Here is a 115,343-nt window from a genome sequence, read left to right as displayed (position 1 = left end):
CTACACGCCGTCGGTTAATTTTGAGATTAAATATCAGATAGATACATTAAATTCGAATAAGGATACTGACTCGTTTTATATCGGTCCCAACGACAATCAGGAAGTCATTAGAACGTTGGGTTATGATAATTCTATGATTATGCTTAAAGCTAAGGTTCAGATCTAAAATGAAAATAATAGAACTGTGCGCGGTTTTGCTATTCAGTATCCTGTTGGTCGGATGCACAGCGTCCAGCCCGCGATTAATGGACGATCCTGCTACTGTTCAGCAGGATTACCGGCTTGGGGCGGGGGATACGGTCAATATCGCTGTTCATGGTCAACCCGATATGACGATGCGGTTTATTTTGGATAAGAGCGGGGAAATTAATTTCCCCTTTGTTGGTGCTCTTAAATTACAAGATAAAACCGTTGATCAAGTGACTAAAGAATTAACTCAACGCCTGACCGGAGATTATTTTACATCTCCAATGGTGACGGTGAGTATTGCCGAGTTCCGCAAATACTATGTTTCAGGTGAGGTAAAAAGTCCAAATGGCTTCGCTTATGAGCCAGGGCTTACCGTCGAGAAATCTATTGCGCAGGCGGGTGGATTTACAGATCGTGCTGACCGAAAAGATATCAACATTCGCCTGTCAGGGAGCAATCAGCTGCTTGAGAATGTCGATTTAACGCACTCTGTTCATCCTGGGGATGTCGTGATTATTGGCATGGGGTTCTTCTGACGATGAAACTATCAATAGTGGAAAACGGCAAAAAACGAGAAAGCAGTGTCGAATTCTCCCGCTTTGCCAAAGAGCTGAAAAAGAACGCCTGGAAAATCGCGCTGGCCGGTATCGTTGCCGGGGTCGTCGCGTATCCGTTAATCAGCATGATGTCCTCAAAGTATGTTTCAACGGCGACGGTGCTGATTAAGGCGCAGGCTGATAACGTTTCTCCGTTTCCACAGGTTGATGGTTTCGATTCAACACGCAGTGGTTACTACGAAACACAATATGCGTTGATGCATTCACGTATTGTGCTGGAGCAAGCCGTACGTGATATGAAGCTGGATGAAAACCCGGAGTTTACCGGGGAAAAAGCCGGTGCTCAGGGGGCTGATAGCAATGAAAGTCGGCAACTGAGAATGGAGCAAGCGCTGAAAACGTTATCGAAAAACCTGAATGTCATCGGTATTCGCACGACGAACCTGGCTTCCATTACCTATGAATCAACTTCGCCTCAGGTTGCGGCTGATATTGCCAACGGCGTCGCGCAGGCTTTCATCAACTATACGGTGGAGCAGAAACGTCTGAAGGTGGAGAAAGCTCGCGAACTGAATTTTGAAAAAATGGAAGAGATTCAGAAGTCGATAGCTAAGCAAAAAGACGAGATGGACAGCTATCTGAAAAATGCCGGGCTGCTGACCTTCCGCGGTATCGATGGTTTTGAAACCGAGCAGTTAAGTATCGTAACTAATCGCCTGGCCGATGCGACCCAGCGTCGGGTTGCCGCTGAATCCGTCTATAACGAGGTGAACGGGGGAGGTAAGTCCATTGAGAGCGTTATCTCGCTGCCTTCGGTCTCTAACCACGCTCAGATCCAGGATTTGCGCATTGCGTTGATTCAGGCGCAACGAACGTTGTCCGAACAGCGTAAAGTCTATGGGCCAAAAAATCCCGCTATTTTAAAAGCCGAGGCCGATGTTCAGTCGATCCAAAGCCAGACCGGGCGGGTATTGGGCGAGCTGAAAGTCGGTTTACGTCAGCAATATCTGGCGGCGCTGGCGGACGAAAAAAACTATCAACAGCAAGTGATTGAGCAGAAAGAGATCTTCCAGAAAATGGCGTCAAAACGGGATGCCTGGAACAGTCAAAAGCTGTCGTTAGATAAAATGGAAGACCTGTATAAATCGCTTTATCAACGTACTCAGGAGCTGTCGCTGTCCGGCGTGAATGCCGATGCGGTGTTATACGACCCTGCGGTACCCGCGTTAAAACCGGCGAAACCGAATAAATCTTTATTGTTGCTGATGGTGGTCATGCTGGTGGTGGTGTTCAGCATCATGTATTTCATTGTCAAAGCGGCAATGGATAACTCAATCGGTACCCTTACTCGCATGAAAAAACGGCTCAATGTTGTTCCGCTGGGTGAAATTCGTCGTTTTAGCGGAACCTCAGGGCGCGCACAGGTGCGGGATATGATCATGAAGAACTCGCTTAATGCCGATATTGTGCACGGTATCCGTACCCGGATTATGCTGGATAATCGACCTTTACAGACGCTCGCTGTGGCGTCGACGGAGCACGGCGATGGGCGTTCTTTGTTGGCGAATCTGTTAGCGAACTCTTTTAGTTTCGACCAGAAAACACTGCTTATTGATGCAGATTTCTTTAACACTGGTGGGCTCACATCCGAGTTGGCGTCAGCTACATCCGCAGGCTTAGCGGAACTGCTGCGCGGGGAGACAGAGCTTGAACAGGCGAGGATCAAACTCAGTGATAACCTCGACTTTATTCCACACGGCAAGAACACCATCTCATCTTTACTGATGCTGTCGTCGGAGCATGTTGAACTCTTAATGCGCGAGTTGAAATCGCATTATCAGCGCATCATTATTGATGTTGCTGCCGTGAATCAGAGCCAGGATGTTCAACTGATCAAACGTGCCGTCGATGGCGTTGTTTTCATTGTGAAAGCCGGGGCGGGGTCCGCGGGACAAATCGCCAACGCGCTGGATAAGATCGAGGAAAATAACGGCGTGGTGATTGGTGCGGTGCTCAATGCAGTTGAAGAAAAGGATCTTGAGACACAAGAGGGTCTGCGTTCACTGAACTTCAGTACCGATCAACTGATGGCAACGCCAGGCCGCGTATGAGTCTACTGAAGAGCGCTTCCACAATAGCCGGTTCATCAGTCATCTCGCAGTTGATTGGTGCACTGTCTATTTGGTTGATTTCACACAAGTACGATATGGCTGAAGTGGGACTTTATGCGCTCAACTACAGCATCGCCGTGGTGGGCGCTCAGGTGTGTACCTTTGCATCACAGCTGTTAATTCCTAAACAGCAGGATGACGAACTGGTGCAGAATGTCGTGTTTTGCTTAATACAAAGCACGATCATTGCCTTACCGTATGCTGTGCTGACAGCGTGGCTGTTTCACCAGAACATTCTGTTTCTCTATTTACTGACGCTGGCAACGGCGTGGGTTTTAATCTCGGAAAACCTGTCGCTACGCACGGCCAACTTTCGTTTTCTGATCTTCCAGCGTATTTCTGTCTCTGTGGTGGTATTACTTTCGGTTCTGGTTACGCATCATGTGCAGCTGTTTTATTGGTCGTGGACCTGTACGACGATGGTGCTGACCATAAGCTGTATTTTGCATTCGTTTGATATTCGTTCGGTGGCGGCCAGACATCTGCGACCCGCCAGTAATTGGCATTTTTTCAAACAGAATATTCATCACATTACCAAAGTGGGCAGCGCGGAAGTGCTGGCGATGGCCAGCAGCAATTTGCCTATTATGCTGATTAACTTTTGGTTCTCGGCGCTGACGGCGGGTTATTTTTCCGTGGTTAGCCGCTTTTGCCTGGCGCCGGTGGTGATCATCGGGAATGCGGTGCGCAATACTATTTTTTCCAAATGGTCTATCGACTTCAGAAATAATACCTTTAACTATCAGGAGTATACCAAGGTACGTATGCTATTGCTGGTACTAGGGGTTATCTGTACCCTTGGGGTTTTTATTTTCTATCCGATTGTGATGCGCCTCGGCTTTAGCGAAGACTGGATAAACTCCATTGAGACGTCACGCTACATGTTGCCCTATTTATTCCCGGCGCTGGCGATAAGCCCTCTGACGGTGATAGAGCTTATTTTTGGTTCCCATCGCTATTTTCTGCGTATCCAACTGGAACAGCTGGCGATTGTACTCTTCGCTTTTGTTGTGACGCCCTATTTTTATAAAGATTATGCAACGTCGGTCATCTTGTTTTCTTCACTGACATTTATTCGCTACGCCTTCATTTATCTGAAAATGAATAAGCGCGCCAATCTCCTGAAAGACAAGCCGGTGATACTATGACGCTGAATACCGGATACTATTTACAGGTTTACACCTTTGTCACGCTGATCCTGTGTGGCCTGGTGCAATACTTTACCGGCATGCAGTCAGTGCTGTGGATACCTTTTTTCCTCACCTTATTGATGGTGGGATTATTGGTGATGCAGACGCGTGATGGCTCCTTACATCTGGATGCCCAGGAGACGATTGTCCTGGCGTTGTACTTTTCGTTTCTGGTGCTGGCTGGAGCATCGACGCTGATTCAGGGCGGGATCACAGTCGCGATTGTGGCATTTAAAAACGAAATTGCGCTGTCGCTGGTGATGATCTGTTTGCTGCTGGGCTTTTGCAGGGAATCACAGATTTACCGCGCAACGCGCTATCTGTATTGGGTGTTTTACGCGCAGATTCCGGTAATGATTTATCAGGTTTTACTGGTTGTTCCCCAGCGCGTTGCGGTGCGCGGCGAAGATGAGAAATGGGACTCCGTGGTTGGCACGTTTGGCGGTGACCCAATGGGAGGCGGGAATACTGCCGCAATGGGCCTGTTTTGCCTGTTAATTATGTTGTTAAAAGTCTCAGAATATAAGCATGGACTCACCACGTTCAAATCCATGGCGCTGCATATTGTTCTCGGTATCGGGTTATGCATCATTGGTGAAGTGAAGTTTGTCATCCTGCTATCGCCTATATTCCTGGCGTGGGTGTGGCTTTCACCGAGCTACGTCAAAGACGTTAGTAAGGTCAATCTGAAGACGTTGTTGGTTATTGTGGCGGGAATGCTGTTGCTTATTAGCCTGTCGATTGTGATCCTCGCGTACTATTATTCTACAGCGTTCGGTGGCGATCCATCGAAAAGCTCGTTAAGTATTTTTATCGACTCCTTAAGCTATATCTTTGATCCGAACTACATTATGTCTACCGGTGAATTAGGGCGCTTTACGACGTTCCTGTTCTGGTTGAAAAATAACGATCTGTGGGGGCTTTCAGGAACGTTATTTGGCTACGGACTCAATGCCACTAACAGTGGTAGTACGGTGTCGCCGGGCTTTTTGAATATTATCTACAACTTAATTCTCGACTCGACTTCCCTGAGTATGCTGCTGTGGGAAGTTGGGGTGATCGGCACGTTGCTCTTTATTAGCTTATTCATTTATATCCTGAAAGTTTGTCAGCCAAAGCCATTACTGACGCTTGAACAACTGGACCAGCAGGATCTCCAGTTATTGAGCTTTGCACCGGCGTTTAACGCTTTTGCTATCAGTTGCTTAATTAGCTTACCTTACAGCCAGATACTGATGATTACACCGATGTTACAATTCCTGTTCTATTTATCACTAGGATCAAGTTTAGTGATTCGTCGAACCGTCCTTCGCTGCGTAGGGTAATTGTATGGACCAAAAACCGTTTATTTCAGTGAGTATTAAAACACTCAATGAATCTAAATGTATTGAGAAGACGATTGACAGTATCCGTAAGCAGCTTATTGATTATCCACACAAAATTATTGTGGCAGATAGTCTGTCAACGGATAACACCCAACAGCTTGCGATCGATAAAGGGGTGACCGTAGTGTCCTTAACTGACCCTGGCGATCGCTGCTGTGGCGTCGGGCACCAGTTAGGTTATCTGTATAGTGAAGGGGAATATCTGCTGCTGATGGACGGCGACATGGAGCTGGAGGAGGACTTTGTGGATCAGGCCGTCGCGTTTTTGCAGGCCGAACCAGAATATGCAGGCGTTGCGGGAACCGTTGAAATGGACGATGCCGTAAACTATGAATTTAAATCGCGTAAGCAACGCATTAATAAAATCTATCCACTCGGGGATAGCGATCATCTGGGTGGCGGTGGGCTGTATCGTCGGTCGGCAATTGAAAAAATTGGTTATCTGACTAACCGTAATTTGCACGCGTATGAAGAGGCTGAACTGGGCCTGCGTTTAATCGAAGCAGGCTATAAACTGCGGCGTCTGGATATTCCTTACTTCAGCCATACGTCACATACGCTGCCGACGTTTAAGATGCTGGCGCGGCGCTGGACCAGTGGTTATTACCAGGCGCCAGGTGAGCTTTTGCGTTGTAGTTGGGGGAAACCCTGGTTTTCCCAGTCATTCAACATCGTGAAGAATGAGGCGGTATTTGCGCTCTACCTTATTCTCTTATTTGTGACGCTGCTCAGTTTAAATATCAATGTGTTTGCCGTTGCGCTTCTACCATTACTGGCGTTTGCTTTGTTGAAGATTGTGCAAAACCGCTCGTTAACAGATGGGCTGCAAAGCGTTATTAATTTAATCGTACGCTCAGCGGGGCTGATCAAAGGTATTTTTTATCCGGTACGCGATCCGCTGACTCCGCCTAACAGTAAAATCATTCATGAATAACCGGGGCAGGCGCCATGAAAGTATTATTGGTTAACAAGTTTTTTTTCATCAAAGGCGGCGCGGAAACGGTTTATTTTCAAGAGCGCGATATGCTGAAACAGGCCGGAGTGCAGGTTATTGATTTCTCTATGCTTCATGAGAATAATTTCCCCTCGGACTATACGGATTATTTCGTAAGTAATGTGGACTACCACAAAGCGAGCAATCTGCTGGGTGGTATCAAAACGGCGGTTAACTTTATTCATAATTCGCAGGCCTGCAAAAAAATGCTGGCGTTATTAGAAAAAGAGCGCCCGGATATTGTCCACTTTCACAACATCTACCATCAGTTAACACCGGCGTTGATTAAAGTTGCGCGCAATTTTGGCTGCAAAACGGTGCTGACTGCGCATGACTATAAGATTGTGTGCCCCGCGTATTCCATGCTGCGCGACGGCAAGGTGTGTGATTCCTGTATTACCGGAACGGTTTTCAATGCCTTCAGGTATCGTTGTCAGGAAGGTTCAGCCTCAAAAAGTTTACTGCTCTCCCTGGAGGCAACCTGGCAGTACATTGCACAAAACTATCAGGCACTGGATGTGATTGTTTCACCAAGCGTTTTTTTACGCGGTGTTTTGCTGCGCACGCTGCCAAATTCGCGCATTGATGTCATCGTCAATGGCGTTGATGACAGTCGTCCGCTGGATGAGGTAAGCGACGAGGGTTATATGCTGTACTTCGGTCGTCTGAGCCGTGAAAAGGGCGTGGCAACGTTGTTGGCAGCGCATAAAAAAATGCAGAACAAAGCGCCGCTGAAAGTTGTGGGGCACGGTCCGTTGCATGATGAATTAGCCGCCAAATACCCTGATGTTGAGTTTTTAGGTTATGTGCAACAAGGGGAAGCCCTCGACAACCTTATTAAGCATGCGCGAGCGGTGATCCTGCCTTCAGAATGCTATGAAAACTGTTCTATGGCGATATTAGAGGCGATGTCCTTAGGCAAACCGGTTATCGGGTCGCGCATCGGCGGTATACCGGAACAAATTCGTGACGGTGTCGAAGGGATTTTATTCGAACCGGGCAATGCGCAGGAGTTAGCTAATGCGATGGACGCTCTGGCCGACTCGCCTGAGAAGGCGAGGAATATGGGCTTACAAGGTCGTGCACGGTTGAGTGAAAAATATGCGCTGAGTAAACATATGGATACCCTACAGGCGCTGTATAAAGAACTGCTGAGCAGGCCATAGTATGAGTAAAAAAATAACGGTTTTTGGAACGCGTGGTATTCCCGATGTATTGGGCGGTGTGGAGACACACTGTCAGAATCTTTATCCTGCCATTAAACAGCAGTTCGACGTGGATATTTGCGTGATCGCTCGCTCGCCATATGTAAATTACAAACTATCGGTATATAAAAAAGTCGAAACCTACGCGCTGTGGGCACCCAAAAAGCGCTCGCTGGAAGCTATTGTCCATTCCGTTATAGCGGCGTTTAGGACACGTATCGACCATTCGGATATTGTGCATGTCCATGCTATCGGCCCTGGCCTTGTGATCCCACTCTTACGCGTGATGGGTAAAAAGGTGGTTTTTACCCACCACGGGCCCGATTACGATCGCCAGAAATGGGGATATGTAGCCAAAAAAATATTGTTGCTGGGTGAGCGTTGGGCGGTGAGATATGCCAACGAGGTGATTGTGATTTCTGAAGTTATTAATCAACTGATCCAGAAAAAACACGGTCGCTATGATGCGCATTTAATTCACAATGGCGTGAACGAGCCGCGGTTATTATCACAGCTCACCATCGACAATACGCTCTCCCGCTTTGGGCTGCAGCCGAAAAACTACCTCGTGGTGGTTGGGCGGTTTGTGGAAGAAAAAGGGATGCATGATGCCATCGCCGCTTATCAACACAGTGGTTTGACCATACCGTTAGTATTAATTGGCGATGCGGATCATCCGACCGAATACAGCGTGCGCCTCAAAAAGCTTGCCGCCGACACGCCAGGTGTTGTGATGACTGGTTTTTTACGTGGTGACGAACTTCAGGCGGTGTTTTCGCAGGCTAAATTGTTTGTGATGCCCTCATACCATGAAGGATTGCCCATTGCGCTGCTGGAGGCAATGTCATTTTCTCTTCCGGCCGTCGTCAGTGATATTCCGGCTAACCTTGAAGTTCAACTGCCCGCCGAGGCCTATTTTAAGGTGGGAGATGTAACCGGTCTGGCTGAAAAATTAGGCCAAGGGGCAACAGCAAATAGCGTGGACTATGGTGTATATTTGCAAAACTACAATTGGCATGAAATCGCCAAAAAGACGGTTAACGTCTACCACTCCATTGATAAAGATATAGGTTAATTTTGACCAGTCCTCAAAATCGTCCTCCTGCCATCGAACGGTTTTACGCTCACCTTGATGAGCGGATAGCGGAGGAATTGACCCCTGAACAAAAAGAAGGGGTGGAAAAAGCGCTCCTTGCTACAACCCTGACTTCGCGGCATCAGATCGATATTCGCAGAAGCTTTCCTTTTTTCAGTAAGCGTTATTATCTGGTTTTTTTGTTTGGCAGAGATTTACGCCGCCAGCATCGCCAGGAATCAACCCTGTCGAGAATGTTGCTCACTTTTTTGCTGCTGATTGCCGTGCTATTCGTCACCTGCTGCATATTGCTGACGCTGTATATGATCAAATCCGCGTTAGGTATTGATGTGTTCCAAAATTTTCACGTAGGTATCTGGGACTGGTGGTTAAGTCTGAAAGACCGCTAGCGTTAACAAATTGGTGGAGGACGTCTTTGCGATGAAGCGTAAATGGGTTTGTGCGTTGTTGTGCATGTTTTTCCCGCTGACGGTTATGGCCGCATTGACGACCGTTACCCCCAAAGCATTGACGGGCCCGTTAACCAATCCGGGGATTGGCGTGGCAAGTTTTCATCAGGGATATGGTGAAACGCTGGGGCTGGCGGACTATCCCAATACCGGATTTGAATACGAGCGTTTTTACTGGCGGGATCTGGAGCCAGTCGAAGGCCAGTACAATTTTGCGTTGGTGGATGATGCCTTCAAATACGCGGCGGCACATCGTCCTGCGATGAATGTCGGGCTACGATTTATGGCTCTGGCAGAGCCGGAAAGCGGTTCGCAAATTCCTGACTGGCTGATTAAAAAAGGTGTGAAAGGAACCTGGACGCCGGATAAAAAGACATTTGCCCCGGATTTAGACGATCCTCTGTTTATTGAATACAGCCAGCGTCTGTTGAACGCATTTGGTAAACGCTACGATGGTAATGAGAATCTCGCGTTTGTTGATATTGGCATGGTGGGATCGTGGGGAGAATGGCATAACAGCAACTTCCCGAACCTGAAGCCATTACTGGAGCGATACACCACGGCGCAACTGGATCGCTACGTCGCGATGCACTTTTCTGCTTTTCCGGTGACACCAAAAACCATGCTGATAAGCGGCGGTCAAAGTCTGGCGAATGCGGTGGCGCGTGGGGCAGGATGGCGTGCGGACTGTTGGGGAGACCTACGCGTATTTTCAGACTCCTGGAACCATATGGCTGATGATTACCCGCAGCGATTGCTGGCTGCACAGCAGAGTTATTCAGGGTTCAACGACGCCTGGAAACGTGCGCCGGTGAGTCTGGAGATCTGCTCGTATATGCAGGACTGGAAGAACACCTTTCACTATACACGTGCTGAAGTGCAGGGGATTTTTGACTGGGCGGTCAAGCAGCACGCCAGTACCATTAACCTGAAATCGAGAACGATTCCCAGCGACTATCGACCGATGGTCGACGATGCGCTGACCAAATTGGGCTATCGATTTCGCCTTGCGTCCCTGAGTCATGAGTCCGTGTGGGACAGCGGACAAACGCTGACATTAATCAGTACCTGGTACAATGAGGGTATCGCACCGATTTATCTGCCTTACATGCTGGCATTCCGGGTCGTAGACAGCGCCAATAAGGTGGTGGCACAGGGGAATTCCGCGGAGGATATTCGCCGCTGGCTCCCCGGTAAGTATCAGGTCAGTTATGCGTTATCTATGCCAGGCCGACTGGCGAAAGGGCAATACGCGATTGAGGTTGCGATGCTGGATAAGTCGGGTGTGGCGAGAATTAACTTTGCCAATGAAGGGAAGCAGAGCAGCGGCTGGTACCGGGTGTCAACAATAACGGTACGCTAGTCAGACACAGCAGCGAGCCTGACGGTCAGGCTCGCTGCTGAGAACATTAAATTTGATACCCATTCGGGTTATTTTTTTGCCAGTTCCAGGTGTCACGCATCATTTCATCAAGGTTGTAGATGGCCTTCCAACCTAGCTCTTTGTATGCCAGCGATGGGTCAGACCAACATTCGGCAATATCTCCGGGTCTTCTGGCGACAAACTGATAGTTTATTTTTGTCTGCGCCGCTTTTTCAAACGCCTCAATCAGATTAATTACGGAATAACCGACACCGGTACCGAGATTAATCACTTTGTAAGCCGCGCCTTTGTTCTGGCAATCCAGCGCGGCTAAATGACCGGTCGCCAGATCCATGACGTGAATATAATCACGCACACCGGTACCATCAGGGGTTGGATAATCATTACCGTACACCGACACGGTTTCCAGCTTACCAATCGCGACCTGAGAGATATACGGAACCAGGTTATTAGGGATACCGTTAGGATCTTCACCAATCCGACCTGATGGATGGGCGCCAACCGGGTTGAAATAGCGCAGACAGGTAATGCGAAAATCGGGTTGTGCACGTGAGAAATCGGCCAGAATTTGTTCGACCATCAACTTAGACGTGCCGTACGGATTAGTGGTACCACCCGTGCGTGATTGCTCGCTCAGCGGTACGCTTTCTGGATTACCATATACCGTGGCAGATGAGCTAAAAATGAAACGATTAACGCCAGCGGCCAGCATCTCATCCAGTAAAACCAGCGTTCCGGTAACGTTGTTTTCATAGTAGGCGAGGGGCTCTTTTATCGACTCTGAAACTGATTTGAGTCCCGCAAAATGAATGACATCGGTGATGTTATGGTCGGCGAAAATGTTTTTTAATGCCTGCCTGTCGAGAACATCGGCGATATAGACAATGGGCTCTCTTCCGGTGAGTTCCGCGACCCTGTCCAGCGAGATTCTGCTGGCGTTCGCCAGATTATCGATGACTACGACATCATCGCCTCTTTCCAGTAGCGTTAACACAGTATGTGAACCAATATAACCTGCACCACCAGTGACAAGAATTGCCATACAGACTCCAGATAAACGGGGATTGATTCACGCCAGTACCATAGAGAACGCGTTATTGGTAACGTTTGGTAAGGTAATAATTGCGATACCTCACCATGCATTTATAAGAAATTTTTTTAAGTATAGATAAAAAGCTGAATTTGTTTATTTTTGTATCATAAACAATATAGTTATTTGAGAAGTTCAGCGTGTGGACGCCGTCACTATGGTTGATCGACGAATTGATTTGTTCGATCAGAGTTTCAGCAAAATTAGTGTCGTTTAGTGTCACTAATTCTTTGATATAGATTGATTTTCCATAATTTTCAGGCGTGCACTCCTGTGTAAGGAAGTACATTTTATTTTCGACCTGATAGGAGGCTCCTGCGCCTCGATGATGAGGATTGCTCACCTTCAATGAGGGGGTAATCCGCTGCCATTGTCCATAAATATGATCTGCTGAATGAATAATTATTTCGTTATCCATCGTGGTGGACAACAGATAACAGGTTTCATTAATTGAGATAAATACGTTGTCGGTTAATTTGGTATCAGAGATTAAAACTTTAACTTGCTTCCAGCGTGCAGGGAACTCAATTGACTGAAACAGTATTACCTCTTTTCTTTCTGAAGACTCGGGGATCATGAACAGTTGATCGTTGATATGTATCAGATAAGGGAATGACAAATGACACTTTAAGTCGTCAAAGCCTTCAAGCCTAATATCTTCAAGTTCAACCAGTTCACGGTCAAGAACGCGACATCGTAGCGTGCCTTTTGAGTTGCGGAAGCTAAGAGCTTCATAGAAAACATACAGTTTATCGTCTTTTTCAATCAGAAAAGGATCGGCCTGAAATGTATATTTCTTTTTTAACTGCTGCGCAGTGGATTTGCTTAATATCTCCAGAGTGTTGTCGGGGAATGAGTGTGTACCATTATCCTTAATAAGCATGATGTCCCACGACTCATGATAAAATAACTTATCCATTATTCTTTTTATTTTTGTTTGCATCTGCACCTGATCCTTTTTATCGCCTGCACCATGTATGAACAGCTGTTTGCGACTCAGTGAATGAGCCTGTCGCAATGTTGTATAAATGTGCGAAAACCGGCGTGGAACACCAGTGGCTACTTTAAAACTAGTCGCAAGCCCCTGTTTTGTCCACTAACAGAAATAGGGATAGGAGATGTCCAGAGCATCCTTGCTCCAGTGGGGGAATTACTCGAAATGCACCTGCGGGTTATCTGCAAGGGAAACGTAGGTTTTGCTGTTTTTATCCAGGGTACGGATTTCACCGCTTTCGATGTCATACACCCAACCGTGCAGACGAAGCGCATTATTGCGCAGCCCAACCGCGACACAAGGATGCGTTTTAATGTTGTTAAGCTGTGCGATAACGTTTTCTTCCACCATGGCGTTAACTTTATCGATTGGGTTATCCCAGGTTTTTTTATCGACCACGGCTTTCGCGGCATCGGCATAGTGCAGCCAGTGAGCGACAGCGGGCATCGGATCCAGGGGCTGGCTATCGGCAATGGCTTTCATCGCGCCACAATTGGAGTGACCGCAGATGACGATATCCGTTACGCCAAGTGCGACAACCGCGTATTCGATGGTTGCGGATACACCACCCGGTTCCGGACCAAATGACGGTACGATATTACCGGCGTTGCGGATAACGAAAAGCTGTCCTGGATCTTGCTGAGTAACGAGTTCTGGTACCAGGCGGCTATCGGAACAGGAGATGAAAAGTGCCTTAGGATTCTGGCTGGATGCCAGGCTGCGGAAGAGTTCCTTGCGTTGAGGGAAAATCTCTTTTTGGAAGTTGAGGAAGCCCTCGATGATATGTTGCATAGCAGTGTCTCTTGTCTCTGTTTAAGCAGGTTATGATGAAGATCACACTTTCCAGTTTAACACCAGCCGACAGAAGGGAAAGACTTTATAGCAGTTCAGCAACATCTTTGGATAATTTTGCCCCACCGTGGCAGGGCAAATCGTGTGATATACGCTATGCGTTCTGCCATTTCTGGTATGCCGCTTTTAGCCTGTTCATCGCGTCTACCAGTACCGGGCGCGGGCAGCCAACGTTGAGTCTCATGTGCCCCTCTCCACCGGGACCGTATTGCGCCCCAGGTGACAGGCCAAGCCTGGCGTCATGCACAAAAAAAGCGCTTAGCTGCTCATCGCTGAGATCCATTTTTTCCGCATTCAGAAATAACAGATACGACGCGCCGCCATACACTATTGAGATCAAAGGACAGTGCTTTTCAATTTCACTTCTCACAAACGCTACATTGTCGGCCAGATAGGCCAATAATTTCTGGTGCCAGTCGGCGCAATGGGTAAAAGCGCTATAAATGGCCGCCTGCTGCAATGAATGCGTCTCGGCAAGGTAGCAGTTATCCAGAAAGTGGTAGAACTGATGGCGTAATTCATCATTCTTAATAATGGCGATTCCGCCCTGGATCGCCGCCGTATTGAAGGTCTTGCTGATGGAAGTAAGCACGATTGACCGACTATCTGGTGCTTCATCAACAGTAAAAAACGGCAAATGGCGCTTTCCTGGCAGGGTTAAATCACTATGCACTTCATCAGACAGAATGATGACGCCAGCCTGCTGGCAATAGTGGCTGATTTTTTCCAACGTTCCCCGCGACCACACCATTCCACCTGGATTATGCGGTGAAGGGAACAAAAACATTTTGCACTGCTTGAGTTTCTCGCTGAAATCATGCCAGTCAAATTCATAGTGCCCGTTTTTCTCAATGAGGCGCGTCTGAATCAAATTCCTACCGCTGGTGTTTACCAGATTAGGATAGGGATCATAGATTGGCGTACAGGTTAAAATATTATCGCCTGGACGGGTAAGCGCCATTAAAGAGAGTACGATAGTTTTTATAACACCGGGAATAAAATGTAACCAGTGTGCCTTGATATCGGCATCATACTGTTGTGCATACCAATGAATAACAGATTCTTTCCATTGTGGATAATCCAGGTTATAGCCTTGCACAGGCTGTGACACCACCGAACGCAGCGTGCTCATGATTGGCTCTGGTGTCGCAAAATCCATATCTGCAATCCACAGCGGTAATACATCGGTGGTACCGTACATCTGTTGTAATTGCCCGTATTTGCGACAATTAACATCCCTTGTGACAATATCATCAAACAAAGACATTGTTGACTCCTGGAAAGTCTCTGAAAATAGTGTAAGCAACGCAAAAGCGAAGAATGTTATGTATATCTAATGGATATGTTTAATTTACCCTGGTGATAGCGAATATTTAGCTATTTAGTCGTTTATGATTTTTGCTCAACCATATTCTCAGTGGCTTCATTGGGCTCATATTTAGCAATGCCAATACCGGTTGCCGCCCACAGTAGGGCAAAGATGACACCGCTGTAACAGAGGATTGCCCAGGGCAAGTAATCAAGCGTGGCAACGCCCAGCATAGTGGCGCAATAAACGCCTGAGGCAGACCAGGGGATAATCGGTTCGACAACGGTTCCGGCATCTTCAGTGGTTCGCGAGAGGTTTTTTGCCGCAAGACCTCGTTTTTTGTACTCCTCTTTAAAGGCATCACCGCACAGCAGCAACGGTAAGGTCCCATTTGCCGTGCAGGCACAGATGGTAAATGTCGTCACAATCGTGGTAGCCACCAGGCGGAATGTGGATTTAACGCCTTTTGTCAGCGCGTTTATCACGGTGTGCAACGAGCCTGTTGCACTCATTGCCCCGGCAAAGCTGAAGGCGCTGAAAACGGTAACGAAGCTGCTAAACATTGAAATAGCGCCGCCTCGCTCCAGTAAGCGGGAAACATCGGAAGACAGTGTCGGCAGATTATCTCCGGTAAGCATTGCGAGCTTAAAGCCACTGACCACGGATTCGCCGACAGAGGATGCCGTGAATTGCTGAAAGATTAACGCCAAAATCATTGAGACTATCGTAGATAAAAAGAGCATCGGAATGGGCGGTCTTTTTGACAGTGAGCCATATAAAACGATGATCGGCGGGAGTAGCAGCAGAATATTAAAGTGATAAATCTGACCAATAGAATTCATCAAGTTGGTAATGTTTTCTGGCGCGCTGGACGAGGCATCAATGCCCATGCCCATATAGCTGTAAACGACGCAGCAAATAATAAAACCCGGGCCGGTAGTCCACAGCAGGTGGCCGATATGCGAGTACAGGTTTACCCCGGCAGCCAGTGCAGCCATGTTGGTTGAATCAGAAACCGGTGAGAGCTTATCACCAAACCAGCAGCCTGAAACAATGGCACCAGCGGCAATGGGCAGCGAGACATTCAGACCAATCGCTACGCCAATCATGGCAATACCAACGGTCCCGATAGAACCCCAGGAGGTACCGGTGCATACTGAGATTAGTGCTCCCAGCATAAATGCCGAAATATAGAAATACTGCGGATTAATCCACTTCAAACCATAATAAATCATCATTGGAATAGTGCCTGACACCATCCATGCGCCAATTAAGAAACCGATACTGGCGACGATTAATATGACCGGCAGCGCTTCAGATATTTTATTGCAAATAGATTGTAGAATGTCATCCCACGTGTAGCCGTGAGCGATGGCGATAAACGAGGCGGTTGCCGTTCCCATCAGGATCATGGGTTCAGCACGAATATTGAAGATAAAATATCCGATGCTAATCCCGCCCAGCATGACTACCATGGGTAAAACTGACCAAAAGAAAGACAATGGCTTTCTGTTGTTGGCGGTACAGTTATTTAATTCCATAATTCCATCCCAATCATTAATGGTTGAACACGTCAAATAAATACCTGCTACAGGTCACTCATGTCTGAGTAACATAGTTGCCAGAGCTCATGGCTGAACCCTATTTTATTAACTGCTGCAGATTATCTTTTTTGACCTGCTATTCTGGTGCTTATATTTTAGTAGTAAGGTAAGAGAACGTTTGGTGAATAAATTACCCCTCGGCATAAGGTGAATGATGTCGGCGTTGTTGACTCAATTTGCGATACTGCTGTGGCGGCATGCCGACGTATTTATGGAACGAGCTGTAAAATCGACTGCTGGAGCGAAATCCTGCAATTGTAGCGATATCCAGAATTGTTTTATCCGTATCGCTGAGTAAAGCCCGCACATGGTTAATGCGCATCGCGGTAATATACTGTTTCATCGTCAGTTGCATCACCCGGTGAAAAATACCCATCGCATAATTGGGATTGAGCTTAACGTGTTCGGCAATAGCATCGACCGTAAGCTGTTTGTCGCAGTTGGCGGCAATAAACTCCAGCATCTGGCTGACGTAAAACTGTGAATGCCGTGAAATACTGTTTTTCTGGGTGCGCGACGTTTTGTTACCCAGTACCGGCCGCCAGCCAGCGAGGCTAAAGCGCTTGAGCATCAGCGCGATTTCATCAATGGCTAACTGGCGAATTTGTTCGTTATCGCTATTGAGTTCATTCTGCCAACGCTGTACTTCAAACGCGCTCAGCTGCTGTGAAGCCAACGAAGTAATCACCATTCCATGGGTCACGTGATTAATCAGCTCCCTGTCCAGCGGCCAGGACAAAAACAGATGCATCGGTAAGTTGAAGATGGCCATCTGTTTACAGTGCCCGGCATCCGTGAGTTGATGGGGAGTACAGGCCCAGAACAAGGTGATAAAACCCTGTTTGCTCTTCACCACTTCGTCATTAAAGAGATACTCCACATCACCATCAAATGGCACGTTCACCTCAACTTGTCCATGCCAGTGGCTGTAGGTCATAGCCAGCGGCGCCCGCAGTTCGACATCCATACGCTGATACTCGGAATAGAGCGCCAGCGGACTTCGCGACTTTTTCTCATAGCTGCGACACATATGGGGGTCGAGCGGCAGCTGCGGGGTACTTTTTGCCATTATGGTTGGGTTCCTGGGTAGTGATTCCGGCCATGGGGTAACGCCAAAGCATGAACATAGCTTAACCGAAAAAAAACGTCGTTTTCTCTCCATTTTCGCGAAGTTATTCCCAAAAACTCAGATCCTGTGCCTGTCGCTTGCCGATCTGAGATAGCGGGAATGGCGAGCTGTAATCTCAAAAACGCTCAATCTGGGGAGCCCATGGCAAAGCAACATCGTTTATTTGCCCATAAATCGGAGTTGAAGCGATAGCCAGTATTCAGCGAATACCGTACATTTTTATTTGTATCCACAGCTTAAGGAATCATCATGTCCAGGCTTCGAACTTTAGCCGCAGCGGTAGTTGCCGTTGCTGCGATGACGATGTGTGCCACTCCTGTGTTGGCTAACCCCGGCAATGGCAACGGAAATGGTAATAGTGGCAATTATGGTAATAGCGGGAACAAGGGGAATAGTGGTCATAGCCAGAAAGGACACGCGGACCAAAAAAATAACGCACAATCTGAACAGCGTAAAAATTATGGTAAGCCGGACCATGTCGATAGTGACATCAGCTATAACGTGGCCAGGCAGTATGCCGTCAGATACGGTCTAACGGGCTATAAGTCACTGCCTCCAGGTATTGCCAAAAATCTGGCGCGAGGAAAACCGCTTCCTCCGGGGATCGCCAGGAAGAGCGTTCCGCCATCAATGTTGAATCAACTTCCGTATTACCCGGGCTATGAATGGCAGGTTATTGGCGATAATCTGGTGCTGATTGCACTGAGCACGGCGATTGTCACCGCTGTTATTAATGGTGTGTTTGATTAAGTTTCAACGCCATGTCCAGACGAAAGGCCATGTTATTAGCATGGCCTTTTTGTTGTGCATTATTCACTAAGGATCACCTGCATAATCAAAGAATTATATTTTACACATTTCCCAGTTAATATCTGATAGTTCTGACATGGATCACAATCGCAGTTAAATAAGTTGGCTTGCCGTTGGAGCATCTCCATTATGTGCCTTTTCTTAACAAGGATTACGTTTTATGAACATTCGGCCTCTCCTCGCCTTCACTTTTATCGGAATATTGTGGGGGCGGGATCTTCACAGGGACAAGCAAAAGAGTGGAATAAAGAACCTGTGGCTGTTTTACAGCAGGGTGCTGAGGCGGGGGATGCGCAGGCGCAGTTTGTGCTTGCAACCGTGTACTTAAAAGGGAAAGAGGTAGAGCAGAATTTCAGTAAAGGCAGCGAGTGGCTGACCAAATCGGCTGAGCAGGGTAATGCGAGTGCTCAGCATCTGCTTGCACTGATGTACTACGAGGGCAAAGGCGGCCTGAAAGATGACAAGAAAGCGGCCGAATGGTTTAGCAAAGCGGCGGCCCAGGGGAATGTCGATGCCCAATACTATCTCGGTGTGCTGTATTTCGAAGGTAAGGGCGTGCAGCAGAATGACAAGAACGCTGTTGAATGGCTGACCCGTGCGGCTGAGCAGGGCAATCTCGATGCGCGTTATCTGCTCGCCTTAGTCTACTTTGATGGTGAGGGCGCGCGCTGGTATGACGGTAAGGTCATTGAGTGGTTTGACAACGAAGTCGGAAAAGGCAATAAGCAGGCCGTCGAGTGGTTAAGCATTGCTGCCGAGCGCGGAAACTATCATGCCATTGAGTGGCTCCATCGTGCGGTTGAGAAGGGCAATCCTGACGCAAAGCGTTTCCTTGAAAGTAAGGCGTCGCTATTAGAGGGCTACAACACCGTTAAGTCATTGAGTAAAGCGGCTGAACGAGGGGATGCCAAAGCGCAGGGATTACTGGGCAGAAAGTACTTTGAAGGTGATGGTGTCGGTCTGGATACTGACAAAGCTTTCGCGCTGTTTAAACAGTCCGCCAGCAAAGGGGACGCGCTGGGCCAGAGCATGCTCGGCGCGATGTATTACCTTGGCGAGGGCGTTGGTGTGGCTCAGGACCACAAAAAAGCGTTTGAGCTGTTTAATCAGGCTGCTCTTCAAGGGGATATGCTGGCCGAGGGCATGCTTGGCATGATGTATGCAAAAGGAGAGGGAACGGCCCAGGACAATAAAAAAGCGGTGGAGTGGCTGGATAAAGCCGCGGCCCAGGGAGATGCAGGCTCGCAGAAAGATCTTGGCTTGATGTATTTAGAAGGTAATGGCGTCGCTCAGGATGATAAAAAAGCCGCTGAGTGGTTTGAACAGGCCGCAAGAAAGGGAAATGCGGAAGCTCAGGGGATGCTGGGAACCATGTACCTTGAAGGCAAAGGGGTAACTCAGGATTATGCTCAGGCGTATATCTGGAGTGCGGTGGCCTTTGCTAATGGGAATTCTGATGCACAAAATGGACTGGATATCGCGCAGAAGAACCTGAATCCGACAGCCCTGAAAGAAGCTGACGACAAGGCCAGACGCTATTTCGAGCAGCATCGAAATCAATCGGCCCTGTAACGCGCTCGGTTGCACAGTATGGTTTTACGTGAGCCTCTTCGTTAAGAGGGGGAGGCTCACAAACCGTACAGTTTTATTTTTCTATAGAGCGTGGCAATGCTGATCCCCAGTTCTGTCGCGGCTTGTTTTTTCCCCTCAACGCTTGAGCCGAATCGCTGGATGACGTTTTCGATAGCTTCCCTTTCCGCCTGTTTTCCTTTGCTGGCAAGCTGACGGGGTTGCGTGGTCATCGTCGTTTTTCTACCGTCAGCGGCGGTGAGCAGGTAAGGGGGAAGATGGCTGGCGTTGATCCCGGCGGCTTCTCCGCGCATCACAAAAATGTATTCGATCACGTTGCGTAATTCGCGAATGTTGCCCGGCCAGTGCCAGGCATAAAGTCGGTTAATAACGTCATCAGGCAGTTTTTGCGGTGGTCGCTGGTAACTGACCGAGAACTCATCGGCAAAATACTGTGCGAGGACCGCAATATCAGCACGGCGTTCACGCAGGGATGGAAGTACCAGAGGGACCACATTCAGGCGATAGAAAAGATCTTCGCGAAACTGATTATTCTCCACCATCGCATTAATGTTTTTGTTGGTCGCGGCAATAATGCGCACATCAATATTGATGGTGTTATTAGAGCCAACGCGGGTGATCGCCTTTTCCTGCAAGACCCTGAGCAGCTTGGCCTGCAGGTGCAACGGCATATCGCCAATTTCATCCAGAAACAGGCTGCCGCCGTTGGCCAGTTCAAATTTTCCCATTCGTCCTTTGGGATCGGCCCCGCTGAATGCGCCACGAACATAACCAAACAGTTCGCTTTCCAGCAGTTGTTCGGGGATAGCCGCGCAGTTGATTGTCACGAAAGGCGCGGCTTTACGTGGACTGCTTTGGTGAATGGCAAAAGCCACGACCTCTTTCCCCGAGCCACTTTCCCCGGTGATGAGCACGCTGGCGTAACTGTTGGCGATTTTACCGATGGTGCTTCTGAGTTGCTCCATTGAGGGAGAGTGACCAATCAGTCGCACCTGCATGTCGGACTCATAAGGGGATGGAGTAAGGTTACTCAGGTAGTCGTGTGCATCACGAAAGATAACCATGGTTAAGCGATCGTTATCCTGTGAGGAGAGCGAAATTTGTTTGCACAGTACATGATGTTTCTGACCTTCAAGCGTCAGCCACGCTTCTTCATCGCCATACAGGCTATCCCCGGTTGTTTCAATGGTCAGTGGTAATCCCTGAACCTCACGGTTGAGGATGCGATCGGCTGAATGATTGGCATGCCAGATAAGACCCTTGCCATCAATTGCCACCACGCCGCGGTCCATAGCATCGATCAGACGCCGAAATGCGCCAAGCGTTTCCTGCGCGCGTAAACGCTCCAGGCATTCAAAGACCTTACTGGAGATCATTACGGCGATTTGCTCAATAAAGGTGACAAATTTATCAATCTGGCTCAGTAACGTGTCACGCTGTGCCTGGGTTGAGCAAATAATCCCGATCACGCCAATCACGCGATTATTGAGAAAAATTGGTGCGTTCAAATCCAGCATTTCAGAACAGTAGTGGTGTTTTTCACATAACTGGCACAGCGGATGCTCGCCGGGATTTTTGATCAGTACCGTTTCTCGCACCTGCAAAACGTGACGATAGATGTAGCCATTTTTGGCCACGTTCTCATTGAGCATATGCCGATATTTCCCGGTACCCGCGATGCGCATTAAAGATTCATCAATGATTTCAACGTCCGTGCCCGTTATGCCAGAAATAGCGTCGGCATAATTGCATATATCATCCTGAATATTGCTGAGTACTGAAATCATGGTACTTCTCCGGCAGTGTGTCACATTTCTCAAGGAAAATGATAAATAGGCGAAGCAATGCAAAAATGATTTGCGAAAAATCAATCTATCACGCTGTTTTTGGATGTTTTTCTTATTTTATCTTCAGCGATCACACTATTTATCAATAATGAGAATTTATCAAAATGAGGCGATAAACTGACGCAGTGATATTTTTTGGTGTCAATTTTTATTTCTATTTAATTTATTGAAATTAAAGCCTTTATTAAAATATTCATAAGAATTTACTCGGTTAATAAAAAGCTGGTAAGCATTTTGCTCTATTGCCAATACCGATAACGGAAATATCTCTGTATTGCACCGATTACAGGGAATGAAATACCAGGACAATGAGGTTTTATGATGCAGGAAAACTTATCATTTTTTATTAACCAGACACCGTTTACCGAACATCCGAACGCGCCGTTGGCACCGTTTAGCCGCCAGGAACTGGTAAAAGCGTTGAATTTTCATCGGTCTATTCCGGGTTACGCGCCGACGCCGCTGTATACGCTACCGGCGCTTTCACAAAAACTGGGCGTTAAAAACATCTGCCTCAAAGATGAATCTCAGCGTTTTGGCCTGAAAGCCTTTAAAGCGCTGGGTGGCTCCTATGCGATGGCGTGCCATATCGCTGAATTAGTTGGTAAGGATATCAGCGAACTGCCGTTTGACGTGATGACCAGCGAAGAGGTACGCCACGATCTGCAAACCGTCACGTTTGCCACCACTACTGATGGCAACCACGGTCGCGGCGTGGCATGGATGGCGCGCCAACTGAAGCAAAACGCCGTGGTTTATATGCCGAAGGGTTCTTCGCAGCAACGTCTGGCCTCTATCCGTAACGAAGGCGCTACCGCTGAGATTGTCGATATGAACTACGACGATGCGGTTCGTATGACCGCAGAGCAGGCCGAAAAGTATGGCTGGATAGTGGTGCAGGATACCGCGTGGGAAGGATACGAAAAGATCCCGCAGTGGATTATGCAGGGCTACGGCACGCTGATGCTGGAGGCGATAGATCAGCTGCATCAGGTTGCGCCGACGCACATTTTTGTGCAGGCAGGCGTCGGCTCGTTTGCCGGAATGGTTCAGGGAATGGTGACGGCAGCCTGGGGGGAGAATCGCCCGAAAGTGATCGTCGCTGAAGCGTTAATTGCCGATTGCCTCTACCGCTCAGCCCGTTCGAAAGAGGGGGATGCCATTGCGGTGGGCGGTGATTTACAAACCGTGATGGCCGGTCTCGCCTGCGGTGAGGCGAACAGTATCGGCTGGAAACTGCTGCGCGATTATGCCAACGCATTTGCCTCCTGTCCTGATGAAGTTGCAGCGTTGGGCATGCGCATGTTGGGTAACCCGCTGGCAGGCGATCCACAGATTATTTCGGGTGAGTCAGGTGCGGTTACTACCGGTCTGCTGGCGCTGCTGATGACCTCGCCTGAACTGGCGCAAACGCGTGAGCAACTGGGGCTGGATGCGCACTCTCGTGTGCTGTTAGTCAGCACCGAAGGGGATACCGACCCGCAACAATATCTGGATATTGTCTGGGGCGGTCAGTACCCGGGCATCAACAAATAATTCCCTGATTGAGAGATATAACGGAGAAACCCATGTTATCTGCAAACCGCATTGAAGAAGTCATTAAAAACTGTCAGGCGCTGATCCAACAAAAAAGTTATTCCGGTCAGGAAGGGGAAGTGGTTAATGCCATAAAAACAATGATGCAGCATTACCAATTCGATGACATCCACGTTGATAAGTACGGCAACATTGTTGGCGGCATTGTCGGCAACCAGCCGGGGAAAACGCTGGTTCTCGATGGACATATCGATACCGTACCGGTGAACGAAGAGAAGTGGTCCTGCAATCCATACGGCGGCGATATTGAAGATGGCAAAATTTATGGTCGCGGCACAACTGACATGAAAGGTGCCGTGGCGGCGATGATCTCCGCCGTGGGCTTTTTCGGTCAGGACAATCAGCGAAATTTTGCCGGGAAAATCTACGTTGCGTGCATCGTGCATGAAGAGTGTTTTGAAGGTATTGCTGCCCGTCTGGTCAGCGAGCGCTATAAGCCAGACTACGTGATCATCGGTGAAGCTTCCGAGTTAAACCTGAAAATTGGTCAGCGTGGCCGTGCTGAGATTGTGGTCGAAACCTTTGGTAAGCCCGCGCACTCCGCTAACCCACAGGCGGGGATTAACGCGGTGTACAAAATGGCGCAATTGATCGACAAAATTCGCACGATCACGCCGCCGACGCATCCGGTTCTGGGGCCTGGCATTCTGGAACTGACCGACATTAAATCTTCGCCGTACCCGGGAGCCTCGGTGGTACCGGATTACTGTCGCGCAACCTACGATCGCCGTTTGCTGGTGGGTGAAACCAAAGAAAGCGTGATTGCTCCGCTGGAAAATGCGCTTGCCGAACTTATTGCTCAGGATCCGCAGTTTAAGGCCCGAGTGTCCTACGCGGTGGGTCAGGAGTCTTGCTATACCGGCGCCACGATTGAGGGAGAGCGTTTCTTCCCCGGCTGGGTGTACGACGAGTCCGACGAATTTGTGCAGGCAGCGTTAGTGGGCATTCGCGAGGCTGGCTTTAATCCAACCATTACGCAGTACTCATTTTGTACCAACGGTAGCCACTATGCGGGCGAAGCGGGAATCAAAACCATCGGCTTCGGTCCTTCACGAGAAAACCTGGCACACACCATTGATGAGTATATCGAGATCGATCAGTTAACCGGCTCAGCCAGCGGCTATTACAGCATCATCCAGACACTCTATCGCCAATAAAAATAAAGATAACCACCTCTTACCTTACAGGCGGTGTCGCTCAGCAGCACCGCCATGGAGAATAACGATGAAAACCATTTTCAAAAACGGAAATGTAATCGATGGGACGGGCAGTGAAGGCAGGATTGCCGATGTGATGGTTGATGAAGGACGTATTGTCGAAATCGGTCAAATTGAGGTTGGCATCAATGAACAGGTAATTGATGCAACAGGAAAAATTATTTGCCCTGGCTTTATTGATACCCATACGCACTCTGACCTGTCGGCCATTATTAACCCCGCGCTGTCGGCAAAAATTCGTCAGGGTATCACCACCGAACTGTTGGGCCAGGATGGCGTCGCCTTAGCACCGCTACCTGAAGAATATATTCCAGCCTGGCGTAAAAATATCGCCGGGCTGGACGGTGACACCGACAAAATTGACTGGAAGTATAAAAATACAGACGGTTATCTCAATCTGCTGGCATCACGTCATCCGGCGACAAACCTCGCGTATTTAGTTCCTCATGGCAACGTGCGCATGGAAGCGATGGGTCTGGATGGGCGTCCTTCGACCCGTGAAGATGTGGCGAAGATGTGTGAAGTCCTTGAGCGGGAGCTAAAGGCTGGGGCATTTGGACTTTCCACAGGACTTATCTATATGCCTTGCGCCTTTGGTGATACTGCCGAAATGATTGAACTGTGTAAGGTCACGGCGAAATATGACGGGATCTTTGTGGTGCATCAGCGCAGTGAAGCTGACGATATTATCAACTCAACCCAGGAACTGATTGATATCGCCAAAGCCACTGGCGTCTGGCTACATATTTCGCATATGAAGGTTTGCGGCAAGAAAAACTGGGGGCTGATCGACCAGATGCTGGGCATGCTGGAACAGGCGCAGGAAGAGGGAATTCGTATCTCTTTCGACCAGTATCCGTATGTGGCGGGCAGTACGATGCTTGGCGTGATCCTGCCGCCCTGGGTTCACTCCGGTGGTACGGACAAATTACTTGAGCGTCTCGCCTCGCCCGAACTGCGCGCCAAAATGATTGATGATATTCAGCAGGGTATTCCTGGCTGGGATAACTTTATCGATTTTGCCGGCTTGGACCAGATTTTTGTCACCAGCGTGAAAACGGCAAAAAATCAGGATGCTGTCGGTTTGAACCTCGTCCAGTTGGGCGAGCTGCGCGGAAAAGATCCGTACAACGCCACCTTCGATCTGCTCTTTGAAGAGGAAAACGCCGTGGGGATGGTCGACTTCTACGGTACCGAAGAGCACGTGATTAAGTTTCTCTGTCGACCTGAGCAAAACGTCTGTACCGACGGCTTAATGGGGGCTGGCAAACCGCACCCGCGCGTGTTTGGCGCATTCCCTCGCGTACTCGGTAAATATGTCCGTGAAGAGGGATGTCTGAGCTGGGAAGCGGCAATCCGCAAGATGACGGGGAAACCTGCTGAAGTATTGGGTTTGCAGGATCGCGGACTGCTGAAGGTAGGTTATGCAGCGGATATTGTGATGTTCGATCCGAACACAATTACGGATAAAGGTACTTTTGTGGAACCCAATCAGTACCCGGAAGGGATTGAAATTGTCATGGTTAATGGGCGCATTGCCTTAATCAATGGCACGGAAAGTTATGCCTGTAGCGGTACGGTTATTAGAAAACAATATTAATAAATAACGCTAAACACGCATGGATCTATCGCGACTATTTATGGCCGCGGTAGATCACTACACCCTAAGGACATCACAATGAACCTACAAACGTCTTTACCTTCAGGTAAACCCAAGACCTGGAAAGCAAGATATACCGTCCTGACCCTGATCTGGCTGGCGTGGCTGCTCTCTTTTCTCGACAGAATGGTGATGAGCGTTTCGCTCCCTTATATTGGCAAAGATTTAAATCTTGATACGACTCAACAAGGTTTAATTATTAGCGCCTTTTTTATTGGTTATGCTGCCTTTCAGATTCCCGGTGGATTACTGGCGGATAAATTTGGCTCGCGCAAAATCATGGCCATTGGTATTGCATGGTGGTCTGTGTTCACCAGCTTAACCGGCGCTGTGCTGACGCTGCCGCTGATGTTAGCAGTACGATTCTTCTTTGGTATCGGTGAGGGATGTTTCCCGTCGGCCTCATGGAAGATGATATCAACCTATTTCCCGTCGAAAGAGCGTGGTCGCGCCACGGCGATTCAGTCAACGGTTAACACCTTAGGCCCAGCGCTGGCGGTAGTTGTGGCTGCAAGCATCATCGGGGCATTTGGCTGGCACATGGTTTTTATCGTGCTGGGTATTCCCGGTCTGTTTATCGCGGCAGGTATCTACTTATTTACGCGTGACAACCCGAAAGATCACCCTGCCATTACGCAGCAAGACCTGGCGGAGCTGGCTGCTGACGATCAGGGGAGCCTGCAAAACACCAGCGCTATCGCGTTTAAAGACGTACTCAAAATGCCAGTGCTCTGGCAAATGGCCAGTATCTGGTTTTTGTTTGATATTACCTTCTGGGGTTTTTCAACCTGGCTACCAAGCTACCTGATTACCGTACGAGAGTTTTCTCTGGCAAAGACCGGTGTCATGGCGGCCATTCCCTTCCTGTTCGGGGCAGGCGGAACATTATTAGGCGGTTATTGCTCAGACAAATTCAAACCCCAGCGTAAAACGCTGTATGTCGTAACCTCTGTTATTGCCGCGGGATTCCTGTATCTGACTTTCAGCGTGAGCAGTGCAGATATGGCGGTGGTTTATCAGTGTGTCTCAGCCCTGTTCATGTTCTTTGCCATGGCGACGTTCTGGGGCATTCTGATGGATACGATCCCGAGCAACATCATGGGACGGGCATCCGGTATTGTTAACTTTGGCGGCCAGATGGCGGGGGTTGTATCAGCGCCTATCATCGGCTGGCTTATCCAAAGTAGTGGCGGAAGCTATAACAGCGCCTTTATCTTTATGATTGCTGCACTGTTGTGCTCAGCTGTCGTTACACTGACAGTCAAAAGCTCGCACGCAGTGGGAGCGTTGCCCAGTAAAGCCTGATTAATGTCTCTCTTGTGGCTCTGCTGTTCCAGAGCCACATTAAGGATGACGGAAATAAGTGATTAAGAGCCTATCCCATTAGGCTCTTAGTGGAAACTCAGGAATCGGTTTGATAGAAATGCAGAGGATCTTTTAATCGTTTCCTCTAAGGAAAACAGTATAGGATTTTGTAAACTACAAAAATGAGATGTTTTGTTATCTCTTTTATCTATAACAGGAAAGGGGTAAAAAACCTTATTTTTAGGGAAGCATTCTGTATAAATGCTCATATGGTTTAATACTTCGCTGTTCAATGGTTTGGCCTTGTTACATATCTCGTTGGCGAATGCGCTGCATTTGCTGCAATTACAACGACATGCAGAATATTCAGTCGAGGTGAGGGAATCATTATTGCCAATATTAAATCCTAGCTTTCCTCGCCGGATATAAGCATCCATTATTCCACTGGCTTCATATTTTAGCAGTAATCCCTCCCGTTCACTCCGCGTTAAAGATGGCGATAATATATAACTCAGCAACAAGGTGGTTCTTTCATTTATGGATGGATATAGATTTAACTTGTTGATCTGTTTCGTCTTAATGATGAAATAGGACGCGATGACAAAGCCAAGGCATCGAGCGGTACTCATCTGCAGATCCCAGTTGTCTTTTTGTACGGTATATTCGAAAGTTACAGGCATGAGTGAATGTTCGTACGCTAGAAAGTCGGCAATAAACTCCATGGTCCTGATATACGGAAGTTGGTTGCCATTCATCTTGATGTATTGATGCTGGCAACACATCAAATGAACCAATTCATGAAAGAAAACAAAGTTCATAAAAGAGCGGGCGGTGTTAAGAGATACCTCTACTGAATGTATGTCAACGCGATTGGCTATAATGCATAGCGCTGTATCGGCTAAGGCTGTGTGTTTAAATATGGAGGCAAGATCGAGACTGATGTTTAAGTTGTATGTTCCTGCAACAATAATTACCCATGAATAGAATCTGTGATTAATTGCAATATATGCAATATCTTCGTGGATAACTATCTGGATTAATGGTTCATTTTCGTTCACAAAACCCCATACGGTTTTGTTCACTGGGATGAGTGAGTCTTTACCCAGCCAGGCTTCGATCATCAAATCCAGCTCAGTAAATGAATACCATGTAATATCGGTATCAATATTTTCAGGTGAACACCAGGATTGATAAGGCCATGCGTCAGGCATTGTGTCAGGGAATACAACATTGTTTAATGATTCTCGTATTTGATTCATTTTGCTATACGCCATCAATCAATTGCTTTGCTTACTACCAGAAGAGAAGCGTAACTTGCTGTTCTGGTAACCTATTTTTCTCCTTAGAATGTGAAAGTGATGCTTTTAACGTTGGCCGGTTTTTCTTCCCGCCAGGTTGTGCCAGTGTACGATCCCTCTGGATTTACAGTTTCTCCAAAATTCAGGTTAGTAAAATTGTTATCACCCGAAAGTATGAAAAATGCTCTATCTTATTTTTTTAGCAGCGCATCGATGTAACCTGGAAATTTGAAAATGCGCTGTTTCTGCTTTATTTAAGCATAAAGACAAGTGTAGGATAATTTCATATAGAAATAAAATTAACAAAAAACGGTCGTAGGCAACGTATTGAAAAATAATATCTGTTTGTAATGTAAAGTTGCTGGCATAGAAATGTGCATGGGAATGTTCAACGTAAGCGGCTATTTGATGGCAGCTTTCCACCATGCCACCCTAACGGAATGATCGTCAGATGAGGGGGGGGTCGTATTTTTACGGTTCTAATGCTTACTACCCTATTGATATTAATAACTTTGTTAAGAATGAACCCTAATAAATGAAAGACCTGTCCTACATGTGTAGGAATTTTCCTTTACGTTGTGTTAATGATTTGATATTTACAAAGGTTCAAAGTTTAATTTTTGTAAATCAAAATGTTATTTTTATGATTTATTCATTCGAGTTATGAAAAAATAATAAAATATACGCGTGGCTATGCTAGAATTTTCCTCTTAAAGTCTTGCGTTTATAAAACATAATATTGAAGACTCATCTGCTCTATAGCCATCGCCTCTCTTTATTTATCGGGATTCTTATACGCAATGAACGCGATAATCGTTGACGATCACCCATTGGCTCGCATTGCCATCCGCAACTTACTCGATACCAATGGTATCGCCGTGACCACCGAACTCGACAGTGGGGATCAAGTGGTTCAAACCGTTGAAAAAACCAAACCGGAGCTGTTGATTATCGATGTGGATATTCCGGGTATCAGTGGCATCGAAGTGCTGGAGCAGCTGAGAAAGCGGCACTATGCTGGTGTAATCATTATCATTTCAGCCAAAAATGAATTTTTTTACGGCAAACGTAGCGCCGAATACGGTGCTAACGGATTTGTGAGTAAAAAAGAAGGTATGAATAATATTCTTGCCGCAATCGAAGCAGCAAAAAATGGCTATAGCTATTTTCCCTTTTCCCTTGAGCACTTTACTGGTTCATCCGTCAGCGAGCAGGATAAGCTTGATACGTTGTCGAACCAGGAAATGAGAGTATTGCGTTATATCCTTAATGGCATGGATTATAGCACAATTGCCAGCAAAATGAATATCAGTAATAAAACGGTAAGTACCTATAAAAGCCGGTTGATGGAAAAATTAGATTGTTCATCATTAATGGAAATTTATGATTATGCGCAGAGAAATAAAATAGGATAGAGTAATGCTGGAACGCTTTTTTATTTTTTTGATGGTCGTCTTTACCATCGGGTTGTCTACGGGTGTAAGCTCAGCTCGGCAAGTTGAGCTAAAAAGTAACTATAATACCTCAGTGCAAAATATCGGCTTGAACAGGGAAGAAACAAACTGGTTAGCGCATAAAAAAACCTTGGTTGTTGGCACCTGGTTACCGGAAGTCTCCCCCATTGTTTATCAAAATAGCGGTGAATATTATCGGGGCGTCAACGCGGATTACCTTGCGTTAATGCAAAAGAACCTCAATCTAAAAATCATTATAAAGCAGTATGATAATGAGCAAGAGGCGCTGGCCGCGCTCGCCAATAACGATGTTGATACGCTGATAACCCAACTGTCCCGACGCCAGGATGTTGGCGGAAATCTGTTGCGCACTTCGGCATTGCTGACCACGTGGCCGACGCTTGTAACATCGCTAAAAAACACTCTGCTGCCGCTGACCTCGAACCATCAGGTTAGCGTCGCGTGTGTACGGGATTGCCCTTTTCTCGATGTTATCCAGGGGGCTTTTCCTGAGGCTAAAGTCTCATTTTATGACGACGAGTATCAGGCTATGGCGTCGGTAGTGAATGGCGATAACCAATATTATATTGGTAACAATATCACCAGCAGTCATTGTATCTCTCGATACTTCTCACAATCACTGGTTATTACGCACTACTTTGATAAGCAAGAACAATATAATTATTTTGTCGTTAACGAAGATCAGCCTGTATTAAGAAATATTCTTGATGGTTTCATTACTTCAATCAGTAATGAAATTCATATGCAAGTCATGCAGAACTGGCTGAACCGCGGCAACCTTGCCTATCTGAATGCGCCTATTCCTTTCACCGATCAGGAAAAAGCGTGGTTGAAGAAAAAGCATGTTATCCGCATTTTAATCAACCCAGATTACTCGCCCTATACGCTGGTCGATCGCAGTGGTGAGTTACGCGGTATTTTTGGTGATTTGCTGAATATTATTCATCTGCAAACGGGGCTCGATTTTGAACCCATTTTAGCTAGCTCCAAAAGTGAGCAGACAAAGCAAATAAGCGGCGAACAGTGGGATATGTATCCCACTATCACGCTAACTTATCAAAACCCGCCCAATTCGGCCTTTAGCGATCCGCTGATGAATGTGGCATTTGTGATGATCACTTCCCGTGAGGAAACCGCTGAATCGCTACTGGAGAAGCCGATACGTATTGCTTTGCCTGCCGGGCATGTGCTGGAAAGCGAGCTGAAGCAACGCTATCCGCAGGCCACCTGGGTGAATGCGGATACTGGCAGTGTTGCGATGGCCATGGTCAAGGAGGGCAGCGTTGATGCGGCAATCGCTACCGAATTGTCGGCAAGATTTATGGTCGATCATTACTACCAGAAAAATATGCACTTTTTTAGGCTTCCAGATATGCCTGGTGCCTCGGTAAGTTTTGCAATCTCTCCCCGCGAGCCGGTGTTGAAGTCTGTTATGGATAAAGCGCTTCAGGCCATACCGCCACGTGAAATTTTGCAGATGACGGAGAGGTGGTCGAAAATTTCCAATACGCAGGTCGATTTCTGGAGTCGATATAGCAAACAGTTCTATCAACTGGGGATATTCGCGCTGCTGCTGATAGCAATTAGCCTGATCTGGGGGATCTCACTCTCCCGTGAGGTAAATAAAAGGAAACAATCGCAGCGGCTACTGGAAGAGCAGCTTCATCTCAAAGAAGCATTATCTCAAGAACTGGAAAACGAAAAGAATAAAGCGATTGAAGCAACCAAGGCCAAAAGTCGCTTTCTGGCGAGTATGAGCCATGAGTTACGTACTCCGGTAAGTTCGATTGTTGGCTTTGTGGAATTACTGTCGAGTTCAGAACTCAGCCCGGCACAGCGAAAAGAGGCGATTGCCCTTACCGGGGCGACGGCCCAGTCATTGCTTGGGCTGATCGGTAAGATACTGGATGTGGATAAGATTGAGTCTGGTAAATACCAGGTTGTTCCTCAATGGACGGATCTCTCGCAGCTCATTGAATTGCAGTGCCACTCTTTCGATGCCTTAGCCAGACAGAAAGGCATTACGCTTGCCTGCGTTAGTCAATTGCCGGCGAACGAGCGGGTATTTGTCGATCAGCAGGCTTTGCGGCAAATTCTCACCAACCTGGTGGGTAATGCGTTGAAGTTTACCGAGCAGGGCAGCATTCATGTGACGGCCCGCTTGACGCCTGAGGGGGAGAATCACGGTACCCTGACCATCGCCATTAGCGACACCGGTTGCGGTATTAGTGAAGAGGAGCAGGCGGGGCTGTTTCAGCGTTACGCTCAGGGACGCTGCGGGCGTCAACAAACCGGTTCCGGTCTTGGGTTATTTATCTGCAAAGAACTGGTGACGTTGATGGGCGGCACGCTGGAGTTGATGAGCGTCCCGTTGCAAGGAACCACGTTTACCATAACGCTGCCGGTTGAAACGGCTCGTCAGTCGATTGTATCGGATGGCGATGCGCCCGGTACTCTGTTACCGCTTCCGTGTCTGTCTATTTTGATAGCTGACGATAATCCAACCAATCGCCTGCTGCTCAAGCGACAGTTGAATGCCATTGGCTACAGCGTGGATGAAGCGTGTGATGGGGAGGAAGCAGAAGCCAAACTGGCGAAGAAATCGTACGATCTGCTGATAACCGATGTAAATATGCCGAAAAAAGACGGGTTTGATCTCGCGGCTTCGCTACGTCGTCAACAGCCGAATTTACAAATATGGGGACTGACGGCCAGCGCACTTCCACAGTCACGCGATCGATGCCTGCAAAATGGTATGAACTTGTGCCTGTTCAAGCCTGTGTCGATTCAGACACTGACCCATGAATTGAGTAAAATCGAAACCGGTTATGCGTCTCCTTGTACAATCCGGCATTTGAAATTCAATGTGTTGACGGAAAATACCGGCGGCGATCGCGCACTGATGAACGAGATTCTCGAGACATTTCGCGAGGCAACGCTGAATGATATACAAGCGGCTGAGAAAGCCGTTCTGCAAGATGAACCTCAGCTGTTTTTGCGAGCTCTTCACCGGTTGCATGGCTCGGCGCAAATTCTGGGTATCACTGCGCTACAGAACCTGTGCGAACCTTTCGAATCCAGACGACATGACGATCTTCCTCTGGCAGTACGCGAGGAGGCATTGCAGAAGATTATTGCTGTTATGCGGGAAATTGAGATTGAGATAGACAGTCTGATTAGCCATTAATCCCCCTGATCGGGTAGCCGTAGCTGCCCGATCAGGAGAGAAAGTCCTGGTTCAACACTCCGTAGTGCTGAGTACTACTGGCCTGCGCCGATCATCTCGCTATCGACCACAATGCCATCTTCAGCACCTTTTAACACAAGGTTTGCTTCATAGTATTTACCGGAAGCCAGCAGTTTTTGCGCGCTGGCAACGGCTTTACGAGTCTGATTCAGAGGCATCAGGTATTGGGTCTGAAGCACGCTGATACCAGCCAGTTGCAGAGTATCCACTGCACCTTTCCAGTCGCCTTTGGCCATTTTGCCATTCGCTGTTTTGATAGCGGATTCTTTGGCCGGAGTCGCAATATAGTCTTCTGACAGCGCGACCGTAGCGTTAATAACCACGTACTGATCGTCAATCATCTTGGCTTTAGGCGCAGCTTTTACAAATTTCGCCCAATCTTTGCTGTCGCCTGCCAGCAGGGAAGCCGCGTCATCGGTTAATTTTTTAGCGCTGTCAGGCTGTCCATGAAACAGGGCCAGACGAGCAAGCTGAATATCACGCATCGCATTTGCGCCTTGCACTGCGACCTGCATAACATCGGCAGCTTCTTTTTGTACATTTGCGGTAGCAGCTTGCGCCGGAGTGGTTGTGGTAGCAGTAGCAGCCATCACTGGTGCTGAACCCATCATGGTTGCAAGCACACCCGCAAGAATAATCTTTTTCATTACTTTCTCCTGAATAAATTTGGTATATGTCACCAAACGCAATAAGCATATTAAATAATGTTAAAGAGAGAAATCAGAGCCAAGATAGAATAATGACCGTTTAATCCTACAAGTGTCAGATGTCTGACATGTGTAGGAATATACGCATAGCGACATTCTCTTGTTCTTATATACGCTTCCTTAGTGGAAGTCTTATCATTCCACTGTAAGTAACATATGTTGAGTGAGTAATAATTCTTGTGTCAACAGGTTACATTGCGTTTATGTATAACGGAGGATGTATGTTTGTTTTTAATCAGCGTAGCCTGAGAGCGTTTAATGAAAAAACACTCGTTCATTATAAAAAGCACGCGACGATTATGGCGGTGTTGATGTTGATTTGTGGCATCTGCTGCTTGATTTATCCGATTGTTGCAGGTGTTTATTTAAGCTATGCAACCGGCTTTATGTTCCTGGTATGTGGTTTCTATTCTATTTATAGCCTGTTTAGCTCAGGTAAAAAGCAATTGAAAGCCAAATTTACCTATGCCTTTTTTGCTATCGCGTGGTTACTGCTGGGTTACTGTTTCCTCGTGAATCCTGTGATAGGCATGAATTCACTGGCAATGGTATTTTGCTGCCTGTTTATTCTGGGTGGTATTTTTCGTATCGCCTCTGGGGTCAAACTGTTCCGTAGCCCGGGTTATGGATGGAACATTTTTATTGGTATTTTTGACCTGCTTATTGCCGGCGTATGGCTGAATATGGATCCCGACAGATCGTATGTATTTACCTCAATTTTTATTGGTGTCGAGATGATCTTTAGTTCTTTAGCTTTTATCAGTCTGCGTAGAAATGCGACGCTGGTTAAAACTGATAAGCTCGCCGATAAAAATTAATGCTAACTCTGGAGCGCATAGTGAATATTAAGATGATGGTTTCTGCAGCTATTCTTGTGACCTCTGTTATGGCACCAATGACCCGTGCTTTTGCTACTCAGGCAACGGAAGCTGCGCCACAAGATATGACCTGTAAAGAATTTGTTGATATGAGTCAGCAATACAAGACGGCAATTGCCTTTGTGATTGTTAATAAAAATTCTGACTTTAAAGGCGATGATTATGTTCCCCTGCATGAGGTGGAAACGGAAGCTGTACCGAAAATGGTTAAAATGTGCCATCAGCATCCGAATACAAAACTGGGTGAACTGGCTGTAAATCTGAAAGGTTCCGGTCTGCACTATTGATTAACCGTTTTGATAGCCTGGCTTTAGTTAGAATTGACAACCTCTGTTCCTACCCTCAGTCGTTCCTTATAAAAAATCCGCGTAATGCTTACCCTGCTATCCACGAGAAACTCGCTGGATAGCCGTGCCCGCTAATAACCGTAGACCTGACAAACGAAGCCCCATCCCTGGGAATTTAATAATCTAAACCCAGGGATAGGGCAGGGGATCAGCGTCGAGCTTTAAATCGCGCTAACGTATTTTCAACGAGGACAAAGAACACTGGAACAAAATAGATTGCCAGTACCGTCGCGGCCAGCATCCCACCGATAACCCCCGTACCGACGGCATTTTGCGCACCAGAGCCCGCGCCGTTGCTTATTGCCAGTGGAATAACCCCCAGGATGAAGGCGAGTGAGGTCATCAGAATTGGACGTAAGCGCATTTGCGCGGCTTCCACCGCAGCCTCAAGCGGTGTTTTCCCTTCTTTCTGCATAATCTCGACGGCAAACTCGACGATCAGAATGGCGTTTTTAGCCGACAGCCCCATGGTGGTGAGCAGGCCGACCTGGAAATAAACATCATTGCTCAGGCCACGCAGATCGGTAGCCAGTAAAGCGCCGACCACCCCGATTGGCACAACCAGCATCACCGAGAACGGGATCGACCAGCTTTCATACAGTGCCGCCAGCGCCAGAAACACGACGATCAGCGAAATGCCGTACAGCATTGGTGCCTGGTTTGTGGATAGCGCCTCCTGATAAGACAGACCGGTCCAGGCATAGCCGACGCCTGCGGGCAGTTTATTAATCAGCGATGCCATAAATTTCATCGCATCACCGCTGCTTTTCCCTTCAACCGGCTGGCCCAGAATTTCCATTGCTGGTTGACCGTTGTAGCGTTCAAGGCGAGGAGAACCGTAGGTCCACTCGGTGGATGAGTAGGCGGAGAGCGGCGTCATGGAACCGGAGGCGTTACGTACGTACCAGTGGTTGATATTGTCCGGCAACATACGGAACGGCGTATCGGCCTGGACATACACTTTTTTTACGCGCCCCTGGTTCAGGAAATCATTGACATAGCGACTACCAAACGCGGTGGAGATGGTCTGATTAATATCCGATAACGCAACGCCCATAGCTTCAGCCTTTTTGGCGTTGACGTGAATGCGGAACATCGGTGTATCTTCCAGACCGTTCGGACGCACCCCGTCGACCTCACCGGATGACTGGTTGGCCAAAGCCAGAAGCTGGTTCCGCGCCTGCATCATTTTTTCATGCCCAAGATTACCGTTATCCAGCAGCTCCATATCAAACCCTGATGCGGTGCCCAATTCTGCGACCGCCGGTAAATTGAACGGATAAACGACGGCATTATTGATGGTGCTTAAGGCCATCATGGCCCGTCGAATAATAGCGGTAACCGAGTTTTCTTCGCCAACGCGTTCTGACCAGGGCTTCAGGCTGATAAACGCCAGACCGTTGTTTTGTCCCTGGCCGCTGAAACCAAATCCGCCGACGGTGAAAACAGAAGCAACGTTTTTCTGCTCTTTCGTCAGGTAGTAGTCGGTTATTTCCCCGAGCACTTTACTGGTGTTCACCATCGTTGAACCCGAAGGCAATTGTGCCGTGGTCATGAATACCCCCTGATCTTCTTCAGGCAGAAACGAGGTCGGAGTGCGTAAAAACAGCACAATCATGCCCGCGCCAATGACTAAATAGACGACCATATAACGGCCTGTGCGACGTAGCAGTCTACGGGTGCTGTCCGTGTAGTGCTGAGTGCATTTCTCCATGAAGTGATTGAAACGGGTAAACAGAAAATGTGTGTTTTCCTTTTCTCCTTCGTGGGATTTCAACAACATAGCGCAAAGTGCAGGCGTCAGGCTCATTGCCACAAATACCGACAGCAGCATGGAGGAGATCAAGGTGATGGAAAACTGACGGAAAATTTCACCCGTTGCCCCGCTCATAAACGCCATCGGCATAAATACGGCGGATAACACGACGGCAATACCAACCAGCGCCCTCTGGAGCTGGCCCATTGCTTTATGCGTTGCCGCTTTTGGAGACAAGTGCTCTTCAGCAATAATACGTTCTACGTTCTCAACCACCACGATGGCATCATCGACCAACAGCCCTATCGCCAGCACCATGCCAAACATCGTGAGCGTGTTAATCGAAAAACCGGCGACGTCGAGTATTGCAAAGGTTCCGAGGATAACCACCGGAACGGCGATAGTGGGGATAAGCGTCGCACGGAAACTCTGTAAAAACAGATACATGACGAGGAATACCAGAATGATTGCCTCGATCAAAGTATGAAAAACACCCTGAATCGAAATCTCGATAAACGGCGTGGTGTCATAGGGATAAACGGTTTTCATACTGGCCGGAAACCAGGCCGATAATCTGTTCAGCTCTTGTTTGACCGCCTGGGACGTTGCCAGGGCATTGGCACCAGCGGCAAGTTTAATCGCAATCCCGGCGGCGGGTTTGCCGTTGTAACGTGCAACCGTTGCATAATTTTCCGCACCCAGCTCAATGCGCGCGACATCGCGCAGCAGAACCTGAGAACCATCTTGCTGAACTTTAAGGAAGATCTTGCCAAATTCATCGGTCGTTTGCAGACGCGTCTGGACGATTATCGACGCATTTAACTGCTGATCGGCTGACTGAGGCATACCCCCCAACTGCCCGCCAGATATCTGATTATTCTGCACTTTGAGCTGGGTAATGACGTCCTCGGGAGTGAGGTTATACTTGTCGAGCTTTTGTGGATCCAACCAGATGCGCATGGCGTATTGCGAACCGAATAACTGTACGCTCCCCACCCCGGCAGTGCGGCTTAGCGGATCTTTAATGTTCGAGGCCACATAGTCGGCAATATCATATTGGCTCAGGCTGTTATTATCAGAGATAAAACCGGCAACCATTAAGATATTGCTGCTGGATTTATCAACGCTGATCCCTTGCTGTTGTACTTCCTGTGGCAAGGAAGGCATCGCCAGCTGCAGTTTATTCTGTACCTGAACCTGCGCAATATCGGGTGACGTACCCGTTTTGAAGGTCAGGATAATCGAGGCATTACCTGCCGCATCGCTGGTGGATGACATATACATCAGGCCATCAAGACCATTCATATTCTGTTCAATCACCTGGGTGACGGAGTCTTCAACGGTCTTTGCGTCAGCCCCTGGGTAGGCAGCGCTGATGGTAATGGTTGGGGGTGCAATTTGTGGATATTGGGCGACAGGCAGGTTCATTATCGCGATACCGCCCGTAAACATCATGATAATAGCGAGCACCCAGGCGAAAACCGGGCGCTCAATAAAAAAGTTGGCCATGAAGAAAGTGTCCTTAATGCCTGAAATATTACTGTTCAGCTACCGTGTCAGGTGTGTTCAGTTTTGAAGGGAGGACCCGGGCTTTGATTCCCGGACGAATTCTTTGTAATCCGGACACAATGACCCGATCGCCAGGATGTAATCCCGCGGTCACTAACCATTGATTACCAACGGCCTTCACTGCGTTTATTTCACGCAGTTGCACTACGTTTTCCTGGTCAAGGATCAGCGCGGTGGCTTTTCCTTGCTCGTTATGCGTAATTCCTTGCTGGGGGACCATCAACACGTTTTGTTGACTGCCTTCGTCCAGCAACGCCGTGACATACATACCGGGTAAAATTTCACCTTCAGGATTGGGAAATACGGCGCGCAGGGTTACCGAACCGGTGGTCTCATCAACAGCGGGATCGGAAAACTCAAGCGTACCGGTATGGCGATAGGGCTTGCCGTTTTCCAGCATTAGCTCAACCGGAATTTTGCCTTGTTGCTGGGCGATTTGGCCGTTGGCTTTCTCTTCTTTCAGGCGTAAGAAGTCCTGTACTGACTGGGTTAAATCAACATAAATCGGATCTAATCTCTGAACGGTGACCAGCGCGTTTTCCTGATTGGCAGTAACCAGGGCACCCACGGTCACGGAAGATTTGCCGCTAATGCCATCAATGGGCGAGGTAACATTGGCGTATCGAAGATTGATGGTGGCTTGTTCAAGATCCGCTTTAGCGACGGCAACATTGGCTTGCGCTTCATTAAGCTGTGAACGCGTCGTGTCATAGTCCTGGCGGCTGACGTAATTAGATTTTATTAACGCTGACTGCCGATTGAGTGTCAGACGAACATTATTGGCGGTAGCCTGTGCCTTTGCCAACGCGCCTTTGGCTGAGTCCAGTCGTGCCTGCAGCGGGGCAGGATCAATTTGATACAGTGATTCTCCTTTGCTGACTTTATCGCCTTCAACAAAGTTGCGTTTTATGATGATCCCACCAACCTGAGGACGGATTTCGGCGATCTCGAACGCAAGCGCGCGACCCGGAAGTTCACTTTTAATATTTACTGAGGAGGGCGCTAAGGTAACAACGCCGACCTCGGGCTCCATGGCGGTTTTTACTGCAGGTTTATTATCGCAGGCGGTGATGATGACGCTACTAAAGAATAATGGTATCAACAGTAAGCATTTTCTGTTCATAGTAATCCCTGAATAATGTGTAAACACAAATGTTCTTTTATTGCATGCAGGGTGGGGGAGTTGTCGGTAAATAACAAAAGATGGTCAGGCATGAGAAGGGTAAAGCCCATTTCTTCGCTAACAAATTAGCGGTTAAAAATTATATGTAACAGGAAGAATGTATGTTAAGCGAAGGATCTCATGAAGCAGGATGGCGCAATAAGATAAACGCGGGGTGATGAGAAGAGTTGTTTGCCAACACCTGACTCCGGAATATAGTCGCGCCATCTTACCTCTGGGATTATTTCACTAGCTCCGGAGTTACCTGAGTGACTGTATTGGCGTAGTAAGGCGCTCCCCACATCGGCTCAGGCCAGAATGCGCCGTAACCATAATCCCACATGTTATAGGTGGTGTTGACAGACTCAGTTAAATGCCAAACCTGGATTCCTTGTAAATCAACTTTAACAAAGTTGTACGGGACTTTGTTGATGAATCCTGACTCATCTCCTTGAATTGTTCCCAAAATGGTCACGAAATGGTTTCTGTAGTTTACCGGATCGAGGAAACCTTTCTGCTGGGCAAGAATACGTCCCTGATAGCTCGCGTCTATTTGTGGCTTAGCAGAGTCGTTCAGTGGCAAAACGGCGATTTCCAGCAACGTATCATTTTTGGTGTTAATCACATTGATGACTTTACCGCCAAAGCGAGCCTGTTGACCGGTATATAAACCGGGCTGGTTATGCACGGAGATAAAGTTTTTTTGGATATCGGGTTGATTATTACCTTTGATATTCTCAGGAATGGAAGCACATGATGCCAGGGTGAAAGCAAGGGCAATAATCATCAACCCTTTTGTATTTTTCATTTTACTTTCCTGCTTAAAAAAGACAGGTCTATAGTAAACCTTTGCGTATTATTGTCAGCATGCGCATTGTTGATTATCTAATATTAATATAATTGTAGCTTATGGTAATAACGGATTGTATTTTATCTGGTCGCTGAATGAGGGCGATATTTTCAACGACCATGAAAGTAACGGCTGGCATCACGGTTTCACGTCACGCTGGCGGGAATGTAATAAAGCGGAACGTCAATTTTTGCGGTGCTCATCACCCGACAGAATGACCGCGTTCATTACTCCCGTCACCCAGACGGTAAGCCAGAGCCACCACTAGCGACTGCACCAGGCACAGCGTCGCAGACTGGGATCGAAACGCGTCAACCTGCGCCTCTTTCACCACAAAGCAGAGATCGCTGAATGTGGCCAGCGGGCTTATCTGGCTGTCGGTAATCACGATCTGGCGCGCGCCGGCATTGGCCGCAGTTTCGCTGACCATCAGCGTTTCTTCCGCATAAGGCGAGAAGCTAATCGACACCACGATATCGTGCGCTTTGATGCGGTTAATCTGCTCGCGCAGCATTCCGCCCATTCCGTCGAGCAAAATAGGGCGACATTCAAGATGGCTCAGGGCGTAGGTGAGATAGGCCGCTACGCTAAACGAACGACGCAGACCTGCAATGTAAATGGTGTCGGCTTCTGCCAGCAATTGTACGGCGCGTTCCAGCATTTCAGGTTCGGCACGGGCTGCCAGCTGCTGGAGCGCCTGGGTATTCGAACGGGCGAACTCCTGCAGGATATCGAGCGGGGTTTCCGGTACGGCTTCGCTTTCCATCTCACGGAACATGCGCGCGCGGTCGCTGTAGCTGGCGGTTTCCTCTACCAGGTTCATACGAAACAGCTGTTTCATTTCGTTGAAGCCGGTGAAGTCAAAGGCGTTGGCGAAGCGGATAAGCGTAGAGGGGGGCACTCCGGCACGTTCAGCAATGACGGCAACCGTATCAAAGGCCACGCTATTGGTATTATCCAGCACATAGCGGGACACCTGCTGCAGCCTCTTACTCAGGCTATCGTAGCGATCGCGGATTTGCTGCTGCAGCTCGTTCAGGCTGGTTGCTGTTGTCATTTTACCTCCTGGTACATAGTTTTATGATTCTAAACGCAAAACCGCGTCTTTGAAATGTCACTCATTCATCTGGCTGTAAAAACGAAACAAAAGCTTCAGGCTTGTCGTCCGCTGAAACGTTATGCCAGTGCACGCTAATCATGCGATTCCGCTTGTTAACATAAAAACCCATCCTTGATCACATTAATCATTATTTATTTTATTTCAACTTAAAATGGAATGTTTGTTTCATATATAGTACACAGATAACAGTGTTCAGGTAACAGTCACGTATCAACAGCGAGAGGTTAAGGATGGAGACAGTAGCGAATTTTATCCACGGCGAATGTGTCACCGGTTCAGGCCAGCGCGTTCAGGCAATCTTCAACCCGGCCACCGGCGTGCAGATCCGCCAGGTGGTGATGGGTACTACACAGGAAACCGAGCAGGCCATTGCGGCAGCGCACGACGCATTCCCCGGTTGGGCGCGCCATTCTCCGTTAAAACGTGCGCGAGTGATGTTCCGCTTTAAGGCGCTGTTGGAAGAAAACATGGAGAGGCTGGCTCGCATCATCAGCGAAGAGCATGGCAAGGTATTCTCTGACGCAGTTGGTGAGCTGACCCGCGGCCTGGAAGTGGTGGAGTTTGCCTGTGGCATCCCACATCTGCAAAAGGGCGAACACTCAGCCAACGTAGGGACCGGCGTCGATAGCCATTCGCTGATGCAACCGCTCGGGGTTTGCGTCGGGATCACGCCGTTTAACTTTCCGGCAATGGTACCGATGTGGATGTTCCCCATCGCGCTGGCAACCGGGAATACTTTCGTGCTGAAACCCTCAGAAAAAGACCCTTCTCTCGCCCTGGCACTGGCGAAACTGCTGCAAGAAGCCGGATTGCCGGACGGTGTGTTCAACGTCGTGCAGGGGGACAAAGAGTCCGTTGACGTGCTGTTAACTGACCCGCGCGTGCAGGCCGTGAGTTTTGTCGGCTCTACGCCGATTGCGGAATACATTTATCAGACGGCATCGGCCCACGGTAAGCGTTGCCAGGCGTTAGGTGGCGCTAAAAATCACTGCATTTTAATGCCGGATGCCGACATGGATATGGCAACCAACGCCATTATGGGGGCCGCTTACGGCGCGGCGGGTGAACGCTGCATGGCGCTTTCGGTCGTGCTGGCGGTAGGGAATAAAACGGCAGATGAGCTGTGCTCGAGACTGGAAAAACAGATTGCGGCGCTGCGTGTCGGGCCTGGTCTTGACCAGACACCGGAAAATGAAATGGGGCCGCTTATCTCCTCTGTACATCGTAATAAAGTGCTCGGTTATATCGACAGTGGGGAATCGCAGGGGGCCAGCCTGCGCGTGGATGGTCGACGTTTTAGCGTTAAAGGCCATGAGCAGGGTTATTTTGTCGGGCCGACCCTGTTTGATAACGTCACGCCGGAGATGACCATCTATAAAGAAGAGATTTTTGGACCGGTGCTTTCTGTGGTGCGCGTAGCAGATTACAGCAGCGCGGTGGAACTGATTAACCGTCATGAATATGGTAATGGCACGGCAATTTTCACGCGTGACGGCGGCTGTGCGCGTCGCTTCTGCGAAGAAGTGCAGGCGGGCATGGTGGGCGTAAACGTGCCAATTCCGGTGCCGATGGCGTTCCACAGTTTTGGCGGCTGGAAGCGGTCCATTTTTGGTGCGCTGAACGTTCATGGTAACGATGGCGTGCGCTTCTACACCCGGATGAAAACCGTCACCGCACGCTGGCCGGAGATGTTGCAGGACACAGGGGCCGCGTTCTCCATGCCAACGCTGGGCTGACAGGAGGGTTTATGCAAACCGAACGTATGACCATGGCTCAGGCGCTGGTCAAATTCCTTAATCAACAATATATCTGTGTCGATGGCGTGGAAACGCCCTTTGTCGAGGGTGTCGCCACCATCTTTGGTCACGGTAACGTGCTTGGCATTGGCCAGGCGCTGGAGCAGGCACCCGGTCATTTGCAGGTGATGCAGGGATGTAATGAGCAGGGAATTGCGCACATGGCGACCGGATTCGCCAAACAGCATCGGCGCCAGCGTATTTTTGCCGTGACGTCATCGGTTGGGCCGGGAGCGGCAAACATGGTCACCGCCGCGGCAACCGCGACGGCGAATCGTATTCCGCTGCTGCTGTTGCCTGGCGATGTCTACGCCAGTCGTCAGCCGGACCCGGTATTGCAGCAAATTGAGCAATACCATGATCTTGGCATCAGTACCAACGACTGCTTCCGCCCGGTCTCGCGTTACTGGGACCGGATTAACCGCCCGGAGCAGTTAATGAGCGCGATGCTAAACGCGATGCGAACGCTTACTGACCCCGCAGATACTGGTGCCGTAACTATTTGCCTGCCACAGGATGTGCAGGGGGAAGCCTGGGACTATCCGCAGAGCTTCTTTGCGCGCCGCGTTCATTTGATCGAACGTCGACCACCCGACCCGCAGCGTCTGGCGATGGCGCGGGCGCTGATTGCCCGCAAACGCCGTCCGCTGGTGGTATGCGGCGGCGGGGTACGATATTCCGGCGCGCATGAGGCGTTTCGTACGTTTGTTGAAACGCTGCAACTGCCGTTTGCCGAAACTCAGGCCGGAAAGGGAGCGCTGGTTAGTGACCACCCACTTAACCTCGGAGGCATTGGGGTAACTGGAGGGATGGCAGCGAATCAGCTCGCACCGCAAGCCGATCTGGTGATCGGCATTGGTACGCGCCTCACCGACTTTACCACCGGTTCGAAAGCGCTGTTTTCTCATCCGGAGGTTGAGTTCCTGCTGCTGAACGTGGCGGAGTTTGACGCACTGAAGCTTGATGCCACTGCACTTATCGCCGACGCCCGTACCGGGCTTACGGCATTAACTGAAACACTGAAAGACTACCGCAGCGATTGGGGGAAGGAGGTCACGCAGGCGCAAGAGGCCTGGCGCGATGAGTGCCAACGTTTATGGGAGCGCGACTGGCGTCCCGACGACGAACCCGAAGTGGCTGGGCATCTTGACGCTCAGCTGGCGGAATATGGCGACACGCTAAACACCCGGTTGACCCAGACGAAGGTGCTGGGGCTTATCAATCAGCACATTGAAGATAACGCTATCGTCGTAGGGGCCGCCGGATCGCTACCTGGCGATTTACAGCGTATCTGGCAGGTCAAAACCCCGGACAGCTATCACCTGGAATACGGTTACTCCTGTATGGGCTATGAGATTGCGGCTGCTATTGGAGCCAGGCTGGCGAAGCCGCAGCAGCCGGTATATGCCATGGTGGGGGATGGCTCGTACATGATGCTGCATTCCGAGCTACAAACCGCCGTCCAGGAGGGGATAAAAGTCACTATCCTGCTGTTTGATAACGCCAGCTTCGGGTGTATTAACAACCTGCAGATGGGGCATGGGATGGGGAGCTTCGGTACGGAAAACCGTCACCGCAACCCGCAAACCGGACGGTTGGATGGGCCATTGGTGAAGGTCGATTTTGCTAAAAACGCGGAAAGCTACGGCTGTCGGGCATGGCGTGTACATGACGAGCAAAGCCTGCTGGCAGCGCTGGAAGCCTCGCGTGCGCATTCGGGACCTGTGCTGCTGGATATCAAAGTTCTGCCGAAAACCATGACCCACGACTATGCCTCCTGGTGGCGCACTGGCGATGCGCAGGTGGCAGAATCTCCGTCGGTGCGAAAAGCGGCTGAGCAGACGTTTGAGCAGATGAAAAACGCACGTCAGTACTAAAAGCGATTAATGCCGGATGGCGCCGCGCTTATCCGGCCTACAGCGGATTCTACCCCCAGGCCGGATAAGTCGTTAGCGCTGTCATCCGGTAACCTGCGACAACGAAATTTTCATTTCATTTTTCCTTTCTCTTCATCCATCGCCTCCTTCCTGAACGGAAGGGGGCCAATTCCTGCATCTTCCCTGTTGTTATGTTGTGATATTGATAACAGATTTTATCTCGATCATCTCAAAAGTGTTAACTTGCACCCAAAAACATAATTTTCACTATTTATAAAAATGAAATAAATGTTTTATTTAAGGGGTCGTTAGTTCATCGCATTCACCAACACCGGGAGCCGTTATGTTTAACATTGCTTTACTGGGCGCTGGCCGAATTGGCCAGGTACATGCAGCTAACATTGCCAGTCACAGTGCCACTACCCTCTGGTCCGTCGTCGACCCGAATCAGGAATTTGCCACCCGTCTTGCCACACAGTACCAGGCTCGTTTGCAAAGCCTGGATGAGGCGATGACGGACCCTAACGTTCACGCCGTGCTGATTGCCTCCGCGACCGATACCCATGCGGATTTGATTGAAATGGCCGCCCGCCACGGCAAAGCCATCTTCTGTGAAAAGCCGGTCCACCTGGATCTGGCCCGTGTACGCGACTGCCTGAAAGTAGTCAAAGAGTACGACGTACCGTTGTTTATCGGTTTCAACCGCCGCTTCGATCCACAGTTTCGCCGTGTGAAAACTGACGCACTGGCCGGGCGTATCGGAAAGCCGGAATCGCTGCTGATCATCTCCCGCGACCCGTCGCCGCCGCCTGCGGAATACGTGCGTGTGTCCGGCGGTATGTTCCGTGATATGACCATCCACGATTTTGATATGGCGCGCTTTATCATGGGCGAAGAGCCGGTTTCGGTGTATGCCCAGGGCAGCAATCTGGTGGATCCGGCGATTGGTGAAGCGGGCGATATCGATACCGCGTTCATCGTACTGAAATATGCCTCCGGCGCGATGGCGACCATCGTCAACAGCCGCCGTTCTTCTTACGGATACGATCAGCGCCTTGAGCTGCACGGCTCTGAAGGGCTGCTGTGCGCTGGCAACATTCTCGAAAATCAGGTGCAGCACTACGCGAAGACCGGCTGCACCAGCGCGTTACCTGAACATTTCTTCCTGCAGCGTTATAAATCGGCCTATGCCGCGGAATGGGAACACTTTGTTGCGGTACTGCGCGGCGAAGCGGTCCCTGATTGCAGCGGGGATGATGGCGAGCGTGCGCTGTATCTGGCGGATAAAGCGCTGGAGTCACTGCATAGCCAACGTGAAGTTCTCCTCTGATTGTCACCACAACCTACCCTACACAGAGAGACATAATAATGAAAAAACTGATCTTAGCTGTCCTCATCGCCATGACATCCGGGGCAGCCATTGCTGAAAATGAGCAAATTGTTTTCAGTACGCCAAACCTGGCGATGCCATTTGAAGTTCACATGCAGCGCACGGCGGTGAAAGCCGCAAAAGAGATGGGCGTGAATTTACAGGTCCTGGACGGGCAGGGTAGCTCGCCAAAACAAGTCGCTGACCTGGAAAACGCCATAACTCGTGGCGCACAGGGTTTTATTGTTTCGCCAAACGATGTCAACGCGGTGTCCAGCGCGGTAGATGAAATTCAGGATGCGAAACTGCCCGTTGTTACCCTCGACCGCTCCGTTGACAGCCAGAAAAAAGTGCCGCACTTCGGCGCGAACAACTACAAAGGCGGCCAGGCGATTGGCGACTTTGTCAAAACCAAATTCCCTGACGGGGCAGACATTATTCTGCTGACCGGCCAGCCAGGCTCCTCCTCCAACATTGAACGTACTAAAGGCATTCGCGACAGCCTGAAGGCGGGTGGTGAAAAGTACAAGATCGTTGCCGATCAGACCGGTAACTGGATGCGTTCTGAAGGGATGCGCATTGTCGAAAGCGTTCTGCCTTCGTTGCCGAAGCGTCCGCAGGTGATCCTCTCCGCTAACGACGATATGGCGTTGGGCGCGATTGAAGCGTTACAGGGACAAGGACTGAAACCGGGTGAAGTTCTGGTAACGGGCTTCGATGCCGTGCCGGAAGCACTGGCGCGTGTGCGCGATGGCTGGCTGGCAGTGACGGCGGATCAGCGTCCTGGCTTTGCGGTGAAAACGGCTATGAGCCAGTTGGTGAATAACGTCCGTGAGAAGACTGCGATCACCGGGGCTGACTACCCGCCAACGCTTATCACTAAAGAGAACCTGCAGCAGGCCGAGCGTATTAGTGAGGCCGGTAACTGATATGTCCGCAGCCGCCGCGCAAGTGGCGGCTCTCTATGAGGAGGAGCAGACCGATGTCGCAACCCTTACTGAAAGTGACCGACCTGGCGAAAAGCTTTTCCGGCGTTTGGGCGCTGAGCAGCGCACAGCTGACCGTCGGAGCAGGCGAAATTCATGCGCTGTTAGGTGAGAACGGTGCCGGAAAATCGACCCTGCTGAAAGCGCTGGCGGGCGCACAGCCGCAAACACGCGGGGATATTTGGTTCAACGGCGAAACATTGCCGGTAGAAGACTCTCCGGTTGAGCGGCAGAACAAGGGCATTATCACGATTTATCAGGAATTTAATCTGCTGCCCAATATGACCGTCGCCGAGAATATGTTTCTCGGACGCGAACCGCGTAAACGCAATCTGATTGTTGACGAAAAGGCGGTAAATCAGGAGGCGCAGGTGATTCTGGATTACCTGCAACTGAACGTTGCGCCAACCACGGCCGTGGCCCGACTGAGCGTGGCGCAGCAGCAAATGGTGGAAATTGCGCGGGCGCTGACGCTGAACGCAAAGCTGATCATTATGGATGAACCTTCCGCCGCGCTGAGCGACAGCGAAGTAGAAAGCCTGCATCGTGTGGTGCGGGAACTTAAAGGGCGTGGCGTGAGCATTATCTACGTCACCCATCGCCTGCATGAAGTTTTTCAACTCTGCGACCAGTTCACCGTTTTCCAGGATGGACGATTCACCGGAAATGGCGCGGTTGCACAGACCACCGTAGAACAGCTGATCCGCCTGATGGTGGGGCGCGATGTGGCCTTTAATCGCCGTCCGGCCAGCGAAACTCACCATGAAGATAAACCTGTGCGTCTGGCGGTGAAGGGGCTTAGTCGCGAAAAACCGCCGCTGGATCCGCACGGTATCGCGCTGCACGACATTAGCTTCCACGTGCATGCTGGCGAAGTGTTAGGCATTGCCGGACTGGTGGGGGCCGGGCGCACCGAAGTGGCCCGCTGCCTGTTTGGCGCCGACAGTTTTACTTCCGGCAGCTTTGAACTTGATGGCGTGCCATATCAGCCGCGCGATCCGCTGTTTGCGCTGGATCAGGGGCTGGCGCTGGTACCGGAAGATCGTAAAAAAGAGGGCGCGGTGCTTGGGCTGTCGATCCGCGACAACCTGTCGCTCTCCAGCCTCTCGTCACTGCTGCACTGGCGCTGGTTCGTGAATACCCGCAAAGAGGATGCCCTGATCGAGTCATACCGCCAGGCGCTGCAGATCAAAATGGTCAACAGCGCGCAGGAGGTGCGCAAGCTCTCCGGCGGGAACCAGCAGAAAGTAATCCTCGCGCGCTGCATGGCGCTTAATCCTCGGGTGTTGATCGTGGATGAACCAACGCGCGGCATCGATGTTGGCACCAAATCAGAAGTCCATCAGGTGCTGTTTGATATGGCGAAAAAGGGCGTGGCGGTGATCGTGATCTCCTCCGATCTGCCGGAAGTCATGGCGGTTTCCGATCGGATCATCACGTTGAGTGAAGGCCGGGTGACTGGCGAGATCCACGGCGACGACGCTAATGAAGAGCGGCTAATGACGATGATGGCCATCAACCACAACGCCCTGAATGCGGCATAACGGAGTGATTCATGACGCAGATTATTTCTAAAACGCAGGTTCCTGCCAAACGCGGCGGACGTCTTGATCCCATTGCCTTTTTTGAGCGCTTTGGGGTACTGATTTTCATGATCCTGCTGCTGATTTTCTTTCAGTTGCAGAACAGCAATTTTCTTTCTGAACGCAATATTTTCAACATTCTGACCGAAGTCTCCATCTACGGGATCATGGCGGTGGGGATGACGTTTGTCATTCTGACCGCCGGGATCGATCTGTCGGTGGGCTCCATCCTGGCGGTCTGCGCCATGACCGCCGCGTATGTGATTAAGGGCGACAACTTCACCACCGTCGACCCGAACGCCTGGGGCGGCATGAGCTGGCTGATTGGCCTTGGTATCTGTATGGCGATGGGCACCGCGATTGGTTTTCTGCATGGCCTCGGCGTGACCCGCCTGCGTCTGCCGCCGTTTATCGTCACCCTCGGCGGGATGACGATTTGGCGCGGCCTGACGCTGGTGATTAACGACGGCGCACCAATTGCCGGTTTCGACGCGGGATACCGCTGGTGGGGACGCGGCGAACTGCTTGGTATCTCCATTCCAATCTGGATATTCGCGCTGGTGGCGGTAGGCGGTTATCTGGCGCTACATAAAACCCGCTGGGGGCGCTTCGTGTACGCCATCGGCGGCAACCCGGAGGCGGCGCGTCTGGCAGGGGTTAACGTGAAGCGCGTGCTGGTGAGCGTCTACGTGTTAATTGGCTGTCTGGCAGGGCTGGCGGGCTTCATTCTCAGCGCGCGGTTGGGCAGCGCGGAAGCGGTTGCCGGGATCTCGTTTGAGCTGCGCGTTATCGCCTCGGTGGTCATTGGCGGTACCTCACTGATGGGCGGCTACGGGCGTATTGGCGGCACCATTATCGGCTCGATCATCATGGGCATCCTGATTAACGGTCTGGTGCTGATGAACGTCTCGGCTTACTACCAACAAATTATTACCGGCTTAATTATCGTTCTGGCGGTGGCGTTCGATACCTACGCCAAGAGCCGTCGCGGCGCATTGTGAGGATCATGATGAAAGAAGTTCGTATTGGATTGATTGGCACCGGGTATATCGGAAAGGCGCATGCCATCGCCTATGCCCAGGCCCCGACGGTGTTTAACCTGCGCGGCAAGCTGGTGCGCGAAATGGTGGCGGAAGTCTCTCCAGAGCTGGCCGCCGAGCGGGCGCAGGCGTTTGGCTTCAATCGCTCAACCGGAGACTGGCGTGCGCTGGTGGCTGACCCGGCCATTGATGTCGTGGATATTTGTTCTCCTAATCATCTGCACAAAGAGATGGCGCTGGAAGCGATTCGCCATGGCAAGCATGTGTATTCAGAAAAGCCGTTGGCGCTGAACGCCCACGACGCACGTGAAATGGTTGAAGCTGCACAGCGGGCAGGAGTGAAAACGCTGGTGGGGTTCAACTATATGAAGAACCCAACGGCGCAGCTGGCGAAAGAGATCATTGAGCGCGGAGAAATTGGTGAGGTGATCCATTTCTACGGCACCCACAACGAAGACTACATGGCCGATCCGCTTGCGCCGATCCACTGGCATTGTTTTAAAGAGACCGCCGGACTTGGTGCGCTTGGCGATCTGGCGGCGCATATCGTCAATATGGCGCAGTACCTGGTTGGGGATATTAAGCAGGTCTGCGGCGACCTGAAGATCGTGGTGCCACAGCGTCCGGCGCAGGTCGGTTCCTCGCAAATGGTGACGGTAGAGAACGAAGATCAGGCCCACGCGATGGTGCGCTTTGCAGGCGGTGCGCAAGGGGTGATTGAAACCTCGCGCGTTGCCTGTGGCCGCAAGATGGGGTTGTCGTATGTGATTACCGGGACCAAAGGAACTATCAGTTTTACCCAAGAACGCATGGCAGAGCTGAAGCTCTATCTGCATGACGATCCGGTCAACCGCCAGGGGTTTCGCACTTTACTGGTTGGCCCGGCGCACCCGGACTACGGCGCGTTTTGCATGGGAGCCGGGCATGGTATCGGCTTTAACGACCAGAAAACTGTGGAAGTACGCGACCTGGTGGACGGCATTGCCGCCGATGCACCGATGTGGCCGGACTTTGAAGAGGGCTGGAAGGTGTCGCGCGTGCTTGACGCTATCGCACTCTCGCACCAGGAAGGCCGCTGGCTGAACGTGAACGACATTGTCTGAAGAGGTATCAACGTGGAAAAGCAGTTTGATGTGATATGCATGGGCCGCGTGGCGGTTGACCTCTACAGTCAGCAAATTGGCGCGCGCCTGGAAGATGTGTCGAGCTTTGCCAAATATCTTGGTGGTTCGTCTGGAAACGTGGCTTACGGCACGGCACGCCAGGGACTGCGTTCTTCAATGCTGGCGCGGGTTGGCGACGAACATATGGGGCGTTTCCTGCGTGAAGAATTAAACCAGGTAGGCTGCGATACCAGCCATCTGATCACTGATAAAGACCGCCTGACGGCGCTGGTGCTACTCGGCATTAAAGACCGGGACACCTTCCCACTGATTTTTTACCGTGATAACTGCGCGGATATGGCGATTACCGCCAGCGATGTTGATGAACAGTACATCGCTTCTGCTCGTTGTCTTGCCATCACCGGGACGCATCTTTCTCATCCGCAAACCCGCGAGGCGGTGTTGACGGCGCTCGCTTACGCCCGGCGTCACGGCGTGCGTACGGCGCTGGATATCGACTATCGCCCGGTGCTGTGGGGACTTACTTCCTTAGGCGACGGCGAAACACGCTTTATCGCCGCCGATCAGGTCACCCGCCAGTTGCAGGAGGTGCTGCATCTTTTTGATGTAATTGTCGGCACCGAGGAGGAGTTTCATATTGCGGGCGGCAGTACCGATACGCTGCAGGCGCTGTCGCAGGTTCGCGGCGTGAGTCACGCGACGCTGGTCTGCAAGCGCGGTGCGCTTGGCAGTTCGGTGTATACCGACGCCATCCCGGCCCGGCTGGACGATGGCCTGACAGTCACCGGCGTACGCGTAGAGGTGCTGAACGTGCTGGGGGCGGGGGATGCGTTTATGTCCGGTCTGCTGCGCGGCTACCTCAACGATGAGGGATGGGAGCAGGCGTGCCGCTACGCCAACGCCTGCGGTGCGCTGGTGGTGTCGCGTCACGGCTGTGCGCCGGCGATGCCGAGCAAAGTTGAGCTTGATGATTATCTTTCTCGCGCTGCAGAGGTTCCGCGTCCGGATCTCGATCCGCATCTCAACCATTTGCATCGCGTGACGACCCGTCGTCGCACATGGCCGGAACTGTGCGTGATGGCCTTCGATCACCGTAGCCAACTGGAAGAGATGGCGTTGCAGTGCGGCGCGTCTTTGAAGCGTATTCCGGCATTGAAACAGCTTATTTTGCAGGCCAGCCGTGAAGCGGCCAACAGCGCCGGGCTGGAGGGCAAGGCCGGGCTGCTGTGCGATGGTACGTTTGGTCAGGATGCGCTGAATGCGATAACCGGAGAGGGCTGGTGGATAGGTCGTCCTATCGAACTGCCGGGGTCGCGCCCGCTGGAGATGGAACACGGCAATATAGGCTCGCAGCTCATCAGTTGGCCGCAGGAACATGTGGTGAAGTGTCTGGTCTTTTTCCATCCGGAAGATGCCCACGCGTTGCGTCTGGAACAAGAACAGAAAATCGCTGAGGTGTACCGCGCCTGTTGCCAGTCCGGTCATGAGCTGCTGCTGGAGGTGATTTTACCGGCCAGTATGCCGCGCAGTGATGAACTGTATTTGCGCGCCATTTCCCGTTTCTACAACTTAGGGATCTACCCCGACTGGTGGAAACTCCCACCGCTGACTTCTGCTGGCTGGACGGCGTTGAGTGACATTATCGAACGGCGCGATCCGCACTGCCGTGGCGTGGTGATCCTGGGTCTGGACGCTCCGGCAGAGCAACTGCGTGCTGATTTTAAAGCGGCTGCGGGTCATGGGGTGGTGAAAGGTTTTGCCGTGGGACGCACGCTGTTCGGCGACGCTTCCCGCGCGTGGTTGAAACACGATATTGACGATGCGCAGCTGGTGGCGCGCATTAAAGATAACTACCTGCAGCTTATCGCCTGGTGGCGCGAGCGCGGACAAGCATAATTCTGGAGAAGATGATGACGGTACAATTAGGTATTAATCCACTGACATGGACGAATGACGATCTTCCTTCACTGGGCGCTGAGACGTCGCTTGATACGTGTCTGAGCGAGGGCAAAGAGGCTGGATTTGCTGGTTTCGAACTGGGCAACAAATTCCCGCGTGAGGCGCGACTGCTCGGCCCCATTTTGCAGCGCCACGACCTGCAACTGGTTTCCGGCTGGTACTCCGGACGTCTGCTGGAACGCAGCGTGGAGGAGGAGATTGCCGCCGTGCAATCGCACCTGACGTTACTGCGCGAACTGGGCGCGAAGGTGCTGGTATTTGCCGAAGTCAGTGGCTGCATTCACGGCGAGCAGCAGACGCCGGTACATCTGCGTCCGCGTTTTCCGCAGGCCCGCTGGCAAGAGTATGGCGAGAAGCTCACCGAATTTGCCCGCTACACGCAGCAGCAGGGAGTCCAGATTGCTTATCACCATCATATGGGAACGGTGATTGAATCTGCTGAAGATGTGGATAATCTGATGACGAATACCGGTGATGAAGTTGGCTTGTTGCTCGACACCGGGCATTTGACCTTTGCGGGTGCCGATCCTTTGGCTGTGGCGCAGCGCTGGGCATCACGTATCAACCATGTTCACTGCAAAGACGTACGTGCCGACGTGCTGGCGGATGTCAAAAACCGCAAAACCAGCTTCCTTGATGCGGTGCTGAGCGGCGTCTTTACCGTGCCGGGAGATGGCTGCGTTGACTATCCGCCAATCATGGCATTGCTGAAGGCGAACCAGTATCAGGGGTGGCTGGTGGTGGAGGCGGAGCAGGATCCAGCCATCGCGCATCCGCTGACGTATGCGCGTCTGGGCTATAACAACCTTAGCCGTCTGGCGCGGGATGCCGGGCTTATCTGAGGAGGTGATATGTCACGTTTATTATCACGCTGGCAGCAGCCGGACGCGCAAGGGTGTACGCAGTCAGTGACACCGGAAAGCGCCGGTTGGGGATATGTTGGCTTTAGAGCGTATGAACTGGAGGAAGGGCAGCAGCTTACGCTGCCCGCCGTCAGCGAAGAACGTTGTCTGGTATTGGTTGCCGGACGCGCGACCGTCACCACGCCGGGCGCAACTTTTACGGATATCGGTGAGCGGATGAGCCCGTTTGAACGCATCAAACCGTGGGCGGTTTATGTCACTGCTGGTGAAACCATACAGGTTCAGGCGGTGACCAGACTGGAGCTGGCGGTCTGCGCTGCACCGGGGAAAGGCACGCACCCAACACGGCTGATCGCACCTAAGGATATCGACGGGGAAGCGCGCGGCAAAGGTCACAACCAGCGCTACGTGCACAACATCTTACCGGAAGATAAACCCGCTGATAGCCTGCTGGTGGTGGAGGTGTGGACCAACGAAGGTTGTACCAGTTCTTACCCAAGTCATAAACATGACACCGATAATCCCCCGCAGGAAACCTATCTGGAGGAGACTTACTACCATCGCCTCAACCCGCCGCAGGGATTCTGTATGCAACGGGTGTACACCGACGACCGGTCGCTTGACGAGTGTATGGCTGTCTATAACCGCGACGTGGTGATGGTGCCGAAAGGGTATCACCCGGTGGCAACCCTGGCGGGATATGACAGTTACTACCTTAACGTGATGGCCGGCCCGGTTCGCAAATGGATGTTTACCTGGGAAGATGAACATGCGTGGATTAACAGGGATTATCCGGTTGAGAATTAAGGATGAAAGCGTTTGGCGAGAGTGAAACAGGATTTGCTGTCACCACACGTGGAGTTAAGGGCAGATCGTTACAGTGGCCCTGATCTGGTTTAACTTGAGAAACAGATTACGATGAGGCCCGATGCTTGATTGCGGCTTATTCCTAATAATAAAAAACCGCTTTCGCGGTTTTTTATTATTCAATGTTTGGAAGATTATTCGCTGACTTTTTTCTCAACGGAGGCAGCACCTTCTTTAGTTTTATTCCAGCCTTTCTCGGTACCTTCTTTTGTTGCATTCCAACCTTTTTCAGTACCTTCTTTGGTTGTATTCCAAGCTTTTTGTGAACCTTCACTCACCTTGCTGCTCAGGTCATCTTGTTTACCTTCAGCAACATGTTTGGCTTTTAATTTTTGCTCTTCGCCCTGATTCTGCGTCTGATGCAGTTTTTCTTTTGCAGTATTGGCGTTTTCGTGTGCGGCGGCTACATCATTATCGGTTGCGTGTGTTGTTGCGGCAATAACCGGAGAAGCCAGCAGAATTGCAGATAATGCGATAATTGTCTTTTTCATAATATCCTCGCTTAGCGTTATAAGTTATTAGCGTGGTTAAGCATGGCATACAAACGAAGCGCTGGCTTTAGGAAAAAACTGTAAATGCTGATAACGGTATTTATCAATTTTGTGCAGTTGCGAGTAATTAATACATTTTTTTTGTTGGGGGAACCCACATTTAATGCTGGGTTAAATAAAGAGTAATAATCATTATTCAGCATGGGAGCGACATCATAATGCTGCCTGATATTTATTCGGGGATGTATTTTTTATTAGAAATGAGGTTGAATCTTAATCACGTTTTACGTGTGAAACTATACGTGTACCCATTTCTCAGTGTTTGACCGGTACTACGGGTAATACAGAGACCAAAAAGCCCTCAACTTGCGCTGAGGGCTTTTCTCCGGTGTTTGGTGGCTGGCGGGAGTTGAACCAGCGTCCGTAATTATTTAACTATTTGTTTTTATTAAAATCATGCTCATTCATAAAATCCGCGTAGCTTTTGCGTATCCTTTGAAGTCTTCTCTCTGTCCAGCTTGAGTGGCTGGTCTCAAACTCAAGCAAGCATCGAAAAGAAACTCTATTTAATTTTTGTGTTGCATTATGAACCACTAGCCTGCTTTTATAATTTATTTCATATTTATTGCCGTCTATGTCATTGTATTTTAATTTAAATAGAGGTCCGTCGATTGGTTTGGCTAAGCCATTATTTAATTTGTAAGTAAACAGAATTTCATTAAGTAGTACATCAAAGTAAAATGGAGATAGTTTTAATTTCGTTGTGGTTGAATTGTTTTTATATGGAGTAATATAACCAAGGTTAATCACAGTATCTGCTTCTTTTAAAATATTAGTTTGTGATCCTGTTATCAATATTTGTACTTTATGATCTTTTATTGAACTATGGTCTTCAAATTCGAAAGAATATTTTTCATTAAGTTTATATTGATTGGAGCTGAAGAATGTCATTCTTGACAAAAAATCGAACTCAATAGTTACTGATACGTTTAATGCAACACCTGAACCAGCATTAATTATTTCTGGTTTGTGTTCGCTGAAATACTCGGCAGAGCCAGGAAATAAATTAAATGAATCATCATATATCTCTCTACTTCTGACTTGATAATCATTGATTACAAGTTGCGGTGTAACTGCTATTTTTCTTTGCTTTATTGTTTGTTTTACAGCGAGGAAAGCCGCAACAGCAGAACCCATTGTGCCTAATGCAGTAAGAATAGATAGTATAACGTCTGACGTGTTTTCCATATTTTAATCTCTGCCATATCCCAGACAGAGATTATTAGTTATTTAGTGTTATTATTCAACAGGATTACAGAAGTTTTACCATCATATTCTTTAAGGTAGCGGCCATAGTGTCTGAATAACATTTCAGGACCTTTATGCCCCATTTGAGTTGCTAACCAGAATAGGTTGGCCCCACGGCTGATATGACTTGTGGCGAATGTATGCCTTGTCTGATATGGGTTACGATAGCGGATGCCTGCTTTTCTTAGAGTTGGCACCCATGCTTTTTTTCTTATCGCGTCTGCACTGGCCCATGGTTTATTACTTTTTGGATCTTCGAAGATTGTTTCATCTTTCATGAAAGTGAACAGTTTCTGGCTGGCTAAAGCTGCCAATGCTTCTTCAGTCAGTTCAACTTTCCTGGTACCGGATTTTGTTTTTGTTCCTTTGATTACGCCGACAACAATGGCGCTCTGAACGTGGGCCGTCCTCCCTACAAAGTCGATATCACGCCAACGAAGAGCACACAGTTCAGAACTACGCAGCCCGGTTTGTATAGCGAACCTGAAAAGATTCTCCCACTGCTTATTGCCAGCAGCAGAGATCAAAGCGTCAACTTCTGCTGGTGATAGCGGATCAACCACATAACTACTTTCTGCCTCTGATTTATCACTTTGGTATCGTGAGGCTGTTACCAGTGATACAGGGTTAATCTGAAGCACACCATCCGTCACCGCTTCATCCAAAGCTGAACGTAGGAAGGAAAGTTGGTTGCGGATAGTCTTCAATGTTGTTTTCTGGCTCTGGCTCTGGATCCATGTCTTCAATGCGGCCGGCGTCAACTCACTTGCGGGAAAAATATGAAGTGATGACAGCGCGCTTCGGCATTTCTTATATCCTCCAATTGTTGAAGGGGACAGTTTCTTCGTTTCGCATATCACCAGATACTCGTCCAGGTACATCTTCACTGTTTTACCTGCGGCAGCGTTGCCGAAAATTTTTAACCGAGTGGAACGGGGAAAGTATTCCGCATAAACAAATGTTCCCCTTTCGATCTTGTTGTGGATTTCGCCGAGTGTGCGCTCGGCGTATTTGATGTTTTTAGGGGGTACGTCCAGATTAGAAAGGGGCTCACGGCATTTAACCCCTTTATAAGTGAAAGTAATATTGATGGTTTCGCCGTTGCGGTGTTTCCTGATGGTTACGCCGCGTGGGAGATTAGGCGATTCTGTCGTGCCCATTTTGCAACCTCACTAAGATCAATCCATCTCTCCTTAACGCCGTCGACCTTTAGCACCTGAACCCCTTTACGCCATACTCCACGTTGCACACGTTTGTTGATGGCTTCCGGGGCTTCGCCAGTCTCTTTGCAATAAGTTGAGATGGGAACACAATCGAGGCTCAGCATATATTTCTCCATATGTACCGGCTGCACCGGTAACCTAGTTCTTAAGTTCGCAAAGTTTTGTTTCTACCATTCCCTTATTCAAGACTAAGGATGATTCAAGAGAATTATTAATCTTAAATAACATATAGTTCTTAAATCTTTGGTGGTATCCGTATTCAATGAATATATTGTAAAAATCATTCAACGTATCTCTTTCCAATACGTTGAAGTGAAAGTGGTTGTCACCGTTTATAACAAGTGATTTATCAATCACACAATATTTTTCGCTGTCATCATTTTTATATAAAAAAACATAAGACATTCTATCAGTAAGAACAATACCATTAAGTTTTACATTGTGCGCATTTATTTGTTTGTTAATGTTCTGTCTGGTAATGGCGCTCTCTGTGTCACATTTAATTTCTTTTCCTGATGTTGTTACTATATGGAAATATATTTTACCAAAAGGATCAAGTTTTACTAGTTCATTCCCTTTATATAGCCTGCTGAACTTGGGTAATTCTATTTTTAACGACTCGTAACTCTTTAAAAGGAGAGGGCTATCAAATTTAATGGCATTTAAGTTCCCTTTCCCTTCAATTTCCAAATTAATTGATGATATCGCTATGGCATTATCTCTTTTATTTGTTAAGATTACTGCAGGGATATGTGTATCGTATAGTCTATTACTACTAAATGAATATGATGCGGCTACTTTTTTAGATATTTTTTGAATACCAAAATATATAGTGAAAGCTGCTGCTAAAATAGTTAGAAGCTTAATGTCAATTAGCGACCATAACCATTCAAGTTGTTCTATTGCTTTGTAATTAATCATTTCATATTTTCCATAATATTTTTAATTCATCATATCATATTATTATCTCGTATACATAATGGCATTTTTTTACAACCCTTAAACATATACTCAATAATTGAGTGTAAACAAGATATTGTTTATATATACATTGCACTCTCTCTTCCCGGGAACTATGGTTATGCGATTATTACTCATGGCTACCTCATTGTGACAGCTGCCACCGCCAGTTGCTTTTCTCCATGCACGAAGTTGTGGCGGTGGTGCCTCCACCTGCCTGCCTGGCGGTTCTTGCACCCGCCAGAAGATTTATTTTTTCCTGTTCCGTCTGCATCAGAAGATGTTTGTTTTCCGCATCGGTATCATGGACCCATTTCTTCCCGTCCCACTTAACGAAATGGCCTTCAGGTTCAACGGAGCCAACATCATCAGGTAGTTTCTCTAACAGGCTATTTGCTGGCGGTCAGGCAATTAGCAGTTACCTGACCTGCCATAGTATTTCTTGGAAACGCGAACATTTTGCTTCCACCAGCATGGGGATGATCGGTGCTTCATTCTATAGCTATAAGACCGCTAGCTAGATTTTATTCCTCCAAATATTGTTTTAATTCTTGAGGCCAGCTTTGCGAGGATAGATTTTATGGTAATGATAATTTTTATATAACCACTACGGTGAAAAAGATCAGTTGTTACTACTGAAGCTTCCTCTGTAAAACTTTGGCCTTTCAACCTTTCCACAATAATCTCCGGGTAAAAAGGCTTCGCGACACTTCTCCTCCAAAGATCATCAATTTCAGTTTCCCAAGTATCCTGACCTGAGCTTTTGGTTGACTTCATTAATTTAAGACGATTGCCAAAAATGCGATCATGATCCTCACTAAAGTAACTAATCCTTGAATCCAGTAATACTGAGAGCCCTGCCATATTTTCAGGGGTAGCCCACTGCAAGAATATTTTTTTAGATTTCGAAGGTTTTTTTCTGGCAGATTCGAGGAGATCCAATTCCTGCATCATATTTACTGGTATACATGACTTATCAGAAGAAGTTTTCCTGTAAATATTATCGCGAAGGCTATCTTCAAGTACTTCGAGACTCCAGGCTGTTTTCCATATACTATTCAGCTTGATGAAATCAACCTTAGACAACCCAGGTACCGATGTGGGAAGTCCGATAAGTCGAGCCATGTCTCGGGTCGATTGAATAAAGTTAAACGCTTCCGACAGTTCTTTACTACCGATATTATATTCGGCCTTGATTGATGTCTTGATTGCACTTAAGCCAACTTCAGGTTTTGACCAAGTTTCCCGTGCAGGAAGCTTTTGTGCAATTGCCAGTATGTCCTCGCGGTTAAGATTTTGGGTAAATGTGCCCGTCCTGTACTCCTCACGTAGATATTCCACTAGAGAAGTGAGAGCCTCTAATTGATCGCGAAGTATTTCAAATTGTTCACGTAGAACCAGCACATTGATGATGCTGACATCAGTTAGATGTTTTACAGAATTGGTGTCGTAACTATAGCGGAATGTTTGTCCCGTCGGGTCAGTATCGGCAATACATTTAATACGTGGCGCTAGTTGCTTTAGTGGCTGTCTAAATCGCCTGTCAATATTAGTTGCATTATTTTCGAGGTAACTCCATAAATTTCCTATATCGTGCTTAGTCAACACGTCGCTGATTTTTTCGGATAGCGTTCGTTTCCGTAATTTTGCCAAATCAGCTAGGTCTTCAATCAACCCCTTGAGTGTGAGTTCTACTGAGTGCCGTAGGCTGAAACATATAGGGTAAATGAGTGTATCGAGAGTCCCTTTGTCGTCAATGATATTTTTAATAAGGATGAACACGCTTTCGGCGAAGCCATCAGCATAATAATAGATATCGGGTGAGCCGTTATGTCCAACACAAGCGTTGAAAGAAGCATTATTTCGATCGCCCCGGAACAGGGTATTCCAGTTGAAATCCAAAACAAGAGGAGGTTCAGTATTTGGTTGAGGGATACTGACGGTCATATATTATCTCTGTTAAGTAGAACTTTAAGCACTAATCATGCAATTGTTATGAAATGTAAGGCTGAAGGCAAGTATTTTTCGAGCGAGGATAATTGAGACGTTGAACTCACAGCTCATAGAAAACGCTCACATCTGTTATGGCTAAAAAGCAGGAAGAGGAGGGAGGGTGACAGGCTACGGTATAAGAAAAGTAGGCTGTTGTTTATGGTCGCATTGAGCGTGGCGAATCAGGAAAAAGAGCAGAAACATAAAAGCCCGCATAAGCGGGCTTTTATGTCACTCGGGAGCCGCGGCTCCTTTGCGTATCTTTTTTGTCTCCTCACCGTCTGGTCGGTGTCCAACTGAGACTGCTAACTTCCTGTTATTGCTAGTGCTGTCCTGGCACTATCCAATCATGATTGGCTGGCGGAGTCTGAATAAATTAATCAACACGTTAAATATAAAGAATTTTTCCGTATTCAACTTTCAGGTGTGTACCTAAACGTGTACCAATTAAAGGATCTCAGGTTCAACAACCTTGCTCCAGCGGAGACGGCTAATGGACTTGAATTTTGCTATGCCTAGCTGATTTCGCTCATTTCTAGACTTTGACCCCGGAGCTTGAAGAGCTGCGACTACTACATCTCGTGATGCTTCATACATGGCAAAAGCATCATAATTTTCATCAAGCAAAACTAAAAGAACAGAATCAAATGGCTTAGATATATCAATAGCACCAATTCTCGCAGAGACTTTTTTAGGATCAGGCATATATCGACCTTTGATTTGAACTCTATATTCTTTCCCGTCCAAAATCTCAGTCGCATCGTATCCGGACTGACGTGCTGAACATAGTGACAACCCGAGAAGAGTTGCAGCTTCATGTTCAGCTATTTCTCCAGTGATTCCGAGAGGCTTATTGGTTAATTTGTAATACCTTAGCGCCACATCTTTAGCTTCATTTAGTATGTTTAAAATTTTTTCATGGTTTTCTTGAAGCAAAGTAGTCCCCATAAAATTCCCTTTTGCTTAACACGTTACGAATTAACGTGCTGTCTTGGTGAGGCTTTCAGCTAACTTGGATCTTTCCATAAAGTATGGAGAGCTACATCATACTCAAAAAAAGTTTTTTTGCATTTAACTGTTCACACTGTTCACCATGCTTATTTTCTATTTTAAATCATAAAGATAAATGGTGATGAGTTGGTGAAGAGTGAACAGTCGACTCTTCACCTTTGTGATTTTTTCTCGCTCTGGATGCGCCCGGTCAGGCGATGTGGTGGAGGGATAAAAAGTTTTTTCAGGTTTTACTGTTCACACTGTTCACCTCTGGTTTTTTATCAATAATTTCATGGTGATACAGGGTGAATATACGGTGAAGGGTGAACAGTGGATTGTTCACCCTGTGATAATGGTCAGAAAGAAAAAGACCGGCTGTTGCCGGTCTGAGGTTGGTTATGTCGCAGTGGGGTCGTCGCATTTTGGCAGCCAGTCGCCGTAACTTTCCTCTTTCAGCGACAGATTGGTTTGTATCCCCTGCTTGGTGTGCCGCTTCTCATAATTCAGGCCGTACTCTTTCAGCATCATGGGCAGCCCCAGCCCGAACATTTTCAGGCTGAGCACGTTCCTGTAGCCGTTAGCCTCCATATAGGCCAGATACGCGTGATAGAGATATTTACGATAATTACGCGGGATGATGCTGGCATTCCCCATAAACATCCCGTTGGTCTGCGGAAGCATTTCCAGATAGCCGCAAAAATCAAATGTCGGGTCTGCATCGCGCTTGATGTTGAGCGCCTCATCGGAATTCTGCTGCGACTGGAGCAGTGCGCGGGCGGTCATCGGGTCGCTGAATTTCTGCATAAGCTGGCGCACAATGACGGCCAGCTCGCGCGCAATTTTATCCCTGAGCTGCGGGTCGCGTTCCTCCGGGGCAATCTGTTCCGGGAAGTGAATAATCACCCGGCGACGTGACACACCGCCGCTGCGGTCGGTGAAGCGCATCGGGTTGTTGTTCACGGCCAGAATCACTGCCGGAATATGTGTTGAGTACGGGTTCTGGTATTTCGGGTCAACTGAGACCGCATCGCCGCCGGTGATGGCCTTAAGCCCTGCGCCGTCGCCGCTCCATTTTTCCTGGTCTGGCAGACGGATTAGCGAGAAGCCAATCAGGGATGCACGTTTGCGCGGGTCTTCCAGTGTGTCGATATCGGCTGACGTGGCATTATCTTCCCCGGCAAGCAGGGTCGCGATTTCAGCCAGAATACTTTTGCCACTCCCGCCGGGACCGGTGACTTCGAGAAAGAGCTGCCAGTCGTAACGGTTCGCCAGCACCATAAACAGCGCAGCCAGAATCACGTCGCGTTTTTGTGGACTTTTACCGGCCGCACGGTCGAGCCAGCGCCAGAAGTTCGGCGCGTGCGTCTCCAGCGTTTCCCCTTCCACCGGCGGGGTGAAATCCACGTCGCACAACGTACGCAGCCAGTGCGATTTACTGTGCGGGCTGAACAGGCCACTTTGGGTATCGAGTACCCCATTGCGAAAGCCAATCAGACGGCGCGCCGGTGTATCCTGCTGCGGAATAATCAGTTTCAGGGTCTCCACCACCGAGGCAATTTTCCCTGACGAGAACGGGGCGCGTAAGCGCTGGAATAAATCAGCCACATTCCGTGAAAAAGTGGCGGCAGGGATATTTTTCCAGATGCCGTTTTCATAGCGGGACAGGAGCTGGCCGTTAGCATCCACCGCCAGCGCTTCGCTGTAGTGCTCATGCACCCGCAAAGCCTTGTCGCTGGCGCTCATGGCGGTGAATTCCGCCTCGCTCATGGTGTCGAACGGACTTTGCGCCGGTGGCCGGATAGCGTCATAAATGGCTTTCCGGGTGGCTTCTTCACCTTTCTGCATAAACGCATCATTCCAGTCACCGAACACCGGCGGCAGGGCAACAATGCCCTCACAGGCATCTGCGGCCGCAGCGGCTTTACTCTGGCCGTCGCCGTTAAGGTCACGGTCGGCGGCGAGGACAATCTGACAGGTCGGATATTTCTGACGGGCAAGGCTCGCCAGAGAAAGGAGGTTCACGGAGGACAGCGCCACCATGACGGTTTCCCCGGTCAGGTGATGCACGGTGAGTGCGGTCGCATACCCCTCTGCAATCCACAGGCGTTTTCCGGCCTGTTTTTTCCCTTCGATGACATGACATGTCCCTTTGACCTGCCCCCCTTTCAGGGTTCGTTTGAGACCGTCAGCATTGATAAGCTGAAGGTTAACCAGTGCACCGGTATCATCATACAGCGGGACAACCACATCCCCGGCGCGGAACGTCACGCCGCCGGTTTTATGCATGACGGTGAGCGTCAGACATTCCAGAGCGGGGAACCCCTTGCGGGTGAGGTAGGCGTTGCCGGTGGCCGGGCGGGCTTTCTCCATGAGCTTTACGGCCATCGTGGCGGCCGCTTTGCGGTCGGCCTCAGTTTCAGCCTCTGCGACCGCAATCACTTCCGGGGCAACCGGCGGCAGGTTGCCGGTCACGGCATTCACCTTCCCGGCGGCCTCTGACGGGGTCACGCCAAACACTTTTTCTACCAGCTTAAGCCCGTCACCCGCGCCGCACTGATTGCAGAACCACGTCCCGCGCCCCTCTTTATCATCAAAGCGAAAGCGGTCGGAGCCGCCGCATACCGGGCAGGACTGATGGCGGTTTTTAATCACCTTCACACCCAGCGCAGGGAGAATGCGCGGCCAGTGGCCGCACGCCTGTTTTACGGTTTCTGTTACGTTCATTTTCATCGTTATTTTCTCCCTCAGTGCAGTACCGGCGACGTGATATGACGGGCGCAAAGCTCATCCATCACGGCCAGCCCGAGAAAGGACAGCGACGGGGCGGCTTTGAGTGGTCCGGCTTCCATTAAATCTTCCAGCAGGGCACAGGCAATCTGGCGGCCTTTTTCCTCGCCGTGCTGGCGCAGGTAGAAGCCCTCCAGCTCGGCGGCAATGGCGCTTTCCAGCGCGTCGAGGGTGAGGTGCGGGTAGCGGTGCTGGCGTTCGCACAGGGTCAGCCATGCACAGGCCACGGCGCGACGATACAGCGCGGCGCGTAATACGGGTGGTAATGGCTTTTTCATACGTTACCCTCCCCGGTCAGCCACTGCTGATTGCAGCGTTCGACCACGCCGTCGAGCTGGGCGGTCATGAGGTAAATCACGGAGGTGAGCTGTAACTGCTGCGCCGGGTCACGACGAACGGTGGCGCAGTCCTGCACCTGCATCAGGTCGCCGACGAGCTGGCCGACATTGCGCATATGCTCCAGACATTCGAGGTCACGGGCAGTAATGGTGGTGTGTCTCATGCGCGCACCTCCGCAACCGGCAGGCGGCCAGCGAACGAGAGGACGTAATCGCGAACAAGAGAAAGGCGTGCGGCGTGCTCATCACCGGCAACGGTGCGAAGCATACAAATACGGGGTTTACGGTCTGCGCGACGAACAGCGGCAAATACAAAGACAAACTGCGGGTGTGACGGGGTGAGGGTCGTAGCCATAGTGGCAACCTCCATTGAGTAGCGGTTATTGCCACCACCGGAGTTCCTACGCTCATGGGTGGTGACCCGAACGGGGGTAGGAATACCGGCCTCAATGAATACCGGCCAGCCCGAAGGCTGCCCCGCCCGGATCACCATTATCTGACAGGGGCTAAGGTGTAAACACCACAGCCCGAAAAATGGGTGTGCCTGAGCAACGACGTAAAAAAAGACGCATGGCGCGTCCGGTGTCGCCATTGAGTAACTCGGGTTCCTACGCCCGGCTGCCGATTTTGCGACAGCGGGAAAACTATACCTGGAAACGGCGAAAAGAAGCAAGCCAGAAAAAGGGGCTGTTTGCCGAACGGTCATCATCATGCGTCATAGCCCCGGTTACGTTCGGCAATGCGATCCGCCATCCATGCAGTGATTTCAGACTGCGCCCACGCCACGTTTTTGCCGCCGAGGGAGATTTGTTTCGGGAAGGCTTCCCGGCTGATGAGGTCGTAAATGGTCGAGCGGGACAGGCCGCACAGATGCATCACTTCGGGCAGACGGATAAAGCGTTCGTGAACGGTATCAGAAACCGGCATCAGCGGCGCGGCAGGAGCAGAAGACGGGGAAGAAAAAGCGGTGTGCATCGGGCTACCTCACAAAGTCCATACAGTGCCGGTCGTGTCCGTCCGGCTTCGGGTAGCTCTCTATTTTGTGAATATTTTCCCTCAGGGCAACAAGTCATTTTGCAGTGAAATCTCACACAACAAACCGTTAACAGGTGAATGGCAAACAGTGGCAATCTCTGACAATCGTTGGCAATCCTTGATAATTCTTTGGCAAAGCGATGATTACTTTTATTTATATATATATGCTTTTTAATCGCTAAAAAATCTAAGTAACTGACTGGCTGAAAAAACAGGAGGGTGAACAGTGGTGAACAGACGGTGAACAGTCAGATCTTCAACTGTTCACCTCTTAACTCACTGTATTACTTATCTTTTTATTTAAGGTGAACAGTGGTGAATAGTTATAAGTAAAAAAACAAACGGTGAGTAAGGTTTTCCTGCGACCTTCCTCTGGCCAGCCGGTTTTTAAGGTCTGTTTGTGCCAGCACTCTGACAACGGCAATGAATCGTGTTGTTGTGCAGGAGGCGTCAGAATCATTTCAGGTTGAACACACGGAGAGCCTGAACATGAAACCCGAACTCATTATCAAAGCCATGCAGACCGTTATCAGTAAACAGGATGAAGGCGCGGAACAACGCATTGCCGGTGCGCTGGCCGCACTTAACGAAGCAAAAGATGCACACACGGCCAGCATGGGTAAACTCAGCGACATTGAGGCTTCCATTCAGCGTTGTGAGCAGGAACGACAGACCGCGCTCAGTGAAAGTGCACAGGCCGAACAGGACTGGCGCAGCCGCTTTCGAACCCTGCGCGGCAACCTCACTCCTGAACTGAAAGCTGAACACAGTAAACGTATCGCCAGCCGCGAACTGGCTGATGAGTTCACCGGTCTGATTACCGAGCTGGAGAAAGACAAAAGCCACGCCATGCTTGGCGCATGCTCCTCCGGTACTGCTTATATCAGCGCCCATGAAAAAGCGTTCACCACTTACGCCAACAGCGAGTGGAAGAAGGCGCTGACCGGTATCAGCCCCGCACTGTTACGTGCCTTTCTGTTGCGTATACGGTCGCTGGAAATGAGCGGGGAAACCTCGCCGCGTGCGACCGTGACCCGTGAGCTGGGTGATGCCCTGAATATGCAGTCAGCCCTGTATCATTTTGATATGGAGCAGGAGCCGGTCCTGTCCGTAACGGGCATGAATCGCCCGGTCATAACCGGGGTTGATATGGCGCTGTTAAGAAGCCCGGCCAGACGGATGAAGCTTGCCGCTGAACTGGCCGCAAAAGACCACGAACAGGCAGAGGGCTGAATTATGTTTCACTGTCCGTTCTGCAAAAAGACCGCGCACGTCCGTACCAGCCGGTATCTGTCGGAAAACGTCAAACAGCGTTATCACCAGTGTACCAATATCGAATGTTCGGCCACTTTCCGCACCATCGAGTCGGTTGACGGTGTGATACGTGCCGCACCGGAGAAAACCGACCCCGCCCCGGTGACACCACCACCGCCGCGTAAAGTACAGGGCTGCTACAGCTCGCCGTTCCGGCATTAATCAGGAGAGAGACACGTGACCACTGTGACCATACAGCAGGCCTTTGAGGCCTGTCAGACGAACAAAAACACCTGGCTGAAACGTAAAGCCGAACTGGCAGACCTTGAACGGGAATACCGTGAACAGCTCCTTGCCGGTGACGAACAAATTCCGCGCAGAATGCAGGATTTGCGCGACAATATCGACGTGAAAAAGTGGGAAATTAATCAGGCCGCCGGTCACTATATCCGCTCACATGAGGAGGTGCAGCACATCAGTATCCGAAACCGGCTCCATGACTTTATGCAGCAGCACGGCGCGGAGCTGGCCGCCACGCTGGCACCTGAGCTGATGGGATATCACAAACAGCTTCCCGCAGTAAAGCAGAGCGCCATGCAGCACTCGGTTGATTATCTGCGTGAAGCCCTGTCGGTGTGGCTGGCCGCAGGTGAAAAAATTAATTATTCCGCGCATGACAGCGATATTTTAACGGCCATCGGATTCAGGCCTGATGCGGCTTCGCGGGATGATAATCGCGAGAAATTCACCCCAGCACAGAACCTGATTTACACCCGCCGACGTGCAGAACTGGTCGCACGCTAGCACGCAAAAAAATCCCCGAAAATTCCGCTATTTTTCCCGAAAAAAGCCATGCATCCATAAGGTGCATGGCTTTGCATGCAAATCCCCGTATTTTTTATCCCACGCAACACCAGTACCGGTGCGGCCTGAGGCCGTTCATGCACCTGCATTAAAAGCGACCTCTTAAGCGGGCAGGCGTGGCGGGGAGAGCATTGCGCGGCAGGGTTGGGATATACTATATTTTATTTTCCGCAAATGATAATCTGGATAACAGAATTATTACATTTATTCGGAATGTATATGTCATAAAATCAAGGAGGGAATGAATATATGTCAATTCTTATAAATTCTGTTAGGATTTCAGGTTTTAGAGGTATAAAGGAAATTGAGGTTGAGCTAGGACGTATTGCCGTTTTGTTAGGTACAAACAATGCGGGGAAAACATCCTTCCTAAAATCGTTGCAACTAGCTTTAGGTGATTACCAACGTTACTTTAGTGATGAAGATCTTCATATAGATAGTTCTGGGTTAAAAGTTAATGAAGTTATCGTTGACTTAAAAATAATACCTACGGATGAACATTATAATAAAACAGAAGAGTTTGACGAAAAATGGATTGATGTTTTCGGTGATAATATTGCAGTAGATGCAAATGGACATGAGTTTGTGGCTATTCGTACAAAAGTTCAGCCAGATGAGATAAAAGGTGGGTTTAATACACAACGTTATTATTTGAATGAATGGGGGGAGTTTGAGGGATGGAAAGAGATTGTTGTCAACGAGAGAAGAAAGGTAAGAACAAAAGTTGATGCAATCCCCTATATTTGTATTGAGGCTCAGAGGGATATACATCATGAGCTTAAAGATAAAAGCTCATATATAGGGAAGGTCTTATCATATATTAAATATGAAGATGAAGATGTTACTGCACTTGAAGAAATGATAAGTTCAATAAATGAAACCGCAGTGAGTAGAAGTGAGCCGCTTCAAAGCTTAAAAAATTCACTTCAAGGGTTAAACCAATCATTTCTAGGATCAAGCCACACAGAAATAACTCCTTTCCCTAAAAAAATCCGAGATCTATCAAAGCAATTTACAGTACATTTCGGAGATGAAGAAAACCATTCATTTTCAATGGAATATCATGGCACTGGGACGAGAAGTTGGGCTTCAATGCTTACAGTTCAATCGTTTTTAAGCTTTATGCATGAACGGCATGAGCTCGAAAATAAGGCGCTACATCCAATTGTTGGAGCTGAAGAGCCAGAAGCGCATCTACATCCCAATGCACAAAGAACCTTGTTTAAACAGTTATCATCATCTCAGGGACAAATTATACTGAGTACTCATTCACCATACCTGAGCGCAATGGCTGAGATAGAAGATATAAGATCATTCATAAAGAAAGGTGATGGAGTAACAGTAAATTGTTTGAAGAAAAGAATTGAACATGATGAAAAAAATGCATTAAAAAGGGAGATAATGTTAACCCGTGGTGAGTTGCTTTTCTCTCGAGCCTTAATTTTATGTGAGGGTGTTACAGAAGAACAATTAATACCATCCATGTTTGAATTGTATTTCGGTAGGACGATGTTTAGTGTTGGAGTTAACTGTGTAAGTGTCAGTGGTAAAAATTACCCACCATTCATTAAACTTGCAAGTAATTTAGGTATCCCTGTCTGTATTATTAGTGATAATGATGGTGATACTCATGGTGAGATAAACCGTCAGGTAGCACGTTTAGTTCGTGAAGATGGCCTCGTATTGAATCCTGATTGTTTCTCTTTAGAGTTCCTCAAAGAAACAAATGATATTGAAGCTGAGTTATACAACGAGTTAAATATTCGTGAAGAAATAATTGAATCATTAGTGTTAAGTGAAACCAAAGCTAGTCCTAATGAACGGTATCGAGAAGCCAAGAAAAGAGAAATAGAGGCTTTACAAGATAGTGCTATAATTGAAAAAATGCGTGACTCAAAAGCTAGTTATGCAGGGTATTTAGGAGTGATTCTAGCACAGAATGCAAATGGAAAGAGAATTGAGGAGTTACTTCCGGAATCTGTTATTATTGCATTTAATAAAGTTAGGGGATGGCTTGAGCTATGATTGATAATTTATCACAATCTCAAATTGAAGTTGTTAGAGCTCCTATGGGAGGGGCTATACAAGTTCTTGCATCTGCAGGGTCTGGTAAAACAAGAGTGCTTACTGAGAGGGTTAGGTTCATTCTTAATAACTCTGCTAGAGGAAGTGTGGTTGCTTTAACATTCACAAATAAAGCAGCAGATGAAATGCTTGAAAGGTTAGATGATGGCTCAGAAAATCGTGATAGGATTTGGATTGCTACAATTCATTCTGTTGCACAAAGGGTACTCGAAAGTTATGGGTATACTATTGGGTTACCAAAAGAATTACATATATTTGAACGTGACCAAGATCGGATGGAGGTTTTCCTACATTCCTTAAGAGAACAGGGGGTTAATATTGATGAGTACTTAGATGTTGAGGACGTTAGAGAAAAGCGCAATCGTGAAAAAGTTATAAGTCAATATCTTAATGTATTCTCTATTATTAAAAGAGAGCTTTTAACTGAAGATGAAGTAAAGATAAAATTCAGCTCCAATCCGCGTATTTGGAATATTTATCAAGATTATCAGTCTGCTTTATTGGAAAGTGGTGGTGTGGATTTTGATGATATACTTTTATATGCACATAAAATCCTATTAAATCAAGAATCGGTAGCAAGAATATATCAAAAAAAATACGTTGCTTTATTTGTTGATGAAGCACAAGACTTAAACAGAGCTCAGTACGAATTTATAAAGGTTCTCTGCGGTGATAAAATAAAAGATGTCATGATGGTTGGTGATAGTGACCAGATGATCTATGGTTTTAATGGTTCATCATCAGATTATTTTATTAAATCATTCGTGAAAGATTTTACTCCTAAAACTTATTGTTTAAACGAGAACTATAGATCTTCGAAAGCAGTGATTGAATTAGCTAATAAATTAAAACCAAATAGCCAAGTTGGTGTTAATGCTGCTCTTGATGGCTATAAATCTTTTAATGCTTTACCAGATGAAGAATCTGAAGCTATATGGGTTTGTGATAGCATTCAACATATACTGAATTTAAAAAGACATCCAGAAATTGAGGGCGATATTGATTGCTCTAAAATTGTTGTTATAGGTAGAAATAGATTTGTTTTTAAAGCTATGGAAAGTGAGCTTAAAAAAAGAAATATACCTTATTTCCTAAAGCGTAGTGATAGAAATGAATCGCCTGTTTCTCTTATTGGGAAAATAGTCGATCTTGCTATAAGGGTTAAGGTTAATCCAAAGGATTGGGTTGATGGGAAGAGATTGTATAAATTAATCGGTTTAGAATTAAATCCAGAATCAGATGTTACCTACGATATTAGCAAAGTCTATGCTGACATAAAAAAATCATCTAACCTAGATAAAGATTTAATTAGCTTGGTTTTAGCACATATTGATCATATGTCTGTAGACACACCTAATATTTTGAAGTTCTGTTTAGATATTAAATCAGAACTGGTGAGTTTAGGAGCAAATACCAAAGATTCTGCTAAAGAAGATGATATTGCCACAGGGATTAAAGATATAGAGCAGCTTCAATCCATGTGGACACGATTCAAACGTAAAGGCCTCGGTGATAATCTATCCTCATTTAGGAATGCACTTGCTTTGGGTCAGCTTAATGATGATACCTTAAATAATGGGATTATGTTAAGTACTGTTCATACAATGAAAGGACTTGAAAAAGATATAGTTTTCCTTATCGGTATGTGTGAGGGGGTTTTTCCAGATTATCGAGCTAAGAGCAAAGTCGAGCTAGATGAAGAAAGAAATAATGCTTTCGTAGCTATAACAAGATCTCGGCGTTGGATTTTTGTTACTTATCCAGAAAAAAGAATGATGCCTTGGGGGGATTATAAATATCATCCTGCATCAAGATTCTTTCTCGATATGCAGTAAGACACGCAGCATCGTCATTAAAGGCGATGCTGTTTTTTCATATTTTATTTACTCGACTTCCCCACCATGACATAAGCTCTTTACGTTGTTCTAAATATGTAGAGCGGTTATAAGCTTTTCTTACTTCATTTTTATCAGAATGGGCTAAAGCAGCCTCTATCACATCAGCATTAAATCCAGCTTCATTCATGGCCGTACTGGCAATAGAGCGTAATCCATGGGCTACGAGTTTTCCTCCATAGCCAATACGTTTCAGCGCTGCATTTGCTGTCTGACTATTCATGGCGTGCTTTGGATCATTCCTGCTCGGGAAAATATGCTCACGATGAGCACTGATAGGTTTCATCGCATCCAGAATTTCTAATGCTTGTGGTGATAAAGGAACAATGTGTTCACGCTTAGCCTTCATTCGTTCGGCGGGAATCGTCCAGAGTTTGGCATCGAGATCGATCTCTACCCAGCGAGCACCAGAAGCCTCAGAAGGACGCACTAGGGTCAGAAGCTGCCACTCAATAAGACAGCGGGTCGAAACAGATAGATTTGACATGACCAGAGAACGCATCAGCTTGGGTAATTCTTCTGGTCGTAGCGTGGGCATGTTTTGCTTTTTGGGTTTCTCAAATGCCATTCCAACACCTGACGCCGGATTTGCATCAATCAGACCGGTATTAACCGCGTAAATCATTATCTCGTTAATACGCTGGACTAGGCGACGAACCGTCTCTAATGCGCCACGTGCTTTTATTGGCTCCAATGCTTCAACAATCGTTCTGGCCTTAATCTCCTGAACTGGTATCGCACCGATTGCCGGGAACACGTCTTTATCCAAAGAACGCCAAATATCCTTTGCATAATCCTCTGTGACACTTCTGCTTTTAATCTGGAACCAGTTAGCAGCTACTGTTGAGAAAATGCTGTCTAACTCAATCTGGCGTTGTTCTGACGCCTGCTCCTGTTGCTGTTGTGGATCCATGCCTTGCGCAAGCGTGATTAAGTGCTGGTCGCGTATCTGACGTGCTGCTGCGAGTGTAAGGGCAGGGTATGAGCCGAGACTCAAATTTGTGCGGCTGCTGCTTCCCGGTCGTTGATAACGGAAGCGCCAGAGTTTTTTACCAGTGGTTTTGACGAGCAAGAACAAGCCATCACCATCATGAAGGGTGAAGTCTTTTTCACGGGGTTTGGCTTTAAGGATTTCATTGTTAGTGAGGGGGCGTGTGATACGCGCCATATCTGGATCCCTTCCATAATTGGTACACGTTTAATGGACCACAGTATAGCGTGTACCTAAACGTGTACCAATTTTCTCTGGATTTAGCCGGATGCTCTCGGACAACGACAGACACAAAAAAGCCCGCAGGGCTTGTGCCGTGCGGGCTTTCTGTACTTCACCGGACGTATCCGGATCATGATTTGGTGGAGCTGGCGGGAGTTGAACCCGCGTCCGAAATTCCTACATCCTCGGCACTACATGCTTAGTCAGTCTTTACATTCGCCTGGCACCTGCGGACAGACACGCCACTACCAGACTAGCCTGATTAGTTTTAACGCTTCAACCCCAGGCAGGGCCTCCACGCGATCTCTTTTGGGTTTGACCTCTCTTTGATCCCCGTCTTAAGAGCGGAAGCTAGGGAGAGAGGGCTCAGAGCAGGTTATTAAGCTGCTAAAGCGTAGTTTTCGTCGTTTGCGACTATTTTTTTGCGGCTTTTTACGAGGCCAACCGCCCCTCGGCATGCACCTTGGGTTTCGCGAATCCCGTCGAATCCAGAATCAGCCCCAATGTGTTAGAGCAAGTATAACAGACTTGTGACACGCGTGACCAGCCCCCGCAACCCCTAATCCTCAAGGATTTAGCGCTCGCGTAGCGCTTCTTTTGCGCGATTAAACGGTTTGATTAAATAGTCGACGATGGTTTTTTCACCTGTTTTTATATCCACTGTGGCAATCATGCCCGGTACTATGGAGAAATGGCGTCCCAGTTTGTTCTGTAAGAAGTCCTGATGTGTGCGGATAAACACGCGGTAATAGAAGATTTCCGGTTTCACTTTGTCCTGAATGGTGTCCGGAGAGATGGTTTCGACTACGCCTTCCAGTCCGCCGTAAATGGCGTAGTCATAGGCGGTTATCTTCACCAGCGCCCGCTGGCCGGGATGGATGAACGCAATATCACGCGGCGACAGGCGGGTTTCTATTAGTAGATGATCGTCCAGCGGCACAATCTCCATCATCTCGCCGTTGGGCGGGATAACGCCGCCGATGGTGGTGACCTGGATGTTTTTCACAATACCGCGCATCGGCGCGCGTACGGTCAGGCGGGTGACGGAATCCTCACGTCCTTTTAAAATAGCCGCCAGCATATCCACTTCGGCGTTAGCTTTTGACAGCGCTTCCCGCGCCTGCACGAAATATTGCGAGCGCAGGTCGGTGATTTTTAATCCCAGATCGCTTTTTTGTCGTTGCAGGCGCAGCACTTCTACGTGGCTGGCGGCACCGCTTTTCTCCAGCCGTTGGGTGATGGCCAGTTCTTTATTTACTGAGACCAGTGCATCCTGAAGTTCTGCCATTGAATCCGCAAGCTGCGCGCGACGGCTTTTATACAGACGAGTTTCGGAGGCGATGAGATCCGGCCAGGCGCGCAGTGAATCGGGAAAGACCAGCGGCAGATCGTTAACTTCGGCATTAAGCCTTGCGCTGGAAGCCAGTGAGGCGCGATAACGGGCTGCACTCTCCCCAACGTTGGACTCAGAACGGGTGGGGTCGAGGCGGGCGACTATTTGATTGGCCTGCACTTTATCTCCCTCGCGTACCGTAAGCTCGGCGAGAATGCCGCCATCCAGCGACTGCAAGATCTGCTCTCGCGAGCTGGGGATCACTTTTCCACTGCCGGTTGAGACTTCATCCAGCTTGCCGAAATATGCCCAGATACCCAGGACGGCAAACAGCAGGGTGCTGAGCAGAATAATACGGCTGGCCCCGGAAAAACGGTGCTCGCGGCGGATATCGAGGTCGTCCATGGCGGCATCATGCGGATTGGTTTTCATTTTTCCACTCCCGACCGTGAGTTGGGGCGGGTGCCCGGCTCGCATTTAATGCCTGCGCTTTCGGGGCATCCATAACCAGTTGGCCTTCTTTTAATACCACCACGCGTTCGACCAGCTCCAGAACCGGTACGCGATGAGTGGCGACAATCAATGTGCGGTTGCCCAGCCACTGGTTCAGGCGCTGAATAAACTCCCGCTCGGTATGTTCATCCAGCGAGGCGCTGGGTTCGTCGAGCAGCACGATATTGGGCGATCGCAGCAGCATTCTTGCCAGCAGGATCGACTGCCGTTGTCCACCGGACAAACCGTTGCCGCCCTCCATAATGGGATGCGCCAGCCCTTTGGCGAGCTGTTTAACGAAAGCTGCCGCGCCGCTGACCTCCAGCGCTTCGAAGATCTGCGCGTCGCTGGCATGCGGTGCGCCGAGGGTCAGGTTCTCGCGCAGGGTGCCGAAAAACAGCCGCGCGTTCTGGCTAAGAAAACCGATGTTGCGGCGTAAATCAGCCATATCGATCTGCGCCAGACTCAGGTTGTCGAGCCGGACATCGCCCTGGATAATCTCCACACCACCCGCCATGGCCTGCAGCAGGGTTGATTTCCCTGCACCGTTACGCCCGAGGATTGCCACGCGCTCGCCGGGCATGACCTCCAGGCGCGAGATGCGCAGCGGAACGCGCTGATCGTCGCTGTGGTAGCGAAATTGTGCGTTCTCAAACAGATAATGACCGTGAAAAATCTCCTGATGCACCCGGTCTTCATCGTACTCTGTTTCAGTGGGGAGCTGCATGATGCTATCCAACCCCATCTTCGCCGCCTTAACCTGTTGCCAGCGGGCTAGCACGCCGCACAGATTAGCCATTGGGGCAATCATTCTGGAACCGAGCATCGAAGCGGCCACCACGGCCCCGGTGGTCATCGTGCCTTCAATGACCATCGGCGCGCCGAACATAATGATGGCGGCGTAGACCAGACTTTGTACCGACATGCCCCAGCCAATCAGCCCCTGAGTCAGCCTGCGCGTGCGCAGCCCGGACTCTCCGGTAATGCGGATGTAGCTGTTCCACTGCTGTAAAAAGCGGTTTTCCGCCTGCATCAGCTTGATGTCTTCCAGCCCCTGAACGCTCTCGACCAGCACCGCGTTGCGCAGGGTGGATTCATGGGCAGCCTGGTTGGCGAGCACCGCCAGCTTCTTCTGTAACAGCAAACCGGGCAGGATCATCAGCAGGGCCGCGACGGGCGCTATCCATGCCAGCGGCGGGGCGATAAAAGCCAGCACTACGATAAACAAAAAGAAAAACGGCAGATCGACAATGGTCGACATGGTCGAGGAGGTGATCATCTCGCGAACCTGTTCCAGCTCGCGCAGTTGAGAAATGAAGCTCCCCGTCGAGCGGGGGACGGCGCTGTTGCGCAGGCGCAATGCATGGCTGAACACGCGATCGGAAATGCGCATATCGGCGCGTTTGCCGAGCAGGTCCATTATGTGGGTACGCGCTTCGCGCAGCAAAAAGCCAAACAGCACCGCCACCAGAACGCCAGTGGAGAGAACATACAGCGTTGGATAAGACTGGGCGGGGATCACCCGGTCATAAACCTGCATGGAAAAGATAATCCCGGCGAGCGACAGAACGTTAATCAGAAAGGCGGCAATCATGACCGGCAGATAAGGACTAATGTCTTTTAACACCAGTTCGCGCATCCAGTCGGGCTTGAAGCGCGAAATATAGCGGTCTACCCGACTGTCCTTCAGCGCCGACAGCGGGCGCATCGCGGTAATACTCACGATCTCCGGCAGAAGCTCTGCGACCGTGAGCCGGTTACGCTGGCCCTCTTCGGCGATGATAAACACATCCAGTGCATCTTCGCCGTTGAAATGTTCTATCACCATTAGCTGGCCGTCGCGCAGTTCCGCCACCACCGGCAGACGCCACTGACCGAACACCTGCGTGGCGGTATCCAGCGCATGAAATGACAGTCCCGCCTGACGCGCCAGTTGCGACAGGGCCGTTGCCCGGCTTTTTCCCGCAAACCACGGGGCGTTGGCCTGGATTGCGCCGGGAGAACAGGCCACGCGATAGTGATTGGCAATATGCGTCATCGCCTGCGCCCACTGGCTAAGAGCGTGTTCGCTAATCGCATCTTTTGCATGTGAATCGAGGTCGCTCATAGCTTGATCTCCACCGATTGAATGCTGCGATTATTTAAGGCGAACGCCTGGCGAATCGAGCCAGTGTTATAGAGGCAGTTCAGCTGGAGCTGGCGCAGCTGGTTTTGAGTCTGGAGTTCGGCAAAACGGGCCTGATACACCTCTTGCTCGGCGTTAAGCACGTCGAGCAGCGGGCGCGAACCGAGGTCCAGATACTGCTGTTGATAAAGCTCGCGCGTTTGTTCACTCAGTCGCTGCTGGCGGCGCAGAATCTGCAGGGCGGTGGCGAGGCTAATTGCCTGGCTGCGGGACTCCAGTAATTTTTGTCGTACTTCGAGTCGGGTGCGCTGGATGGAGTATTGTGCAGACTCTACCGCATGGCTGGCGGCGTTGCGCCTGGCGGTGAGTCCGCCCCCCTGATACAGCGGCATCTCAACTTTTACCCACGTGGAGTACTGGGTTTTGTCGAGCACCTCATGGCTGGGGTATTTGTCGTTGAGATAATGCTGAACCGACGGTTCCAAAGAGATGGTGGGCGTCATCTGCGCGTTGGCGTAATCGAGATTTGCCTGTGCCACATTCGCTTGTGCCCAGGCCGCCAGTACCGCGGGGACCAGTTTATCTTCCGGTTTGACCACATCGCAGCTGCTGTCCAGTTTGGCCGGGAATTCGTTGCTGATGCCGTTAAGTGAGTTCCAGCCGAGGTAACTCATCAATGTGGCCTTACTGCTGTCGAGATTGGCCTGATACTGCGCCAGCTGAGAACGTGCAGACTCGATACGCGCATCGGTTTGTACCACGTCGGACAGCGAGGTTGCCCCTTCATCATTGCGTTGTCGGGTCAGTCGACCAATGTCGTTTAAGGCGGTGAGCTGTTCTTCGGCGGCGTCCACCATTTGCTGCCACGTCTGCACCTGGACTATCGCGTTGGCGGTTGCGTGGGCGATGGTATCAATACTGAGTAACACATTCGCCTGCTGTTGTGCGGCTCCGGCGGTCTCGGCGCGGACCTGGCTTGCCACTTTGCCGAAGTCGTACAGCATTTGTGACACCGAAATAACCAGCGCCGGGCTAAAGCCGTGGTCGGTATAGGTATTGCTGTAACCGTTATTCATTCCGGCAGAAACCTGCGGGTAATATTTCGATTTCGCCACGTCGATCTGTTCGTTTTGCGAAAGCAGTTTGCCGATCGATTCACGAATAGAAGGATGCCAGCTCACGGCACGACTTACCGCGTCGTTGAGCATCAGGTTGCCGGGGGCGGCAGCGCTCAGCGGCAGATCGGCAACCGCGCCGTCCAGCGAGGGAAGCATCTGGCTGGTGGCCAGTCCTTCCGGCGTAATAATTTGCGGTTCATCTTCGGCATTCACCCGCAGGGTACAGAGCGTTAATGCCAGAAGTAATGCAACAGGCGCGACATTTCTCATAGTTTATCCCTTACAAAATACGGCAGCGACGACTGTTATTGCCCCGGACGTCATGGCATCCGGGGCTGTAGTTATGGCGCTTTAACGCATTGCGTTAACGTCAGGGCACGATGTGATTTTGTTGCACCAGCTCATCGAGCGTGGTGTGTACGTTCTCCAGCGTTATGAGATTGGTTGAGTGATATGTGTTGCCCGTACCGTCGCGGTCGATGGCAATCACCGTGTTGTTACCGCTGGTGGTTACGGTGAGGTAGTTGCCGAGCGTAGCGTTCTGCCCGTTCCAGCCCACCAGCAGGTCGCCGATATCGATTTTGTCACCCTGGGCCAGTGAGAAGTTGGTCCAGGTGTCGGTAGCACCATTGCTAATGTTGCCGCCGGTAGCGTCGTTGGCGTTGAGCAGGTGATAAATCAGCGTATCGCCGTAGGCGCTGCCAGTCAGGCGATCGGCATCGACGGTACTCACCACTTGCGGATTCATATTGATGGTCAGCGTAGCGGTATCGGTATGGCCATTCTGGTCGTTAAGGGTGTAGGTAAATGTCTCTTTGGTGACGATGGTGGAGAGCGAGACATCGCTGTTGAGGGCATAGGTGTAATGACCATCAATGCCAATGGTCAGTTTGCCGTACAACCCGTTAATGATGGCGCTGGTCGTGCTACTCAGCGGATCAAGCGTGACGGTACTGCCGCCCGTGCCGTTCACCGTCAGCAAGGTATGCACGCTGGCAATATGGTCTCCGTCATAAATATTGCCGGTGACGCTGTTCGCTGTGGAAGTCTCGAAGTTTTGCAGGTCGATTATCGTACCTTTCACGCTGGGGGTGATGGTGATATTCCCCAGCCCCAGCCCCCCGACGCTTCCGGTATAGTCGAGGCGATAGTTGCCGGGGTGCAGTACGATCCCGCTCAAGGCTATATCGATATTGCCACCAACCAGCAATCCGCCATTGAAAGAGTTACCGGCAATCTTGATGTTGTTGCTGTCATACAGCGCCCAGGTGACGGTCAGCCCGCCCAGCGTCAGACCTGACGCGACGTTAAAATGCAGTATGGCGTTTTGCACCGCCGTTCCCGTAGCGATTTCAATGACGCCAGTACCACTTTTTGAGGTGGGTGAAAGGAGTTGGGCACTCCAGCTGGCGTTCCCGACGCTGTCGTCGGTAAACGACCGGGAAGTATCCGCCTGGGTACTAACCGCCATCGTGCTGCTGACGTCATTTACTGCATCCAGCGCCTGTGGGGTCGGTTTGATATTCAGCGATGCACTGCCGGTATCACCGTTTGGCGCTTTGACCTTATACACGAAACTGTCCGGCGTATTGATACCGTCTGCGCCCAGTCCGCTTCTCAGCGTGTAGGTGTAGTTCCCTTTCGCATCAATAGTCAGCGTGCCGTACTGCCCGTTAATGGTGGTTGTACCCGTTCCGTTTACGGTGACACCGTTAACTTCGGTGATAACGGTATTGGCCGGAGCCGAGTCGTTGACCAGCAGGTTTCCATTGGTTGTCGCACTCAGGCTGTCGACGGCGTAGGTGTGATCGGCCTGGATATTCAGGGTATAGCTGGTCAGCAGCGTCAGACCGCCGGAGGCGTTAAGCAGGAACAGATAGTCACCGCCAGGCAGGGTGATGGTGTAATCCGTTGAGCTACCTCCTAGCAGCGCCGTGACCCAGTTGGGCTTCACGCGGAACTGCTCATACTGCTGAATGGACTCGTTGAAGCGATAAACATAGAGGTCAAAACCGCCAACCGTGACGCCGAGAACGCTGGCCTTGACGGTCAGCGTGCGGGTTGCGCCATCATCCACATTAAATTTGATCGGATTGGTTAAACCGTTAACCAGACTGACATCCAGCACATTACCCAGTCCGACGTTGGCGAGGGTGAAGCCGGTTTGCTGTGATGTGCCATGATCAACCGCGATGACCTGCGTCCCGTAAGTCAGCGCAGCCACATCGTCTGCCGCGGTTACCGTACTGGTGGTGGGCGCCTGACCGAACGTTACCACCAGTTTTGCCGAGGAGTGATCGCTGCCATGCGTCAGCGTGTAGGTGAAATTTTCAGAACGGCCATACACCGAGATTGACGTATCGGTCAGGGTATAGGTGTAGCTACCGTTCTGATTGATATGCAGGATGCCGTATTTCCCCTGCACATCAATGCCGCCCGACGGGATGTTCACGACGTTGCCGTTACCGTCGGTGATGGCGGTAACCAGCGTGCCGGAAGGGGCATTATCCTGCCCGTTGGCGGGATCGATATCGGTGATGATATTGCCAGACTCGGTAGTACCGCCGGTGATGGTTCCTGCGCTGGCTTTTACCACAGAGACATCAAGGCTGGTGTATGCTCCGGTCGCCAGCAGGTTGGTGTTGTAGCTGACCACGCGGTAATCACCACCAGTCAGTCCGCTGTAATTGAGCGTTACGCCTGAGGCGCCCAGAGTGAGGAGGCTGGCAAAGTCTGGTTTTCCGGTATCCACCACCGTCACCCAGGCATTCAGCGCGGTGTCAAAGCGCTGGATGACGACTTCAAGTGTGTTTAACAGCGACAGCACTACGCCGGTCGCTGCGGCATTGATTGTAATGGATCCGCTGCCGCCAGAAGCGATGCTGAAATTCACGCTTGCCGTATCGTTCCCCAGCACGTTGGCGACATTTCCCAGCGCATTGACCAACAGGAAACCATAATCGCTTTGATGCTCGGTGCTGACGGTGACATCGGTTTGTAGCGGCAGGCTGGTGACATTGTCTTCAGCCAGCAGCGGCAATACTGGTGCGAGAGCGTTTGTCGGCGATGAGGTATTTCCCGCCGCATCGGTCGCCGTGGCGGACAGCGACTGCCCTTCAATCTGGCGAACCGGCAGGTTGACGCTGTAGACACCGCTGCTGTTGGCGATTGCCGTCACGCTGGTGCCGCCGGGCAGAGAAATGGTGACCGTGCTTCCCGCTTCGGCGACGCCGCTGACGGTACCGCCATCGGCGCTGATCAGGAGCGTTGGCGCGGTCGGTGGCGTGGTGTCCACGATCACGCTGAACGAACCGGACAACCCACTTGCGCCGTTGGCGTTGGTTGCCGTGGCGGTAAACGCATGGTTACCTTCGCTGAGTGCACCGGATGGGGTAAAGCTCCAGATCCCGTTACTGTCTGCGGTCGTGAAGCCCATTAGCACGCCGTTGTTGTACAGATTGATGACGGCGTTAGCCTGCGCCGTTCCGCTGAGCGTTGGCAGGGTGTCATTGGTGGTTTTACCGGGAGCGACGGGTCCCATGATAGTGCCGACGTCATCGAGCACGCTGGCAATAACAGGCGCAGGCGGTACGCCGGTAAACGGTGCCAGCACGTTACCCGCCGTACCGATGTTGCCTGCGGCATCCTGTGCGCTGACCAGCAGAGTTTGCCCACTGATTTGCGGTGGGTTCAGAGTGAAGGTGAAATTACCGGAGGCGTTGGCGGTTGCCGTGCCGAGCACCGTTCCGCCGCTGGAGGTAATAATGACCGTGCTGTTTGGTTCGGCAACGCCGGTGAGCGCGGTGCCGTTGGCGTTTACCGCCAGCCCGGTTGGGATACCCGGGGCAACGGTATCGACCACGATCGCTGCCGCAGACGATATGCCACTGGTATTACCCGCACTGTCCGTTGCAGTGATGGTAAACGAGTGGGTACCTTGTGCCAACGCGGTAGTAGGGGTGTAGCTCCAGTTGCCGCTGCCGTCCGCCGTTACGCTGGTGACAAAGCTGCCGTTATCATAAATATCAACTCGCGCGTTGGCTTCCGTGATGCCGTTTAACGTTGGGCGCGCGTCGTTGGTCGGCTGATTGCTGCCAATCGGCCCGGTGTTTGGCCCAATATCGTCAATAATGCTGCTGATTGAAGGCTGCGTCGGCGCCGTGGTGTCAACCACCACGCTAAAGCCTGCCGTCGCGCCGCTGGTGTTGCCCGCCGCATCAGTGGCGGTGACTGTGAAGGTGTGCGATCCATTAGCCAGCGGTGTGGTTGGGGTAAACGACCAACTGTTATTGCTTTGCACCAGCGCGGTACCCAACAGGGTGCTTCCGTCATAGATGCTGATGGTGCTGCCTGCCTCGGCGGTGCCGTTCAGCGTCGGGCGTGCATCGTTGGTCAGCTGTCCGTTGCTGAGCGCTGCATTGAACACGCCGCCTGCGATATCATCCACCACAGAGACCAGCAGCGGGATGGATGGTGCAATGGTGTCGACATTAATCGTAAACCCACCTGAGACAGGACTCACGTTCCCGGCGGCGTCGGTGGCGATGGCGGTAAACACATGCTGACCGTTGCCAAGTGTGGTGGTCAGATATTCCCAGGTGCCGTCTATCGTTGCAGTCACCGTTGCCAGCAGCGTGCCATTATCGTAGATGGCTACCCGGGCACCGGCTTCCGCTGAACCGCTGAGTACGGGACGGGTGTCGTTGGTAAAGGCTCCGTTCGATAGCGTTCCGGTTCCCGGCTGCACGTCATCAAACGCCTGGATAATCGTTGGCGCAAGCGGGGCGACGGTATCAACAACGATGTTAAATCCCGCAGATGTCGGGCTGACGTTTCCGGCCGCGTCGGTGGCTGTTACCGTCAGCGCGTGGTTACCGTTGCCAAGTTGGGTTCCCGGTGTGAAGGTCCAGGCGCCCGTACCATCCGCTGTGGTAAAGCCGATAAACGATCCGTTATCGTAAATTCTCACCGTGGAATTGGCTTCAGCCGTACCGCTAAGCGTCGGGAGTGGATCGTTCGTGGCCTGACCGTTGTTCAGATTACCGATCAGCGGGCCGACATCATCCGCAACCTGAGTAATCACTGGTGCTGTCGGTGCCAGAGTATCGACGGTGTAGGTAAAGCCACCAGAAGGCAGACTGGTATTGCCTGCGCTATCTGTAGCCGTGACGGTCAGAGTATGCTGGCCGTTACCCAATGCCGCAGAAGGCGTAAAACTCCAGTTTCCGCCTGCGCCGACGATGGTGGTGCCAATGGCCTGACCATCGCTCAGCACGGTAATGGTTGCGCCAATTTCACCGGTACCGCTAAGCGCCGGGCGACTTTCGTTGCTGATTTGCCCATTGGAGATAGGCCCGGTTGTCGGCGCAGTATTGTCCTGAATGGTCAGAATTACCGGTGCAGATGGGGCAATTGAATCGACCAAAATGGTGAATGAGGTGGAGGCTCCGCTGGTGTTGCCAGCTGCATCCGTCGCCGTCACGGTAAAGATATTTTCCCCCTGCGCCAGCGCGCTTGTAGGGGTGAAGCTCCAGTTACCGGATCCATCGGCATTTGCGGTGCCAATGATCGTACCATTACTGAGAATAGTGACAATGGCATTGGGTTCGGTAATGCCATTCAGCGTGGGTTGGGCATCATTGGTCAGTTGACCGTTGGTCAGCAGAGTGCTTCCCGGCTGATCGTCGATGACTGACACAATAGTTGGCACTACTGGTGGGAGTGTGTCGACCAACAGCGAGAATGGCGCTGTTGCCTGGCTGACGTTACCAGCGGCGTCCGTGACCGTGGCGGTCAACGCGTGATTGCCCTCGCTGAGTGCCGGAGAAGGCGTAAAGCTCCAGTTGCCGCTTCCGTCGCTGGTGGTTGTGCCAATCACCGTGCCGTTATCGCGGATGGTGACCACGCTATTCGCTTCGGTAGTACCTGCCAGGGTTGGCGTATTATCGTTGGTAGTCTGCCCGGAAATGAGCGTGGTTGTTCCACCTACATCGTCGGTTACTGACACAATAACTGGCGCACCAGGCAGGCCTGTGTCCACCGTTATTGGGTAGGATGCGGATGGGGCCCCCTGATTGCCAGCCGCGTCAGTGGCGCGCACGGTAAACGTGTGAGGGCCGTCATTCAGGGCATTTTGCGGGGTAAAGCTCCAGTTTCCGCTGTTGTTAACGGTAGTGGTGCCGATGGACACGCCGCCGTCATAAACCGTAATGGTCGCCCCAATCTCGCCAGTACCACTCAGTGTTGGGCGCGTGTCGTTAGTGCGTTGTCCACTGCCGACATTGCCCGTCACCGGAGCCACATCATCAGTAACGGCGGTGATGCTTGGCGCGAGCGGCGCGGTGGTATCGATGGTAATGGCATAGTTTGGCGACTGGCCGCTGGTGTCGAGTCCAACCGTTTGAGAGACCGCGTAGTTCCAGGTCGTGCCGTCCGCCAGCGCGCTGGGGATGGTGTAGCTCCAGGCACCGGTACTCGCGTCAGCCGGGACGGTGATCAGCAGGATTCCGTTTTGGTAGATATTTACATCAGCGCCGGCTGTTGCCACGCCTTGTAAGGTTGGCTGCGTGTCATTGGTCGTTTTTCCGTTACCAATTTCAGTTAAACCGGAAGGAACATCGTCGATGATTTGCAGAGTCGGTGGGTGTGGAAGGCCCGAGATTGAGGCGGTAAACGATGTTTCTCCGCTTTGGTTGCCCGCCGGATCCTGAGCGATCGCGTTCAATGCTTCACCCGCCGTCTGAGCCGGTGAAATCGTGACGGTGTATGCGCCGGTAATGCTGTCAGCAACGGCCTGGCCGAGGACCGTGGTGCCATTTCTGATAATAACGGTGCTGCCTTTTTCGGCCGTCCCGCTCACCAGCGTACCGTTATTATCTATGGTGGTTACGATGGGGGCAGTCGGCGCTTGCGTATCGGTTGTTATAATTACCGGGTTGCCCGCCGGGAGGCTATTGCCTGCCGCATCCTGCGCGCCAAAGGTCAGCGTATGTTGCACATTGGGTGAAAGCGGAACGTCCACGCTCCATTTGCCATCGGCTCCCACCGTGATGTTTAGCGGGATGAGATTGCCATTATCATAGATTAGGATCGTACTGCCCGGTGTTCCCGTTCCGCTGACGGTGGGGGAGAGATCGTCCGTCACGCTTCCATTGCCGAGTGTACCGGTAATCACGCCGACGTCATCTGCAATATCCGTCACCTGCGGGGCGGTAAGCGGTGTCGAATTCACCGTAAACGAAATGCTGTTTGAGGTGTCGCTGGGGTTGCCTGCAGCATCGGTGGCGACTGCCGTCAGCGTGTAGGTGCCGTTGGGCAGCGCCGTCGTCGGTGTGATGTTCCACAAACCATTCACTACGGTCGTGGTGCCGATAACCGTCGTGCCGTTATACAGCGTAATGATCGAGCCGCTTTCTCCTGTTCCTCGCACGGTCGGCGTACTGTCATCGGTTGTGCCGTTCTCTGCAATATCTCCCTGAATAGTGCCTGCGTTGTCATCTGCCGCCTCGATCGTAGGCGTTGCGGGAGGCGTAATATCAATGTTCAGGGTGACGGCAGTCGACGGCTGGCTGACGTTGCCTGCCGGATCGGTTGCGGTGATGGTGACCTGATAACTGTCCGGGTTAATATCCGTGGTCGGCGTAAAGCTCCATGTGCCGTCTGCACCAACCTTGGTGGTGCCCAGTGGTGTGGTATTGCCGTCGAGATACACCGAAATAACATCCCCCGACGTACCGGTGCCGCTAAAGGTTGGCGTGGTGTCATTGGTATTGCCATTCGTGACCACGCCCGTTACCGGAGCCACATCGTCGGTAATGACAGGCGCGCCAGGCTGCACGGGGGGCGTATTGTCAACCGTCAGGGTAAAGCTCGCCGACGGGATCCCCGTATTGCCTGCTGCGTCAGTCGCTGTGGCGGTGAATTTATGCGGTCCTTCAGGCAGCGCATTCGGTGGCGTAAATGTCCATGTACCGTCAGGCTGGACGGTGGTGCGACCCAACGTTGTGCCGTTATCAGCAACGGTGATGGTTGCTCCCGGCTCGCCAGTACCAGAAAGAACAGGGGTGGTACTTTTCGTACTGCCGCCGTTTGCCAGGGGGAGGGTAGCGCCGCCTATCAGTCCCTCTCCGGCGACAATAATCGGAGCAGCAGGTGGCGTGGTATCGATGGTTAACGCAAAGCTTGCGGGTGTGCTGGCATTACCTGCGGCATCTGTCGCCACGGCGGTCAGCGTGTGCGGCCCTTCGCTTAGCGGTTGAGTCACCTGAATGCTCCAGTTACCGTCCGCCGGTACCAGCACGCTGCCAATAGGCGTCGTGCCGTCATACAGCGTGACGGTTGAACCGGCAACACCCGTGCCGTTAAGTTTTGGTAGCGTATCGTCCGTACGCTGGTTGGTTGGTAGCTCGCTTTGGATGCTGCCGACATTATCCGTCATGCTGAGAATGACTGGCGCGGCAGGTGCTTGTGTATCAACCGTGATAGTCACAACCGTTGGTGAGGTGGTGACATTACCTGCCATATCCGAAGCCAATACCGTGAAATTATGCACCCGGTCAGTGAGCGGAGCGCCATCGGGCACTGTATAGCTCCAGGTCCCGGAGCTGGTGACGAGGATAGTGTCCAGTAAAGTGCCATTGTCAAACAGGCTAACTAACGAACCTGGCTCACCGGTGCCTGAAATCGTCGGCGTGTTGTCGTTGGTGATGCCACCGTTGTTCGCAACGTCGCCGGTTATCGTACCGACGTTATCGTTCACCAGCGTGATTGCGGGAACTGTGGGCGCAATGGTATCGACAATGATTTTCCAGCTTGCCGCGCTACTGGTGTTATTCGCGGCGTCTGTGGCGGTCACCGTGAAGATGTGAGCACCCTCGCTCAGCGCCGAGGCTGGCGTATAGTTCCAGTTACCGTTGATATCAGCGACAACGGTCGTCAGCAGGGTGCCGTTATCGTAAATTTTGACCTGAGAACCTGCTTCGGCGGTGCCTTCCAGCTTAGGTTTGCTATCGTTGGTGACATCGCCGTTATTGAGAGGGCCCTGATACATGGGCTGGTCATCCGTCACGGCGGTGATGATGGGCGTTCCAGGGGCGGTAATATCCGGAGCCACCGCGGAAGTTGGCTGACTCTCGTTATTGCTACTGTCCGTTGCGGTAACTTTTACCGTTTCGCCGTTCATTTTCGACGGCGTAATCGACACCGTGAAGTTGCCGCCGCTGTCTGCCTGGCCTGTGCCGATCTGAATACCATTGCTGTCTTTTACAGTGACGGTGCTTCCCGCTTCAGCATGTCCGCTTACAGAACCACCGTCCCCGGCGACGGTGACGCCGGTTGGCGCGTCAGGCGCCGTGGTATCCGGGGCGGTAATCGCGCTGTTGCCGCTGGTATTGCCAGCAGCATCCGTCGCGTTGGCGACAAGATGTTCTCCGTTGGTCTGCGGCGGAACCAGCGTGGCGGTGAATTCTCCGTTCGAGCCGGCGGTTACTGTTCCAATTATCGCGCCACCAGGATCCAGAATATGTACCGTACTGTTGGGTTCCGCCATGCCGGTAACCTGATCGCCTGTAGGATTAATCACCAGATTAGCTGGCGGCAGCGGGGCCGTGATGTCTGGCGCGAGCGCGGTTTCCGGTAGGCTTGGGTTCCCGGCAGGATCGGTGGCGATAGCGGTAATGGTTTCACCATTGGTCTGAGGCGGGTTAATGGTGATGGTAAATGAGCCATCCGTTCCGGCGACGCCGCTGCCGATCTGAAGACCGTTATTATTATTGATGGTCACGGTACTTCCTGGTTCGGCTGTACCGGTGACGACAGAGCCGTCGGCAGATACGTTCAGATCGTCCGGCGCTGACGGTGGCTGAGTATCGATAGTGATATTGAATGCCGCTGACGTTCCTCCCGTGCCCAGGTGGTTGGTTGCTGTGGTGGTGAAGGAGTATGAGTCGTCCTGCAAGTTGGTGTTGGAGGTCCAGGTCCAGTTGCCGCTGGAATCGGCAAGCACGCTTACAACAAGCGCGCCGTTGTTATAAATGTTAACCGTGCTGTTTGCGTCTGCGGTACCCGAGATCGTAGGCGTTGGGTCGTTGGTGGCCTGATTATTGTTCAATGGCCCAGTTGAGGGGGTAACATCATCCACAATGCTGATGATAACAGGCACGCCCGGGTAGCCAGAGTTGGTGGCATTGAAGGACGTGTCTGGCCCGACGTTGCCTGCCTGGTCCTGAATCTTCGCGATCAGTGCTTCACCGTGCGTCTGTGACGGTGAAATCGCGATGACGAAATTGCCGGTTTGATCAACGGTAGTTGAACCCAAAACCTGATTATTACTACCGATGATAATGACCTGGCTTCCCACCTCTGCACTACCGGTTACCTCGGTGCCTTGCAGGTTTACGGAGGAAATGACCGCGCCTTCAGGCGGGGTAGTATCGACGGTGAATGTCGGTACACTCGTTTCCGCGCTCACGTTACCCGCATCGTCAGTTTGCGTCAGCGTCAGATTATGAACACCGTCGCTAAGCGGCGTGTCAGGTGTAAACGTCCAGTTACCATTGTCATCCACCTGAACCATGCCAATCAGAATGCCATTATCAGAAATGCTGATGTAAGAGCCCGCTTCACCAGTGCCTGTGAGGGTTGGCGTGGCATCGTCGGTTACACCGTTATTACCTATCAAGCCTTTAATGGAACCTGAATCGTCAGTTACTTCTGTGACCACAGGGGCGTCGGGGGCAAGCGTATCGACAATAATCTCCCAACTGTCCGACATGTCGCTGCTGCCCGTACCGTCTGATGCACTGACGGTAAACTTGTGGGTACCGTCTGCGAGTGGAGAGGATGGCGTAAACGACCAGTTGCCGTTGGCATCGATAGTGACCTGGCCTATTTCGACGCCGTTATCAAAAATATGCAATGTGGCATTTGCGGGGCCGGTGCCCTGAAGAGTGGGCGTATTGTCGTTGGTGGATTCCTGCTGATTAACAGGGCCAGTAATCAGCTCCTGGTTATCGATTACGCTGGTGATAACGGGTACGTCAGGCATGTTAGGGGTTGTTGTTGGCGGTGAACCACCATCCCCATTACCACCGTTGCCATTACCGTTGCCATTACCGTTGCCATTACCGTTGCCATTACCGTTGCCATTACCGTTGCCATTACCGTTGCCGGCATTATTATCACTCCCGCCGCCACCTCCACCACCCGCCGCGAGGCCAATTCCGCCTGCGACCGCGATCCCACCAAGAACCCACGGCCAGACGGCGCCGCCTTCATGGCTTCCCTCGGCAGTCATTAGCGGAGTGAGATCGTCCAGATGCTGGAAATGGAATGCCCCATCAGTATCCTGAACCCACCACAGCGCGCCATTACTGTCTTCCAGAACAAGCTGGTTTTGCGCATCACCTTTTCCGACATAGAAGTTCTTAATGGTGATGGTTTCACCTGAGCGGAGAGTGACAACCAGATCCTGATTCACGCGAGTCAGTTGACTTACCTCCTCACGTGACACCGACAGTTTCACGATAGAAGGCGAACTGAGCGTAACTTCAGAGGATTCAACATTTGTGGAAACGCCAGTTAATTTTGATACAACGGCGAGTAGACGCATATGTTCACTCCTGATGGCATGTCGGGAGTATTAATCCGCAACAGCGCGCTGGGAAAATGAGCAGACAGGGGCCCCGTTCACCATAAAGATGAATTTACACATGTAATTACATTGATTAGGTCATGCAGAGGTTCATTTACTTATCAAATACGTTCGGGCCCTGTTAGCTGAATAGTTCTTTCGTATTAGATGATATAGTCAGAAAGAATGTATTCTGCAACTTATCCATATTAAAAATATATTTGGCTAATTGAAAAGTATACTTTCCGGTGTGTATTTAATGATTTATTTTTAGTTAACTTATTGTATTTGAAGGTTTTGTATTTTAATTGAAATGAGAGGTGATATAATAAACAACAGTAATAATAGTGTTATTAAATAAGTTTGAATATAGGTGACATGGTCTTGAAGTTTTATTTTATTAGACTATGGGGCGCTAAGGTAATGCCTGGGGAGTTTATTTCATACCTGAACGATTCAGCACAAATAAACCATAAACCTGATGAATGTATTGAGTGGGTTTCAATAACTAAAAAATAAGAACCAGTCTCAGGATGAGAGACTGGTCACAGGAGAATAGCGTTTAGCGACCAGCATTTTTCATAATACGCGCTTTATCTAACTGCCATTCGCGTTCTTTCACATCGGAGCGCTTGTCGTGCTGTTTCTTACCTTTCGCGACGCCAATTTTCACTTTGCACCAGGCATTTTTCCAGTACAGTGAAAGCGCAACAACGGTATAACCGTCACGATTCATTCGACCATACAGGGAGTCGAGCTCACGTTGGTTTAACAACAGCTTACGGGTACGGGTGGGATCACATACCACATGCGTTGAGGCAACAGCCATTGGCGTGAAGTTGGCGCCAAACAGGAACGCTTCGCCGTCTTTAAGGATGACGTAGCTGTCGCCGATGTTAGCTTTACCCGCCCGCAGGGATTTGACTTCCCAACCTTGCAGAGCGAGTCCTGCTTCGAACTCTTCTTCAATAAAGTATTCGTGTCGTGCGCGCTTGTTAAGCGCGATTGTGGCTGAGCCAGGTTTGTGTGCTTTTTTCTTCGTCATAATGCCGCTCAGTATAGGTAATCTGGAATCGAAAAACACCCCATTTCATCCAGCGGGGCGCAAGGCGCTATCTTAGCACGAGTTAGGCTATAGCGTTTTTTTTAGCGGGGGATAAATGGTATTATTTGTGTGATTGATATTGATGGAAATTGTTATGCCTCAGATTAGCCGGACCGCTTTAGTACCTTACAGTGCGGAACAGATGTATCAGCTAGTGAATGATGTTAAATCCTATCCCCAGTTTTTACCGGGATGCACCGGTAGCCGTGTGCTGGAGTCGACTCCGGGACAGATGACCGCAGCGGTGGATGTCTCGAAAGCAGGGATTAGCAAAACGTTCACCACGCGCAATCAATTGACCAGTAACCAGAGCATCCTGATGCATCTGGTCGACGGACCGTTCAAGAAACTCATTGGCGGATGGAAGTTTACGCCACTGAGTCATGAAGCGTGCCGCATTGAATTTCATCTCGATTTTGAGTTTACCAATAAGTTAATCGAGCTGGCATTTGGTCGTATCTTTAAAGAGCTGGCTTCGAACATGGTGCAGGCCTTCACGGTCCGCGCGAAAGAGGTTTACAGTGTCAGCGTCAGCTAAAATTGTCGTTGAAGTGGCGTATGCGCTACCCGAGAAACAGTATCTACAGCGTGTGACGCTGCAACAGGGCGCTACGGTGGAAGAGGCTATCCGCGCTTCCGGGCTGCTGGAATTGCGTACCGATATCGATCTCAGCAAAAATAAAGTGGGCATTTACAGCCGTCCGGTAAAGCTTGCTGATGTTCTCCAGGACGGTGATAGGGTGGAAATTTACCGGCCACTGATTGCCGATCCGAAAGAGCTGCGCAGACAGCGAGCAGAGAAATCCGCTAAAAAATAGCAGACAATAAAAAAGGTGCTCATTGAGCACCTTTTTTTGATCTGTTAATCCTACTTGTTGTCGGTCAAAGCAGGTTTGTTATCAATGTTCGTCAAAATGCCGCTGCTGTTAAAGGTCAGCGTCAGTGTTTGCTGGGTTACGCCTTCATGACCAGGTTGCTGACGGAACACATAAAACCAGGTGTTAGTGCCAAAAGGATCGGACATCATTGGTGTACCCAGAGCATAAGCAACCTGCTGTTGCGTCATACCCGTGCGCACTTTGGCGACATCGGTAGGTGTCAGATAATTTCCCTGGTTGATGTCAGGGCGGTAAACCACTCGCTCCAGAGTGGAACAGCCTGCAGTCAACATCAGTAGTACTGCTGCAGCAGCAGTCAGCGTTTTACAGCGCATAGTGATTTGATTCCTTTTCGGGCCCGAGCAGTACGCGGCTCATATGTAATATGCCGATGATAATAGACCTTTCACCACTTTAAAACCTTTTGCTGTCGGGTCGGTCGGCGATTTTATGTTGAACTCAGACCTTAACAAGGTAAAAAAGTTTATGCCGCCAGCAGTTCTTTTGCATTTGCGAGGGTATTGCGCGTCACTTCGCTACCGCCAAGCAGGCGGGCTAATTCCTGCAGGCGAGCGCGTTTATCAAGCGGCTGCATGTGTGTTTCGGTCATCGCGCCATCCGTTTCTTTGCTGACGTAGAAGTGTTGATGACCACAGCCAGCAACCTGCGGCAAGTGAGTAACGCACATTACCTGAGTTGACTCGCCCAACTGACGCAGCATTTTTCCCACTACCGCAGCAGTCGGGCCGCTGATACCGACATCCACTTCATCGAAAATCAGCGCCGGTGTTTCCATTTTGCGTGCGGTAATAACCTGAATAGCCAGCGCAATGCGCGACAGTTCCCCACCTGAAGCCACTTTCGCAATCGGCTGCAACGGCTGGCCTGGGTTAGTGGTCACTTTAAACTCTACGCGATCGGCACCGTCTGCGCTCAAATGATGTTCCTCGAATTTCACATCAATGCAAAAGACACCGTGCGGCATTGAGAGAGTATGCATGCTCTCTGTAATCAGTTGTCCCAGCTCCTGAGCATAATGCTGGCGCTGTTTGTGCAGCATTTTTGCCGTTTCCAGAGCCTGCTGGTGGTGATTGTTCACCGCCAGGGTTAAGGTTTCGAGCGAGTCGGCCTGATCGTCTAACTGCTGTTGTTCATCCAGCAATGACTGATAGAACTGTGGCAGCGCTTCAGGGGCAACATGATGCTTGCGGGCCAATGAGATTTGTTTGGAGATACGCTGTTCAAGTTCGAACAAGCGGTTAGGGTCCAAATCCAGACGATCGCAATAGTGGCGCAGCTCGTCGCTGGCTTCGCTGAGTTGGATCGTGGCCTCTTCCAGCATATCCAGGATACCGGAAAGTTTGCCGTCCATGCCTGCCAGTTCAGTGACCAGTTGCTTTGCAGTGTACAGCTGGCTTTGCAGGTTGATGTCTTCGCCATCCGCCAGGATAGCCAGCGCCTGTTGGCTGGTGGTGAGCAATTGCCCGCTGTTAGCCAGACGCTTGTACTCTTCATCAATTTGCTCAAATTCACCCGGCTGCGGGTTGAATTCGTTCAGTTCTTTTAACTGGTATTGTAACAGTTCCGCCCGGGCTGCGCGTTCCTGACTCTGTTGTTGATGATGCGCCAGGTCACGGCAGCTTTGGTGCCACAGCTGGTAGCGCGCAGCCATTTCCTGAGTCAGGGACGCTTCATTGGCGTAACCATCCAGCAGAGACTTTTGGTGTTCTGATTTTGTCAGGAGCTGATGCGCATGCTGACCGTGGATTTGAATAAGCAACTGGCCCAGCTCGCGCAGCTGTGACAACGGTACGGCAGTGCCGTTAATGAAGCCGCGTGAACGTCCATCGCTGCTGATAACACGACGCAGCAAACATTCACGGCCTTCCTCAAGCTGGTTTTCTTCCAGCCAGCGCAGAGCCGCGGGGGTGTCTTTTAAGGCGAATCGCGCGCAGAGGTCGGCTCGCGTAGCGCCTGCACGTACCATGTCGGCGTCTGCGCGTCCGCCCAGGCACAAACCGAGAGCATCAATGGCAATGGACTTACCCGCACCGGTTTCACCGGTAATAACGGTCATTCCGTTCTGGAAATCGATCTCAAGTTCACGAACGATAGCAAAATTGCTGATGGTCAGTTGTGCCAACATAGCTGTTTTCCTGTATGAAAAACCATAACTGTAATTACATACAGTATAAACTGGTTTTTTATACAGTAAAGAGGTTGGCGTTAAATTAGAATAATTTTTTTGACCAGCCTAGTTTAGTGCTTAATGTGTTGAAATAGCTGTAATCTTTTGGGTGTATCAGGTTCAGATGATAATCACAGCGGCGAATTAGTACGTCTTCACCTTCCTGTATAGGCAGGGCGATCTGGCTGTCGCAACTGATTTCCAGATCGTTACGGCGATGAGAGAAGCGCAGGCGAATGGTGCTGCTACTGTTGATCACCAGCGGTCGTGCGGAAAGTGTATGCGGGAACATCGGGACCAGCGTAATAGCATCCAGCGAAGGCGTCAGGATCGGACCTCCGGCAGAGAGCGAATAGGCGGTAGAGCCGGTCGGTGTGGAAATAATCAAGCCGTCCGAACGCTGGGAGAAGGCAAAAATTTCATCGATATAGACTTCAAATTCAATCATGTGCGCCACTTTTCCGGGGTGCAACACAACTTCATTGATCGCAGTGCTAATACGCTTCTGGCAATCCTGTTGGCACACCTGGGCTTCAAGTAAAAAGCGCTTTTCGCTGATGTAGTGGCCTTCCAGCACGTCAGCTAACTGTTGTTGAGCATTGTCTGGGTCAAGGTCGGTCAGAAAACCGAGATTACCGCGGTTAATGCCAATAACCTTGATGTCATAACGTGCCAGGGTGCGTGCGGCGCCCAGCATATTGCCGTCGCCGCCGACTACCACGGCGAGGTCTGCCTGCTGGCCAATCTCTGCGAGCGTACCGGTTTTCACATTTTTCAGCTGCAGCTCGTGGGCGATTTGTTGCTCAACGATAACCTCATAACCTTTGGCGCACAGCCAACGGTAGAGCATTTCATGTGTGGTCAGTGCAGTGGGGTGACGTGGATGCCCCACAATGCCAATACACTTGAAATGTTTGTTCATTTTCTCGAGGTCCTTGTAACGAAGATTAGTGACAATGTGAGTACTTCCCTTGAATCCCTGAATCTGATCCCCATAATAAGCCAAGTTAGCGAGATGAATGCGAAAAAAACGCGGAGAAATTCATGAGTAGTAAAGAACAGAAAACGCCTGAGGGGCAAGCCCCGGAAGAAATTATCATGGATCAGCACGAAGAAGTTGAGGCGGTTGAACCAGACGCTTCTGCTGAGCAGGTGGATCCGCGCGATGAAAAAATTGCGAATCTGGAAGCTCAGCTTGCTGAAGCCGAAACGCGCGAGCGCGACAGCGTGTTGCGTATCAAAGCGGAAATGGAAAACCTGCGTCGTCGTACCGAACTGGACGTAGAAAAAGCGCATAAGTTTGCACTGGAAAAATTCGTCAACGAACTGCTGCCGGTGCTGGATAGCCTGGACCGTGCGCTGGAAGTTGCGGACAAAGACAATGACGCTATGGCGGCTATGGTCGAAGGTATTGAGCTGACTCGTAAGTCAATGCTGGATGTTGTGGCGAAGTTTGGCGTACAGGTGGTTGCAGATATCGACGTGCCGATGGACCCGAACGTGCACCAGGCGATTGCAATGGTAGAGTCTGACGACGTTGCTGCCGGTAATGTGCTGATGGTTATGCAGAAAGGCTATACCCTGAACGGACGTACCATCCGTGCGGCGATGGTCTCTGTGGCGAAAGCCAAAGGCTAATTAGCCTCAGACCGGGTAATGCTGTTGCGCTACCCGGTCTGGATTACTCTCACTGGTCCGATACGCTTTCCCGCAGCGGTTTGACGGGCAACACCTGCACCTGTTTAATCATATTGTCCTGCACGTCGAGAATATCGATATCGTACTGCCCAATACGCACACGTGTGCCGGCAACCGGGATCTCTTCCAGCGCTTCAAGAATAATACCGTTCACGGTACGTGCGTCATCTTCCGGCAGGTGCCAGTTAAACGCCTTATTGATTTCACGAACGTTGGCGCTACCGTCAATGATCACCGAACCGTCATTCTGCGGTGTGACTTCTTCGGCAAGCGTCGGTGACATTGAGGTCGTGAAGTCACCAACAATCTCTTCCAGAATATCCTCGACCGTAACAAGTCCTTGAATATCGCCATATTCATTAACGACCAGGCCCACTTTCTTCTTATTGCGCTGAAATTTAATGAGCTGGGTGCTGAGTGGTGTGCCTTCCGGAACGTAATAAATTTCGTCGGCGGCGCGTAACATGGTCTCTTTGGTGAACTCTTTTTTCTCGGCCATCAATCGCCAGGCTTCACGTACGCGCAGCATACTGATGGCATCGTCGAGCGAGTCGCGATACAGCACAATACGACCGTGCGGGGAGTGCGAAAGCTGACGCACGATTGATTTCCAGTCATCGTTAATATCAATGCCGATGATTTCATTACGCGGGATCATGATGTCATCGACGCTGACTTTTTCCAGATCCAGCACTGACAGCAGCATATCCTGGTTACGGCGTGAGATTTGCGAGCGCGATTCATTCACCAGCGTTCGCAGTTCATCTTTACTCAGCGAACCGCTCACTACGATATCCGTTTTGATGCCCATCATGCGCATCAGAAGCCGCGTGATGGTGTTGAGTAGCCATACTAACGGCATCATCAGAATCTGCAGCGGAGCCAGCAGGACGCTGCTCGGATAGGCAACTTTTTCCGGATATAGTGCGGCAATCGTCTTTGGCAGCACTTCGGCAAAAACCAGCACCACAAACGTCAGTACCCCGGTGGCAATGGCGACGCCAGCATCGCCATACAGGCGCATACCGACAATGGTGCCGAGTGCGGAGGCCAGAATATTCACCAGATTATTACCGATGAGCACCAGGCTTATCAGGCGATCTGGCTTGCGAAGTAACTTTTCAACGCGTTTTGCCTGGCGATTTCCCTGTTTGGCCCGATGGCGTAGGCGGTAGCGATTCAGGGTCATCATTCCAGTTTCAGAACCGGAAAAATAGGCGGAAATGACCACCATGATGAGGAGCGTGATAATGAGCGTGGTGGTGGAGATGTGTTCCACGTAGGGTTCCTTAAAGATTTAACTCACGAACTGCTGCAGGATACGGCTGCCGAAATAGGCCAGCGTCAGAATGCCAGCGCCTGCGACGTTAAACCATACGACGCGACGTCCGCGCCAACCTTCATGGTAATGCCCCCACAACAGAACGATATAGACAAACCATGCCACGATAGAGAGAACGGCTTTATCAATGTTCTCGGTACTGAACAGGTTATGCATGTAAAACAGGCCAGTGCACAGGGTGAGCGTCAGCAGAACCACGCCAATTTGGGTGATATGAAACATCTTCCGCTCAATACTCATCAGTGGCGGCATCTCATTGCTGAAGGCCAGTTTTTTGTTTTTCAGTTGGTAATCGATCCATGCCAACTGTAGCGCGTAGAGCGCGGCGATAATCAGCGTGGCGTAAGCGAACAGTGATAGCCCGATGTGAATCATCATGCCTGGCGTAGCTTCGAGATGGGTGATGAACTCGTTAGGCATAAACGTGGCGAAGGCCAGGTTTATCAGCGCAAAGGCGTAGACAATGGGCAGCAATAGCCAGCCACGATTGCGGGACGCGACGATGGTCATTACCGTACAGATCATCAGGCTTACCAGCGAGCCGACGTTCAACAGACTCAGGTTTTGTCCGCTTTCACCGCCGGGTAGGATACGCGCTTCCAGGGCGATAGCATGGCTTACCAGCGCAACGACCGCAGAGAGAATAGCCATACGCCGCCAGCCGCTGTTTTTTTGCAGCAGAGCGGGAATAATCAGCGCGAGGCTGACTGAGTAGGCGACAAGGGCGAGCAGAGCAAAAACGGGCATATAGGTGTCGACAGTTGGCCAGTGATAAAGAAAAGCAGTATAGCGTTACGTGACCGCTGCTCCAACCGTTGCATAACAACAAAGGCGGCTTCATGTTATACTGCGACAAATTTCTGTTGATGTGTCGCTGTCGCGACCGACCGTTTCCACCCCAGGCGAGAGACAATGTTTGATAATTTAACCGATCGTTTGTCGCGCACGCTGCGCAATATCAGTGGCCGTGGACGCCTTACTGAAGACAACGTTAAAGAGACGCTGCGCGAAGTGCGCATGGCGCTGCTGGAGGCTGACGTAGCGCTGCCGGTAGTGCGTGAGTTTATCAATCGCGTAAAAGAGAAAGCGGTTGGTCATGAAGTTAACAAAAGCCTGACGCCGGGTCAGGAGTTCGTCAAGATTGTCCGTAACGAACTGGTTGCGGCAATGGGCGAAGAAAACCAGACCCTGAATCTGGCTGCACAGCCGCCAGCCGTGGTGCTGATGGCGGGCCTGCAGGGTGCGGGTAAAACGACCAGCGTCGGTAAGCTGGGTAAATTCCTGCGCGAGAAGCACAAGAAGAAAGTGCTGGTGGTCTCTGCGGACGTTTATCGCCCGGCGGCGATCAAACAACTGGAAACGCTGGCCGAGCAGGTCGGTGTCGACTTCTTCCCGTCGGATGTCGGCCAGAAGCCGGTCGATATCGTTAACGCCGCGCTGAAAGAAGCCAAACTCAAATTCTACGACGTGCTGCTGGTGGATACCGCCGGTCGTCTGCACGTTGACGAAGCGATGATGGACGAAATCAAACAGGTCCACGCTTCTATCAAGCCGGTAGAAACGCTGTTTGTGGTCGACGCCATGACCGGTCAGGATGCCGCGAATACCGCAAAAGCCTTTAACGAAGCGCTGCCGTTAACCGGCGTAGTGCTGACAAAAGTTGATGGTGATGCCCGTGGCGGTGCGGCGCTCTCTATTCGTCATATTACCGGTAAGCCGATTAAATTCCTCGGCGTCGGCGAGAAAACCGAAGCACTGGAGCCGTTCCATCCGGACAGGATTGCTTCGCGCATTCTCGGCATGGGTGACGTGCTGTCGCTGATCGAAGATATCGAAAGCAAGGTTGACCGTGCGCAGGCAGAAAAATTAGCCAGCAAGCTGAAAAAAGGCGATGGCTTCGATCTCAACGATTTCCTTGAACAGCTCAACCAGATGAAAAACATGGGCGGTATGGCAAGCCTGATGGGCAAGCTGCCGGGCATGGGTCAGATCCCTGACAATGTGAAATCGCAGATGGACGATAAAGTGCTGGTGCGTATGGAAGCCATCATCAACTCGATGACGATGAAAGAACGCGCTAAGCCGGAAATTATCAAAGGTTCCCGCAAACGCCGTATCGCTGCCGGTTGCGGTATGCAGGTACAGGACGTAAACCGCCTTCTGAAACAGTTCGACGACATGCAGCGCATGATGAAGAAAATGAAGAAGGGCGGAATGGCGAAGATGATGCGTGGTATGAAGGGGATGATGCCCCCAGGATTCCCAGGCCGCTAATCGGCCTGGCTTGTTTGCCATTTCGGCACCGGGGTGTGCTCGCCATCCTCACGTACTGCGTGTACGCTCCGGTGGCTGCGCGCACGCCGGCACCGAACTGACGGCACCGCCAACGGCCTTTTATAGCAGAGTTATCAACTGCTGATTGCATTTTCCCCAGAAATCAGTAAAATTTTCGGGCTTTTAATATGACACCCGGGCTCCGTTCCTCGATGGGGCCTGGGTGTTTTATTCACACAAGAGGATGTTATGGTTACTATTCGTTTAGCTCGTCACGGCGCTAAAAAGCGTCCGTTCTACCAGGTTGTTGTTACCGACAGCCGTAATGCACGCAACGGTCGCTTCATCGAGCGCGTTGGCTTCTTTAACCCAATCGCTAGCGAAAAAGAAGAAGGCACTCGCCTGGATCTGGATCGCATCGCTCACTGGGTTGGCCAGGGCGCGACTATTTCTGATCGCGTAGCTACGCTGATCAAAGCAGCAAACAAAGCAGCTTAATCTGTCACGGTGGTCATGATGAGCAAGCAACTCGCCGCACAGGCTCCTGTGGAACCCATCGTTTTGGGGAAAATGGGGTCTTCTTACGGTATCCGTGGTTGGCTCAGAGTGTTTTCTTCCACTGAAGACGCCGAAAGCATTTTTGACTATCAGCCCTGGTTTATCCAGAAGGCGGGTCAGTGGCAGCAAGTACAGCTGGAAAGCTGGAAGCACCACAATCAGGATCTGATCATCAAGCTGAAAGGCGTTGACGATCGTGATTCGGCGAATCTACTGACTAATTGCGAAATTGTCGTGGATTCCTCGCAGTTGCCAGCGCTGGAAGATGGTTCCTACTACTGGAAAGACCTTATGGGCTGCCAGGTAGTGACTACTGAAGGCTACGATCTCGGTAAAGTCGTCGATATGATGGAAACCGGTTCGAATGACGTCATCGTCATCAAGGCAAACCTGAAAGATGCGTTTGGTATCAAGGAACGTCTTGTGCCGTTCCTCGATGGGCAGGTTATCAAGAAAGTCGATCTCGCTACTCGTACTATCGAAGTAGATTGGGATCCTGGTTTTTAAACCACCGGATAAACGGTAAAAGTCGGCGTTATGGGGATTGGCTTGTGTTTATAGGTATCGTTAGCCTGTTTCCAGAAATGTTCCGCGCAATTACCGATTACGGGGTAACTGGCCGGGCAGTAAAAAATGGCCTGCTGAACATCCAGAGCTGGAGTCCTCGTGACTTTACTCATGACCGGCACCGTACCGTGGACGATCGTCCTTACGGCGGCGGACCGGGGATGTTAATGATGGTGCAACCTTTACGGGACGCCATTCATGCAGCAAAAGCTGCGGCTGGTGAAGGCGCAAAGGTGATTTATCTGTCACCTCAGGGACGCAAGCTTGATCAAGCGGGCGTTAGCGAACTGGCCACGAATCAAAAGCTGATTCTGGTATGTGGTCGCTATGAAGGAATAGATGAGCGCGTGATTCAAACCGAAATTGACGAAGAATGGTCAATCGGCGATTACGTACTCAGCGGTGGTGAGTTACCAGCAATGACGCTGATCGACTCCGTGTCCCGGTTTATTCCGGGGGTACTGGGTCATGAAGCTTCGGCAATCGAAGATTCGTTTGCTGATGGGTTGCTGGATTGCCCGCACTATACCCGACCTGAAGTGTTAGAACAGATGGAAGTACCGGCGGTGTTACTGTCGGGGAACCACGCTGAGATACGTCGCTGGCGTTTGAAGCAGTCGCTGGGCCGGACCTGGCTTAGAAGACCTGAACTTCTGGAAAACCTGGCTCTGACTGAAGAGCAAGCAAGGTTGCTGGCGGAGTTCAAAAAGGAACACGCACAACAGCAACATAAACATGATGGGCAGGCGTAAGCCCCCAATATCAGTTTACCCAGGATAAGAGATTAAATTATGAGCAACATTATTAAGCAACTTGAACAAGAACAGATGAAGCAGGACGTACCTTCCTTCCGTCCGGGTGATACCGTGGAAGTGAAAGTATGGGTTGTTGAAGGTTCCAAAAAACGTCTGCAGGCATTCGAGGGCGTGGTTATCGCTATTCGTAACCGCGGTCTGCACTCTGCATTCACTGTTCGTAAAATTTCCAACGGCGAAGGCGTTGAGCGTGTCTTCCAGACTCACTCTCCGGTAGTTGACAGCATTGCTGTTAAACGTCGTGGTGCTGTTCGTAAAGCTAAACTGTACTACCTGCGTGAGCGCACTGGTAAGTCTGCTCGTATCAAAGAGCGTCTTAACTAAGATTCGCGCAAGCGACATCCTGTTAGAAAAGGGCTGGCCGAAAGGCTGGCCCTTTTTTTATCCCGACGTTTACTCTTTTGTTCTTTATGGCAATGGAAGGACTGCGCGGTGCGCAGCCAGTTGGGGGACGATTATGGTGTCGTGATCACGACCGCCACGCGGCGGTTTTCAGCGCGACCTTTTGATGTCTGGTTGCTGGCAATGGGATATTTCTTCCCGAGTCCCTGAGTCGTCAGGTTGCTGCGGGGTATATTAGCGCCCTGCGCCCAGGCATCGGCAACGACATTAGCGCGTTTGAGTGACAGAGCTTCGTTATAGCTGTCTTCACCGTAGTTATCAGTATGACCATCCAGGCGAGCATGATTTAGCCCGGTAGCTGCCAGTTTGGATGCCATTTCCTTGATCTGTTTTTCACTTTCAGGACGGAGTTTATAGTCATTTTTGTCAAACAGGATGGTGTCAGACAGGCCGAGAGACCAGTCTCCTGATGCTTCAGTAAATCCGTATGATTTCATGGCTGCAATTTGTTCTGGGGTAAATTTCCCCTGAGGTGCCTGACAGCCAGCCAGAATCAGTAAAAGCAGAAGAAACGGGGATAATAAACGTTTTAGCATGTGTGTAATTCCTTATTTTTTAATAATGCGTTCAGAACGCAAATGTTTAGCCTGATACATATTTTGATCGGCAAGTTCTTGTAATTTTTCGGCAGAGGCATGTTCCCACGTCAGCGCAAACCCAATGCTGAGCGTCATGCTTGCCAGATGACCATTATGCAGGTCAAAAGGTCGGTTAAACTCTTGTGACAGTGCCGCGCAGATCCGCTGAACCTCATATTCAGAATGAACGCTGTACAGCACCATGGCGAACTCATCGCCGCCAAGTCTGTATGGGTAATGGCGACTCCCCCCAAACTCGGATAACCTTTTTGCGACTTCAATCAGGACCCGATCCCCCGCTGCGTGGCCCCAGGTATCATTAATAAATTTAAAATTGTCGCCATCAAGGAATAACAATGCCGAGCTGCTGTGGGCGGCATCATCATTCATTAGGGCATTTATGCTGCTGCGAAATGCGGCGCGATTTGCCAGACCCGTCAGAGGATCATGTAGTGCAGTACGCAAAAGCTGAGCGTTTTTTGCCTGCAGTTTAAGTTGCCACTCCTCCATCTCGTCCAGCAGACTATTAAAGTCCAGGGCAAAGAGATGAAACTCTTCAATGCGTTCCTCTGATACGCGCCGTGAAAAGTTACGGTTGGTACGAACATCATGTACCACCTCGGTAATGTTTTGCAGTGCATCCACAACGCCATTGTGTAAATAGCGAGTGAGCATTAATGCAATACCGGATGCCAACAGAATGCACCCGGTAAGGACGGCCAGCGACAAATAGATGAAATGACTAATAACGCTATCGCGCGCAGTCAATCGTACTTCGCCGATGACGTTGCCATTGTGCAAAATCGGCTGAGTGACCGGTTGTGGGAACAGCCAGTGGCTGATCATCCCGCTAATCTTTTCAGTGGTATCCTGCGCGTTATAGCGCCAGGTGGCGATCACCTTCTGGTTTTTATTACGAACTTCTGCAACGGAAAATTGCCCCTGCTGACCCAGTGCCGCCAGCGTTTCAGTTGCTGCAACACTATCAGAAAAGACTAATGCAGCTTCGAGCGTACGGGTCATGGTAGCGGCAGTCAGATCCAGATTCTTTTGCGCATACTGTCTTAATGCCAGCACGGAAGAAATGCTGAGCAGCAGCCAGATCAGCATCATGGTTACCAGAACGCTGATTATGCTGATACGCCGTAATGTTCGCTTAAACGTCGGGCGTGCTATGGGAGAATGGCCCTTATCCATGCTTATTATTCCGTGCAAGCATCAATACGTCTGGACTGACCCTTACGCCGCTGCGTGATAGGGAATCCATATTTACGGAAAATCTCACATCTTCGTCTTTAATTATGAGGCAAAAGGCGCTGCCAATAACGCATTCGGGGTTCTGTTCAGCAATTAATAACAATGCCTTAGTCGGATATTTATTCTTTAATTCCACCTGATAAGTAGGGGATTCTTTTCCAAAATAAAAACCGTCACACTGCGAAACTAATATTTCTTGTTCCGTACGGATGATGACGGGAAGATAGGGTAATGCGCCTGCACTGGTATCTTTCAGGACACTGGAAAAACGCGATGAAGAGAAAATACACAGTTTTGGGGGCCCGGAAAGTGCAGGCCAGCGTGTATAACTGACGATGCCGGAAACCATAGCGCGTACCGATTTTGCTTCTTCCGTAACGCTTTGGGCATACAGCGGTAATCCGGTCAGGAGCAGTGCCAGTAGAAGTATGAGTCGGTAAGAATAGCTCATGAATAGTTACCTACCAGCGTTTGCTGTAAAACGTCGAAATACATTCAAGATTGTTTGCAACAAAATAACATTATTTTCCTAAGCCGTCATTATTCCTGGAATAATGCTATTGGTGATTTAAGTTAAATCCTAATGGTTTATAAAATATAAACCATTGTTTAATTTAACCTTATCGAGGCAGCACCCTCGTTTGCCCCTTGCTGCCAGGCGCTGTGTAACTGGTCAACATTTTCGACAGTATCGCAACTGGGCGGAAAAGTTTTCCCGGTCAGGCCTCTGGCATAAACAAAATCCTGCTGGCAGGTTTTACGTTGTCCCTCGGCGTAACCCTTAAGGTATTCCGTACGATCGACGTCGGGGTCATTGTAGTTGTCGGCAAGCGTTTCATTATCTTTAACGGCATAACCCGAAATGGCATCTTGTATCCCGGCGTCGTACCAGTCGGTACCAGTCCAGGTAGGGGCATGGGTGTAGGGGTCCATCTGACATCCGCTAAGAAGTAATAGAAACAAGATGCTGATGAGTTGCTTCATTGCCTATGCTCCTTCGTTTTTTTAAGCATAGTGGATCTGAAAATTCGGTGATGTAAATTTAAATATACATTTGCAAGGGCTGTTTTTGCCTTTAAATAACATTATGTAAATTAAAATTTACGGATTGTGGATTGAAATCTTTACCTATTGTGATATCGTTATTTCCTCCTCGCTGAGGATCAACTATCGCAAACGAGCTAAACAGGATCACCATCATGCAAAAAGACGCGCTGAACAACGTACATATTACCGATGAACAGGTTCTGATGACTCCGGAGCAGCTGAAAGCTGAATTTCCGCTGAGCCAGGAGCAAGAGGCGCAAATCGCCCAGTCGCGTAAAGCCATCTCAGATATTATCTCCGGTCGCGATCCGCGCCTGCTGGTCGTATGTGGCCCATGCTCCATTCACGATCCTGAAATGGCGATTGAGTATGCTCGTCGATTTAAAGCCCTTGCCGCAGAGGTCAGCGATAGCCTCTACCTGGTGATGCGCGTCTATTTTGAAAAACCCCGTACCACTGTCGGCTGGAAAGGGTTAATTAACGATCCTCATATGGATGGCTCTTTTGATGTTGAAGCAGGTCTGAAAATTGCGCGTCAGCTGCTGCTTGAACTGGTAAATATGGGACTGCCGCTGGCAACTGAAGCGCTGGATCCAAATAGCCCGCAATACCTGGGCGATCTGTTTAGCTGGTCCGCAATCGGTGCCCGTACTACGGAATCGCAGACTCACCGTGAAATGGCTTCCGGTCTTTCGATGCCGGTTGGCTTTAAGAATGGTACCGACGGTAGCCTGGCGACCGCCATTAACGCCATGCGCGCGGCCGCGCAGTCGCACCGCTTTGTCGGTATTAACCAGGCCGGGCAGGTTGCACTGCTGCAAACACAGGGGAATCCGGACGGTCACGTGATCTTGCGCGGAGGTAAAGCGCCGAACTACAGCCCGGCAGATGTCGCCCAGTGCGAAAAAGAGATGGAGCAGGCGGGACTACGACCTTCTCTGATGGTAGATTGCAGTCATGGTAATTCCAATAAAGATTACCGCCGTCAGCCTGCCGTGGCTGAATCCGTGATTGCACAAATCAAAGATGGCAATCGCTCGATCATTGGCTTGATGATTGAAAGTAATATTCACGAAGGCAACCAGTCTTCCGAACAGCCGCGCAGCGAAATGAAATACGGCGTATCCGTAACTGACGCTTGCATTAGCTGGGAAATGACGGATGCGCTGCTGCGTGAAATTAGCCAGGATTTAAACGGCCAGCTGTCGGCGCGTGTAGCATAAGAGGTTGGTTATGGTTGCTGAATTGACCGCATTACGCGATCAAATTGATGAAGTCGACAAGGCGCTGCTGGATTTACTGGCACGCCGCCTGGAGCTGGTTGCCGAAGTAGGTGAAGTAAAAAGCCGCTTTGGGCTGCCGATCTACGTGCCGGAGCGGGAAGCCTCTATGCTGGCCTCTCGTCGCGCGGAAGCGGAAGCCCTTGGCGTGCCGCCGGACCTGATTGAAGATGTGCTACGCCGCGTTATGCGTGAGTCCTACTCCAGTGAGAACGACAAAGGGTTTAAAACGCTTTGTCCTTCTCTGCGGCCGGTGGTGATTGTCGGCGGCGGCGGTCAGATGGGGCGTCTGTTCGAGAAAATGCTCACCCTGTCAGGTTACCAGGTGCGGATCCTGGAACAGCAGGACTGGGATCGCGCGCCGGAGATCGTCTCTGATGCCGGCATGGTGATCGTCAGCGTGCCGATCCACGTCACCGAGCAGGTGATCGCCAAACTACCGCGTCTGCCGTCTGACTGCATTCTGGTGGATCTGGCTTCGGTGAAAAATGGTCCTTTGCAGGCGATGCTGGCTGCACATGATGGCCCGGTGGTGGGGTTACACCCAATGTTTGGTCCGGACAGCGGCAGTCTGGCCAAGCAGGTCGTCGTTTGGTGTGACGGACGTCAGCCGGAAGCTTATCAGTGGTTTCTGGAACAGATTCAGGTATGGGGTGCGCGACTGCATCGGATCAGCGCCGTTGAACATGACCAGAACATGGCGTTTATTCAGGCACTGCGTCACTTTGCGACCTTTGCTTACGGTCTGCATTTAGCGGAAGAGAACGTTCAACTGGAGCAGCTGCTGGCGCTCTCTTCGCCGATTTACCGCCTTGAACTGGCGATGGTTGGCCGTCTGTTTGCCCAGGATCCGCAGCTCTATGCCGATATTATTATGTCGTCTGAGAGCAACCTTGCGCTGATCAAACGCTACTACCAACGTTTTGGTGAGGCGATTGGTTTACTGGAGCAGGGCGATAAGCAAGCGTTTATCGACAGCTTCCGTAAGGTGGAGCACTGGTTTGGCGATTATGCGAAACGCTTCCAGAGTGAAAGCCGTACTTTGTTACGCCAGGCGAATGACAGCCGTCCTTAATTAAGATGCCGGATGGCGGGTTTGCCTTATCCGGCCTTCAAAAATCGTATGAACCGTAGGCCGGATAAGCGTAGCGCCATCCGGCATTGCCAAACGTTAGCTCGGATCGACTGGCACCACGTTCTCACTTGGATAGCATCCCAGTACTTTCATCGAACGCGTAATCTCACCCAGCTCTTTCAATGCTTTTTGCATCTGGGGCGACTCCAGGTTGGCCTGGATATCAAGATAAAACATCTCTTCCCACGGATTGCCGTGAATCGGGCGTGACTCCAGTTTAGTCATAATCAGATTATGGTTACGCAGTACCAGCAGCGCCTCAACCAGCGCACCGGCTTGTTGCCCCGTCGCCATCAACAGGGTTGTTTTTGCCGGAACCTGATCGGAAACATTGATTGCTTTTCGTGCCAGCACCACGAAGCGGGTGATGTTTTGCGACTGGTTAGCCTCAATATGCTCGAGAACCTGCAATCCATACAGTACGCCTCCGGCTTCGCTCCCCAGGGCCGCCACGCGCGGTGAGTTAGCCTGCGCAACTTTTTCCATCGCCGCAGAGGTGCTTTCAGTGTACTCAATCTTCCAGTGCGGGTAGCGATTCAGGAATTTGCTGCACTGCTGGAACGGCTGCGGATGGCTATATACCGTTTCAATAGTCTCAAGATCCGTCGTGCCAGACACCAGTACACAGTGGTCTATCGTAATGGTCATCTCGCCAACGATAGACAGGCTGGTGTGCTGCAGCAGGTCATAAACGTCGTTAATCCCACCGGAGCTGGTGTTTTCAATCGGTACCACAGCATAGTCAGCCTGTCCGGTTTCGACCTGATTAAAGATATCGGCAAATTTTGCGCAGCCGCTTTCAATAAATTGTTCAAAATGGCGGGCAGCGTACTGACGTGCTGCGAGGTGAGAATATGACCCTTTTGGCCCAAGGAAGGCCACGCGCGCGGAGTGTGGGTTAATTTTGTTCAGGTGCTGCTGGAGCAGTGCCTGTTGAGTCAGGACGGAGTCTTCGATTATGAGCTGGAACAGGCGAGTAATGTAGTGAGCATCAAGATGATGTGCTTTGCCAAGCTGAATGAGTCGGTCCAAAAGGTCACGTTCACGGTCGATATCACGAACCGGACGATGCGAAAGCAGTTTGGCTTTACCAACTTCTACGGCCAGTCCACGTCGCTCAGCCAGCAGGGCCAGTAATTTTTCATCCAGCGTGCTGATCTTATCGCGCAGCGCCAGCAATGGGTTTTCCGATGTCATAGTGTTGCCTTTCTTGTTATCAATAAAAAAGGCCTCCCGTTGTGGGAGGCCTTATTGTTCGTCTTCGCATTCTTTATCACACGACGAAACGCCTCCCATTCAGGGGAAGGTAAAAAAGAATGCGAAGAAGAACGGGACAAGTTTCATGTAATTTTCCTTTGGCTACGTCAGTAAAGTACCCGTACTGTTTTCACCCTGTCAACAAAAAACGCGCCCGAAGGCGCGTTGGCGATACACTCAATGTAAGGGACTACTCTTCTTCTGCTTCGACGAAGTTGGCGTCTTTGACTGAAGTTGTTGCACGACGGGCTTCGCCTTTGTGCTGCACTTTATTGAGCTGCCGTTCCAGCTTGTTGATCAAATCGTTAATTGCGGTGTACATATCCTCGTGTTTTGCGCTGGCGACCAGATGTCCGTTCGGTGTATTGATGGTGGCATCAGCAATGAAACCCTGTGGCTCCTTAGACAGAATGATATGTGGATTAATCAGATGAGTTTGCCATTTTTCTAGTTTGGCGAGACGGTCTGCGACATGCTGGCGAATTGCCGGAGTAATTTCCATTTGTTTACTGGTAATGTTCATTGTCATAAATTTTACCTCTTGTCTTTCCCGTCTTGGTGATTCCAGCATACCGTTCCTAATGTCAAAATATGTGATCTAAATCACATTATTTTGTCGCTTTTTGTCAAGAAAACCTTTTTGTGAGGCACCGCAGGAACAGGCGATTTTTTACTTGAGGAATACCTGAAAGCAGGCCATATTTGATGGGATGCGTCGGAGCTAAACCGCTTCAGTTGTGGCGTTAACGGATAAAAAAACGGCAGCCCTTGGGCTGCCGTTTTGCATTCTGAGGCAAATCAGGTATTGCTGCTGTTGGCGGCAATGATTTTCGCGACTTTTTCTGCCTGCGCATTCATCTGCATCTGGCGATAAGCGTTTTCCATCAACGGCAGGGCATTACGTGTTGCCTGGGTATCCGGGTAGTCGCGCAGCATGCCTTCCACACGGTTTACCACGGCAACCCATGCGCCGCGGGCAGTGTAGTATTCTGCAACGGAGTATTCATACTTCGCCAGGCGGTCTTTCAGGAACACCAGACGTTTGGTGGCGTCAGTGGTGTACTGGCTATTCGGATACCCACGCACCAGTTTGGAAAAGTCATTAAACGCAGCTCGGGCATGTTGCGGATCGCGATCGCTACGATCAACACCAAAGAATCCTTGCAGTGCGCTATCATCCAACGCCATATTGGTCAGGCCACGCATATACATGACATAATCAATGTTAGGGTGTGTCGGGTTAAGACGAATAAAACGATCGATGGCAGCCTGAGCAAGTGGCAGATCGGCGTTTTTGTAGTAGGCGTAGATGAGATCTAATTGCACCTGCTGAGAATACGGTCCAAATGGATAACGGTTATCCAACGCTTCCAATTGCGTTATTGCCTGTTTCCAGTTACCGTCCTGCAGCTTTTGCTGAGCAGTCGCGTAGATTTCATTTGGCGGATTATCGGGCACCTCTTCCTTTGAACCAGAGCAACCCGCCAAAAACAGGCTCAACGTGGCTGCTGCCACCAGATATTTCATGCGCGTCATGACGTTTTGACTTTCCTCAAAATGTAATACGGGAGATTCTCTGTTCCTGCTCCCGGTTAAGACCAGCTACAATAGCACACTATATTAAACGGCAAAGCCGTAAAACCCAACGTTAAACGAAGAAGCAGTTTATGGCACAACGAGTAGAACTCACCGCAACAGTCTCCGAAAATCAGCTCGGTCAACGCTTAGATCAGGCTTTGGCCGAATTGTTCCCTGATTATTCGCGATCGCGCATAAAAGAATGGATCCTCGACCAGCGCGTACTGGTAAATGACCAACTTTGCGATAAACCGAAAGAAAAAGTGTTGGGTGGAGAGCGTGTCTCCATCAATGCAGAAATTGATGAAGAGGTTCGTTTTGAACCTCAGGATATCCCACTGGATATCGTTTATGAAGATGACGACATTCTTGTCATTAACAAACCTCGTGACCTTGTAGTGCATCCGGGTGCCGGGAATCCTGATGGTACGGTATTGAATGCGTTACTGCATTACTACCCGCCAATCGCGGATGTTCCTCGTGCAGGTATCGTGCACCGTCTGGATAAAGACACGACCGGATTAATGGTGGTGGCAAAAACGGTTCCGGCGCAAACACGTTTGGTGGAGTCGTTGCAGCTGCGCGAAATTACCCGTGAGTACGAAGCCGTGGCAATTGGTCACATGACTGCTGGCGGAACCGTTGAGGAACCGATTAGCCGTCACCCGACCAAGCGTACGCACATGGCGGTACACCCAATGGGGAAACCGGCGGTAACGCACTATCGCATTATGGAACACTTCCGTGTGCACACGCGTCTGCGGTTGCGTCTGGAAACCGGACGTACGCACCAGATCCGCGTGCACATGGCACATATCACTCATCCGCTGGTGGGCGATCAGGTTTACGGCGGTCGTCCACGTCCACCGAAAGGCGCTTCTGACGAATTTATCTCCGTACTGCGTAAGTTCGACCGTCAAGCGCTGCACGCGACCATGCTGCGTTTGTATCACCCGATTTCCGGTATCGAAATGGAATGGCATGCGCCGATCCCACAAGATATGGTGCAGTTGATTGAAGTGATGCGCGCTGATTTCGAAGAACATAAGGATGATATTGCCTGGCTATGAGTAAGCTAATTGTCCCGCAGTGGCCGATACCGCAAGGTGTCGCGGCGTGTAGTTCTACCCGTATTGGCGGAGTTAGTATGCCGCCTTACGATTCGCTGAATCTGGGCGCCCATTGCGGCGATAACCCGGAACATGTTGAAGAGAACCGCAAACGACTGTTTGCTGCGGGCAATCTGCCGTCAAAGCCAGTCTGGCTGGAGCAGGTCCACGGTAAGGATGTCCTGAAACTGACCGGCGAGCCTTACGCCTGCAAACGCGCAGATGCGTCGTACAGCAACACGCCGGGTACCGTGTGTGCGGTGATGACCGCTGATTGTTTGCCGGTGTTGTTTTGCAACCGTGCCGGAACCGAAGTTGCTGCGGCCCATGCGGGTTGGCGCGGATTATGCGCCGGCGTGCTGGAAGAGACGGTGGCGTGTTTTACCGACAAACCTGAAAACATTATTGCCTGGCTAGGCCCGGCGATAGGTCCAAACGCGTTTGAAGTTGGACCAGAAGTCCGCGAGGCGTTCATGACGAAAGATCCGCAAGCGGACCTCGCATTTGTACCGCGTGGCGACAAGTATCTGGCGGATATCTACCAGCTTGCGCGCCAGCGTCTGTCCAGTGTCGGGGTAGAGAACATCCACGGCGGCGACCGTTGCACCTTCAGCGAAAGTGAGACGTTCTTCTCTTATCGTCGCGACAATACCACGGGTCGTATGGCAAGTTTTATTTGGCTGATATAACCTAAAGAATCAAGACGATCCGGTACGTGTAATTTTCTTTTCACATAATTCAGGTCATTCACCTTGAATAATTGAGGGATGACCTCATTTAATCTCCAGTAGCAATTTTGACCTGTTATGGGAGGAGTTATGCGTCTGGATCGTCTTACTAATAAATTCCAGCTTGCTCTTGCCGATGCCCAGTCACTCGCATTGGGGCACGACAATCAATTCATCGAACCACTTCATCTAATGAGCGCCTTGCTGAATCAGGAAGGGGGATCGGTACGTCCTTTATTAACGTCTGCTGGCATTAATGCTGGCCAGTTACGTACAGCCATTGACCAGGCGTTGAGCCGTTTGCCACAGGTAGAAGGTACCGGTGGCGATGTGCAGCCTTCTCAGGAACTGGTGCGTGTACTGAATCTTTGCGACAAGCTGGCGCAAAAACGTGGGGACAACTTTATTTCGTCAGAACTGTTCGTTCTGGCGGCGCTTGAGTCACGCGGTACGCTGACCGACTTATTAAAATCAGCAGGCGCGACGACCGCCAATATCACTCAGGCAATTGAACAAATGCGTGGAGGTGAAAGCGTGAATGACCAGGGGGCTGAAGACCAACGTCAGGCCTTGAAAAAATATACCGTCGATCTGACCGAACGTGCCGAACAGGGCAAACTCGATCCGGTCATCGGCCGTGATGAAGAAATTCGCCGTACCATTCAGGTGCTGCAACGTCGTACTAAAAATAACCCGGTGTTAATCGGTGAACCCGGCGTCGGTAAAACCGCCATCGTTGAAGGGCTGGCCCAACGCATCATCAATGGTGAAGTGCCGGAAGGCTTAAAAGGCCGTCGTGTACTGGCGCTGGATATGGGCGCGCTGGTTGCTGGGGCCAAATATCGTGGTGAGTTCGAAGAACGTTTAAAAGGTGTGCTGAACGATCTCTCGAAACAGGAAGGCAACGTCATTCTGTTTATCGACGAATTGCATACCATGGTTGGGGCGGGTAAAGCCGATGGCGCAATGGACGCCGGGAACATGCTGAAACCAGCACTGGCTCGCGGGGAACTGCACTGCGTAGGCGCAACAACGCTTGATGAGTATCGCCAGTACATCGAAAAAGATGCAGCGCTGGAGCGTCGTTTCCAGAAAGTGTTTGTGGCTGAACCTTCAGTGGAAGACACCATCGCAATCTTGCGTGGCCTGAAAGAACGTTATGAACTGCACCATCATGTGCAGATTACTGACCCGGCGATTGTTGCGGCTGCTACGCTGTCTCATCGATATATTGCCGATCGTCAGTTGCCGGATAAAGCTATCGACCTTATTGACGAAGCGGCATCCAGCATTCGTATGCAGATTGACTCCAAGCCGGAGGAACTCGACAGACTCGACCGCCGTATTATCCAGCTCAAACTGGAACAGCAGGCATTAATGAAAGAGTCTGATGAGGCAAGTAAAAAACGTCTCGATATGCTCAACGAAGAGCTGGACGACAAAGAACGCCAGTATTCTGAGTTAGAGGAAGAGTGGAAAGCTGAAAAAGCTTCCCTCTCGGGAACGCAAACTATCAAGGCTGAGCTGGAGCAGGCAAAAATCGCCATCGAACAGGCGCGCCGCGTTGGCGACCTGGCGCGGATGTCTGAACTGCAGTACGGCAAAATTCCTGAACTGGAAAAACAACTGGAAGCAGCCACCCAGTCTGAAGGCAAAACCATGCGTCTGCTGCGTAATAAAGTTACGGATGCAGAAATTGCTGAGGTGCTGGCGCGCTGGACCGGGATCCCAGTTGCTCGCATGCTGGAAGGCGAACGAGAAAAACTGTTGCGTATGGAGCAGGAGCTGCACAGCCGCGTGATTGGTCAGAACGAAGCGGTGGAAGCCGTTTCTAACGCCATCCGTCGTAGCCGCGCGGGCTTGTCCGATCCGAATCGTCCGATTGGTTCATTCCTGTTCCTTGGTCCAACCGGTGTCGGTAAAACCGAACTGTGCAAAGCGCTGGCAAACTTTATGTTCGACAGTGACGATGCAATGGTGCGTATCGATATGTCCGAGTTTATGGAGAAACACTCCGTGTCTCGTCTGGTCGGGGCACCTCCGGGATATGTCGGTTATGAAGAGGGTGGTTACCTGACGGAAGCAGTACGTCGTCGTCCTTACTCCGTCATCTTGTTGGATGAAGTGGAGAAAGCACACCCGGATGTGTTCAACATTCTGCTGCAGGTGCTTGACGATGGTCGTTTGACTGACGGACAGGGGAGAACGGTCGACTTCCGTAATACGGTTGTCATCATGACCTCGAACCTGGGGTCCGATCTGATCCAGGAACGCTTCGGCGAGTTGGATTACGGTCACATGAAAGATATGGTGCTGGGCGTCGTGAGCCACAACTTCCGCCCGGAATTCATCAACCGTATAGATGAGGTTGTTGTATTCCATCCGTTGGGTGAGCAGCATATTGCTTCTATTGCTCAGATCCAGTTGCAGCGTCTGTACAAACGTCTGGAAGAGCGTGGCTATGAAATCCATATTTCTGACGAGGCGCTTAAACTGCTGAGCGCGAATGGTTACGATCCGGTGTATGGCGCGCGTCCATTGAAACGTGCTATCCAGCAGCAGATCGAAAACCCGCTGGCGCAGCAAATTCTGTCTGGTGAACTGATTCCGGGCAAAACGATTCGTCTGGAAGTGAATGACGATCGCATAGTGGCAGTGCAGTAAGTCACAAAACAACAATAAACGGGCCCTGCGGGGCTCGTTTTTGTTTAAAATCCAGGCGAAAATGGACGTATTGATTGAAAAGTAATCGCTTGATAAGTTTTTTATATTTTTAACTTGTCAGCCTGAAATAACTCCCTATAATGCGCCTCCACTGACACGGAACAACGGATTGCAAGCCGCCGGGTCAGCGGGGTTCCACTGAGAACTCCGGCGAAGAAAGCGAAATTAAATGCTTGACTTCGTAGCGGGATG

93 protein-coding genes, 1 other RNA gene and 1 other annotated feature (1 of these 95 running past the window's edge) are annotated in these 115,343 nt (G+C 50.3%); of the genes, 48 read left to right on the top strand and 46 right to left on the bottom strand.

Annotated features, from left to right (window positions below; genetic code table 11):
• The 10 genes in view from OGY68_RS14445 to OGY68_RS14400 are tightly spaced (at most 31 nt apart) and all read left to right on the top strand, a layout consistent with a single transcriptional unit that may run on beyond the window.
• On the top strand, positions 1 to 166 hold the 3' end of the coding sequence (locus OGY68_RS14445; protein ID WP_057067653.1) for an outer membrane beta-barrel protein. It extends 1,121 nt beyond the left edge of the window; the window shows 166 of its 1,287 coding nt (coding positions 1,122-1,287); the start codon falls outside the window, past its left edge; it ends in the stop codon at positions 164 to 166.
• Between the two features lies 1 nt (position 167).
• Positions 168 to 725: a polysaccharide biosynthesis/export family protein gene (locus OGY68_RS14440; protein ID WP_003826038.1), complete on the top strand. Its 558-nt coding sequence runs from the start codon at positions 168 to 170 to the stop codon at positions 723 to 725.
• A gap of 2 nt (positions 726 to 727) precedes the next feature.
• Positions 728 to 2,857 carry a GumC family protein gene (locus OGY68_RS14435; RefSeq protein WP_057067652.1) on the top strand — a complete coding sequence of 710 codons (2,130 nt, stop codon included), beginning with the start codon at positions 728 to 730 and terminating at the stop codon, positions 2,855 to 2,857.
• Complete coding sequence (locus OGY68_RS14430) at positions 2,854 to 4,065, top strand: lipopolysaccharide biosynthesis protein (RefSeq protein ID WP_057067651.1); 1,212 nt, start codon at positions 2,854 to 2,856, stop codon at positions 4,063 to 4,065. The genes OGY68_RS14435 and OGY68_RS14430 overlap by 4 nt, the downstream gene beginning before the upstream one ends.
• Positions 4,062 to 5,432, top strand: a complete 1,371-nt coding sequence (locus OGY68_RS14425; protein ID WP_008785587.1) for a hypothetical protein — start codon at positions 4,062 to 4,064, stop codon at positions 5,430 to 5,432. The genes OGY68_RS14430 and OGY68_RS14425 overlap by 4 nt, the downstream gene beginning before the upstream one ends.
• A 4-nt stretch (positions 5,433 to 5,436) precedes the next feature.
• On the top strand, positions 5,437 to 6,426 hold the full coding sequence (locus tag OGY68_RS14420; protein WP_045899695.1) for a glycosyltransferase family 2 protein: 990 nt from the start codon (positions 5,437 to 5,439) through the stop codon (positions 6,424 to 6,426).
• A gap of 14 nt (positions 6,427 to 6,440) precedes the next feature.
• On the top strand, positions 6,441 to 7,652 hold the full coding sequence (locus tag OGY68_RS14415; protein ID WP_057067650.1) for a glycosyltransferase family 4 protein: 1,212 nt from the start codon (positions 6,441 to 6,443) through the stop codon (positions 7,650 to 7,652).
• 1 nt (position 7,653) lies between these two features.
• Positions 7,654 to 8,766: a glycosyltransferase family 4 protein gene (locus OGY68_RS14410; protein ID WP_057067649.1), complete on the top strand. Its 1,113-nt coding sequence runs from the start codon at positions 7,654 to 7,656 to the stop codon at positions 8,764 to 8,766.
• Positions 8,767 to 8,768: 2 nt separating this feature from the next.
• On the top strand, positions 8,769 to 9,176 hold the full coding sequence (locus OGY68_RS14405; protein ID WP_003826052.1) for a hypothetical protein: 408 nt from the start codon (positions 8,769 to 8,771) through the stop codon (positions 9,174 to 9,176).
• 31 nt (positions 9,177 to 9,207) lie between these two features.
• Positions 9,208 to 10,599: a DUF4832 domain-containing protein gene (locus tag OGY68_RS14400; protein WP_286617145.1), complete on the top strand. Its 1,392-nt coding sequence runs from the start codon at positions 9,208 to 9,210 to the stop codon at positions 10,597 to 10,599.
• 46 nt (positions 10,600 to 10,645) lie between these two features.
• Here OGY68_RS14400 and galE read toward each other — a convergent pair whose 3' ends face one another.
• From galE to melR, 6 genes are all read right to left on the bottom strand, one after another.
• On the bottom strand, positions 10,646 to 11,662 hold the full coding sequence (galE, locus tag OGY68_RS14395) for a UDP-glucose 4-epimerase GalE (RefSeq protein WP_003826055.1): 1,017 nt from the start codon (positions 11,660 to 11,662) through the stop codon (positions 10,646 to 10,648).
• Positions 11,663 to 11,714: 52 nt separating this feature from the next.
• Complete coding sequence (locus OGY68_RS14390) at positions 11,715 to 12,653, bottom strand: glucosamine inositolphosphorylceramide transferase family protein (protein WP_057095098.1); 939 nt, start codon at positions 12,651 to 12,653, stop codon at positions 11,715 to 11,717.
• A gap of 207 nt (positions 12,654 to 12,860) precedes the next feature.
• A complete protein-coding gene (locus OGY68_RS14385; protein ID WP_003826059.1) occupies positions 12,861 to 13,496 on the bottom strand; it encodes a carbonic anhydrase in 636 nt (211 codons plus the stop codon).
• A 154-nt stretch (positions 13,497 to 13,650) separates the two neighbouring features.
• Positions 13,651 to 14,823, bottom strand: coding sequence for a MalY/PatB family protein (locus OGY68_RS14380; RefSeq protein ID WP_057067647.1), 1,173 nt, complete (start codon positions 14,821 to 14,823; stop codon positions 13,651 to 13,653).
• A 122-nt stretch (positions 14,824 to 14,945) separates the two neighbouring features.
• Positions 14,946 to 16,406 (bottom strand): Na+/H+ antiporter NhaC, encoded by a 1,461-nt coding sequence (nhaC, locus tag OGY68_RS14375; protein ID WP_286580455.1) that lies wholly within the window; start codon positions 16,404 to 16,406, stop codon positions 14,946 to 14,948.
• A 193-nt stretch (positions 16,407 to 16,599) separates the two neighbouring features.
• Entirely contained in the window at positions 16,600 to 17,538 is a 939-nt protein-coding gene (gene melR, locus OGY68_RS14370; RefSeq protein ID WP_003826064.1) for a transcriptional regulator MelR, read from the bottom strand.
• 309 nt (positions 17,539 to 17,847) lie between these two features.
• On the opposite strand from melR, the gene OGY68_RS14365 reads away from it, so the two are divergent.
• Complete coding sequence (locus OGY68_RS14365) at positions 17,848 to 18,348, top strand: anti-virulence regulator CigR family protein (protein ID WP_057067645.1); 501 nt, start codon at positions 17,848 to 17,850, stop codon at positions 18,346 to 18,348.
• 315 nt (positions 18,349 to 18,663) lie between these two features.
• The gene (locus tag OGY68_RS14360) at positions 18,664 to 19,980 is read left to right on the top strand and encodes a tetratricopeptide repeat protein (protein WP_286617144.1); all 1,317 of its coding nucleotides are present in this window, start codon (positions 18,664 to 18,666) and stop codon (positions 19,978 to 19,980) included.
• A gap of 56 nt (positions 19,981 to 20,036) precedes the next feature.
• Here the strand turns inward: OGY68_RS14360 and OGY68_RS14355 are convergent, their stop codons facing one another.
• Positions 20,037 to 21,785: a sigma-54 interaction domain-containing protein gene (locus tag OGY68_RS14355; protein WP_286617142.1), complete on the bottom strand. Its 1,749-nt coding sequence runs from the start codon at positions 21,783 to 21,785 to the stop codon at positions 20,037 to 20,039.
• A 381-nt stretch (positions 21,786 to 22,166) separates the two neighbouring features.
• Between OGY68_RS14355 and dpaL the strand changes: the two genes are divergently transcribed.
• The 4 genes from dpaL (at position 22,167) to OGY68_RS14335 (ending at position 27,623) form a co-directional block, all read left to right on the top strand.
• Complete coding sequence (gene dpaL, locus OGY68_RS14350) at positions 22,167 to 23,381, top strand: diaminopropionate ammonia-lyase (RefSeq protein ID WP_057067664.1); 1,215 nt, start codon at positions 22,167 to 22,169, stop codon at positions 23,379 to 23,381.
• Positions 23,382 to 23,413: 32 nt separating this feature from the next.
• On the top strand, positions 23,414 to 24,598 hold the full coding sequence (locus OGY68_RS14345) for a YgeY family selenium metabolism-linked hydrolase (RefSeq protein ID WP_057067642.1): 1,185 nt from the start codon (positions 23,414 to 23,416) through the stop codon (positions 24,596 to 24,598).
• 67 nt (positions 24,599 to 24,665) lie between these two features.
• A complete protein-coding gene (locus OGY68_RS14340) occupies positions 24,666 to 26,258 on the top strand; it encodes an N-acyl-D-amino-acid deacylase family protein (RefSeq protein ID WP_008785573.1) in 1,593 nt (530 codons plus the stop codon).
• Between the two features lie 78 nt (positions 26,259 to 26,336).
• Positions 26,337 to 27,623 (top strand): MFS transporter, encoded by a 1,287-nt coding sequence (locus tag OGY68_RS14335; RefSeq protein ID WP_003826074.1) that lies wholly within the window; start codon positions 26,337 to 26,339, stop codon positions 27,621 to 27,623.
• Between the two features lie 86 nt (positions 27,624 to 27,709).
• Here the strand turns inward: OGY68_RS14335 and OGY68_RS14330 are convergent, their stop codons facing one another.
• Entirely contained in the window at positions 27,710 to 28,882 is a 1,173-nt protein-coding gene (locus OGY68_RS14330) for a hypothetical protein (protein ID WP_286617140.1), read from the bottom strand.
• Between the two features lie 839 nt (positions 28,883 to 29,721).
• Here OGY68_RS14330 and evgA point away from each other — a divergent pair.
• Both evgA and OGY68_RS14320 read left to right on the top strand, forming a co-directional pair.
• Positions 29,722 to 30,336 carry an acid-sensing system DNA-binding response regulator EvgA gene (gene evgA, locus OGY68_RS14325; RefSeq protein WP_008785570.1) on the top strand — a complete coding sequence of 205 codons (615 nt, stop codon included), beginning with the start codon at positions 29,722 to 29,724 and terminating at the stop codon, positions 30,334 to 30,336.
• A gap of 4 nt (positions 30,337 to 30,340) precedes the next feature.
• Positions 30,341 to 33,583 carry an ATP-binding protein gene (locus tag OGY68_RS14320; protein ID WP_286580459.1) on the top strand — a complete coding sequence of 1,081 codons (3,243 nt, stop codon included), beginning with the start codon at positions 30,341 to 30,343 and terminating at the stop codon, positions 33,581 to 33,583.
• 74 nt (positions 33,584 to 33,657) lie between these two features.
• Here the strand turns inward: OGY68_RS14320 and OGY68_RS14315 are convergent, their stop codons facing one another.
• The gene (locus tag OGY68_RS14315) at positions 33,658 to 34,290 is read right to left on the bottom strand and encodes a YfdX family protein (RefSeq protein ID WP_057068462.1); all 633 of its coding nucleotides are present in this window, start codon (positions 34,288 to 34,290) and stop codon (positions 33,658 to 33,660) included.
• A gap of 281 nt (positions 34,291 to 34,571) precedes the next feature.
• Here OGY68_RS14315 and OGY68_RS14310 point away from each other — a divergent pair, with 281 nt between their 5' ends.
• Together OGY68_RS14310 and OGY68_RS14305 are read left to right on the top strand one after the other, a co-directional pair.
• On the top strand, positions 34,572 to 35,168 hold the full coding sequence (locus tag OGY68_RS14310; RefSeq protein ID WP_057068465.1) for a DUF308 domain-containing protein: 597 nt from the start codon (positions 34,572 to 34,574) through the stop codon (positions 35,166 to 35,168).
• Positions 35,168 to 35,515 (top strand): HdeA/HdeB family chaperone, encoded by a 348-nt coding sequence (locus tag OGY68_RS14305; RefSeq protein WP_057068467.1) that lies wholly within the window; start codon positions 35,168 to 35,170, stop codon positions 35,513 to 35,515. The genes OGY68_RS14310 and OGY68_RS14305 overlap by 1 nt, the downstream gene beginning before the upstream one ends.
• Positions 35,516 to 35,723: 208 nt before the next feature.
• Here OGY68_RS14305 and OGY68_RS14300 read toward each other — a convergent pair whose 3' ends face one another.
• The 4 genes from OGY68_RS14300 to OGY68_RS14285 form a co-directional block, all read right to left on the bottom strand.
• Positions 35,724 to 38,840 carry an efflux RND transporter permease subunit gene (locus tag OGY68_RS14300; protein ID WP_048236596.1) on the bottom strand — a complete coding sequence of 1,039 codons (3,117 nt, stop codon included), beginning with the start codon at positions 38,838 to 38,840 and terminating at the stop codon, positions 35,724 to 35,726.
• 28 nt (positions 38,841 to 38,868) lie between these two features.
• Positions 38,869 to 40,023, bottom strand: a complete 1,155-nt coding sequence (locus OGY68_RS14295; RefSeq protein WP_008785564.1) for an efflux RND transporter periplasmic adaptor subunit — start codon at positions 40,021 to 40,023, stop codon at positions 38,869 to 38,871.
• A 280-nt stretch (positions 40,024 to 40,303) separates the two neighbouring features.
• Positions 40,304 to 40,870, bottom strand: coding sequence for a Slp family lipoprotein (locus tag OGY68_RS14290; RefSeq protein WP_003826090.1), 567 nt, complete (start codon positions 40,868 to 40,870; stop codon positions 40,304 to 40,306).
• Between the two features lie 244 nt (positions 40,871 to 41,114).
• Positions 41,115 to 41,969: a MurR/RpiR family transcriptional regulator gene (locus OGY68_RS14285; RefSeq protein WP_057068469.1), complete on the bottom strand. Its 855-nt coding sequence runs from the start codon at positions 41,967 to 41,969 to the stop codon at positions 41,115 to 41,117.
• 293 nt (positions 41,970 to 42,262) lie between these two features.
• Between OGY68_RS14285 and OGY68_RS14280 the strand changes: the two genes are divergently transcribed.
• The 10 genes from OGY68_RS14280 (at position 42,263) to iolB (ending at position 55,436) form a co-directional block, all read left to right on the top strand.
• Positions 42,263 to 43,768, top strand: coding sequence for a CoA-acylating methylmalonate-semialdehyde dehydrogenase (locus OGY68_RS14280; protein ID WP_057068471.1), 1,506 nt, complete (start codon positions 42,263 to 42,265; stop codon positions 43,766 to 43,768).
• An 11-nt stretch (positions 43,769 to 43,779) separates the two neighbouring features.
• Positions 43,780 to 45,705 (top strand): 3D-(3,5/4)-trihydroxycyclohexane-1,2-dione acylhydrolase (decyclizing), encoded by a 1,926-nt coding sequence (gene iolD / locus OGY68_RS14275; RefSeq protein WP_057068472.1) that lies wholly within the window; start codon positions 43,780 to 43,782, stop codon positions 45,703 to 45,705.
• 343 nt (positions 45,706 to 46,048) lie between these two features.
• Positions 46,049 to 47,035, top strand: a complete 987-nt coding sequence (gene iolG, locus OGY68_RS14270; protein WP_003826096.1) for an inositol 2-dehydrogenase — start codon at positions 46,049 to 46,051, stop codon at positions 47,033 to 47,035.
• 38 nt (positions 47,036 to 47,073) lie between these two features.
• On the top strand, positions 47,074 to 48,003 hold the full coding sequence (locus OGY68_RS14265; RefSeq protein WP_003839787.1) for a sugar ABC transporter substrate-binding protein: 930 nt from the start codon (positions 47,074 to 47,076) through the stop codon (positions 48,001 to 48,003).
• A 53-nt stretch (positions 48,004 to 48,056) separates the two neighbouring features.
• A complete protein-coding gene (locus tag OGY68_RS14260) occupies positions 48,057 to 49,604 on the top strand; it encodes a sugar ABC transporter ATP-binding protein (RefSeq protein WP_008785559.1) in 1,548 nt (515 codons plus the stop codon).
• A gap of 11 nt (positions 49,605 to 49,615) precedes the next feature.
• Entirely contained in the window at positions 49,616 to 50,644 is a 1,029-nt protein-coding gene (locus OGY68_RS14255) for an ABC transporter permease (RefSeq protein WP_003826102.1), read from the top strand.
• 8 nt (positions 50,645 to 50,652) lie between these two features.
• Entirely contained in the window at positions 50,653 to 51,786 is a 1,134-nt protein-coding gene (locus OGY68_RS14250) for a Gfo/Idh/MocA family protein (RefSeq protein ID WP_057068474.1), read from the top strand.
• A 12-nt stretch (positions 51,787 to 51,798) separates the two neighbouring features.
• Positions 51,799 to 53,703, top strand: a complete 1,905-nt coding sequence (locus OGY68_RS14245; RefSeq protein ID WP_057068476.1) for a bifunctional 5-dehydro-2-deoxygluconokinase/5-dehydro-2-deoxyphosphogluconate aldolase — start codon at positions 51,799 to 51,801, stop codon at positions 53,701 to 53,703.
• A gap of 14 nt (positions 53,704 to 53,717) precedes the next feature.
• A complete protein-coding gene (iolE, locus tag OGY68_RS14240) occupies positions 53,718 to 54,608 on the top strand; it encodes a myo-inosose-2 dehydratase (protein WP_057068478.1) in 891 nt (296 codons plus the stop codon).
• Positions 54,609 to 54,617: 9 nt separating this feature from the next.
• A complete protein-coding gene (gene iolB / locus OGY68_RS14235) occupies positions 54,618 to 55,436 on the top strand; it encodes a 5-deoxy-glucuronate isomerase (RefSeq protein ID WP_057068480.1) in 819 nt (272 codons plus the stop codon).
• Positions 55,437 to 55,630: 194 nt separating this feature from the next.
• Here iolB and OGY68_RS14230 read toward each other — a convergent pair whose 3' ends face one another.
• The 13 genes from OGY68_RS14230 to OGY68_RS14170 form a co-directional block, all read right to left on the bottom strand.
• A complete protein-coding gene (locus OGY68_RS14230; RefSeq protein ID WP_057068482.1) occupies positions 55,631 to 55,987 on the bottom strand; it encodes a KPN_00521 family repetitive protein in 357 nt (118 codons plus the stop codon).
• Between the two features lie 435 nt (positions 55,988 to 56,422).
• Complete coding sequence (locus tag OGY68_RS14225; RefSeq protein WP_149617802.1) at positions 56,423 to 57,235, bottom strand: hypothetical protein; 813 nt, start codon at positions 57,233 to 57,235, stop codon at positions 56,423 to 56,425.
• A 38-nt stretch (positions 57,236 to 57,273) separates the two neighbouring features.
• Positions 57,274 to 58,455 (bottom strand): site-specific integrase, encoded by a 1,182-nt coding sequence (locus tag OGY68_RS14220; protein ID WP_286617137.1) that lies wholly within the window; start codon positions 58,453 to 58,455, stop codon positions 57,274 to 57,276.
• Entirely contained in the window at positions 58,416 to 58,622 is a 207-nt protein-coding gene (locus OGY68_RS14215; protein WP_071941353.1) for an excisionase, read from the bottom strand. Before OGY68_RS14215 ends, OGY68_RS14220 begins: the two co-directional genes overlap by 40 nt.
• Positions 58,623 to 58,656: 34 nt before the next feature.
• Complete coding sequence (locus OGY68_RS14210; protein ID WP_149617803.1) at positions 58,657 to 59,439, bottom strand: hypothetical protein; 783 nt, start codon at positions 59,437 to 59,439, stop codon at positions 58,657 to 58,659.
• Positions 59,440 to 59,623: 184 nt separating this feature from the next.
• Positions 59,624 to 59,866: a tail fiber assembly protein gene (locus OGY68_RS14205; RefSeq protein ID WP_239693043.1), complete on the bottom strand. Its 243-nt coding sequence runs from the start codon at positions 59,864 to 59,866 to the stop codon at positions 59,624 to 59,626.
• 125 nt (positions 59,867 to 59,991) lie between these two features.
• Positions 59,992 to 61,425, bottom strand: a complete 1,434-nt coding sequence (locus tag OGY68_RS14200; protein ID WP_057069081.1) for a hypothetical protein — start codon at positions 61,423 to 61,425, stop codon at positions 59,992 to 59,994.
• Positions 61,426 to 61,917: 492 nt separating this feature from the next.
• Positions 61,918 to 62,418, bottom strand: coding sequence for a DUF6998 domain-containing protein (locus tag OGY68_RS14195; protein WP_000537444.1), 501 nt, complete (start codon positions 62,416 to 62,418; stop codon positions 61,918 to 61,920).
• 441 nt (positions 62,419 to 62,859) lie between these two features.
• A complete protein-coding gene (locus OGY68_RS14190; RefSeq protein ID WP_000783710.1) occupies positions 62,860 to 65,193 on the bottom strand; it encodes a primase-helicase zinc-binding domain-containing protein in 2,334 nt (777 codons plus the stop codon).
• Positions 65,194 to 65,207: 14 nt separating this feature from the next.
• Entirely contained in the window at positions 65,208 to 65,528 is a 321-nt protein-coding gene (locus tag OGY68_RS14185) for a DUF5375 domain-containing protein (RefSeq protein ID WP_000743146.1), read from the bottom strand.
• Positions 65,525 to 65,752: a hypothetical protein gene (locus OGY68_RS14180; RefSeq protein ID WP_001216599.1), complete on the bottom strand. Its 228-nt coding sequence runs from the start codon at positions 65,750 to 65,752 to the stop codon at positions 65,525 to 65,527. The genes OGY68_RS14185 and OGY68_RS14180 overlap by 4 nt, the downstream gene beginning before the upstream one ends.
• On the bottom strand, positions 65,749 to 66,300 hold the full coding sequence (locus OGY68_RS14175) for a host cell division inhibitor Icd-like protein (RefSeq protein WP_010364305.1): 552 nt from the start codon (positions 66,298 to 66,300) through the stop codon (positions 65,749 to 65,751). The genes OGY68_RS14180 and OGY68_RS14175 overlap by 4 nt, the downstream gene beginning before the upstream one ends.
• Positions 66,297 to 66,563 (bottom strand): helix-turn-helix transcriptional regulator, encoded by a 267-nt coding sequence (locus OGY68_RS14170; RefSeq protein WP_000556587.1) that lies wholly within the window; start codon positions 66,561 to 66,563, stop codon positions 66,297 to 66,299. Before OGY68_RS14170 ends, OGY68_RS14175 begins: the two co-directional genes overlap by 4 nt.
• 549 nt (positions 66,564 to 67,112) lie before the next feature.
• Between OGY68_RS14170 and sid the strand changes: the two genes are divergently transcribed.
• From sid to OGY68_RS14145, 5 genes are all read left to right on the top strand, one after another.
• On the top strand, positions 67,113 to 67,856 hold the full coding sequence (gene sid / locus OGY68_RS14165) for a capsid size-determining scaffold Sid (protein WP_001353007.1): 744 nt from the start codon (positions 67,113 to 67,115) through the stop codon (positions 67,854 to 67,856).
• Positions 67,857 to 67,859: 3 nt separating this feature from the next.
• A complete protein-coding gene (locus tag OGY68_RS14160; protein ID WP_000468231.1) occupies positions 67,860 to 68,099 on the top strand; it encodes an STY4826 family bacteriophage gene regulatory protein in 240 nt (79 codons plus the stop codon).
• Positions 68,100 to 68,114: 15 nt separating this feature from the next.
• Positions 68,115 to 68,681 carry a phage polarity suppression protein gene (locus tag OGY68_RS14155; RefSeq protein WP_000214422.1) on the top strand — a complete coding sequence of 189 codons (567 nt, stop codon included), beginning with the start codon at positions 68,115 to 68,117 and terminating at the stop codon, positions 68,679 to 68,681.
• Between the two features lie 309 nt (positions 68,682 to 68,990).
• Positions 68,991 to 70,766 carry an ATP-dependent nuclease gene (locus OGY68_RS14150; RefSeq protein ID WP_000025482.1) on the top strand — a complete coding sequence of 592 codons (1,776 nt, stop codon included), beginning with the start codon at positions 68,991 to 68,993 and terminating at the stop codon, positions 70,764 to 70,766.
• Complete coding sequence (locus tag OGY68_RS14145) at positions 70,763 to 72,661, top strand: ATP-dependent helicase (protein WP_000566758.1); 1,899 nt, start codon at positions 70,763 to 70,765, stop codon at positions 72,659 to 72,661. The genes OGY68_RS14150 and OGY68_RS14145 overlap by 4 nt, the downstream gene beginning before the upstream one ends.
• 37 nt (positions 72,662 to 72,698) lie before the next feature.
• Here the strand turns inward: OGY68_RS14145 and OGY68_RS14140 are convergent, their stop codons facing one another.
• The 7 genes from OGY68_RS14140 to smpB form a co-directional block, all read right to left on the bottom strand.
• On the bottom strand, positions 72,699 to 73,889 hold the full coding sequence (locus OGY68_RS14140; RefSeq protein ID WP_000101259.1) for an integrase domain-containing protein: 1,191 nt from the start codon (positions 73,887 to 73,889) through the stop codon (positions 72,699 to 72,701).
• Positions 73,890 to 74,072: 183 nt separating this feature from the next.
• Positions 74,073 to 74,436, bottom strand: a transfer-messenger RNA (tmRNA) gene (ssrA, locus tag OGY68_RS14135).
• A 72-nt stretch (positions 74,437 to 74,508) separates the two neighbouring features.
• The gene (locus tag OGY68_RS14130; protein WP_087050841.1) at positions 74,509 to 75,672 is read right to left on the bottom strand and encodes a beta-barrel domain-containing protein; all 1,164 of its coding nucleotides are present in this window, start codon (positions 75,670 to 75,672) and stop codon (positions 74,509 to 74,511) included.
• A gap of 7 nt (positions 75,673 to 75,679) precedes the next feature.
• Positions 75,680 to 77,866 carry a type I secretion system permease/ATPase gene (locus OGY68_RS14125; protein ID WP_057066723.1) on the bottom strand — a complete coding sequence of 729 codons (2,187 nt, stop codon included), beginning with the start codon at positions 77,864 to 77,866 and terminating at the stop codon, positions 75,680 to 75,682.
• On the bottom strand, positions 77,863 to 79,272 hold the full coding sequence (locus OGY68_RS14120) for a TolC family outer membrane protein (protein ID WP_286617129.1): 1,410 nt from the start codon (positions 79,270 to 79,272) through the stop codon (positions 77,863 to 77,865). Before OGY68_RS14120 ends, OGY68_RS14125 begins: the two co-directional genes overlap by 4 nt.
• A gap of 100 nt (positions 79,273 to 79,372) precedes the next feature.
• A complete protein-coding gene (locus OGY68_RS14115; RefSeq protein WP_286617127.1) occupies positions 79,373 to 90,610 on the bottom strand; it encodes a BapA/Bap/LapF family large adhesin in 11,238 nt (3,745 codons plus the stop codon).
• Positions 90,611 to 91,193: 583 nt separating this feature from the next.
• Entirely contained in the window at positions 91,194 to 91,676 is a 483-nt protein-coding gene (gene smpB, locus OGY68_RS14110) for an SsrA-binding protein SmpB (protein WP_003031211.1), read from the bottom strand.
• A 154-nt stretch (positions 91,677 to 91,830) separates the two neighbouring features.
• Between smpB and ratA the strand changes: the two genes are divergently transcribed.
• Positions 91,831 to 92,274: a type II toxin-antitoxin system toxin RatA gene (gene ratA / locus OGY68_RS14105; RefSeq protein ID WP_003826396.1), complete on the top strand. Its 444-nt coding sequence runs from the start codon at positions 91,831 to 91,833 to the stop codon at positions 92,272 to 92,274.
• Positions 92,258 to 92,554 carry an RnfH family protein gene (locus OGY68_RS14100; protein WP_008785525.1) on the top strand — a complete coding sequence of 99 codons (297 nt, stop codon included), beginning with the start codon at positions 92,258 to 92,260 and terminating at the stop codon, positions 92,552 to 92,554. Before ratA ends, OGY68_RS14100 begins: the two co-directional genes overlap by 17 nt.
• Before the next feature lie 50 nt (positions 92,555 to 92,604).
• Here the strand turns inward: OGY68_RS14100 and bamE are convergent, their stop codons facing one another.
• From bamE to nadK, 3 genes are all read right to left on the bottom strand, one after another.
• The gene (gene bamE / locus OGY68_RS14095) at positions 92,605 to 92,949 is read right to left on the bottom strand and encodes an outer membrane protein assembly factor BamE (RefSeq protein ID WP_008785524.1); all 345 of its coding nucleotides are present in this window, start codon (positions 92,947 to 92,949) and stop codon (positions 92,605 to 92,607) included.
• Between the two features lie 149 nt (positions 92,950 to 93,098).
• Positions 93,099 to 94,760: a DNA repair protein RecN gene (gene recN, locus OGY68_RS14090; protein WP_008785523.1), complete on the bottom strand. Its 1,662-nt coding sequence runs from the start codon at positions 94,758 to 94,760 to the stop codon at positions 93,099 to 93,101.
• An 85-nt stretch (positions 94,761 to 94,845) separates the two neighbouring features.
• Positions 94,846 to 95,724 carry an NAD(+) kinase gene (gene nadK, locus OGY68_RS14085; protein WP_032944608.1) on the bottom strand — a complete coding sequence of 293 codons (879 nt, stop codon included), beginning with the start codon at positions 95,722 to 95,724 and terminating at the stop codon, positions 94,846 to 94,848.
• A 122-nt stretch (positions 95,725 to 95,846) separates the two neighbouring features.
• Here nadK and grpE point away from each other — a divergent pair, with 122 nt between their 5' ends.
• Positions 95,847 to 96,440: a nucleotide exchange factor GrpE gene (gene grpE / locus OGY68_RS14080; protein ID WP_003826408.1), complete on the top strand. Its 594-nt coding sequence runs from the start codon at positions 95,847 to 95,849 to the stop codon at positions 96,438 to 96,440.
• A 49-nt stretch (positions 96,441 to 96,489) separates the two neighbouring features.
• Here the strand turns inward: grpE and OGY68_RS14075 are convergent, their stop codons facing one another.
• Both OGY68_RS14075 and OGY68_RS14070 read right to left on the bottom strand, forming a co-directional pair.
• Positions 96,490 to 97,779, bottom strand: coding sequence for an HlyC/CorC family transporter (locus OGY68_RS14075; protein WP_008785520.1), 1,290 nt, complete (start codon positions 97,777 to 97,779; stop codon positions 96,490 to 96,492).
• A gap of 18 nt (positions 97,780 to 97,797) precedes the next feature.
• A complete protein-coding gene (locus tag OGY68_RS14070; protein ID WP_003031224.1) occupies positions 97,798 to 98,589 on the bottom strand; it encodes a cytochrome C assembly family protein in 792 nt (263 codons plus the stop codon).
• 165 nt (positions 98,590 to 98,754) lie between these two features.
• Here OGY68_RS14070 and ffh point away from each other — a divergent pair, with 165 nt between their 5' ends.
• The 5 genes from ffh (at position 98,755) to rplS (ending at position 102,380) form a co-directional block, all read left to right on the top strand.
• A complete protein-coding gene (gene ffh, locus OGY68_RS14065; RefSeq protein ID WP_003031226.1) occupies positions 98,755 to 100,116 on the top strand; it encodes a signal recognition particle protein in 1,362 nt (453 codons plus the stop codon).
• Positions 100,117 to 100,365: 249 nt separating this feature from the next.
• A complete protein-coding gene (gene rpsP, locus OGY68_RS14060) occupies positions 100,366 to 100,614 on the top strand; it encodes a 30S ribosomal protein S16 (protein ID WP_003031228.1) in 249 nt (82 codons plus the stop codon).
• Between the two features lie 18 nt (positions 100,615 to 100,632).
• On the top strand, positions 100,633 to 101,181 hold the full coding sequence (gene rimM, locus OGY68_RS14055) for a ribosome maturation factor RimM (protein WP_003031230.1): 549 nt from the start codon (positions 100,633 to 100,635) through the stop codon (positions 101,179 to 101,181).
• Between the two features lie 44 nt (positions 101,182 to 101,225).
• Complete coding sequence (trmD, locus tag OGY68_RS14050; RefSeq protein ID WP_003031232.1) at positions 101,226 to 101,993, top strand: tRNA (guanosine(37)-N1)-methyltransferase TrmD; 768 nt, start codon at positions 101,226 to 101,228, stop codon at positions 101,991 to 101,993.
• A 39-nt stretch (positions 101,994 to 102,032) separates the two neighbouring features.
• Positions 102,033 to 102,380, top strand: coding sequence for a 50S ribosomal protein L19 (gene rplS, locus OGY68_RS14045; RefSeq protein WP_002914145.1), 348 nt, complete (start codon positions 102,033 to 102,035; stop codon positions 102,378 to 102,380).
• A 131-nt stretch (positions 102,381 to 102,511) separates the two neighbouring features.
• Here the strand turns inward: rplS and OGY68_RS14040 are convergent, their stop codons facing one another.
• From OGY68_RS14040 to OGY68_RS14025, 4 genes are all read right to left on the bottom strand, one after another.
• Entirely contained in the window at positions 102,512 to 102,994 is a 483-nt protein-coding gene (locus tag OGY68_RS14040; RefSeq protein WP_032944605.1) for an OmpA family protein, read from the bottom strand.
• A 12-nt stretch (positions 102,995 to 103,006) separates the two neighbouring features.
• Entirely contained in the window at positions 103,007 to 104,233 is a 1,227-nt protein-coding gene (gene dgcN / locus OGY68_RS14035; protein WP_003826449.1) for a diguanylate cyclase DgcN/YfiN, read from the bottom strand.
• Positions 104,226 to 104,744, bottom strand: a complete 519-nt coding sequence (yfiR, locus tag OGY68_RS14030) for a regulatory sequestration protein YfiR (protein ID WP_003826451.1) — start codon at positions 104,742 to 104,744, stop codon at positions 104,226 to 104,228. The genes dgcN and yfiR overlap by 8 nt, the downstream gene beginning before the upstream one ends.
• Positions 104,745 to 104,902: 158 nt before the next feature.
• On the bottom strand, positions 104,903 to 105,277 hold the full coding sequence (locus OGY68_RS14025) for a DUF2799 domain-containing protein (protein ID WP_057068281.1): 375 nt from the start codon (positions 105,275 to 105,277) through the stop codon (positions 104,903 to 104,905).
• A 215-nt stretch (positions 105,278 to 105,492) separates the two neighbouring features.
• Here OGY68_RS14025 and aroF point away from each other — a divergent pair, with 215 nt between their 5' ends.
• Both aroF and tyrA read left to right on the top strand, forming a co-directional pair.
• Positions 105,493 to 106,563, top strand: coding sequence for a 3-deoxy-7-phosphoheptulonate synthase AroF (aroF, locus tag OGY68_RS14020; RefSeq protein ID WP_057068280.1), 1,071 nt, complete (start codon positions 105,493 to 105,495; stop codon positions 106,561 to 106,563).
• 10 nt (positions 106,564 to 106,573) lie between these two features.
• Positions 106,574 to 107,695 (top strand): bifunctional chorismate mutase/prephenate dehydrogenase, encoded by a 1,122-nt coding sequence (gene tyrA / locus OGY68_RS14015; protein ID WP_003826456.1) that lies wholly within the window; start codon positions 106,574 to 106,576, stop codon positions 107,693 to 107,695.
• A gap of 96 nt (positions 107,696 to 107,791) precedes the next feature.
• Here the strand turns inward: tyrA and pheA are convergent, their stop codons facing one another.
• The 4 genes from pheA to bamD all read right to left on the bottom strand — a co-directional run bounded on the left by pheA (position 107,792) and on the right by bamD (position 110,548).
• Positions 107,792 to 108,952 carry a bifunctional chorismate mutase/prephenate dehydratase gene (pheA, locus tag OGY68_RS14010; RefSeq protein ID WP_003826458.1) on the bottom strand — a complete coding sequence of 387 codons (1,161 nt, stop codon included), beginning with the start codon at positions 108,950 to 108,952 and terminating at the stop codon, positions 107,792 to 107,794.
• A 22-nt stretch (positions 108,953 to 108,974) separates the two neighbouring features.
• Positions 108,975 to 109,100, bottom strand: a sequence feature (Phe leader region).
• Entirely contained in the window at positions 109,052 to 109,099 is a 48-nt protein-coding gene (pheL, locus tag OGY68_RS14005; RefSeq protein ID WP_100250063.1) for a pheA operon leader peptide PheL, read from the bottom strand. It overlaps the preceding feature by 48 nt.
• Before the next feature lie 102 nt (positions 109,101 to 109,202).
• On the bottom strand, positions 109,203 to 109,541 hold the full coding sequence (gene raiA / locus OGY68_RS14000) for a ribosome-associated translation inhibitor RaiA (protein ID WP_003031244.1): 339 nt from the start codon (positions 109,539 to 109,541) through the stop codon (positions 109,203 to 109,205).
• 269 nt (positions 109,542 to 109,810) lie between these two features.
• Positions 109,811 to 110,548: an outer membrane protein assembly factor BamD gene (gene bamD, locus OGY68_RS13995; RefSeq protein WP_003826460.1), complete on the bottom strand. Its 738-nt coding sequence runs from the start codon at positions 110,546 to 110,548 to the stop codon at positions 109,811 to 109,813.
• A 131-nt stretch (positions 110,549 to 110,679) separates the two neighbouring features.
• Here bamD and rluD point away from each other — a divergent pair, with 131 nt between their 5' ends.
• The 3 genes from rluD (at position 110,680) to clpB (ending at position 115,091) form a co-directional block, all read left to right on the top strand.
• Entirely contained in the window at positions 110,680 to 111,660 is a 981-nt protein-coding gene (gene rluD / locus OGY68_RS13990) for a 23S rRNA pseudouridine(1911/1915/1917) synthase RluD (RefSeq protein WP_003826464.1), read from the top strand.
• Positions 111,657 to 112,388, top strand: a complete 732-nt coding sequence (gene yfiH / locus OGY68_RS13985; protein ID WP_032944598.1) for a purine nucleoside phosphorylase YfiH — start codon at positions 111,657 to 111,659, stop codon at positions 112,386 to 112,388. Before rluD ends, yfiH begins: the two co-directional genes overlap by 4 nt.
• A gap of 129 nt (positions 112,389 to 112,517) precedes the next feature.
• Positions 112,518 to 115,091 carry an ATP-dependent chaperone ClpB gene (gene clpB / locus OGY68_RS13980; protein WP_020996274.1) on the top strand — a complete coding sequence of 858 codons (2,574 nt, stop codon included), beginning with the start codon at positions 112,518 to 112,520 and terminating at the stop codon, positions 115,089 to 115,091.
• Positions 115,092 to 115,343: the final 252 nt, after the last annotated feature.

The organism is Citrobacter sp. Cpo065 (assembly GCF_030332805.1).
Taxonomy (GTDB): Bacteria; Pseudomonadota; Gammaproteobacteria; order Enterobacterales; family Enterobacteriaceae; genus Citrobacter; species Citrobacter portucalensis.
This window is presented reverse-complemented; position numbering and strand designations above follow the sequence as displayed.

Coding starts and splice junctions, on each gene's coding strand:
- OGY68_RS14440 (WP_003826038.1), top strand. CDS start 168: ATGAAAATAATAGAACTGTGCGCGGTTTTGCTATTCAGTATCCTGTTG.
- OGY68_RS14435 (WP_057067652.1), top strand. CDS start 728: ATGAAACTATCAATAGTGGAAAACGGCAAAAAACGAGAAAGCAGTGTC.
- OGY68_RS14430 (WP_057067651.1), top strand. CDS start 2,854: ATGAGTCTACTGAAGAGCGCTTCCACAATAGCCGGTTCATCAGTCATC.
- OGY68_RS14425 (WP_008785587.1), top strand. CDS start 4,062: ATGACGCTGAATACCGGATACTATTTACAGGTTTACACCTTTGTCACG.
- OGY68_RS14420 (WP_045899695.1), top strand. CDS start 5,437: ATGGACCAAAAACCGTTTATTTCAGTGAGTATTAAAACACTCAATGAA.
- OGY68_RS14415 (WP_057067650.1), top strand. CDS start 6,441: ATGAAAGTATTATTGGTTAACAAGTTTTTTTTCATCAAAGGCGGCGCG.
- OGY68_RS14410 (WP_057067649.1), top strand. CDS start 7,654: ATGAGTAAAAAAATAACGGTTTTTGGAACGCGTGGTATTCCCGATGTA.
- OGY68_RS14400 (WP_286617145.1), top strand. CDS start 9,208: ATGAAGCGTAAATGGGTTTGTGCGTTGTTGTGCATGTTTTTCCCGCTG.
- galE (WP_003826055.1), bottom strand. CDS start 11,662: ATGGCAATTCTTGTCACTGGTGGTGCAGGTTATATTGGTTCACATACT.
- OGY68_RS14390 (WP_057095098.1), bottom strand. CDS start 12,653: ATGCAAACAAAAATAAAAAGAATAATGGATAAGTTATTTTATCATGAG.
- OGY68_RS14385 (WP_003826059.1), bottom strand. CDS start 13,496: ATGCAACATATCATCGAGGGCTTCCTCAACTTCCAAAAAGAGATTTTC.
- OGY68_RS14380 (WP_057067647.1), bottom strand. CDS start 14,823: ATGTCTTTGTTTGATGATATTGTCACAAGGGATGTTAATTGTCGCAAA.
- nhaC (WP_286580455.1), bottom strand. CDS start 16,406: ATGGAATTAAATAACTGTACCGCCAACAACAGAAAGCCATTGTCTTTC.
- melR (WP_003826064.1), bottom strand. CDS start 17,538: ATGGCAAAAAGTACCCCGCAGCTGCCGCTCGACCCCCATATGTGTCGC.
- OGY68_RS14365 (WP_057067645.1), top strand. CDS start 17,848: ATGTCCAGGCTTCGAACTTTAGCCGCAGCGGTAGTTGCCGTTGCTGCG.
- OGY68_RS14355 (WP_286617142.1), bottom strand. CDS start 21,785: ATGATTTCAGTACTCAGCAATATTCAGGATGATATATGCAATTATGCC.
- dpaL (WP_057067664.1), top strand. CDS start 22,167: ATGCAGGAAAACTTATCATTTTTTATTAACCAGACACCGTTTACCGAA.
- OGY68_RS14345 (WP_057067642.1), top strand. CDS start 23,414: ATGTTATCTGCAAACCGCATTGAAGAAGTCATTAAAAACTGTCAGGCG.
- OGY68_RS14340 (WP_008785573.1), top strand. CDS start 24,666: ATGAAAACCATTTTCAAAAACGGAAATGTAATCGATGGGACGGGCAGT.
- OGY68_RS14335 (WP_003826074.1), top strand. CDS start 26,337: ATGAACCTACAAACGTCTTTACCTTCAGGTAAACCCAAGACCTGGAAA.
- OGY68_RS14330 (WP_286617140.1), bottom strand. CDS start 28,882: ATGAATCAAATACGAGAATCATTAAACAATGTTGTATTCCCTGACACA.
- evgA (WP_008785570.1), top strand. CDS start 29,722: ATGAACGCGATAATCGTTGACGATCACCCATTGGCTCGCATTGCCATC.
- OGY68_RS14320 (WP_286580459.1), top strand. CDS start 30,341: ATGCTGGAACGCTTTTTTATTTTTTTGATGGTCGTCTTTACCATCGGG.
- OGY68_RS14315 (WP_057068462.1), bottom strand. CDS start 34,290: ATGAAAAAGATTATTCTTGCGGGTGTGCTTGCAACCATGATGGGTTCA.
- OGY68_RS14310 (WP_057068465.1), top strand. CDS start 34,572: ATGTTTGTTTTTAATCAGCGTAGCCTGAGAGCGTTTAATGAAAAAACA.
- OGY68_RS14305 (WP_057068467.1), top strand. CDS start 35,168: ATGCTAACTCTGGAGCGCATAGTGAATATTAAGATGATGGTTTCTGCA.
- OGY68_RS14300 (WP_048236596.1), bottom strand. CDS start 38,840: ATGGCCAACTTTTTTATTGAGCGCCCGGTTTTCGCCTGGGTGCTCGCT.
- OGY68_RS14295 (WP_008785564.1), bottom strand. CDS start 40,023: ATGAACAGAAAATGCTTACTGTTGATACCATTATTCTTTAGTAGCGTC.
- OGY68_RS14290 (WP_003826090.1), bottom strand. CDS start 40,870: ATGAAAAATACAAAAGGGTTGATGATTATTGCCCTTGCTTTCACCCTG.
- OGY68_RS14285 (WP_057068469.1), bottom strand. CDS start 41,969: ATGACAACAGCAACCAGCCTGAACGAGCTGCAGCAGCAAATCCGCGAT.
- OGY68_RS14280 (WP_057068471.1), top strand. CDS start 42,263: ATGGAGACAGTAGCGAATTTTATCCACGGCGAATGTGTCACCGGTTCA.
- iolD (WP_057068472.1), top strand. CDS start 43,780: ATGCAAACCGAACGTATGACCATGGCTCAGGCGCTGGTCAAATTCCTT.
- iolG (WP_003826096.1), top strand. CDS start 46,049: ATGTTTAACATTGCTTTACTGGGCGCTGGCCGAATTGGCCAGGTACAT.
- OGY68_RS14265 (WP_003839787.1), top strand. CDS start 47,074: ATGAAAAAACTGATCTTAGCTGTCCTCATCGCCATGACATCCGGGGCA.
- OGY68_RS14260 (WP_008785559.1), top strand. CDS start 48,057: ATGTCGCAACCCTTACTGAAAGTGACCGACCTGGCGAAAAGCTTTTCC.
- OGY68_RS14255 (WP_003826102.1), top strand. CDS start 49,616: ATGACGCAGATTATTTCTAAAACGCAGGTTCCTGCCAAACGCGGCGGA.
- OGY68_RS14250 (WP_057068474.1), top strand. CDS start 50,653: ATGAAAGAAGTTCGTATTGGATTGATTGGCACCGGGTATATCGGAAAG.
- iolE (WP_057068478.1), top strand. CDS start 53,718: ATGACGGTACAATTAGGTATTAATCCACTGACATGGACGAATGACGAT.
- iolB (WP_057068480.1), top strand. CDS start 54,618: ATGTCACGTTTATTATCACGCTGGCAGCAGCCGGACGCGCAAGGGTGT.
- OGY68_RS14230 (WP_057068482.1), bottom strand. CDS start 55,987: ATGAAAAAGACAATTATCGCATTATCTGCAATTCTGCTGGCTTCTCCG.
- OGY68_RS14225 (WP_149617802.1), bottom strand. CDS start 57,235: ATGGAAAACACGTCAGACGTTATACTATCTATTCTTACTGCATTAGGC.
- OGY68_RS14220 (WP_286617137.1), bottom strand. CDS start 58,455: ATGGGCACGACAGAATCGCCTAATCTCCCACGCGGCGTAACCATCAGG.
- OGY68_RS14215 (WP_071941353.1), bottom strand. CDS start 58,622: ATGCTGAGCCTCGATTGTGTTCCCATCTCAACTTATTGCAAAGAGACT.
- OGY68_RS14210 (WP_149617803.1), bottom strand. CDS start 59,439: ATGATTAATTACAAAGCAATAGAACAACTTGAATGGTTATGGTCGCTA.
- OGY68_RS14200 (WP_057069081.1), bottom strand. CDS start 61,425: ATGACCGTCAGTATCCCTCAACCAAATACTGAACCTCCTCTTGTTTTG.
- OGY68_RS14195 (WP_000537444.1), bottom strand. CDS start 62,418: ATGGGGACTACTTTGCTTCAAGAAAACCATGAAAAAATTTTAAACATA.
- OGY68_RS14190 (WP_000783710.1), bottom strand. CDS start 65,193: ATGAAAATGAACGTAACAGAAACCGTAAAACAGGCGTGCGGCCACTGG.
- OGY68_RS14185 (WP_000743146.1), bottom strand. CDS start 65,528: ATGAAAAAGCCATTACCACCCGTATTACGCGCCGCGCTGTATCGTCGC.
- OGY68_RS14180 (WP_001216599.1), bottom strand. CDS start 65,752: ATGAGACACACCACCATTACTGCCCGTGACCTCGAATGTCTGGAGCAT.
- OGY68_RS14175 (WP_010364305.1), bottom strand. CDS start 66,300: ATGATGATGACCGTTCGGCAAACAGCCCCTTTTTCTGGCTTGCTTCTT.
- OGY68_RS14170 (WP_000556587.1), bottom strand. CDS start 66,563: ATGCACACCGCTTTTTCTTCCCCGTCTTCTGCTCCTGCCGCGCCGCTG.
- sid (WP_001353007.1), top strand. CDS start 67,113: ATGAAACCCGAACTCATTATCAAAGCCATGCAGACCGTTATCAGTAAA.
- OGY68_RS14160 (WP_000468231.1), top strand. CDS start 67,860: ATGTTTCACTGTCCGTTCTGCAAAAAGACCGCGCACGTCCGTACCAGC.
- OGY68_RS14150 (WP_000025482.1), top strand. CDS start 68,991: ATGTCAATTCTTATAAATTCTGTTAGGATTTCAGGTTTTAGAGGTATA.
- OGY68_RS14145 (WP_000566758.1), top strand. CDS start 70,763: ATGATTGATAATTTATCACAATCTCAAATTGAAGTTGTTAGAGCTCCT.
- OGY68_RS14140 (WP_000101259.1), bottom strand. CDS start 73,889: ATGGCGCGTATCACACGCCCCCTCACTAACAATGAAATCCTTAAAGCC.
- OGY68_RS14130 (WP_087050841.1), bottom strand. CDS start 75,672: ATGGACGACCTCGATATCCGCCGCGAGCACCGTTTTTCCGGGGCCAGC.
- OGY68_RS14125 (WP_057066723.1), bottom strand. CDS start 77,866: ATGAGCGACCTCGATTCACATGCAAAAGATGCGATTAGCGAACACGCT.
- OGY68_RS14120 (WP_286617129.1), bottom strand. CDS start 79,272: ATGAGAAATGTCGCGCCTGTTGCATTACTTCTGGCATTAACGCTCTGT.
- OGY68_RS14115 (WP_286617127.1), bottom strand. CDS start 90,610: ATGCGTCTACTCGCCGTTGTATCAAAATTAACTGGCGTTTCCACAAAT.
- smpB (WP_003031211.1), bottom strand. CDS start 91,676: ATGACGAAGAAAAAAGCACACAAACCTGGCTCAGCCACAATCGCGCTT.
- ratA (WP_003826396.1), top strand. CDS start 91,831: ATGCCTCAGATTAGCCGGACCGCTTTAGTACCTTACAGTGCGGAACAG.
- bamE (WP_008785524.1), bottom strand. CDS start 92,949: ATGCGCTGTAAAACGCTGACTGCTGCTGCAGCAGTACTACTGATGTTG.
- recN (WP_008785523.1), bottom strand. CDS start 94,760: ATGTTGGCACAACTGACCATCAGCAATTTTGCTATCGTTCGTGAACTT.
- nadK (WP_032944608.1), bottom strand. CDS start 95,724: ATGAACAAACATTTCAAGTGTATTGGCATTGTGGGGCATCCACGTCAC.
- grpE (WP_003826408.1), top strand. CDS start 95,847: ATGAGTAGTAAAGAACAGAAAACGCCTGAGGGGCAAGCCCCGGAAGAA.
- OGY68_RS14070 (WP_003031224.1), bottom strand. CDS start 98,589: ATGCCCGTTTTTGCTCTGCTCGCCCTTGTCGCCTACTCAGTCAGCCTC.
- ffh (WP_003031226.1), top strand. CDS start 98,755: ATGTTTGATAATTTAACCGATCGTTTGTCGCGCACGCTGCGCAATATC.
- rpsP (WP_003031228.1), top strand. CDS start 100,366: ATGGTTACTATTCGTTTAGCTCGTCACGGCGCTAAAAAGCGTCCGTTC.
- rimM (WP_003031230.1), top strand. CDS start 100,633: ATGAGCAAGCAACTCGCCGCACAGGCTCCTGTGGAACCCATCGTTTTG.
- rplS (WP_002914145.1), top strand. CDS start 102,033: ATGAGCAACATTATTAAGCAACTTGAACAAGAACAGATGAAGCAGGAC.
- OGY68_RS14040 (WP_032944605.1), bottom strand. CDS start 102,994: ATGCTAAAACGTTTATTATCCCCGTTTCTTCTGCTTTTACTGATTCTG.
- dgcN (WP_003826449.1), bottom strand. CDS start 104,233: ATGGATAAGGGCCATTCTCCCATAGCACGCCCGACGTTTAAGCGAACA.
- yfiR (WP_003826451.1), bottom strand. CDS start 104,744: ATGAGCTATTCTTACCGACTCATACTTCTACTGGCACTGCTCCTGACC.
- OGY68_RS14025 (WP_057068281.1), bottom strand. CDS start 105,277: ATGAAGCAACTCATCAGCATCTTGTTTCTATTACTTCTTAGCGGATGT.
- aroF (WP_057068280.1), top strand. CDS start 105,493: ATGCAAAAAGACGCGCTGAACAACGTACATATTACCGATGAACAGGTT.
- tyrA (WP_003826456.1), top strand. CDS start 106,574: ATGGTTGCTGAATTGACCGCATTACGCGATCAAATTGATGAAGTCGAC.
- pheA (WP_003826458.1), bottom strand. CDS start 108,952: ATGACATCGGAAAACCCATTGCTGGCGCTGCGCGATAAGATCAGCACG.
- raiA (WP_003031244.1), bottom strand. CDS start 109,541: ATGACAATGAACATTACCAGTAAACAAATGGAAATTACTCCGGCAATT.
- bamD (WP_003826460.1), bottom strand. CDS start 110,548: ATGACGCGCATGAAATATCTGGTGGCAGCAGCCACGTTGAGCCTGTTT.
- rluD (WP_003826464.1), top strand. CDS start 110,680: ATGGCACAACGAGTAGAACTCACCGCAACAGTCTCCGAAAATCAGCTC.
- yfiH (WP_032944598.1), top strand. CDS start 111,657: ATGAGTAAGCTAATTGTCCCGCAGTGGCCGATACCGCAAGGTGTCGCG.
- clpB (WP_020996274.1), top strand. CDS start 112,518: ATGCGTCTGGATCGTCTTACTAATAAATTCCAGCTTGCTCTTGCCGAT.